The organism is Acetatifactor aquisgranensis (assembly GCF_943193215.1).
GTDB classification, from domain to species: Bacteria; Bacillota; Clostridia; order Lachnospirales; family Lachnospiraceae; genus Acetatifactor; species Acetatifactor aquisgranensis.
Genome location: NZ_CALPDH010000019.1, coordinates 1 through 115343 on the forward strand (window position 1 = coordinate 1; position 115343 = coordinate 115343).

General features: G+C 55.2%; 93 protein-coding genes and 2 pseudogenes (1 of these 95 running past the window's edge). 68 read left to right on the forward strand and 27 right to left on the reverse strand.

All coding sequences use genetic code 11. The features are described 5' to 3' along the window. From NFS35_RS16425 to NFS35_RS16525, 22 genes and pseudogenes are all read left to right on the forward strand, one after another. Positions 1-231: pseudogene (locus NFS35_RS16425) on the forward strand (hypothetical protein); the annotation flags it as partial. 133 nt (positions 232-364) lie between these two features. Further along, a complete protein-coding gene (locus NFS35_RS16430; protein ID WP_251208212.1) occupies positions 365-3400 on the forward strand; it encodes an AAA domain-containing protein in 3036 nt (1011 codons plus the stop codon). Positions 3401-3619: 219 nt separating this feature from the next. Beyond that, positions 3620-4816: an AAA-like domain-containing protein gene (locus tag NFS35_RS16435; protein ID WP_330640290.1), complete on the forward strand. Its 1197-nt coding sequence runs from the start codon at positions 3620-3622 to the stop codon at positions 4814-4816. Continuing rightward, entirely contained in the window at positions 4791-5024 is a 234-nt protein-coding gene (locus tag NFS35_RS29320) for a hypothetical protein (protein WP_330640292.1), read from the forward strand. The genes NFS35_RS16435 and NFS35_RS29320 overlap by 26 nt, the downstream gene beginning before the upstream one ends. Before the next feature lie 68 nt (positions 5025-5092). Further along, on the forward strand, positions 5093-6226 hold the full coding sequence (locus NFS35_RS16440) for a glycoside hydrolase family 88 protein (protein WP_251208213.1): 1134 nt from the start codon (positions 5093-5095) through the stop codon (positions 6224-6226). Positions 6227-6447: 221 nt separating this feature from the next. After that, a complete protein-coding gene (locus NFS35_RS16445; protein ID WP_251208214.1) occupies positions 6448-7338 on the forward strand; it encodes an ABC transporter permease in 891 nt (296 codons plus the stop codon). A gap of 15 nt (positions 7339-7353) precedes the next feature. Further along, positions 7354-8241, forward strand: a complete 888-nt coding sequence (locus tag NFS35_RS16450; protein WP_251208215.1) for a carbohydrate ABC transporter permease — start codon at positions 7354-7356, stop codon at positions 8239-8241. A 55-nt stretch (positions 8242-8296) separates the two neighbouring features. Beyond that, positions 8297-10093, forward strand: coding sequence for an extracellular solute-binding protein (locus NFS35_RS16455; RefSeq protein WP_251208216.1), 1797 nt, complete (start codon positions 8297-8299; stop codon positions 10091-10093). 104 nt (positions 10094-10197) lie between these two features. Continuing rightward, a complete protein-coding gene (locus NFS35_RS16460) occupies positions 10198-11529 on the forward strand; it encodes an alpha-amylase family glycosyl hydrolase (RefSeq protein WP_251208217.1) in 1332 nt (443 codons plus the stop codon). Positions 11530-11751: 222 nt separating this feature from the next. Next, positions 11752-12543, forward strand: coding sequence for a histidinol-phosphatase (locus NFS35_RS16465; protein ID WP_251208218.1), 792 nt, complete (start codon positions 11752-11754; stop codon positions 12541-12543). Continuing rightward, positions 12540-14264, forward strand: a complete 1725-nt coding sequence (locus NFS35_RS16470; protein WP_251208219.1) for a sensor histidine kinase — start codon at positions 12540-12542, stop codon at positions 14262-14264. Before NFS35_RS16465 ends, NFS35_RS16470 begins: the two co-directional genes overlap by 4 nt. Next, positions 14261-15292, forward strand: a complete 1032-nt coding sequence (locus NFS35_RS16475; RefSeq protein ID WP_251208220.1) for a response regulator transcription factor — start codon at positions 14261-14263, stop codon at positions 15290-15292. The genes NFS35_RS16470 and NFS35_RS16475 overlap by 4 nt, the downstream gene beginning before the upstream one ends. Positions 15293-15400: 108 nt before the next feature. Further along, on the forward strand, positions 15401-17524 hold the full coding sequence (pulA, locus tag NFS35_RS16480; RefSeq protein ID WP_251208221.1) for a type I pullulanase: 2124 nt from the start codon (positions 15401-15403) through the stop codon (positions 17522-17524). A 14-nt stretch (positions 17525-17538) separates the two neighbouring features. Beyond that, positions 17539-18201, forward strand: coding sequence for a cysteine peptidase family C39 domain-containing protein (locus NFS35_RS16485; protein WP_251208222.1), 663 nt, complete (start codon positions 17539-17541; stop codon positions 18199-18201). 77 nt (positions 18202-18278) lie between these two features. After that, positions 18279-19919, forward strand: a complete 1641-nt coding sequence (malQ, locus tag NFS35_RS16490; protein WP_251208223.1) for a 4-alpha-glucanotransferase — start codon at positions 18279-18281, stop codon at positions 19917-19919. A 254-nt stretch (positions 19920-20173) separates the two neighbouring features. After that, the gene (locus tag NFS35_RS16495) at positions 20174-21235 is read left to right on the forward strand and encodes a Gfo/Idh/MocA family protein (protein WP_251208224.1); all 1062 of its coding nucleotides are present in this window, start codon (positions 20174-20176) and stop codon (positions 21233-21235) included. 152 nt (positions 21236-21387) lie between these two features. Then, positions 21388-21933 carry a GNAT family N-acetyltransferase gene (locus tag NFS35_RS16500; protein ID WP_251208225.1) on the forward strand — a complete coding sequence of 182 codons (546 nt, stop codon included), beginning with the start codon at positions 21388-21390 and terminating at the stop codon, positions 21931-21933. A 35-nt stretch (positions 21934-21968) separates the two neighbouring features. Then, the gene (locus tag NFS35_RS16505) at positions 21969-22805 is read left to right on the forward strand and encodes a Gfo/Idh/MocA family oxidoreductase (RefSeq protein WP_251208226.1); all 837 of its coding nucleotides are present in this window, start codon (positions 21969-21971) and stop codon (positions 22803-22805) included. Positions 22806-22937: 132 nt separating this feature from the next. Continuing rightward, positions 22938-23882: a nucleoside hydrolase gene (locus tag NFS35_RS16510; RefSeq protein WP_251208227.1), complete on the forward strand. Its 945-nt coding sequence runs from the start codon at positions 22938-22940 to the stop codon at positions 23880-23882. A gap of 23 nt (positions 23883-23905) precedes the next feature. Further along, a complete protein-coding gene (gene truA, locus NFS35_RS16515; RefSeq protein WP_251208228.1) occupies positions 23906-24643 on the forward strand; it encodes a tRNA pseudouridine(38-40) synthase TruA in 738 nt (245 codons plus the stop codon). A gap of 59 nt (positions 24644-24702) precedes the next feature. After that, positions 24703-25104 (forward strand): hypothetical protein, encoded by a 402-nt coding sequence (locus NFS35_RS16520; RefSeq protein ID WP_251208229.1) that lies wholly within the window; start codon positions 24703-24705, stop codon positions 25102-25104. Positions 25105-25262: 158 nt separating this feature from the next. Continuing rightward, positions 25263-26288 (forward strand): helix-turn-helix domain-containing protein, encoded by a 1026-nt coding sequence (locus NFS35_RS16525; protein ID WP_251208230.1) that lies wholly within the window; start codon positions 25263-25265, stop codon positions 26286-26288. A 41-nt stretch (positions 26289-26329) separates the two neighbouring features. On the opposite strand, the gene NFS35_RS16530 is transcribed toward NFS35_RS16525, so the two are convergent. Further along, complete coding sequence (locus NFS35_RS16530; RefSeq protein ID WP_251208231.1) at positions 26330-27313, reverse strand: ankyrin repeat domain-containing protein; 984 nt, start codon at positions 27311-27313, stop codon at positions 26330-26332. A 202-nt stretch (positions 27314-27515) separates the two neighbouring features. Here NFS35_RS16530 and NFS35_RS16535 point away from each other — a divergent pair, with 202 nt between their 5' ends. The 7 genes from NFS35_RS16535 to NFS35_RS16565 all read left to right on the forward strand — a co-directional run bounded on the left by NFS35_RS16535 (position 27516) and on the right by NFS35_RS16565 (position 36479). After that, complete coding sequence (locus tag NFS35_RS16535; protein ID WP_251208232.1) at positions 27516-28805, forward strand: sensor histidine kinase; 1290 nt, start codon at positions 27516-27518, stop codon at positions 28803-28805. Positions 28806-28865: 60 nt separating this feature from the next. Further along, positions 28866-29579 carry a LytR/AlgR family response regulator transcription factor gene (locus NFS35_RS16540; protein ID WP_251208233.1) on the forward strand — a complete coding sequence of 238 codons (714 nt, stop codon included), beginning with the start codon at positions 28866-28868 and terminating at the stop codon, positions 29577-29579. A gap of 147 nt (positions 29580-29726) precedes the next feature. Next, complete coding sequence (locus NFS35_RS16545) at positions 29727-30407, forward strand: ABC transporter ATP-binding protein (protein WP_251208234.1); 681 nt, start codon at positions 29727-29729, stop codon at positions 30405-30407. Beyond that, positions 30404-32812 (forward strand): ABC transporter permease, encoded by a 2409-nt coding sequence (locus NFS35_RS16550; RefSeq protein WP_251208235.1) that lies wholly within the window; start codon positions 30404-30406, stop codon positions 32810-32812. The genes NFS35_RS16545 and NFS35_RS16550 overlap by 4 nt, the downstream gene beginning before the upstream one ends. Next, positions 32809-33321, forward strand: coding sequence for a hypothetical protein (locus tag NFS35_RS16555; RefSeq protein WP_251208236.1), 513 nt, complete (start codon positions 32809-32811; stop codon positions 33319-33321). The genes NFS35_RS16550 and NFS35_RS16555 overlap by 4 nt, the downstream gene beginning before the upstream one ends. Before the next feature lie 217 nt (positions 33322-33538). Further along, positions 33539-35566: an ankyrin repeat domain-containing protein gene (locus NFS35_RS16560; protein WP_251208237.1), complete on the forward strand. Its 2028-nt coding sequence runs from the start codon at positions 33539-33541 to the stop codon at positions 35564-35566. Positions 35567-35618: 52 nt separating this feature from the next. Continuing rightward, on the forward strand, positions 35619-36479 hold the full coding sequence (locus tag NFS35_RS16565; RefSeq protein ID WP_251208238.1) for an amidohydrolase family protein: 861 nt from the start codon (positions 35619-35621) through the stop codon (positions 36477-36479). 50 nt (positions 36480-36529) lie between these two features. Here NFS35_RS16565 and NFS35_RS16570 read toward each other — a convergent pair whose 3' ends face one another. Then, positions 36530-39448 carry a leucine-rich repeat domain-containing protein gene (locus tag NFS35_RS16570; protein WP_251208239.1) on the reverse strand — a complete coding sequence of 973 codons (2919 nt, stop codon included), beginning with the start codon at positions 39446-39448 and terminating at the stop codon, positions 36530-36532. Positions 39449-39617: 169 nt separating this feature from the next. Further along, on the reverse strand, positions 39618-39962 hold the full coding sequence (locus tag NFS35_RS16575) for a winged helix-turn-helix transcriptional regulator (RefSeq protein WP_251208240.1): 345 nt from the start codon (positions 39960-39962) through the stop codon (positions 39618-39620). 221 nt (positions 39963-40183) lie between these two features. Here NFS35_RS16575 and NFS35_RS16580 point away from each other — a divergent pair, with 221 nt between their 5' ends. Then, positions 40184-40735, forward strand: coding sequence for a flavodoxin family protein (locus tag NFS35_RS16580; protein WP_251208241.1), 552 nt, complete (start codon positions 40184-40186; stop codon positions 40733-40735). A gap of 154 nt (positions 40736-40889) precedes the next feature. Here NFS35_RS16580 and NFS35_RS16585 read toward each other — a convergent pair whose 3' ends face one another. From NFS35_RS16585 to NFS35_RS16605, 5 genes are all read right to left on the reverse strand, one after another. Further along, positions 40890-42854 carry a beta-galactosidase trimerization domain-containing protein gene (locus tag NFS35_RS16585; protein WP_251208242.1) on the reverse strand — a complete coding sequence of 655 codons (1965 nt, stop codon included), beginning with the start codon at positions 42852-42854 and terminating at the stop codon, positions 40890-40892. A gap of 128 nt (positions 42855-42982) precedes the next feature. Beyond that, positions 42983-43177, reverse strand: a complete 195-nt coding sequence (locus tag NFS35_RS16590; RefSeq protein WP_251208243.1) for an alpha-L-rhamnosidase C-terminal domain-containing protein — start codon at positions 43175-43177, stop codon at positions 42983-42985. Between the two features lie 5 nt (positions 43178-43182). After that, positions 43183-44034 (reverse strand): alpha-L-rhamnosidase N-terminal domain-containing protein, encoded by an 852-nt coding sequence (locus NFS35_RS16595; RefSeq protein WP_251208244.1) that lies wholly within the window; start codon positions 44032-44034, stop codon positions 43183-43185. A gap of 596 nt (positions 44035-44630) precedes the next feature. Then, a complete protein-coding gene (locus tag NFS35_RS29325; RefSeq protein ID WP_330640305.1) occupies positions 44631-44990 on the reverse strand; it encodes a helix-turn-helix transcriptional regulator in 360 nt (119 codons plus the stop codon). Positions 44991-45018: 28 nt separating this feature from the next. Beyond that, on the reverse strand, positions 45019-46992 hold the full coding sequence (locus NFS35_RS16605; RefSeq protein WP_251208246.1) for an oleate hydratase: 1974 nt from the start codon (positions 46990-46992) through the stop codon (positions 45019-45021). A 270-nt stretch (positions 46993-47262) separates the two neighbouring features. Between NFS35_RS16605 and rbr the strand changes: the two genes are divergently transcribed. Next, the gene (gene rbr / locus NFS35_RS16610; protein WP_251208247.1) at positions 47263-47805 is read left to right on the forward strand and encodes a rubrerythrin; all 543 of its coding nucleotides are present in this window, start codon (positions 47263-47265) and stop codon (positions 47803-47805) included. 7 nt (positions 47806-47812) lie between these two features. Here the strand turns inward: rbr and NFS35_RS16615 are convergent, their stop codons facing one another. The 3 genes from NFS35_RS16615 to NFS35_RS16625 form a co-directional block, all read right to left on the reverse strand. Continuing rightward, the gene (locus NFS35_RS16615) at positions 47813-48373 is read right to left on the reverse strand and encodes a TetR-like C-terminal domain-containing protein (RefSeq protein ID WP_251208248.1); all 561 of its coding nucleotides are present in this window, start codon (positions 48371-48373) and stop codon (positions 47813-47815) included. Positions 48374-48629: 256 nt separating this feature from the next. Continuing rightward, entirely contained in the window at positions 48630-50264 is a 1635-nt protein-coding gene (locus NFS35_RS16620; RefSeq protein WP_251208249.1) for a class I adenylate-forming enzyme family protein, read from the reverse strand. Between the two features lie 265 nt (positions 50265-50529). Beyond that, positions 50530-50721: a hypothetical protein gene (locus NFS35_RS16625; RefSeq protein ID WP_251208250.1), complete on the reverse strand. Its 192-nt coding sequence runs from the start codon at positions 50719-50721 to the stop codon at positions 50530-50532. Between the two features lie 247 nt (positions 50722-50968). On the opposite strand from NFS35_RS16625, the gene NFS35_RS16630 reads away from it, so the two are divergent. Further along, a complete protein-coding gene (locus NFS35_RS16630; protein WP_251208251.1) occupies positions 50969-51694 on the forward strand; it encodes a hypothetical protein in 726 nt (241 codons plus the stop codon). A gap of 109 nt (positions 51695-51803) precedes the next feature. Here NFS35_RS16630 and NFS35_RS29040 read toward each other — a convergent pair. The 3 genes and pseudogenes from NFS35_RS29040 to NFS35_RS16645 form a co-directional block, all read right to left on the reverse strand. After that, a pseudogene (locus tag NFS35_RS29040) lies at positions 51804-51962 on the reverse strand (transposase); the annotation flags it as partial. Positions 51963-52002: 40 nt separating this feature from the next. After that, the gene (locus tag NFS35_RS16640) at positions 52003-53307 is read right to left on the reverse strand and encodes a sensor histidine kinase (RefSeq protein ID WP_251208252.1); all 1305 of its coding nucleotides are present in this window, start codon (positions 53305-53307) and stop codon (positions 52003-52005) included. Positions 53308-53351: 44 nt separating this feature from the next. Continuing rightward, positions 53352-54611 (reverse strand): GHKL domain-containing protein, encoded by a 1260-nt coding sequence (locus NFS35_RS16645; RefSeq protein ID WP_251208253.1) that lies wholly within the window; start codon positions 54609-54611, stop codon positions 53352-53354. Positions 54612-55095: 484 nt separating this feature from the next. Here NFS35_RS16645 and NFS35_RS16650 point away from each other — a divergent pair, with 484 nt between their 5' ends. Together NFS35_RS16650 and NFS35_RS16655 are read left to right on the forward strand one after the other, a co-directional pair. Next, positions 55096-55962, forward strand: a complete 867-nt coding sequence (locus tag NFS35_RS16650; RefSeq protein WP_251208254.1) for an ABC transporter ATP-binding protein — start codon at positions 55096-55098, stop codon at positions 55960-55962. 298 nt (positions 55963-56260) lie between these two features. Next, positions 56261-57019, forward strand: a complete 759-nt coding sequence (locus NFS35_RS16655) for a LytR/AlgR family response regulator transcription factor (protein WP_251208255.1) — start codon at positions 56261-56263, stop codon at positions 57017-57019. 9 nt (positions 57020-57028) lie between these two features. Here the strand turns inward: NFS35_RS16655 and NFS35_RS16660 are convergent, their stop codons facing one another. After that, positions 57029-58588: an ADP-ribosylglycohydrolase family protein gene (locus tag NFS35_RS16660; RefSeq protein ID WP_251208256.1), complete on the reverse strand. Its 1560-nt coding sequence runs from the start codon at positions 58586-58588 to the stop codon at positions 57029-57031. Positions 58589-58876: 288 nt separating this feature from the next. Between NFS35_RS16660 and NFS35_RS16665 the strand changes: the two genes are divergently transcribed. Together NFS35_RS16665 and NFS35_RS16670 are read left to right on the forward strand one after the other, a co-directional pair. Then, complete coding sequence (locus NFS35_RS16665) at positions 58877-59791, forward strand: helix-turn-helix domain-containing protein (protein WP_251208257.1); 915 nt, start codon at positions 58877-58879, stop codon at positions 59789-59791. 25 nt (positions 59792-59816) lie between these two features. Continuing rightward, positions 59817-60326 (forward strand): signal peptidase II, encoded by a 510-nt coding sequence (locus NFS35_RS16670; RefSeq protein ID WP_251208258.1) that lies wholly within the window; start codon positions 59817-59819, stop codon positions 60324-60326. Positions 60327-60397: 71 nt separating this feature from the next. Here NFS35_RS16670 and arcC read toward each other — a convergent pair whose 3' ends face one another. Continuing rightward, positions 60398-61333 (reverse strand): carbamate kinase, encoded by a 936-nt coding sequence (gene arcC / locus NFS35_RS16675; protein WP_251208259.1) that lies wholly within the window; start codon positions 61331-61333, stop codon positions 60398-60400. 157 nt (positions 61334-61490) lie between these two features. Here arcC and NFS35_RS16680 point away from each other — a divergent pair, with 157 nt between their 5' ends. Next, entirely contained in the window at positions 61491-63593 is a 2103-nt protein-coding gene (locus NFS35_RS16680; protein ID WP_251208260.1) for a beta-galactosidase, read from the forward strand. Between the two features lie 112 nt (positions 63594-63705). Here NFS35_RS16680 and NFS35_RS16685 read toward each other — a convergent pair whose 3' ends face one another. Next, positions 63706-65118: a 3-phosphoshikimate 1-carboxyvinyltransferase gene (locus NFS35_RS16685; protein ID WP_251208261.1), complete on the reverse strand. Its 1413-nt coding sequence runs from the start codon at positions 65116-65118 to the stop codon at positions 63706-63708. A 21-nt stretch (positions 65119-65139) separates the two neighbouring features. After that, the gene (locus NFS35_RS16690; protein WP_251208262.1) at positions 65140-65391 is read right to left on the reverse strand and encodes a kinase to dihydroxyacetone kinase; all 252 of its coding nucleotides are present in this window, start codon (positions 65389-65391) and stop codon (positions 65140-65142) included. A 219-nt stretch (positions 65392-65610) separates the two neighbouring features. On the opposite strand from NFS35_RS16690, the gene NFS35_RS30040 reads away from it, so the two are divergent. Continuing rightward, entirely contained in the window at positions 65611-67512 is a 1902-nt protein-coding gene (locus tag NFS35_RS30040) for a cation:proton antiporter domain-containing protein (protein ID WP_251208263.1), read from the forward strand. Then, positions 67513-68295, forward strand: coding sequence for an HAD family hydrolase (locus NFS35_RS16700; RefSeq protein WP_251208264.1), 783 nt, complete (start codon positions 67513-67515; stop codon positions 68293-68295). A gap of 45 nt (positions 68296-68340) precedes the next feature. Here NFS35_RS16700 and NFS35_RS16705 read toward each other — a convergent pair whose 3' ends face one another. Then, positions 68341-69219: a helix-turn-helix domain-containing protein gene (locus NFS35_RS16705; RefSeq protein WP_251208265.1), complete on the reverse strand. Its 879-nt coding sequence runs from the start codon at positions 69217-69219 to the stop codon at positions 68341-68343. 212 nt (positions 69220-69431) lie between these two features. Here NFS35_RS16705 and NFS35_RS16710 point away from each other — a divergent pair, with 212 nt between their 5' ends. Then, entirely contained in the window at positions 69432-71378 is a 1947-nt protein-coding gene (locus NFS35_RS16710) for a glycoside hydrolase family 127 protein (protein WP_251208266.1), read from the forward strand. 156 nt (positions 71379-71534) lie between these two features. Here the strand turns inward: NFS35_RS16710 and NFS35_RS16715 are convergent, their stop codons facing one another. The 4 genes from NFS35_RS16715 to NFS35_RS16730 are packed head-to-tail and all read right to left on the reverse strand — an operon-like array spanning position 71535 to position 74262. After that, on the reverse strand, positions 71535-71912 hold the full coding sequence (locus tag NFS35_RS16715; protein WP_251208267.1) for a hypothetical protein: 378 nt from the start codon (positions 71910-71912) through the stop codon (positions 71535-71537). A 51-nt stretch (positions 71913-71963) separates the two neighbouring features. Then, complete coding sequence (locus NFS35_RS16720) at positions 71964-72767, reverse strand: ABC transporter permease (RefSeq protein WP_251208268.1); 804 nt, start codon at positions 72765-72767, stop codon at positions 71964-71966. Next, positions 72764-73510 (reverse strand): ABC transporter permease, encoded by a 747-nt coding sequence (locus tag NFS35_RS16725; protein WP_251208269.1) that lies wholly within the window; start codon positions 73508-73510, stop codon positions 72764-72766. The genes NFS35_RS16720 and NFS35_RS16725 overlap by 4 nt, the downstream gene beginning before the upstream one ends. Then, complete coding sequence (locus tag NFS35_RS16730; RefSeq protein ID WP_251208311.1) at positions 73507-74262, reverse strand: ABC transporter ATP-binding protein; 756 nt, start codon at positions 74260-74262, stop codon at positions 73507-73509. Before NFS35_RS16730 ends, NFS35_RS16725 begins: the two co-directional genes overlap by 4 nt. 267 nt (positions 74263-74529) lie before the next feature. Here NFS35_RS16730 and NFS35_RS16735 point away from each other — a divergent pair, with 267 nt between their 5' ends. Both NFS35_RS16735 and NFS35_RS16740 read left to right on the forward strand, forming a co-directional pair. Further along, complete coding sequence (locus NFS35_RS16735; protein WP_251208270.1) at positions 74530-75249, forward strand: response regulator transcription factor; 720 nt, start codon at positions 74530-74532, stop codon at positions 75247-75249. Continuing rightward, positions 75246-76634, forward strand: a complete 1389-nt coding sequence (locus NFS35_RS16740; protein WP_251208271.1) for a sensor histidine kinase — start codon at positions 75246-75248, stop codon at positions 76632-76634. Before NFS35_RS16735 ends, NFS35_RS16740 begins: the two co-directional genes overlap by 4 nt. A gap of 66 nt (positions 76635-76700) precedes the next feature. Here the strand turns inward: NFS35_RS16740 and NFS35_RS16745 are convergent, their stop codons facing one another. Further along, entirely contained in the window at positions 76701-77807 is a 1107-nt protein-coding gene (locus NFS35_RS16745; protein ID WP_251208272.1) for a hypothetical protein, read from the reverse strand. 240 nt (positions 77808-78047) lie between these two features. Here NFS35_RS16745 and NFS35_RS16750 point away from each other — a divergent pair, with 240 nt between their 5' ends. Further along, positions 78048-78902 carry an SDR family oxidoreductase gene (locus NFS35_RS16750; RefSeq protein ID WP_251208273.1) on the forward strand — a complete coding sequence of 285 codons (855 nt, stop codon included), beginning with the start codon at positions 78048-78050 and terminating at the stop codon, positions 78900-78902. 26 nt (positions 78903-78928) lie between these two features. Here the strand turns inward: NFS35_RS16750 and NFS35_RS16755 are convergent, their stop codons facing one another. Further along, complete coding sequence (locus NFS35_RS16755; protein WP_251208274.1) at positions 78929-79975, reverse strand: hypothetical protein; 1047 nt, start codon at positions 79973-79975, stop codon at positions 78929-78931. A gap of 11 nt (positions 79976-79986) precedes the next feature. Beyond that, on the reverse strand, positions 79987-81084 hold the full coding sequence (locus tag NFS35_RS16760; RefSeq protein WP_330640301.1) for an MBOAT family O-acyltransferase: 1098 nt from the start codon (positions 81082-81084) through the stop codon (positions 79987-79989). Between the two features lie 75 nt (positions 81085-81159). Here NFS35_RS16760 and NFS35_RS16765 point away from each other — a divergent pair, with 75 nt between their 5' ends. The 14 genes from NFS35_RS16765 to NFS35_RS16840 all read left to right on the forward strand — a co-directional run bounded on the left by NFS35_RS16765 (position 81160) and on the right by NFS35_RS16840 (position 97844). Beyond that, positions 81160-81321, forward strand: a complete 162-nt coding sequence (locus NFS35_RS16765; protein ID WP_251208316.1) for a hypothetical protein — start codon at positions 81160-81162, stop codon at positions 81319-81321. Positions 81322-81911: 590 nt separating this feature from the next. Then, entirely contained in the window at positions 81912-82682 is a 771-nt protein-coding gene (locus NFS35_RS16770; RefSeq protein WP_251208275.1) for a LytR/AlgR family response regulator transcription factor, read from the forward strand. Beyond that, positions 82682-83653, forward strand: a complete 972-nt coding sequence (locus tag NFS35_RS16775) for a sensor histidine kinase (RefSeq protein ID WP_251208276.1) — start codon at positions 82682-82684, stop codon at positions 83651-83653. The genes NFS35_RS16770 and NFS35_RS16775 overlap by 1 nt, the downstream gene beginning before the upstream one ends. A 162-nt stretch (positions 83654-83815) precedes the next feature. Further along, on the forward strand, positions 83816-84073 hold the full coding sequence (locus NFS35_RS29330) for a glycosyltransferase family 2 protein (RefSeq protein ID WP_251208277.1): 258 nt from the start codon (positions 83816-83818) through the stop codon (positions 84071-84073). Between the two features lie 60 nt (positions 84074-84133). After that, positions 84134-85912: an ABC transporter ATP-binding protein gene (locus tag NFS35_RS16785; protein ID WP_251208278.1), complete on the forward strand. Its 1779-nt coding sequence runs from the start codon at positions 84134-84136 to the stop codon at positions 85910-85912. A gap of 220 nt (positions 85913-86132) precedes the next feature. Beyond that, on the forward strand, positions 86133-87971 hold the full coding sequence (locus NFS35_RS16790; protein WP_251208279.1) for an ABC transporter ATP-binding protein: 1839 nt from the start codon (positions 86133-86135) through the stop codon (positions 87969-87971). 100 nt (positions 87972-88071) lie between these two features. Continuing rightward, positions 88072-88566, forward strand: coding sequence for an SseB family protein (locus tag NFS35_RS16795; RefSeq protein ID WP_251208280.1), 495 nt, complete (start codon positions 88072-88074; stop codon positions 88564-88566). Between the two features lie 359 nt (positions 88567-88925). After that, positions 88926-90119: a hypothetical protein gene (locus NFS35_RS16800; RefSeq protein ID WP_251208281.1), complete on the forward strand. Its 1194-nt coding sequence runs from the start codon at positions 88926-88928 to the stop codon at positions 90117-90119. 170 nt (positions 90120-90289) lie between these two features. Beyond that, positions 90290-91288: a M23 family metallopeptidase gene (locus tag NFS35_RS16805; protein ID WP_251208282.1), complete on the forward strand. Its 999-nt coding sequence runs from the start codon at positions 90290-90292 to the stop codon at positions 91286-91288. Positions 91289-91415: 127 nt separating this feature from the next. Further along, complete coding sequence (locus NFS35_RS16810; RefSeq protein WP_251208313.1) at positions 91416-92600, forward strand: amidohydrolase; 1185 nt, start codon at positions 91416-91418, stop codon at positions 92598-92600. 224 nt (positions 92601-92824) lie between these two features. Next, a complete protein-coding gene (locus NFS35_RS16815) occupies positions 92825-93853 on the forward strand; it encodes a D-alanine--D-alanine ligase family protein (protein ID WP_251208283.1) in 1029 nt (342 codons plus the stop codon). After that, complete coding sequence (locus NFS35_RS29335) at positions 93792-95816, forward strand: UDP-N-acetylmuramoyl-tripeptide--D-alanyl-D-alanine ligase (RefSeq protein WP_330640303.1); 2025 nt, start codon at positions 93792-93794, stop codon at positions 95814-95816. The genes NFS35_RS16815 and NFS35_RS29335 overlap by 62 nt, the downstream gene beginning before the upstream one ends. Before the next feature lie 179 nt (positions 95817-95995). Continuing rightward, positions 95996-96688 carry a VanR-ABDEGLN family response regulator transcription factor gene (vanR, locus tag NFS35_RS16835; protein ID WP_251208284.1) on the forward strand — a complete coding sequence of 231 codons (693 nt, stop codon included), beginning with the start codon at positions 95996-95998 and terminating at the stop codon, positions 96686-96688. Beyond that, the gene (locus NFS35_RS16840) at positions 96678-97844 is read left to right on the forward strand and encodes a sensor histidine kinase (RefSeq protein ID WP_251208285.1); all 1167 of its coding nucleotides are present in this window, start codon (positions 96678-96680) and stop codon (positions 97842-97844) included. Before vanR ends, NFS35_RS16840 begins: the two co-directional genes overlap by 11 nt. A gap of 28 nt (positions 97845-97872) precedes the next feature. On the opposite strand, the gene NFS35_RS16845 is transcribed toward NFS35_RS16840, so the two are convergent. Further along, entirely contained in the window at positions 97873-98616 is a 744-nt protein-coding gene (locus NFS35_RS16845; protein WP_251208286.1) for a lysophospholipid acyltransferase family protein, read from the reverse strand. Positions 98617-98728: 112 nt separating this feature from the next. Between NFS35_RS16845 and NFS35_RS16850 the strand changes: the two genes are divergently transcribed. The 11 genes from NFS35_RS16850 to NFS35_RS16900 all read left to right on the forward strand — a co-directional run. Next, positions 98729-99136 (forward strand): protease complex subunit PrcB family protein, encoded by a 408-nt coding sequence (locus NFS35_RS16850; protein ID WP_330640304.1) that lies wholly within the window; start codon positions 98729-98731, stop codon positions 99134-99136. A 138-nt stretch (positions 99137-99274) separates the two neighbouring features. Further along, on the forward strand, positions 99275-100549 hold the full coding sequence (locus NFS35_RS16855) for a dihydroorotase (RefSeq protein WP_251208287.1): 1275 nt from the start codon (positions 99275-99277) through the stop codon (positions 100547-100549). A 208-nt stretch (positions 100550-100757) separates the two neighbouring features. Further along, on the forward strand, positions 100758-101531 hold the full coding sequence (locus NFS35_RS16860; protein ID WP_456298456.1) for a dihydroorotate dehydrogenase electron transfer subunit: 774 nt from the start codon (positions 100758-100760) through the stop codon (positions 101529-101531). 121 nt (positions 101532-101652) lie between these two features. After that, positions 101653-102561, forward strand: coding sequence for a dihydroorotate dehydrogenase (locus NFS35_RS16865; protein WP_251208289.1), 909 nt, complete (start codon positions 101653-101655; stop codon positions 102559-102561). A gap of 145 nt (positions 102562-102706) precedes the next feature. Then, on the forward strand, positions 102707-104230 hold the full coding sequence (locus tag NFS35_RS16870) for a DUF3794 and LysM peptidoglycan-binding domain-containing protein (RefSeq protein ID WP_251208290.1): 1524 nt from the start codon (positions 102707-102709) through the stop codon (positions 104228-104230). A gap of 168 nt (positions 104231-104398) precedes the next feature. Next, entirely contained in the window at positions 104399-105268 is an 870-nt protein-coding gene (locus tag NFS35_RS16875) for a tyrosine-type recombinase/integrase (RefSeq protein WP_251208291.1), read from the forward strand. 442 nt (positions 105269-105710) lie between these two features. Beyond that, on the forward strand, positions 105711-111143 hold the full coding sequence (locus tag NFS35_RS16880; protein ID WP_251208292.1) for a SpaA isopeptide-forming pilin-related protein: 5433 nt from the start codon (positions 105711-105713) through the stop codon (positions 111141-111143). Positions 111144-111247: 104 nt separating this feature from the next. Beyond that, positions 111248-112849: an LPXTG cell wall anchor domain-containing protein gene (locus NFS35_RS16885; protein WP_251208293.1), complete on the forward strand. Its 1602-nt coding sequence runs from the start codon at positions 111248-111250 to the stop codon at positions 112847-112849. Between the two features lie 272 nt (positions 112850-113121). Then, positions 113122-114030, forward strand: coding sequence for a class C sortase (locus tag NFS35_RS16890; protein WP_251208294.1), 909 nt, complete (start codon positions 113122-113124; stop codon positions 114028-114030). Positions 114031-114057: 27 nt separating this feature from the next. Further along, positions 114058-115233, forward strand: coding sequence for a DUF5979 domain-containing protein (locus NFS35_RS16895; RefSeq protein ID WP_251208295.1), 1176 nt, complete (start codon positions 114058-114060; stop codon positions 115231-115233). Positions 115234-115247: 14 nt separating this feature from the next. Further along, positions 115248-115343, forward strand: the start of a protein-coding gene (locus tag NFS35_RS16900) for a hypothetical protein (RefSeq protein ID WP_251208296.1). 471 nt of this gene lie beyond the right edge of the window; the window shows 96 of its 567 coding nt (coding positions 1-96); it begins with the start codon at positions 115248-115250; its stop codon lies off the right edge, out of view.

Genomic DNA, 115343 nt, shown 5'->3' on the forward strand with positions numbered 1-115343 from the left:
GCAGAAGGCAGGGCAGAAGGCAGGGCAGAAGGCAGGGCAGAAGGCAGGGCAGAAGGCAGGGCAGAAGGCAGGGCAGAAGGCAGGGCAGAGGGCAGGGCAGAGGGCAGAGAAAACGCCATCCTGGCATCCATACAGAACCTGATGGACAGCATGAAATGGACAGCCGAGCAGGCCATGGATGCATTGAAGCTTCCCGTGGATGACCGCGCCAAATATGTAGCCAAGCTTTAAGCGAAGAGAACGCTCTCCCGGCGCTCTGAAAGGGAGGGAGACCCGGCGGCCATGAGACAAACCGCAAAAACATGTATAAAGAGGTGCAGGGAGCCAATGAAAGAAGGGCATTCCATGGAAGAGGAGCATTCCGATGAACAATATCTGCCGTGACATTTTCAGGGCCATCCACGAGGGAAAATGGCTGCAGATCGAGTACAGGAACAGAGAAGTTCAGGTCACGAAGTATTGGATCGGCATCCGCAGCCTGAATCCGGAAAAGCGCACCCTGTCCGTAGACGGCCTGCACCTTGGCCGGTTTACCACGGAAAGCTATGACGCCATCTATATAGATTCCATTCTCAGCTCTCAGATTGTGGAAGGGTCTTACCAGCCTGTCAATGAGGAGCTGGTGGAGGACATCTACCTGAATCCCTACAGATACAGATCCCTTTTCCGCAACTCCCCCAACCTGAAGATTCTGAATTACCTGGAAATGTGCAACCGCATGGACACAGTGCCCTACCGTTCAGACTTCGCCCTGATTCGTTACCTGGACAGGGAGAGCTTTACCGGGGAGGGCTATCCGCTGGACGGGGAGCAGTTCCGCGCCATTGTCCGGAATTTCCAGAGGAGGACGGAGAAAGAAAAGGAAAAGGCCACCAGGCTCTCCATCCAGCAGCTGGCCATGAACGTGCTCAGCATCCATACCGCCAGGGGGCTTTATGTGCTGGCCTGCCGCAAGCTCCAGCTGGACGTGAAAAGCCGTCTCCTGCGCCCGGAGGAGGACATCACCATCTGCACGGAATTCCGCTACGGGGAGACCAAGGAGAACATCCGCAGATACCTGGACGGGGACGAGTACGAGCTCCTGGGCGATTTTGAGCGGAATCAGGAGAAAATCAAGGACTGCGTCATGAAGCACAGCGGCAGGGTGTCAGGGGTGGACGACATGCCATACATCATCGGTCTGGGGATGGACATCGCCCTGGATCTCCACGGGGAATACCAGGCCATCATCAGGATGTATGACGAGGACAGGGCCACGGTGCCCCTGAAGGCCTTTTTCGGAGACCTTCTGGACAGGCCCCTGCGCAGGAAGAACTATCCCTTAGCCCTGATCGGCCGCCAGACCAATCTGGACCAGCTATTGGCCATCCACAATGCCATGAAGTACCCGGTGGCCTACATCCAGGGCCCGCCCGGCACAGGGAAGACCAATACCATCCTCAACACCATCGTCACCGCCTTTTTCAACGAAAAGACGGTACTTTTTGCTTCCTATAACAATCACCCTGTAAATACGGTGTTCGAGAAGCTGGCAGCCATGGAGTATCAGGGGAAGCGGATTCCATTCCCCGTCCTGCGGCTGGGAAACGTGGACAAGGTCCGGGAGGCCATAGGGTATATCCGGGAACTGTATGAACAGGCCCGGGGGATTACCGTATTCGAGGGTACCCTGGACCGGAGGAAGGACGACAGGGCCCACCGGGCGAAGGACCTGTCCAACCTGCTGCGCAGATATGAGGAAATGCTGGACTTGAAGGAGCGCCGCGAGACCCTGAACCGGATGCTTGAGTACCAGAGCCGGATGCAGATGTCCCTGGAGATGCTGCCCTTCCAGGCGGATCTCCAGGGCAGGCAGCTTAGGCAGATTCAGAACCGGATCGGACAGATGGGGGAGATTACGGACGGGGATGCCCTGGCCCTGCTGTACGACGATTTGGAGGAGCTGCGTAAATACCTCTATTACACATCTGCCCGGTATCTCAAGAAACTGGATGATAAGAAATATGCTAAATTGCGTGAAGTCCTCTTTGACACGGACGAAAAGGAGCAGACTGCCGCTTTTTCCAAATACCTGACAGAGACCGCAAACGTGAAGAAGCTCCAGGAAATCTTCCCCATCATCATCACCACCTGCATCTCCGCCCACAGGCTGGGGGAGCCGGGCCCCATGTTCGACATGGTCATCATGGACGAGGCCAGCCAGTGCAACACGGCGGTGTCTCTGGTGCCCATCCTGCGGGGTGAGAGCCTGATGCTGGTGGGGGATCCCCAGCAGCTCAACCCGGTGATCCTCTTAGAGGAGGCGCCCAACCGGAAGCTGCGGAAGAAGTACAATGTGGCCCAGGAGTACGATTACTGCAAAAATTCCATCTACAAGACCTTCCTGGCCTGCGATGCGGTCAGCGACGAGGTGCTGCTGCACAACCATTACCGCTGCAACAGGAAGATCATCGAATTCAACAATCAGAAGTATTACAATGCCAGGCTCCAGATCTGCTCCGAGAGCAAAGAGCCGCGCCCGCTGGTGTACGTGGACGTGAAGAACAGAGGGGAGGCCCTGCGCAATACGGCCCCCGGGGAGGTGGAGGAAATCCTGGGCTACGCCAGGCGCCACAGGGAGCAGAGCATCGGGGTCATCACGCCTTTCGTGAACCAGAGGAAGCTCATCGAGGAGGCCCTGGAGCGGGAGGGGCTTTCCCATGTGTCCTGCGGCACGGTGCATGCCTTTCAGGGGGATGAGAAGGACGTGGTGCTGTTCTCCACCGCCATCACCGACCAGACCCAGGCGGGTACTTACGAATGGCTGAAGAACAATAAGGAGCTGATCAACGTGGCCACCTCCCGGGCCAGGGACCGCCTCATCCTGCTCTCCGACTCCGCGAACCTTGCCAGGCTCCACAGACAGGGCACGGAGGACGACCTGTATGAGCTGGTGGAATACGTGAAGAAGAACGGCGAGACCCGGGTCACCCGCAAGACGGCGAATTCCAGGGCCCTGGGGGTGAAGCCCTTCAGCACCGCCACGGAGGAGGCCTTTCTGGAGAACCTGAACCACGCCCTGGAGAACATCTGGCTGTCCCAGAACCGCTTCACCATACAGAAAGAGGTACCCATCTCCCAGGTCTTCGCGGAGGACATGGACCAAAGCGACCTGTTCCGTTCAGGCCGCTTCGACTTCGTGGTCTATGAGAAGCAGGGCCAGGAGCCACGCCCGGTGCTGGCCATCGAGCTGGACGGCAAGGAGCACTTCGAGGATGAGGTGGTGCTGAGCAGAGACAGGAGGAAGAGCGAGATCTGCGCGGCCCACGGTCTGCAGCTGATCCGGGTGGAGAATTCCTACGCCAGGCGCTACAGCCATATCAAGGGAATCTTGATGAACTATTTCTCGGTGCGGCACTGAGGGGACGACAACAGATCAGCACATGGAAAAATTTGAGTGGAGACTTCCGCAAATCTATGCTAAAATAAAATCATACATTTTTATACTGCATAACGCTGAATACTGCCTAATGTAATCATGCGATTGAACCAGTCAGCGTTATGCAGTCTGGTTTCACGGCAAGTGAAATCGTTAGGCAGTATAAGATGTAGTCACGGAGTTGCTGGTGAGGGCAAGAATATGGAAAAATGCTTTAATACGGCAGGCATATGTTATCCGGAGGAGCATTACATGGTCAATCTGGACAGCCGTCTGCAGAAAATCGTGCAGATGGTTGACAAAGGACAGTATTTCACCATAAACAGAGGAAGACAGTACGGAAAGACGACAATGATGAATCTGCTGGCCGAAAAGCTGTCGGGACATTACAGCGTCTTTTCCATCAGCTTCGAGGGCATAGGGGATGAACTGTGCCGTTCTGAGGAGGTTTTCTGCCAGACTTTTTTAGGGCTTTTGAATGATGCCCTTTGCTATGAGGGCGTGGAGGGCATCTCCGAAGCGGTTCGGAGGGAATGCCGGGAGCTGAGCGAAGAGATTCCGCAGGGATACAGCATGATGAAGCTGTCCGGCTTTATCTCCAGGCTGTGCGGCGAGGCGGACCGCCCGGTGGTGCTGATGGTGGACGAGGTGGATCAGGCGGGCAACCATGGAATTTTCATCACCTTTCTGGGACTGCTTCGGAAAAAGTTCCTGGCCAGGAAGAGACAGCCCGCTTTCCAGTCTGTCATCCTGGCAGGAGTCTATGATGTCCGGAACCTGAAGCTGCGGATACGGCAGGATTCAGAGCATCAGTACAACAGTCCCTGGAACATCGCGGCTAATCTGGCTCTGGATATGAGCTTTTCGGCAGAGGACATCGCGGGGATGCTGGCGGAGTATGAGGGGAATCATCATGTTGGCATGGACATTCCGCTGATAGCAGGCCTGCTCCATGATTACACCTCCGGTTATCCGTTTCTGGTGTCGCGCTTATGCGAGCTTATGGATATGGTCGTTCCGGGAAAAGAGGGCTTTCCAGACAGATGCTCCGCATGGACGAAGAACGGCGTGACGGAGGCCGTCAAAGAACTGCTGGCTGAGTCCAATCCGCTGTTTGACGATATGGTGAAGAAGCTGGAGGATTTCCCGGAGCTGAAGCGTACTTTCTATGCAATCCTGTTCAGGGGCGAGAAATTTGTCTTCAATACGGACAACCGTGTATTGGATATCGGGAGAATGTTTGGGATGATAAAAAGCCACGATGGGGCGGTAGCGGTAGCGAACCGGATTTTCGAGACCAGGCTCTATAATCTGTTCCTGTCGGAGGAGATGCTGGGCGGGCAATTACTACGTGGAAGCCAGAACCCGCGACATGAGGCGGACGGACATCATCATTGATTACCGGGGGGAGCAGTATGTCTGTGAGATGAAAATTTGGCGGGGGAATGAGTACAACAGTCGTGGGGAACGGCAATTGATTGGCTATCTGGACGATTATCATCTGACTAAGGGTTATATGGTCAGTTTCAATTTCAGTAAAAATAAGAAGACAGGCGTGCAAAAGCTTCTGATGGATGGCAGGACAATCGTCGAGGCGGTGGTCTGAAGATGCTGTTATGACAGCGCTGGCAATGGATGGATAGGTATCTTTGATATAAGAAAGGAGAGGAGACAATGCAGCTAAACGAAAAAGAGACAAAATGGGCCCAGGAGACCCTGGACAGGGTGGCCCACAAGCTGGAGAGAGTGGCAGAGCGGTCAAAGGACAAAATCCCCTACACCACCCTCCACGGCGTCCATGACGACAAGTCCGGGGAGGAGATCGGCTGGTGGACCAACGGCTTCTGGGGCGGCATGATGTGGCAGATGTACGCCCTGACCGGAAAGGAACTTTACAAGGAGATTGCCGAGGACAACGAGCGGAAGCTGGACGCCTGCCTGATGGACATCAACAGGCTCGACCACGACAACGGCTTCCGGTGGCTCCCCACGGCCGTTGCGGACTACCGCGTGACCAAGAATCCCGCCTCCCGGAACAGAGGCCTGCTGGCCGCCGGGAACCTGGCCGGGCGCTTCAACAACCGGGGGAACTTCATCCGGGCCTGGAACGACTGGGGGCCGGACGACCACAGGGGATGGGCCATCATCGACTGCATGATGAACCTGCCGCTCTTGTACTGGGCCAGCGAGGAGACCGGAGACCCCAGGTTCTCCCAGATAGCCGTGAGCCATGCCGATACGGCAGGCAAGAGCTTCATCCGGGGGGACGGCTCCTCCAACCACATCGTGGAGTTCGACTTAGAGACCGGCGAAATGGTGAAAAGCTACGGCGGCCAGGGCTTCGGGGAAGGCTCCTCCTGGACCAGAGGCCAGAGCTGGGCGCTGTACGGCTTTACATTAAGCCACCTGCACACCAAGGATCCGGCCTACCTGGCCACCGCCGAGCGTGTGGCGAATTACTTCATCGCCAACATCCCGGAGAGCGGCTTCATCCCCGTGGACTTCCGCCAGCCTGTGGACGTGGCGCTGGAGGATTCCACGGCGGCTGCCATCGCCTCCTGCGGCCTGATAGAGCTGGCCAAGCTGAAGGAAGGCCGCCAGAGCAGGATCTACCTGTCAGCGGCCCTGAAGATGCTGGGGGCCCTGGCGGAGGAGCGGGTGCGCTGGAACGAGGAGGAGGACAATCTCCTGGAGAAATGCACCGCGGCCTACCACGACCAGGAGCATGAGTTCTCCATCATCTACGGAGACTACTATTTCCTGGAGGCGTTAATGAAGCTGAACGGCAGGGAGCTTTTCATCTGGTAGGACAGCATATTGCCAAAGCGGCATGAAAAATGTTCTCTTCAAAAATAACAAATTTTACAAAACTGACTTAAAAGTGATCATATTTCCGATAAAAGCAGTCGAAATTGGAAATGGATCACTTTTATTTTTTGACAATATCACATAGAAAGCGTTTGGTAAAAATGATAAAATCTGCATTATCAACAAATAAAAACTTCATAAACTTGAAGGAGGGCGGGAATATGTTCAACAAAAAGTTCCTGAAGCATTATTACATAATGCTGATACCGGCAATTATCTGGCTGGTGCTTTTCAACATTGTGCCGATGTTCGGCATCGTGATGGCGTTCGAGGATTTCAACCCTGGCCTGGGCATGTGGAAGTCGCCGTTCATCGGCTTCGCAAACTTCGAGTACATGTTCCAGATGAGCGACATCAGACAGGTCCTGACCAATACCATCATAATCGCCATGGGCAAGATCATAGCGAACCTGGTGGTGCCCCTGGTGTTCGCGATTCTGCTGAACGAGCTGTGTATCCAGAAGCTGTACCGGCCCATTCAGACCATCGTATATCTTCCCTATTTCCTGTCATGGGTCATCCTGGCGAAGATTGTGCTGAACATCTTCGGTTACGTGGGCCCCATCAACTCGGTGATTAACTTCTTCGGCGGGGAGAGCATCAACTTCTTTGGTACGGACAGCATGTTCCGGCCTTTGGTCATCGGCACGGACATCTGGAAGAACTTCGGCTACAATGCCATCATCTATCTGTCCACTATGCTGGGAATCGCGCCTGAACTCTACGAGGCAGCGGCTGTGGACGGCGCAGGGCGCTTCAAGCGGATCTGGCACATCACCCTGCCTGGCATCAAGATGACAGTGGCACTGCTGGCGATCCTGTCCCTGGGCAATGTGCTGAACGCGGGCTTCGACCAGATTTTCAACCTGTACAATCCGCTGGTGTACTCCACGGGCGACATCCTGGATACATGGGTGTACAGAGCCGGTCTCGTCAATCTGCAGTTTTCCCTGGCCACAGCGGTGGGTTTGCTGAAATCCGTGGTAAGCTTCGTGCTGATTACCTTAGGGTATTGGATGGCGGATAAGTTCGCGGGATATAAGTTATTCTAATAAGGAGGAGACACCATGAATATAAAAGATAATTCTGTAGGATCGAAAGTATTTGATGTCATAAATGTCATCATATTGGTGCTGATCGGCCTCATGTGTCTGCTGCCCCTTTGGTATGTGCTGTGTGTATCCTTAAGCTCCAAGGACGCGGTGAATGCCGGACTGGTATCCTTCTGGCCCGTGGGCTTCAATGTGGACTCTTACAAGAAGATCGTAGGCGAGGGCGCTTTCTTCCAGGCCTTCTGGAACTCCATCTGCAGGGTGGTGCTGGGAACCGTGGTGAGCCTGGGCTGCATCCTGATGGCGGCCTACCCCCTTTCCAGGACAAAGGCCCAGTTCCCCAAGCGCAACATATTCATGTGGATTTTAATCTTCTGCATGTTGTTCAACGGCGGTACGGTGCCCTGGTACCTGACCATGCGCAACTACAAGCTGATTGACAATATCTGGGGCCTGGTGCTGGCAGGCGGGCTTCCGGTGTACAATGTGATACTGGCCATGAACTTCTTCAAGAACCTCCCCTCCGAGCTGGAGGAGGCGGCGCTGGTGGACGGGGCCGGCCCCTGGAGGATATGGGCTTCCATCTATATCCCTCTGGCCAAGCCCAGCATCGCCACCATTACCCTGTTCACCATCGTGGGCTACTGGAACGAGTTCTTCCAGGGCCTGGTGCTGAGCACCAAGGAGGCCAGCTATCCCCTGCAGACCTACATACAGCAGATGGTGGTGACCCTTGATTACTCCACCATGAACGCGGAGCAGATCGCGGCTGCCTCCAAGCTGAACAACCAGTCTTTGGACGCGGCGAAGATCTTCATCGCCATGGTGCCCGTGCTGATCGTGTATCCGTTCCTGCAGAAGTACTTCGTCAAAGGTATTACTTTGGGTTCCGTAAAGGGTTGATTTTTCCCATATGGAATCTGAATGAAAATACAAATAAAAAATGGAGGGAAGTATTATGAAATTGAAAAAGCTTATTTCACTCATGCTAGTTGGAACCATGGCTCTGGCGATGACTGCATGCGGCGGCGATGCCGGCAGCGGCAGCAGCGCGGCTGAGTCAAATCAGGAGTCCTCCGCGGCTCCCGCTGAGTCCGAAGCCGGTGGAGAGGAATCTGATGCTGAGGCCGGCGGAGAGGAATCTGATGCCGGAGAGGCCTCCGGGGATGAGGGCGGCCAGGCAGATGCCAGCGGCTCCAAGGCCCTGCAGCCTTTCGAGGAGACTGTCACCATCAAGATGGGCCATGGCCTGGACCCCAACACCACTTTCGCAGAGGGCGAGTCTGTGGAGAACAGCCGCTACCTTCAGTGGCTGAAAGAGGATATGAACATCGACGTGCAGTATGACTGGATCTGCTCCAACACGGACTTCGAGCAGAAGATCAATCTCTGCATCGCCTCCAACACGCTGCCTGACGCAGTGAACGTAGGCCAGACACAGTTCCTTGCCATGCTGAAGTACGACCAGATCCAGCCCCTGACCCAGGTATTTGAAGAGTATGCTTCCGACAGACTGAAGCAGTACGTGAATTCCGGCGGAGAGGCCCTGATGGATGCCATCTCTTCCGACGGCGAGATGTATGCGATCCCTGCTCCCAACCTGACGGCCAGCGGCGTGAACACCATGTGGATCCGCCAGGACTGGCTGGATGAGCTGAACCTGGAGGTTCCCAGGAGCATTGACGAAGTCTTCGATGTGGCGAAGAAGTTCGTGGAGGCCAAGCTGGGCGGCGACAACACCATCGGCATCATTGGACCGGCTTCCGGAGACCAGCTGATTGCAAGAGGACAGAACCGCTGGGGATTGGATCCCATCTTCGGCGCATATGAGTCCTATCCTGAGTACTGGCTGGACAATGGCGACGGCACCGTAGCTTATGGCTCCGTACAGCCCCAGACCAAGGACGCTCTGGCCAAGCTGGCCGAGATGTACGCAGCCGGCGTCATCGACCCTGAAGTGTTCGTAAGGAGCGATGCCCTTGAGCCTGTGACCGCAGGCAGGGCCGGCATCTTCTTTGGCCCTTGGTGGTGCGGCTACACCGTGGACAGCGTGACCTTAGACGGCAGCCAGGAGTGGATGGCCTACATGGCTCCTCTGGCAGCGGACGGAAAGTTCTACTCCCCCATGGCCGATCCTACCACCCAGTATGTGTGCGTGCGCAAGGGCTATGAGCATCCCGAAGTGGCAGTGCAGATCATCAACTATCTGATCGCCAATGAGCAGCAGTGGACAGACGAGGGCAAGACCGCGGATACCTCTACCGCCGCAGTATATCCTCTGTTCAATGTATATGACAACGCTGATGAGATCGAGTATTCCTACGAGTGGCTGAAGAAGTTCAATCTGGGCGAAGTGGCGAAAGAGGACGTGGACGTCACCGGACGTAAGCTCCTGAGGAACGACCTGGATGCCATCGAAGTGATGAAGTTAGAGCCCAAGGATGACTTCTCCCTGGAGTACTGGGATCTGGAAAACGAGAAGGCTGATTCCAACATCCCTCGCCTGGTATCCATCATGATTGGTGAGAGGCCTCTGGTGGAAGAGGGATATGAGCCTATCTACAACGCATTCAGCGGCCAGACAGACACCATGGCTACCAAGTGGGCGAACCTGGAGAAGCTGGAGGAGGAGACCTTTGCGAAGATCATCTTAGGCCAGGCTCCGATTGACGAGTTCGACAACTTCGTGACCAAGTGGTACGCTGAGGGCGGCCAGGAAATCTTGGACGAAGTCACCAAGGCTGTGAACGAATAAGCACTTTTGACACGGGGCGGCGGGGGAGTTTTCTCCTGCCGCCTTTGTGTACCCGGGTTTTCTTCGGAACGATATGAATTTCTAGAAAAGAGGTCGAGAACAAGATGGCAGAAAATACCAAGATTGAACTGAGGCAGAAGATGATGTACTCCCTGTTCGTCAGGAACCATACCCCGGAGGGCACATTCGCCGCTGTGGAAAAGGATTTGGACCGCATCCAGGCCCTGGGCACGGACATCATCTGGTTCATGCCCATCCAGCCCACAGGCGAGCTGAACCGGAAGGGGAAGGACGGGAGCCCCTATGCCATAAAGGACTACCGGAAAGTGGATCCTGCCATGGGCACCATGGAGGACTTTAGGCACCTCACGGACGAAATCCACAAAAGGGGCATGCAGTGCATCCTGGACGTGGTGTACAACCACACATCGCCGGATTCCTGGCTGATAGAGAATCACCCGGACTGGTTCAAGCGGGACGCACAGGGGAACACCGTGACATTGGTGCCGGACTGGAGCGACATCGCGGATCTGGACTATGGCAAGGAAGAGCTGTGGCAGTACCAGATCGACACCCTGAAGATGTGGGCCGAGATGGTGGACGGCTTCCGCTGCGACGTGGCCCCCAGAGTCCCCGTGGAGTTCTGGCGGCAGGCCCGGGAAGCGGTGGAGCAGGTCAGGCCCGGGGCCATCTGGCTGGCAGAGTCCACGGAGAAGCATTTCATCAAGTTCATCCGCAGCCAGGGAGGGTACTGCGCAACGGATTCCCAGTTGTACGAGGTGTTCGATATCTGCTATGATTATGATATCTGGCCCTCCTTCCTGCATTATGTGAAAGGAAAGGACGCGCATCCGCTGTCCCTGTACCTGGACGAGATCGAGAAGCAGGAGGGGACATACCCGGAGAACTTCGTGAAGCTGCGCTGCCTGGAGAACCACGACCAGGACAGAATCGCCCATCATGTGGAGGATAAGCAGTCCATCCTGAACTGGACGGCCCTAAGCTTCCTGTTGAAGGGGATCGCGTTCGTATACGCGGGGCAGGAGAGGATGCTTTCCCACAGGCCCAGCATCTTCGAAAAAGACGCCACGGATTTCTCGGGCGGGGAGGACATCTCCGGCTTCATCGCCAGGTGTGCGAAAATCAAGAGAACGGAGCTTACGGCAGACGGCATCTACGGCAGCTTCGGGGATGACGACAAGGACGTAGCGTATCTGTGGTGCAAGATGGGACAGGAGTGCGTGGTGGGGATATTCAGCCTGAAGGGCTACACCGGAGAGATAGCCGCCCACATGGCGGACGGCAGCTATGAGAACCTTCTGACGGAAGAGCTGGTGGGCATATCGGAAGGACGTCTCACTCATGACGGTACGCCGATTATCATCAGGACGCATACGGACGCCCTCCTGGAAAGAGAAATGCGGATGTATCTATAAAGGTTGTTCCATTCCTATTGTGCGGGGAAAACGGGATATGATATAATATCCCCATCCGGGGCATTGTGCAGGGCTCCGGTTCCGGGTGCGCGACGGGGCGCGAGGCTCTTGCGGCGCGGGAATCACGGCCAATGCCCTGGGATGCCCCGACTAATGCCCGGGGATACCCCCGACCGGAACCTCCTTTATGTGCAATCCCAACCAGAAAAAAGGAGAAGGACCATGACCAAAACAATCCAACGTGTAAATTACCACACTCACTGTGACAGATGCCGCCATGCCAGAGGAAGCGCAGAAGAATACGTGGAAGAAGCCGTCAGGGCAGGCGTATCGAAGCTGGGCTTCTCCGACCACATGCCCTTTTATGACGACCGATTCGGCCTGCGCATGCCCTATCAGGAGCTGGACGAGTACCTGGGGGAGATTACTGCCCTCCGTGAGGCCTACCGCGACAGCCTGACAATCACCCGGGGCTTCGAGGGCGAGTATGTCCGGGAGGACAGGGCCTATTATGAAAAGCTCCTATCCCGGGAGGACTGCGACTATCTGCTGCTGGGCCAGCACTTCTATGAAAAGGAGAACGGCGAGCTGATCAATGTCTACCAGCTGCCGGATACCCGGGACTACGAAATCTACGCCGCGAACATCGTAGAAGCCATGCGCACCGGGTATTTCAGGTACGCCGCACATCCCGACCTGATTTTCTTAAACGACCTGCCCTGGGATGCGCACTGCGAGAGGGCCTGCGACATCATCGTGGAGGGCGCGGCCAAATACGGCTTCGCGCTGGAGTACAATGCCAATGGCTTCCGCAGAGGGAAGAAACAGTTCTCGGAGGGGGAGCGCTACCAATACCCCCTCGACAGATTCTGGGAAAAGGTAAGGGAGGCAGGGCTTTCGGTGTACGTAGGCTCCGACTGCCACGACCCGGAACAGGTCTATGACGGGATCGTGGAGATGGCCTATGGGAAGCTGGAGGAGCTGGGGATCGCCGTCAGGACGGACTGGATATGATGAGGGAAAAAATCACGAAATCCCTGCAGGGACGGATTCTCCTGATCAGCATGATCGGACTGGTGGCCTGCATCCTTTCCCTCTACATGGTCTCCAGCATCACCATCCAGTCCGTCGAGCAGCATCGCCTGGAGAATTCCCTGATGGCCAACATGAGCAATGAGATAGACCATCTGGAATTCTGCTATTTCACCATGGTGCGCATGATGCAGCAGATGGGGGAGGACGGCAGCATCGGCTCCATGCTGGAGGATTACCTGTATTCGGAGAACAATTTCGAGAAATACCAGCGCAGGCGGGAGCTGGAGAATGAGATCGTCTCCATCGGCTTCATCAATAATTATGTGAACCTGGCCATATACATAGACAGCGACACCAAGGAGGAGCTGTTCGACAGCGTGGCCTTCAAGGACAAGGATTTTGCCGCCGGATGCGTGATGCAGATTGGGGAGAACCAGTTTCAGGCCCTCCACAAATCCAAAAGGAAGAGCAGCGAGATCGTTGTAGTCTCCCTGCTGGAGGAACGCCAGGCTTTTGACGGCAGGACGCTGGACATCTACATCGAGATGAAATCCAATATAGAGGATTATGCGCCCAGGGGGGGCGCTTCCTATCTTTCCATGCAGTTGGATGAAAACGGAAAGGTGCTCTTTTCCAACAGCGACCTGTTCGCCCGGGAACAGGTCCTGGATCTGGCGTTGGATGAGGACGGCAGCTTTTCGGGAGTCTTCGGGGACTACTATCTTGTGGCAAAGCGGTCGGATATGGGATTCATCTATGTGAACGGTGTGCCCCAGGAAGAGTACCTGAAAGAAATGATCGCATGGTATGAGAAGATTTTCCTGCTGTGCGTGCTCACGGCGATTCCGGCCCTGCTGATCATGCTGGCCACCAGGAACATGCTGGGCCGCCCCATCAAATCTCTGGAACAGGCGATCGAGGAGGTGGGCGAGGGGAAGCTGGAGCCCGTCAGCGAGGATCTGGAGGTCAGGGAATTCAGGGAGCTGATGCACAAGATCAACGAGATGAAGGTGGACATCAAGAACCTCCTGACCAAAGTGCAGACGGAGGAAGAGGAGCGGCAGAAGACCGAGCGGGAGAAGCTCATGTACCAGATCAATCCCCATTTCCTCCTGAACACCCTGAATTCCGTGCAGTGGATGGCCCAGTTGGAGCACCAGGAGTCCATCAGCAGGTTCCTGGCGGACTTCAAGTCCCTGCTGGCCTACAACCTGGGCAAGGAGGAGAAGAGCAGCACCCTGCGCACGGAGGTGGAGATCGCGCAGAAGTACATCAACCTCCAGCGGCAGCGGTATGACTTCGAGGCCACCATGGAGGTGGAGGAGGGGGAGTACCTGGAGACGGAGACAATCCGGATGCTGCTCCAGCCCCTGATCGAGAACGCCCTGCGCTACGGCCTGGGAGATATGGGGGTGGTGGACATCCGGATATTCCAGGATGAGCGCAAGGACTGCGCGGTCATCACCATCCAGGACCACGGCAGCGGATTGAGCCGTGAGAAGCTGGAGCAGCTCAACCGCCCCTTCTGCTACAAGAACAACGGAGACGGGGATACGGCCGGAATCGGGCTGCGCTATGTGCGCCACTGTCTGGAGGGCTTCTATAAGGGAGAGTCCATCCTGACGATCAACAGCGAAATCGGAAGGGGCACCAAGGTGACCATCATCATTCCGGTGCGGATAGCAAAGGAGCATACATGATCAAGGTTCTGATAGTGGATGACGACAAACTGGCCAGGCGGGGCCTGGTGTCCCTGATGGACTGGGAGGCCTACGGCATGGTGGTGGCGGGGGACGTGCAGAACGGTAAGACGGCCCTGCAGTTCGTCCGGGAGCACCCGGTGGACCTGGTGTTCGTGGACATCGACATGCCGGAGATGAACGGGATCGAGTTCATGGAGGAGTGCCGGAAGATCAAGCCGGAGGTGCAGTTCGTGGTGCTGTCCTTCTTCGAGAACTTCTCCTATGTCCAGGCCACCCTGCGGCTGGGGGGACTGGACTATATCTCCAAGACCTCCATGGAGCTGGACAATGGGGACACCATCCTCCAGCGGATTCTGGAGAAATACGAACAGCGCAATAACAAGGCCGTGCCTCCCAAGGAGATGGGGGAGGAGCTGGCGGCTATCTGGGAGGTGTGCAGGACCCAGCACTGGTTCTTCTCCGACGGGGCCTTCGAGCGGCTGAAGGAGCTGATCTCGCAGGTGGAGCCCAAGGCGTCCAACGTGCGGAGGCTGGAGATGATGATCGCCCGGTATATCGGGGAGCTGGAGGGGATGCTGGAGCTGCCGGAAATCATGGTGCCCCTTTTCTCCGACACGGAGGAGATTGTGCAGTGGCTTTCGTCTTACCGGTCAAAAGTATACGAAAGCATGGCAGACCGGTCTCTGGGGAGCGACGCGGAGAGGATTTTGAAGGCCGTCATCTACATGAAGGAGCATCTGGAGGAGGATCTCTCCACCAGCACCGTGGCGGAATACATCGGCTGCAGCAGGAGCTATTTCTGCATCATCTTCAAGAAGCTTTCGGGGCTTTCCTTCGGGGATTATCTGCAGCAGGTGCGGATCGAGCGGGCCAAGGAGCTGCTGCTGAACAGTTCGGATTCCGTGACGGAGATCGCCTTTTCCTCCGGGTACAACGATATCTATTATTTCAACCGCGTCTTCCGGAAAGCGGTGAACTGCAGTCCCATGGAGTTTCGGAAAATGAAAGGGCAGACGGAATGCTGACAGTCCGGCAGAATTGTTGACTTTGGGGGCCGCGTGATGTAAACTGGGGATAGCGCCGTGGGAGGAAGAAGGTTCTTCTGTCAGTATTTTATGAAGGAGAGGAAGAAGTTGAGGAAAGGCTTAAGGCGGAACACAGAGTTCACCGCAGGCAGGGAATTCAACGAAAGATATCGGTATGACGGGAAGGATCTGGGCGCGGTCTGCAGGGACGGGCGGACTGTGTTCAAGGTGTGGAGCCCCCTGGCGGAGAGGGTGGAACTGCTCCTGTATCGGAGCGGCACTTCCAGGGCCTGGTTCCGAAGAGAGCTGCGTGCCTGCGACAGGGGCGTGTGGAAACTGGAACTGCAGGTGAGCCTGCATGGGATGTACTATGATTATCTTGTGCGGATAAAGGGAAAGGACAGGCGGACGGCGGATCCTTACGCGGTAGGCTGTAGCTGCAATGGGGGCAGGAGCATGGTGGTGGATTTGCGGCAGACGGATCCGGAGGGCTTTGGGGCGGATGTGCCGCCAAAGGAATGTGGAGAGCGAATTGTGTATGAGCTCCATATCAAGGACTTCTCCTATGATGAGGGCAGCGGCGTGCCGGAAGCTTTCAGGGGGAAGTACAAGGCGTTCACGGTGGAGGGCATCGGGGCGGGAGGCTCTGGGGGCAGCCTGCATTCTGCGGATGCCGCGGGCGCTGCAGGAAGCCTGTGTCCGGCCAACGGTCCGTCTCTTACCGGCATGGCGTATTTGAAGAGCCTGGGCGTGACCCATGTGCACCTGCTCCCCTTCTTCGACTATGGGTCTGTGGACGAGGCGGGGGATGCCGGGCAGTTCAACTGGGGCTACGATCCTGTGAACTACAATGTGCCTGAAGGCTCCTACGCCACTGACGTTTCGGACGGAACGGTGCGCATCCGGGAGTGCAAAGAGATGATTCAGGCCCTCCACGCAAACGGTCTCAGAGTGGTGATGGACGTGGTATACAACCACACCCACCATGCGGATTCCTGGCTGGAGAGGATGGTGCCGGGCTATTATTACCGCCATGGAGAAGACGGACGGCTGTCCAACGGTTCCGGCTGCGGAAATGACATCGCGGCGGGCCGGGCCATGGTGGACAATTATATCGCGGATTCCGTCCTGTACTGGGCAAGGGAATACCACATCGATGGATTTCGGTTCGACCTGATGGGGCTTCTCACGGTGGAGCTGATGAACCGCATCCGCAGGGAACTGGACGAGGCTTTCGGCCCGGGGGAGAAGATGCTCTATGGAGAGCCATGGAGCGCAGGTCCCTCGCCCATGGAGGCCGGGACTATGGCTGCGATGAAAGAAAACGCGGGCTGTCTGGATGAGGGGATTGCGATATTCAGCGATGACACCAGGGATGCCATCAAGGGCAGTGTGTTCCAGGCTTTTGAGCCCGGCTTCGTCAATGGGGGGACGGGACAGGAGGAGGCGATCCTCCACGCCGTGACCGGCTGGCGGGACGGCGGGGCCTGCTTTGTGCCGAAAAGCTGCGGACAGATAGTGAACTATGTGTCGGCCCACGACAATTTCACCCTCTGGGATAAGCTGGTGCTGTCCATGCACGGGGAGGAGGCGGATTTCTCCGCGGGGTACGAGGACGTGCTTGCCGCCAACAGGCTGGCTGCCTTGATCTATTTCACCTGCCAGGGGAATCTGTTCCTCCAGGCGGGGGAGGAGTTCGGGCGGACGAAGCTGGGGGACGAGAACAGCTACTGCGCCCCGCCGGAGCTGAACATGCTGGACTGGAGCAGGGCGGCGGAGTACAGTGAACTGGTGGAGTATTACAGGGGACTGATACGCCTGCGGAAGAAGCTGCCGGGCCTGTGCGACAAATCCCCCTTCGCGGCGGAGCGGATCGGCTGCCAGGAAATACACAGGGAGGGCGTGGTGTCCTTCCGGGTGGACAATCGGAGCGGCGCAGATCGGAATCCCGGCAGTGGGGCTTCCCCATGGGAAGAGTTGTTCATCGTATATAACGGTTCCGAGGAGGACTTCGCGGTAGGGCTGCCGGAGGATAGTATGTGGGCCGAGGAAAGCCCGGGGTTTGAGGACGGTTCGGGACCGGGGCGCTGGGAGATTCTGGCGGACGGGCTGGAAGCGGACTGCCGCAGACAGGTGGAACTGCCGGAAGGAGCCGTCCGGGTGGCGGCCCGCAGCGGCATGCTCCTGGGGAAGACAGGGGCGGGGGGAAGGCGCTGCCTCATAGAGGCTTAAGGAGGGCCGATTTCATGGGAATGCTCAGCAATCCGGTTTTTCTCCGCTTTTTGGCGGCAGCCGTTCTACAGACAGTTATGGTCATCACGATAGTAGACTGCCTGTTGATGGGGGTTTTACGCCCGTGCTTTGCCCGGAGATGCTATCCGTCCCGGTTCCTGCCGACAGGCCCGAACCGGATCGATTTCCAGTCGGCCATGGAGTGCTCCGCCTATGCCTCCGCTTTCGTGCTGCGGCATTTCGGACAGGATGCGTCCGGTGAGGGGCTGTACCGGGAAATGCCGTGCAGGCGCAGGGACGGTTCCGTGTACCCGCGGGGCGTTAAGAAGCTATTGGCCCGGCAGGGCCTGAAAGCGGTCTACTGCACCGGAAACCTGAACGCGCTGAAAAGGGAGATTGCCGGCGGGACCCCTCCCATCGTTCTCATCCGCACATATCCCGGCAGGAAATGGCTGCACTATGTTCCTGTAGTAGGCTATGACGAGTCAGGCCTTTTCCTGGCGGACTCTCTGGCAGAGCTGTCGAACTGCAGCGGGAATGGTTACAATCGGAAAGTGGAGAACGCGGATTTCCGGAGGCTCTGGAACACTTCCATGCTGAGGATGCCGCTGTACAGACATACCTTTTTTCGGGTTTCCCGTGACGCATCAGTCCCTTTCCCGAAAGGGGAGCCGTAATCAATCAGGATACAAACGTTCGTTGGAACGCAGGGAATTGTGAAAGAAATTCCTAAGAAAGGACAGGGTAAATAGTTATGAAGAGAGCAAGTGGTATTCTGCTTCCCATTGCCAGCCTGCCGTCAAAGTACGGCATCGGCTGCTTCTCCAAGGAGGCATATGATTTCGTGGACAAGCTGAAGGAGGCGGGCCAGAGCTACTGGCAGATATTGCCCCTGTCGCCCACCAGCTACGGGGATTCTCCCTATCAGTCCTTCTCCTCCTTTGCGGGGAACCCGTATTTCATCGACCTGGAGGCGCTGATAGAGGAGGGCGTGCTGACCGAGGAGGAATGCGCGGCCTGCGATTTCGGGGACGACCCTGCCAAGGTGGACTACGGCAAGATCTATGAGGAGCGCTTCCCCCTGCTGCACCTGGCCTACGAGCGCAGCAACATCGCCCAGAATCCCGATTTCATCCGCTTCGTCCAGGAGAATGCGGACTGGCTGGAGGACTACGCCCTCTTCATGGCTGTGAAGCTCCGCTTTGACGGGGCCGCCTGGGAGGAGTGGGCCGAGGACATCAAGAAGCGCTGGGATTACTCCATGGACTACTACAGGAGGGAATGCTATTTCGACATCGAATTTTACAAGTACCTCCAGTACGAATTCCATGTCCAGTGGAAAAAACTGAAAAAATACGCAAATGATAACGGAATACAGTTCATCGGGGACATTCCGATTTATGTGGCCTTCGATTCCTCGGACGCCTGGGCCCATCCGGAGATGTTCCAGTTCGACGCGGACTTCCAGCCCATCGCCGTGGCGGGCTGTCCGCCGGACGCTTTCTCCGCCACAGGACAGCTCTGGGGGAACCCCCTGTACAAATGGGACTACCACAGGCAGACGGACTTCCGCTGGTGGTGCCAGAGGCTGGACCACTGCTTCAAGCTCTATGACGTGGTGCGGATCGACCATTTCCGGGGCTTCGATGAGTATTACAGCATTCCTTTCGGGGACGAGACAGCCGAGAACGGCCATTGGGAGAAAGGCCCCGGCATGGAGCTGTTCCGGGTGCTGAAGTATAAGCTCGGGGACAAGGAAATCATAGCGGAGGATCTGGGATTTTTGACGGATACGGTGGTGCAGCTTTTGAAGGACAGCGGCTATCCGGGCATGAAAGTGTTGGAGTTCGCCTTTGACCCCAGGGAGGAGACGGACTATCTGCCGCATAGTTATGACCGGAATTGCGTAGTATATACGGGAACCCACGACAATGAGACGCTGGTGCAGTGGTACAAGGGGCTGGACGAGGAATCCAAGGCCTTCGCTACGGAGTATATGAACAACGCCTCCACGCCGGATGAGGAGAAGTACTGGGATTTCGTCCGCATGGCCATGATGAGCAGCGCCAATACCTGCGTCATTCCTGTCCAGGATTACCTGGGACTGGACGCGGAGGCCAGAATCAACCATCCCTCCACCCTGGGCGGAAACTGGGAGTGGCGGATGTCCGCGGACATGCTGGACGATGGGGCGATTGAGAAAATCTACCGGCTCACCAGGATCAGCAGCAGGCTTTCCGAGGCGAAGCAGCGGGAAGAGAACGAAAAGGCGGAGCTGAAACGGAAGAAAGAGCAGGAGCTGAAAGCGGCTCAGGAGAAAGCGGCCAGGGCGGCTGCTGAAGAAAAGGCTGCAAAAGAGAAGAAGGCTGCCGGGGAAAAAGCAGCGAAAAAATAGAGTGAAAGCCGTGATTGGAAATGGAAGTTATTCCGAATCACGGCTTTTTTCATAGAGCTTTCCCAATGAGGAAATACGCCGGGAGTTTGCCGGATTCATCCGGCAGGTCAGGCGGGACGATACCATCCGGCGCGTCATAGTGCAGGATAGAGAAATTCCGGTAAAGAAAGTATTGTCTTTTTACTATATATGTGGCAGAATGAAAGTACAGGGCGGCTCCCTGGTGACGGGAGGCCTGAAAGGAGAAGATACCTATGGACAAAATGAAAGTGGCAGTCATTGGCTGCGGAACAATTGCCAACAGTGCGCACATCCCCTCTTACATGAAGAACGGGGATGTGGAAATCAAGTATTTCTGCGACATCATCCCGGAGAGGGCACAGGCGGCTGTAGAGAAGTACGGGTGCGGTACGGCTGTGGTGGATTACAAGGAAGTGCTGGCAGACCCGGAGGTGGAAGCGGTGTCAGTCTGTACGCCCAACAGGATGCACTCGGTCATCTCCATCGATGCGCTGAAGGCGGGGAAGAACGTGCTCTGCGAGAAGCCCGCCGCCAGGATCTATGAGGAGGCGGTGGCCATGCAGCAGGCCCAGCACGAGAGCGGCAAGGTGCTGAACATCGGCGTGGTGAACCGGTTCAACAACCAGGTGAACCGCATCCGCGAGTACATACAGGAAGGCCGCCTGGGCGAGATTTACCACGTATACATCAGTTTCCGGGCCCACAGGAGCATCCCCGGGCTGGGCGGCGCTTTCACCACCAAGGAGATTGCGGGCGGCGGTGTGCTGATCGACTGGGGCGTGCACTATCTGGATCTGACCATGTACTGCCTGGGTGATCCGAAAGCCCTTACGGTGTCCGGTGAGACCTTCTGCAAGCTGGGCAGGGACATCGAGGGATATACCTATAAGGACATGTGGGCAGGCCCTCCCGTGAAGGACGGCGTCTATGACGTGGACGATTCCGTCACCGCCCTGATCCGCACCGACGGGCCTACGTTTACCATGCACGGGGCATGGGCCCAGAACATCGGCGAGAGCGAGACCTATATCGACTTCATGGGCGATAAGGGGGGCATCCGCCTGCAGTATGGCGGAGACTTCACTGTGTACACCGCGGAGCATGACGCGCTGGTGAAATTCACGCCCGAGGGCAAGAGCGAGGATATGTTCCAGACGGAAATCGACTCTTTCGTCAGATGCATCCGCACCGGCGAGAAGCTTCCCTCCCACATCGATACGGTGCTGAAGACGGCCAGGATTCTGCAGGCCATCTATGACTCCGCCGAGCAGCACAGGGAAATCGTGCTGGATTGACAGCGCCGGGATAAGCCTGATGCAGTGCGCCGGGCCCTAGGGCCCCGGCGCACTGTCTGAAGTACAGGGCGGCAGCGGAACCGAAAAGGTTCCATATAGCCGAATCCCATAAGGCAGGGAGCGGCGACGGGCTGGGATTGGAGGATGGGACGATGAAGCTGGTCATACCGACCATAGAATATGAAAGCGAAATACAGGCATACCGTCAGGAATTCCTGACAGAGGGCGGGGGCATGGACGGATGCGGCTCCCTCAGACGGCAGGAGCGAATCTCCGACTGGATAAAGGAAGTGGAAGATTATCTGAGGAAAGAGACCTGTCCGCCGGACATGGTTACCGCCACACAGTTTATTTATATTCGCGAGGACGATAACAAGATGGTGGGAGCCATCCAGGTCAGGCATTACCTGAATGAATATCTGGAGAGATTTGCCGGACATATCGGCTACTGCGTCCGCCCCTCTGAACGCCGGAAGGGCTATGCCGCAAGGATGCTCCGGGACGTGCTTTTGGAGTGCGGGAAGCTGGGGCTGGATAAGGTGATGGTAAGCTGCGCGGACAGCAATGAGGGCAGCCGGAGGACAATCCTCAAAAATGGCGGCATATATGAATGTACGGTACACGAACCGGATATGGACATCAATCTGGAGCGTTATTGGATTGTGACATCTGGGCAGGGCTCTAACAATCGGGTTTAGGCTGCCGGAAAGCGCTGCCATAAAAGGAGGGACTTATGAAAATCGGGTTTATAGACTATTATCTGGACGAGTGGCATGCGGACAACTATCCCGAGATGCTGCGGAAAGCCAGCGGCGGGGAGATGGAGGCGGCATTTGCCTACGGCATGATCGACAGCCCCCTCACCGGCAAGACTTCCGCCCAGTGGTGCGAAGAGCACGGCATCGCCCTCTGCGGGAGCATCCAGGAGGTCATCGAGAGGAGCGATGCCCTGATCGTGCTGTCCCCGGACAATTGCGAGATGCATGAGGAGCTGTCGCAGCTTCCCCTGCGCTCCGGCAAGAAGACCTATATCGACAAGACCTTCGCGCCGGACAGAAAGACCGCCGAGGCCATCTTCGCCCTGGGCGAGGCCAACGGGACACCCTGCTATTCCACCTCGGCCCTGCGCTTTGCCGCGGAATATGAAGCTCTCCGGGGCAGGCGCGTGAAGTCCATGAGCACCTGGGGGCCGAACGGGCTGGAGACCTACGGCATCCATCAGCTGGAGCCCATCATGATGCTGATGCAGGGCTGCGCCGCGCAGGTGATGTCTGTAGGGCAGGGAGGCTGGACGAACCTGCTGCTTCGGTGGGAGGACGGCCGCAGCGCCTCCATGCTCTGCACGGGCGGGGATTCCCCTTTCGCGGCCAATCTTTGTTTAGAGGAGGGCTGTAAGTTCCTGACCGTGGAATCGGATTTCTTCGGAGGGTTCATGAGGAGCCTGGTGGCATTTTTCTGGACGGGGGAGATACCTGTGAGCCATCAGGAGACCATCGCCATCATGGCAGTGAGGGAGGCGGCCCTAAAAGCGGCGGGCAATCCCGGCGTCTGGATTCCGGTGCAAAACTGACATACAAAGACAGGATGCAGTATGTTTCCATATAGGAAGAGGGCGTACTGTTGTGACAGAAAATGGTTTTGCGATATGTTTAGCGCGTTATAATGATATGCGAAAAGGATGGTTAATCAGGAGGATACTGTAATGATGAATGCCGAGCCCCAATGGAAGAAAGTCCTGTCCGACGCGGAGATGGTGAAGCGTCTGGATAGGCCCGCAGGCCGGATCGATGTTGTCCTGGATACGGATACCTACAATGAGATTGATGACCAGTTTGCGCTATCCTATATGGTCAGGTCCCGTGAAAAGCTGGATGTGAAAGCAATCTATGCCGCCCCGTTTTTCAATATGCACTCCACGAGTCCCGGGGACGGCATGGAAAGAAGCTATCAGGAAATTCTGAAAGTGCTCACGCTGCTGGACGCGGAAGAGCTGAAGAAAGTGACATACAGGGGATCCGCGGAGTATCTGCCCTCTGAGGAAGAGCCGGCGGTCTCGGACGCGGCAAAGGACCTGGCGGAAAGGGCAATGTGCTATTCCGGTGAAAATCCGCTTTATGTGATAAGCATAGGAGCGATTACCAATATAGCCTCCGCCATCCTCATGAATCCGGAAATCATAGAGCGCATGGTGGTGATATGGCTGGGGGGCCACGGACTGCACTGGCCGGACACCAGGGAGTTCAATATGGTCCAGGATATCGCTGCTGCCAGGATTATCTTCGGCTGCGGCGTTCCGCTGGTGCAGCTGCCCTGTATGGGGGTAGTGTCGGAATTCGCGGCCACAGGGCCGGAGCTGGAATATCATCTGAGGGGGAAGAATAAGCTGTGCGAATATCTGCTGGAGCATACCCTGGAGGAAGTGACATTATATGACGCGGGCAGAGCCTGGTCAAGGGTGATCTGGGACGTGACCGCTGTGGCATGGCTCCTGGACGGGGATTTCATGCAGGATTACCTGATACACAGCCCCATTCCGGAATATGACGGAAAGTATGCCTTTGACGACACCAGGCATTTTATCAGATATGTCTACCATGTGAACAGGGACAGACTATTTGCGGATTTGTTTGAAAAACTGCAGAAATAGCCAATGAGGATGGGAGAAAATACATGAAAAATTTCAAATTTCTGCTGGAATACGACGGAAGCCGCTACCACGGATGGCAGCGCCAGTCGGAGGAGAACACCATTCAGGGAAAGCTGGAGCATGTGCTTGGCCAGATGTGCGGAAAAGAGACGGAGGTCATAGGGGCAGGACGCACCGACAGCGGCGTCCACGCAAAAGGGATGGTGGCCAACGCCTGGCTGGATACTGAGATGGACTGCGGGGAGATCAGAGACTACATGAACCGCTATCTGCCGGACGACATTGCCGTGCGGGAGGTCAGGGAGGCTTCCGACCGGTTCCATGCCCGCTACAATGTCACGGGCAAGACCTACCGGTACACCTGCCAGGACGGGGCGGTGAAGTCGGTTTTTGACAGGAAATACTGCGTCAGGCTGGACAAGCGGCCGGATATGGCGAAGATGCTGAAAGTGGCGGAGCTTTTGAAAGGGGAGCATGATTTCCGGAATTTCTGCGGGAATCCCCGGGTGAAGAAGTCCACGGTGCGGAATGTGGACAGCATAGAGATCAAAAGAGAGGGAGGGTATCTGTATTTCACTTTCCACGGCAACGGATTCCTCCAGAACATGGTACGGATCATGGTGGGAGTGCTGCTGGAGGCAGGCTACGGCAATATCACCCCGGAGGAGGTACAGGAATCCCTCACGGGCTTTGTGCGCCAGAAAGCCGGCCCTACGGCTCCTGCGGCGGGCCTTTGTCTGACGGGCGTGGACTATAATTAGGTTCTGTTCCGCAAATATCGCATATGACAGGGGACGAATGCCTGTGGGAGGATATTGCCATGATTGCTGTGTATGAAAATTACAGATTGATGCCGATGAGCCTTGCCCTGGAGGAAATGGCGGCTCTGCACCGGGAGATGGCAGAGGAAATCGGCAGTGACGAAGACGCGCTGGAACTGTATGGCGATTTACTTGCCGCCGCGGTGAAATATCTGGATTCCCGCGCTCACTGGCCTTTGTGGAGCAGGGAGAAAAAGCTGGAGAACGATGCTGCGCGGACTTCGCGCCACAACATGGTCATTCTGTCTTTCAACCAGCTGGCCAGATATCTGAAAATGCAGGGTAAAGCGGCCGGATGGAGGGATGTTCTGGGGGAAGAAGCGGAGAATGCCGGCTACCGTAAGCGCCTGGGCGACTTTGCCTGTTATCTTGTCTTCGCTGAGAGCCTGAATGCAAGATGAAGCTCCTTTCCAGGCGGAAAAGCAACTGCTGGTTGACAGATTTCCAAGCGCAATTGATGGCTGTCAACCAGCTTTTTTGCTATGATTCGTGCATGGAAACACATAGAATGCACAAAAGGTGCGGAAAGGAAAAGCCGCGGACAGCGGCAGGAAAAGATATGATTCTGGCAGAAAAGGTCATGGCACTGAGGAAGAAGAACAACTGGTCACAGGAGGAGCTGGCGGAGAAGCTGAACATCTCCAGGCAGTCCGTGAGCAAATGGGAGAGCGGCGCGTCCATCCCGGACATCGACAGGATTATCGCCATGAGCAGCCTCTTCGGGGTCAGCACGGATTATTTGTTGAAGGAAGAGCTGGAGCAGGAACTGCCCTCCGAGACGGAGGATGTCTACGAGGCGGCAAAGGAGAGGAGCGTTTCCCTGGAGGAAGCCAATGGGTTCATGGGCCTGGTGCGGAAACTGGCGGGGCGGATGGCCTTTGCCGCGGGCTTATGCGTCCTTTCGCCTATTCCGCTGGTCGTGATGGGAGGCCTGGCGGAGTACGGCGCAGAGGAGGGGCGGCATGGGGCGGCGCCTCTCAGCGAGGACATGGCGGGGGGATTCGGCGTTGTGATACTGTTGGTGCTGGTAGCCATCGGGGTGGCGATTCTGGTGCTCAGTGACATGCAGACGGAAAAGTACCAGTATCTGGAAAAGGAGAGCCTGGCGCTGCAGTATGGCGTAGAGGGCATCGTCAGGAAGAAGAAGGAGGATTTCGCGGGCCGGTACCGTTTCTGCATTGTCACCGGCATCACGCTGTGCATCATCGGCGTGGTGCCCCTGATGGTGGCGTCAGCCTTTTCGGTGGGTGACCTGATTTACATTTACTGTACGGCAGTGCTGCTGGGGATGGTGGCAGCGGCAGTGTTCCTGTTCGTATGGGCCGGCAGCATCCAGGGCAGCTTCGACAAGCTGCTGCAGGAGGGGGATTACACTGTGGAAGAAAAGGCGCTGCACAAGAAGACCTCTTTCTTCCCCGGGGTGTACTGGTGCCTGGTGACCGCGCTGTTCCTGGGAGCAGGCCTGTATTCCGAGGACTGGTGGCACGCTGCCTTTATCTGGCCTGTGGCGGCGATTCTGTTCGTGGCGATTCAGTATGTGGTGAAAGAAATGGCCAGGGCCAGGATGGAGAGGCGGGACAGATAAGGTTCCCGCCATTGGCAGTGTACGCGAAAGAGAAGGACCGGTCAGGAATCCGCCCCGGCCATCAGCAGCTGCTCCACGATTTCGGTATACCCGGCATCCGAGGCATAGTACAGAGCGCTGTGCTGGGCATTGTCCACGCTGTTCACGTCGGCTCCGGACTCGATCAGCATGGCGGTGAAATCGTTTCTGCCGCTGCTGGCTGCCAGAATCAGGGGAGTCTGTCCGCCAGAAGCTTTCCGGTTGATGTCCGCGCCTGCGGCCAGCAGGGCTTTCCCCACAAAGAGATCTCCTTTGTCGGCGGCGATATGTAACGGCCCGGTTCCTTCTGCATCGGCCAGGTCGGGCTGGGCGCCTGCGGCCAGCAGCAGTTCCGCGATCATCAGATTGGATCTGCGGACTGCCAGTATCAGAGGGGATTCCCCTTCGTCGTTGAGGCTGTTTACGCTGGCAGGGTCTTTTTCCAGCAGGACTTTCACCACTTCGCTCTGTTCTTTCCAGCAGGCGTAATGGAGGGTGGTGTTGCCGCAGCTGTCGGCATGGGCCTCCTCTGCCTGGGAAAGTGCCTTTACCAGCTCTCTGAGTCCGGCGGAGGTGGCATAATCGATGGCCTTGCGTCCGTCGTTATCCTGGATGCTGATATCGATTTCCGGAAATTTGAGCAGCTGCAGCGCGGCGTCGGTCTTTCCGTTCTGGGCCAGCAGCATCAAGGGGGTCACGCCGTCATTGTCGGTGCAGTTCACGTCGGCCCCTGCGTCCTTTAGTATGGAAAGAATCTGAAAATTGCCGGTCTGGGCAGCGAAATGCAGGGGCATCCGGTTCTTCTGGTTGCCGAGACAGACATCAGCCCCGCTGTCCAGCAGCAGCTTCACCAGATCGCGAGCGCTTTTCATACACGCATAAATCAGGGGGGTATTGCCGGATTCGTCCCGTTTGTTTACGTCTACGCCGCCCCGTTTCAGAAAAGTCTGCACTACGCCTTTCTGATTGTTCTTGCAGGCCTGCAGCAGCATATTATCTAATTGCATGGCAATTTCTCCTTTGATTTCATTATGAATCCATCCTACCACTATGCCTGAAAAAAGTCAAATATCGGTTCTCTATTGCACGGCCAATATCAGAGTGTTATACTACATAATGCCGGAATCTGCCATACTGCATTGGTCAACGTATATGGCTGGCGCTATGCAGTCTCCGGCTGTGAATGTTACGATGGAAAGGCGGAACGGCATGATACGTTTTTTGGATATATTGTCCTTTGGACTGGAATGGGGATATGTGCTGGTCTTTTTCCGGATGCTGCGCACATTTCTGCCCTTGCGCAGGAACCGGGCGTTGCGTGTTCTGGCATTTTTCGCCTGCGGCGCGCTGGCGCCGGCGGTGGTCTACTCCAATGATTTTTACGGACTGTTCGGAGTGCTTTTGGGCTTTGGGGCCTATGTGGCCCTGTTGCACAGAGGGCGGTGGATGGAGAAGCTCAGCGCCGTGCTGGTCTTTTGCCCGGCGCTGATCGCTGTGAACTATGTGACCCAGGACGCGGGCGGCAGGCTCTTCTTCGGCCTCACCAATGCGCCGAGAGGGATGTCAGAGGGCTGGACAGAACAGGAGCTGCTCATCAGTACTGCCATTCATACGGCTTCCCTGCTGCTGCGGCTGCTGTTCTGGACAGGGGCATGGCTGCTCCTGAAGAAATACCTGCGGCAGATTACGGCCAATCTGACGGCCGGGATGTGGCTGGTGGTGGATGCTTTGATGCTCTCGCCTTTTGTGGCGATTTTTACCATCATCTTTTTCTTGCCGGAGAATCCCATAATCGTCTATCCTATCTGCGTGTCCTCCGTTTTTTCCGGGTTCGGCTGCATTTATCTCGCCGCATATATCTGCGCTTCCATGCGTACGGCTTACCGCGTCCGGGAGCTGGAAAGGAAGCAGGCCTATTACAGGGACAGGATGAAAGATGAGGACCGGGTGCGGGGCATCTACCACGACATGAAGAACCATCTGCTGGTGCTGCAGGCCCAGGCGGGAGACGGACAGGAAATCCGCAGATCCGTTCAGGGGCTGCAGGACCAGATCCGCGCATATGAGGATTATTATCACACAGGGAACGAATTCCTGGACATCATCATCCGTGACAAGGCAAGGGCGGCCCAGGATAAGGGGATAGACTTCAGCGCCATGCTCTCTCTGGAGGACAGCGCCTTTCTGGATTCCCTGGACATCAGCACGATTTTCGGCAACGCTCTGGACAATGCCATAGAAGCCAGCGAAAAGCTCCCCGAGGGCCAGAGGGCTATCATCGCAAAGGCAGGACGCATCCGGGACATCCTGGTGGTAAGCGTGGAGAACAATGCCCCGCCGGAGGCAGAGGCTTTTGGGCGGACAACGAAGAAAGACGAAAGAGCCCATGGCTTCGGGATTCCCAATATCAAAAAGGCCGTAGAGAGGTATGGAGGCCAGTGCAGCGTCAGGACAGAGGCGGGGAAGTTCCTGCTGAAAATCATGATTCCCGTGCCCTGACTGCCGAAATTGACAGGCTGCGGGAAAAGGTATATGATATGGCAGGAGGGGAGCGAAGGTATGTATAAGATAGCAATCTGTGATGATGAGGATGCGCTGATCGCTGAGCTGAAAGACGGATTGGAGAGATACGCGGCAGAGACGGAAAGGGAGTTCTGCTGCTTCGCCTATCATGACGGAGAAGAGCTGCTGCAGGCATATCAGCCTGACTATGACCTGATATTCATGGACATAAAGATGGAGAAGCTGGACGGCCTGAAGACTGCGGAGAGAATCCGCGGGATGGACAGCACGGTGGGGCTCATTTTCCTGACTTCCCTGAAGCAGTATGTGTGGAAAGGCTATGAATACGGAGCGGTGAACTATCTGCTCAAACCGGTGAGGTACAGCGTGCTGAAGATGGAGCTTGACCGTTACTTTGCCCGATATCAGGGAAAGGATGAACCCTGCCTGCATTTTGCAGGCGAAAGCGGCAAGTACAGGGTGCCGTATAAGGATATACGCTATGCCGAGACAGACAGGCGCAATGTGCTGCTGCATTTCGGGAACCGGGGGCAGGTCATCTACAAGAACATGAAAGAGGTCTCCGCCCTGCTGTGCGCCAGGCCTCAGTTCGCCCGCTGCCATCAGAGTTTTGTGGTGAACCTTTCTTTTATAAAAGGCATCGAGGGGCTGGAGGCGATTCTGACCACAGGGGAACACATACCGATCAGCCAGCCCAGACGCAAGGACTTCATGGTCAGGATGGCGGATTACTGGGGGGATATGCTCTGACCACGTGCCGCAGACCCTGCCTCCGGGAATCTGCAAGCCGTACATATTAGAATCTGCGTCCTGGATATTAGAATCTGCGTTCCGTGTTGCATCTTTTGTCAGATGGGATATGATGTGCTTAGAATCTTTAAGTCAGGAGGAATTGATATGACTATTTTGAAAGCATCCCATCTGAAAAAATACTATGGCAGGGACGAGAGCCTTGTAAAAGCCCTGGACGATGTGAGCCTGTCCGTGGAGGACGGACAGTTCGTGGCAATCGTGGGCACGTCGGGCAGCGGGAAGTCCACCCTGCTGAACATGCTGGGGGGCCTGGATGTCCCTGCTTCCGGCGCTGTGCAGGTAGAGAATGAAAGCATGGAAAAGATGACCGAAGAACAGCTCACGGTGTTCCGCCGCAGACGGATCGGCTTCATCTTCCAGAACTATAACCTCATCCCTTATCTCACGGCCTATGAGAACATCGTGCTGCCCGTGCGCCTGGACGGAAAGGAGGAGGACGGGGATTTCCTGAAAGAAATCGTGCGCTTCCTGGAGCTTGACGGGAAGCTGGCCAATTATCCCAGCCATCTTTCAGGAGGCCAGCAGCAGAGGGTGGCCATCGCAAGAGCCCTGGTGTCCAAGCCGGCGATCATCCTGGCGGACGAGCCCACGGGCAATCTGGACAGCCGCACCAGCGATAAGGTGATCGACCTGTTGAAGACCACCAGCGGGAAATTCCGTCAGACCATCGTGATGATCACCCACAATCAGGAAATCGCCCGGAAAGCGGATGTGCGGATACGCATCGAGGACGGCAGGATCCAGGCACAGGAGGTGGGGGCATGAGGGGCGGAAAAGTGACAGGGAGGATGATATCCGATATGGCCAGGGAGAGCCTGCGGGCCAGCCGCATGCGCAATGTTTTCGTGGCGGTGACGATCGCCCTGGCCTCTGCCCTGCTGACGGCTATCTTACTGTTCGCCCTGGGCCAGAAGGAGCTGGAGCGGGAGGCCCTGTCCCACAGACAGCAGGTGAGCTACTATGAGCTTGCCCCGGCACAACTGGAGCTGCTGGAAGGGGATGGGCGCATCGCGTATCAGATACAGGTGAAATCGGGCATCCTCTCGGAGATGGAGGGCTTCGGCGTGGTGCCCCGCTATGTCAGCGGGCTCTCGGACGAAATCCAGGCGGGGGAGCTGGAGAGCGGCAGGCTGCCCGAAGCGCCGGACGAAATCGCGGTTCAGGGCGCCATGCTGGAAAAGATGGGACTGCCGCCGTCAGTGGGCAGCAGCCTGTCCCTGACCTTTTATGACGGCAGCGAAGAGACGTTCACCGTGACGGGCATCCTGAAAGGCGGCGAAGAGACGAAGCAGTTCAATGTATTCCTGTCCCGCAGCTACGCGGAAAACGGCAGCCAGTTGAAAGATATACCATATGAAGTGCACGCCAAACTCCGGGACGGGAACGGCATGTCCGCCGGGGAATGCCGGGAGCTGATGTACGCCATCGGCCGGGACGCAGGGGTGGAGCGCAAATACGTGATGCCATCCAGGGCATTCCTGGACTCCCTCTCCTTCAACAGCCAGTCCGTCATGATTTACGGCATGGTGGGGGCGGTGATCCTGCTGGCCTCCATTTTGGTGATCTATGGGGTGTTCTATCTGTCCGTGGTGGGAAGGATCCATCAGTTCGGACAGCTGCGGACCATCGGCATGACCAGGAGACAGATAAAAAGCTTCGTGTCCAGAGAAGGCAGGGCCCTGTTCCTGCGGGCGGCGCCTGTGGGAGCGGCGGCAGGCGGCATTGCGGGATACCTGATTCTCCCGGCGGGATTCCGCATTGCCCATGGGGCGGCGGCCATTGCCCTCGTCCTGCTCTGCGTCTATCTCATCACCATGTTTTCCGTGAGGAAGCCCGCCCGGCTGGCCGCCTCCGTCTCCCCCATGGAGGCCCTGCGCTATGTGCCCCAGGATACCATGAAAAAGGCGGGGAACCGGAAACTGTGCCGCAGGCTCACGCCCGTGGGCCTTGGGCTGATGAACTTCTCCAGGAACCGGAAGAAATCGGCTGTCACTTTGGCGTCCCTGGCGCTGGGCGGCATCCTGTTCATGACCGCGGCCACTTATCTGTCCTCCTTTGACAAAGAGGCTTTCCCCAGACAGGGCTATTTTACCGAGGCGGAGTTCCACATCCTGTATACCACGGCGGCCAAGGAGCTGAATGGCCACGGCATGGGAGGCCTGCAGGCGGAGGCGCCCATGGACAGTGAGATGGTCCGGGAAATCCTTGGGATGGAGGGCGTGACCAGAGTGGAGGAAATCAAAAACTTCGGCGTTAGCTATGACTATCCCCTGAAGGACAATTATGGAGACAGCGATACTGTCTACCCGCTGGACGGGGAGGAGCTGGAAGGAATCGGGGCGTATCTGGAGGAGGGGAGCGCGGACAGGGAGAAGCTCATGAGCGGCGATTACATCCTTGTGGCGGGAAACGATGTGGCGGAGGAGATATTCGGCTGGAGGTTCACCGTGGGCGAGTCCGTCACGCTCCATTACTTCGACGGCAGTGACATGGCGGAGAAGGACATGACCATCCTGGGCATCCTGGACGAGCAGTATGCCCGCAACAACAGGGGGCTGGAAGGGTGGTTTCTGATACCGGAACAGGCCATCCTGGAGCTTCTGTCCTATGACAGCCTGAATGCCCATCTTCTGGTGTCCACCGAAGCTGACAGGGAGGAGGCCGTGGGGGAGGAGCTGGCGGAGCTGGTGGCGGCCAGGACAGAGCTTGACCTGGAGACCCTGGCGGATAAGAGGATTGAATATTCCCGGAACGCGGACCAGCTATTCGGGGCCATCAGCGGCCTGGCCGTTTTCATCATGACGTTCAGCATCTTAAGCATGATGAACACATTGATCACCAATATCGTCACCCGCAAACAGGAGCTGGCCATGCTGGAATCCATCGGCATGGGAAGGAGCCAGATCCGGAAGATGCTCCTGGGGGAGAGCCTGCTGCTGGTGTGCGTCACTCTGGGCGTCACCATGACGGCAGGAACCCTGAGCGGCTATGTGCTGAGCGGCCTGCTCTATGAGAGAGGCGCATACTACATGGCGTTCCGGTTCCCCGGGATTTTTGCCCTGGCCTATGTGTGCGTGCTTACGGCAGTGCCCCTGATCGTCACTTTTGCCTCCATGCGAAGCTTTGCCGGAGAGGACCTGGTGTCCAGACTGAGGGGAATGGAGAATTGACATGCGGATACAGGATTTGGATTAGGGGCGAATATGACATATCTGTGCTGTCGCCGGAGATTATAGCGTTGTTGGTGGAAAAAGTGAAAAAGGCCGCCTCGAAGGACCTGATTATCCCTGTGGAGGAGATTATCCCCCGGGGATACGCGGAATATCTTGTGCGGGTGCTGGAAGTGAATATGACGACAGAAGCGCCTTGCGATATGCGGGCGGTATATGGCATGACTGCCCGGCAGATCGGGGCGCTGAAGGTGGAAGAGCATAAATGCTTCGACAGGGCTTGCCTGCGCACTCAGGCTTGCGGTACTCAATTCGATTTAAGCGCCAGCGCTGCCTTTTATATGCTGGCGAAGCAGAGCGCTCCGAACTTTACTTATATCTGCAAAGATTCGGAGGGAAAGGAAATCAGCTGGAAAAATGCCCCAGTATGCTGTATAATAGAAAGAAAAAAGAGGAGGCTTAAAATGGAGTATCAAAGGGCGACTGGAAGCTTTATGCAGAAAAAATAGCTGATTAGCAAGAAAACGATACGGATCGCCCGAATAAGGAGTATACCGCTCTGCTGAGTTCGGAGGCGGGCAGTCTTTCCCATAGATTCTGGAAGCTGGAAGGACGAATCAGGAAAGACAGAACCCCCCGGGCGTCATGATTGAGGTGCGCACAGAAACAAGCGCCGACAGCTTGCGGTGTTGCTCCGCAGAATGAAGAGGATAAAGGGAGGCAGTTATGAACATAAGCGAACTGACAGATATGCTGGTGACATCCAGCCAGCAGTACAACCAGGCCAAATTCAATCCCTGGTGGGAGGGGGACCACAAGGAGGCAATCTACAGATACAGCATTTTCTCCGAGAAAGATTTGGAGGGAGCCCGGGACTGCGTGGCGGGATGCGGGAAAGAAGAAATCTTCTCCCCGGTGGGAGAGGTGGGGCTGACCCTGTTTCACCTGCTGGTTTGGCACAATTTCCAGGATGTGGTGAAAGACCTGCTTGACAGCGGAAAAGCTGGCAGAGATGAAGTCAACATGCCGGACGGCAAGGGCTACGGCCTTACCCCCCTTTTGCTGGCCTGCGCCTGCGGGAATGTGGCAATGGCCAGGCTTTTGCTGGAACACGGAGCGGACGGATCCGCCTGCGACGTCAGGGGCATGAACGGGTACCATTTCCTGGCGTATCCCAGGATTCCCGGGCTGGAGATGGACCACGCCTGCAGAGAGCGGAGCACGGAGCAGAGGAGGGAAATCGCCCGTCTGCTGAACTGCGACATCAATCAAAAAGACGAGGACGGGCTGACCCCTTTCGTGCGTATCCTGGCCAGCGAGTACAGTTCGGAGTATACATGTTCGCTGGTGGAGATTTTCCTGGAAAAGGGAGCGGCCACTGATTATGTGGACGAGGACGGCAATACGCTGCTGATGATGGCTCTGAGGAACCGCCACAGGACGGCGGCCGTTTTGCTGATGGAACGGTGCCCGGAGATGATAAATGCGGCCAACACGAAAGGCGATACCCCAATCGGCCATGCAATCTCTTTCCGAAACCAGGCTATGTACATAGCCCTGACTGACCATGGGGCGGTATCTGCTGAGGACAGTCCCATGGAAATGTTCCCTCTGAGCCAGGTTGCCAGCAATGCCTTTGCCGATGTGCATGAGAACGATAAGGACGGCCGGAGCCTGGCTATGTACCTGGCGAAAAAGCTGATTCAGCAGGCAGACCCGGATGACGACGATGAAGTGGGCGAGGTCACGAATATCCTCCACAATGCCCTCATGGGAGACGAGGAGGCCGGCATCCTGGATGTGATCAAAGAGTCCGGCTATGATTTTACCATGCCGGTCCACTACCATGGCCGTTTGATCTGCCTGCGGGATGAATGCCTCTGTCCGGGATTTGGCATAGGGGTCCTCAGGAAGCTGGCTAAGCTTGGCGTGAATCTGGACAGGGCTGTGGTCAGGGGACGGACGCCGGCCAATATCATAGCATCCGAGAGCATCCGCGGCCTGCTGAGTGAGCCTTACTTCGAAGAGGCGGCAAAGCTGTTTTCCGGGGAATCTATGGAACAGCTGGACAGCCAGGGGGAGGCAGCCGTCCATCTGGCCGCCAGGGAGGGCCATGTGGGCATGCTCCGGGTGATGATAGAAAAAGGCGTGGACATGAACCTGGAGAAAGACACCCCGGCCCGGGCAGGGATGACGCCCCTCCACGAGGCCTGTGAGACAGGGAACCTGGAGGTGGTGAAACTGCTCATGGAAGCCGGGGCGGACGATACCGCAAAGGATGTGGAGGGTGAGACGCCCGCCCATTATGCGCTCCGGGAGAAGCGCAACAGCGACAGAGGGGACATGGAAAAGAAAGCCGCTGTCCTGAAAGAGCTGAAGAACCTGGACATCCCCAGGAACGACGGAAAGACGCCCCTGCTGCTGCTGCAGTATGTCCACAGGGATCTCCTGCCCATCTTCCTGGAAAGGGGAGTGGACTTGAACCACAGGGACAACGGGGGGAGGACTGCCATGATGCTCAATCCCGGCAAGGATATGGTAAAGGAGCTGATTCGGGCAGGCGCGGACGTGAACCTGGCGGATAATGAGGGCAATACCGCTCTGCACTATGCCCTGCAGGAGTACAGCGAGGGCACGGCCCGTTACCTGATCAAAAAAGGAGCCGATTACAACTGCGCCAACAATGACGGCAAGACGGCTGCGGACATTGCGGTGGAGAGAGGCTTTGAGAGCGTGCTGGAGCTTATGGTGTAAGGCAGGTGCAGGCAGGGGCATGTCCGGAAGCGGGAGAGAACGGAGGGCTAATATGATTATCGATTTCCACACACATACATTTCCGGAAGAACTTGCCGGGCGGGCCATCGGAAAACTGGCCGCCAGTTCCAGGGCGAAGAACTATCTGGACGGGACGGCCGGCGCGCTGCGGGCTTCCATGAAAGAGGCCGGGGTGGATTATTCCGTGCTGCTGCCAGTGGTGACCAGAACAGGGCAGCAGGAAGACATCAACCGGGCCGCCATAGAGACGAACAGGCATTCCGGGGAGACGGGCCTGATATCTTTCGGCGGTATCCATCCGGAGAATGAGGACTACAGGGAGATTCTGCGGTTCCTTGCAGGGAACGGCGTAAAGGGGATAAAGATTCATCCGGTCTTCCAGCGGGTCCCGATTGACGACATCCGGTATCTGCGGATTATAGAATGCGCCGATGAAAATGACATGGTTGTCATAACTCATGCGGGATACGACATCGGCTTCCCCGGGGAGGATTTTTCTTCAGTGGAGCGGATGGAACGGATGCTGGACGCGGTAAAGCCGCGGAAGTTCGTGCTGGCCCATATGGGCGGATGGGACTGCTGGGAGGAGGTAGAGGAGCGCATCGCGGGCCGGGACGTATGGCTGGATACGGCGTTTTCCCTGCTGCCCATAGAGGCTGCTCCGGGCACGGTGCGCGGACCTGAGGAGAACCCGCCGCTGTCCCGGGAGCAGTTCCTGCGGGTGGTGCGCAGACATGGCGTGGAGAGGATTCTCTTCGGCACGGACAGCCCCTGGAGCGGGCAGCGGGAGATGGTGGCGGCTGTCCGGGGCAGCGGGCTTGACGCTGGGGAGCAGGCGGCTGTCCTTGGGGGGAATGGGGCCGCGCTGCTGGGTTTGCGCTGTTCCTTTTAGACAAAGAAAAATGCCTGTGCCGCAGCACAGGCATTTACTTTCGGTCAGATTTATTTAACTGATTTCTTTTGAATCTGGTAGACTATGGCTCCTGCCGCCGCGATTCCGACAGCGCCAATTAATAGCAGCCATATAAGGTTCGGGCCGTTTCCGTCTTTCTGTAATCGGGCATCGCCGGATGCATCGATTGCAAGATCGGATTCACCGGTTTTGGGAGACTGTGCTTCTGTCCCTTGTGGGCTGGCGCTGTCAGCAGATGTGGTTTTGCTGCTGTCTCCGGAAGAAGCCCCGCTGTTGCTTTCACCCATGATATTGTTGTTGACAACGATGACATAATCTGAAGCATGGGTAAATATCAGGTTGGCGATGCCATTCTCGTCTATCTGGTCAGCGGTAACGAACTCAAGTCTGTCAGCGCTTTCGCTATAATAGAAGAGGTTTGCGTACAATCCCGCATTTGCCGGATCCATATTGATTGTAAGCACGGCGCTGTAGCCAAAATCACCGCTGTGGGCAAGGCTGAGCTGTGTCGTCTGATGATCTGCCGCCACATCGTTCACGATATTCTCCGGAATGGCTGAGGTCCCCACCTGTATGGAAAAATCCACATCGCCTGCATGATCTGCCGCAACATCCTTGCCGTTTACGGACCAGATGATTCCGTTGCCCATATCAAAGGAAATAATGACATCCTGTCCTTTCACATTGTCAAGTACATCTCCGGGTACGACAGATGCACCATTCATGTTCACGATAATCTGCTTTCCTTCAGGAGCATTTGCAGCCTCTTCCTTGATGGCATCCCATCCCGCCTTACCGGATCCGCCGACAATAGATGGAATCATTGTGTCAGGCGTGGCCGTGGGAACTGGAGGCGGTGTCTGCGCCGGACTTGCCGTGGGTGCCGGAGCCGGTGTAGGATTCGGAGCTGCCGTGGGCGCCGGAGCCGGTGTAGGATTCGGAGCTGCCGTGGGCGCCGGAGCCGGTGTAGGATTCGGAGCTGCCGTAGGCGCCGGAGCCGGTGTAGGATTCGGAGCTGCCGTAGGCGCCGGCGTAGCTGTGGGCGCCGGAGCGGGTGTAGGCTCCGGCGCTGTAGTAGGCGCAGGTGTCGCCGGCGGTTCCGGGCTGTACTCATAATGGATAGTCATCTTTGACACTGCAGATGCCGTATCGCCTATTTTGCTGATGCTGTTCCACTGGACTTCGGTGCCGGTAAAGTATATATCAGTCACCCCGCAAGCTGAAAATGCAGCCATCCCTATTGTCGTTACGCTTTTCGGTATTACGACAGCGGTAAGGCGGGAACAGGAAGCGAATGCTGCCCCGCCGATGCTTTCCGCCCCTTGCGGAATTTCCACTCTGGCTAGCATCAGACAATTCTGGAACATACCCTCGCCAATGCGGTCTGTGCTTTGGGGCAGTGTTACGCTTGTCAGATAGTAGCATTGTGTAAACAGATTGTCGCCCATCTTTACCTTCTTGCTGCCAGGAGCAAAGGTGGCACTTGTCATTTTCCCGCACTGGAAAAATGCTCCGGCTCCCACCTCCCCGATGCTGGCCGGCAAGGCTATAGAAGTGAGGCTTGCGCAGCTGCAGAAAGCATTTTGCTTGATTGTCTCTACTCCTTCGGAGACGGAGACGGAATTAAGGTTCTGGCACTCGCGGAAAGCGCTGTCTCCGATGGTCTTCACACCGGAGGGAATAGTAACGGAAATAATCGAAGACCTGAGGAAAGCGCTGTTGCCGATGGCTGTCACGCTGGAGGCAATCTCTGCGCTGAGGACTCCGCAGTCCCGGAAAGCGCAGGAACCGATGCTGGTAACGCCATTTCCGATAACGACTTTCCGGATTTGGCTGCTGTTATTGCTCCACGGCTGTTCGCTGGCGCTGCTGAAATCCGGCATAGCCCCGCTGCCGGAGATGGTCAGCGTTCCCGCCTTTGTCAGATTCCAGGAAAGGCCTCCGTCAAGAATTCCGGATGCAACCGATACACTGGCTTCCGGATCGTCCGGTGGGATATAGCCTTCCGGATAACGGGTGATATAATGGCTGGTATTGCTCATCACCTCTGCCTTTGAAATCGCTCTCCCCCAATGGATTTTGCCCTGATGGTCTCCGGTGCTGATGTTTCCTTCGGCGACGATTACGCCCACATCGCTTACTTCAAGTACGATTACAGTATGAGCGTCATTGTTCACCCGCAGGATATCTCCCGCTTTTATATCCGCAAATGTGAACCCGCCCGCAGCGTACATCCTGCCCGGCAGGCTGCCGAATGCCGCGTCGCTGAGTATGAAAGCGAAAGCTACGCAGCCCACGGCGGAGATATTCTTCCCGTCCAGGGTTCCGCCTTTCCAATGGTAATATCCCTTGGAGTCCGAATAGGGCTCATCGTTGGTCCAAAGCGTTCCCTCTTTATATGCGTCCTGGTCTTTCAGCGCGATCATAGCCGCATAGGCTTCCGCCGGGGCAGGGACTGCGCCATCCGCAGCAGTCTGTAAGGATACGGATTCTGCCGCAGAAATCTCCTCCTGCGGAGCGTCTGTCTCCTGGGTTCGTGTGTCCTCCTCCTGTGGCAGGGTGTTCTCTTCCTGCGTCAGAGTGCCGTTTTCCTGTGGAGGGGTGTCTTCCTTCTGCGTCAGAGTGTCCTCCTCCTGTGGCAAGGTGTTCTCTTCCTGAGTCAGAGTGTCTGCATTCTGTGGAGGAGCGTCGTTCTCCTGTGGCAAGTTATCCTCTCCCTGCGTCAGAGCGTCTGCCTCCTGCGGCGGGGTTTCCTCCTGTGGCAAGGTGTCCGCCTCCTGTGTCACAGTCTCATCCTGCGCCAGAGCGTCTGCCTCCTGCTTCAGGGTGTCCTCCGGCAGAGTGGTTTCCTCCCGCGGCAAAGCCTCCTCCGGCTCTGCGGATACCACTGACTGGAAAGAAATGGCCAGACACAGTGCCAGGACTAGCGAAATGATTCGTCGTTTCAATTTCGTAACCTCCTCAAGTTTTGTTATAGGAGAATTTTACCTTTTGATGCTCCCCCCCTTATAAATATATCGCTTCTATTTTGTCCTGTCAATGAGTGTAAAACGGTATCAAAGCATGAATTTCACTGGAATTCTGTACTGTTTTCCATGGGAGGCGGGAGCTTTCCGTTTACGATGCACCTTTTCCCCTGTTTTTGTCTCCCCATTCACACATCCCGTCCAAAAGGGGAATCAAAGACCTGCCGCGCTCCGTCAGGCTATATTCCACTTTTGGGGGAATCTGCGGATATTCCTCCCGATGGACCAGGCAGTCCGCCTCCAGTTCCTTCAGCGTGGCGCTCAACGTCTTATAGGAAATTCCCCCAATGTATTTTTTTATCTCGTTGAACCGAACCACGCCGAATTCCATCAGCGTATAAAGAATCGTCATTTTATATTTTCCGCTGATCAGCGACAATGTATAGCTGAATCCCGTGTCGCTGAGCGTTTCCGCCGATATGCATCTCTTGTCCATGTAACACTCTCCTTTTAGTAAGTATATGGTGTAATTGTAAGTACTGTACTTTTATGTGCGTACTTGTTTTTGATTCCATTCTGGTTATAATTATAATATTCGCAGCGGGAAAAGTCAATCTCAGCGGGAAAGGCCGTACCCGCGGCAACGAGACGCCGACAGCCAGGGCAATATGCCCATGCAGTCGGCAGAAAAAATATAAAACGAAGAGGAGAATGGTTATGGGCAAAAATATCGTGGTACTGAACGGCAGTCCCCGCAAGAACGGCAATACAGCGGGGCTGGTGAAAGAATTTACAAAAGGGGCGCAGGAAGCCGGACATACGGTGACGGAGTTCTTCCTTTCCGGGATGGACATCCACGGCTGCAAAGGGTGCTTCGGCGGCCACAGCAGCCGGGAATGTCCCTGCGTACAGAAAGACGACATGAACCAAATCTATCCGGCGGTCAGGGAGTGCGATGTGATTGTGCTGGCCACCCCATTGTACTACTGGAATATGAGCGGCCAGCTCCGCACCGCTGTAGACCGGCTCTTCGCTCTGGAGGAAGGGGACGGGAATCTTCTGCGCGGCCACGGCCGGGCCTCCGCCCTGCTGATGGCGGCAGAGGGAAACGGCTTTGAGGATGTGCTGCTCTATTACGACCATTTGACGGGACACCTGAAGTGGGAGAATCTGGGACATGTCCTGGCTGGCGGAAACGGCGATATAGGCGACATCAAGGGCAAGCCGGAGCTGGGGCAGGCTTACGAGCTGGGCAAATCAATCCGGTAAGCGCACAAGAACACCTTTTTACCTCCTGCATTAGAAATGGTGCGTTTATTTCAAGATGCCGGGGCAGAACCACCAGCCAAAGTAGAACCACGTATTTTCGGGAATTAAGGATAAGTGTATTACCATTCTGCCCGACGACGGCATCTACGGCATTTTACTCCAATACCACCATCTGATGGCAGCAGACTTTTGCAACCGTGAATTCCACGGTTCCATCCTTTTGGGTAAAGGGAATCTCTTCCCTCTGGGGAGCCAGATACACCCGTTTTATGGCTTTCGGCAGCCGGAGCCGGACGCTTACGTCATGGACAGGTGTAATATCCTCTATGACCTCCACGCCGCTGCCCCGCTTTACCGGAACCGCGTAGAGCAGATGGCTGACATATCTGCCCGCCTGCTCCATCAGTGTGGCCACCCCCTGCGCCCCCAGCGTGGTCTCCAGGGTCTTGCCCCCGCCCAGCAGCACGTCCAGGGCATGCTGGACCATCCGCTTGGAAATCAGGGCTCCGTGCTCCGCGTATTCGGAGAACACCTGCCAGCCGATGTAGATGCCGTCCTTTCCCCGCACCATTCCGGGTCCTGCGGCCTCTCCCGAATCCGGAGTGTGCTGATGGGAACAAAAATGCTCTGCCGTCCGGTTGAAATAGGGAACTTCCTGGCGTCCCAGAGAAGCGCCTGCGGACAGGGAAATCATTTCAGCCTGGGAGTACAGCACATAAGCGGTATCAAAAAGCCCTTGCATTTCGAAATCGGGCCGGAAGTAGCAGGGCATGCAGGGGGATTCCCTGAGATAATCCGCCCCGAAGTCAAATGCGAAGGTGTCGCTGTCTTCCCATAATCCCGACTTTCCGGAAGCCAGGATTTTGCCGCCCTTTTCCAGGAACGGGTCCAGCTTTTCCCGTAAGGCGGGCGTGATGCGCTCGCAGTCTGGGAGGATGACCACCTTATAGCCGCTTATGTCGGACTCCGCGTCGATTACATCGAACAGGTAATGCCCTTCCAGGAGCATCCGCACCGCGCCCGCATCGGAATTCGGGTTCCGCTCTCCCTGGCCGCTTTCGACGAAGCTGGAATAGGCCTGGCAGGAGAACAGAGCGATGTCCGCCACCGGCTTCACGTTGTCCAGCCATTCCTCCTTTTCCTCCAGCTCCTGATAGGCGGCGCCAATCAGCCTGTAGGTGGCCATGTCCATCTCGCCCTGGGGATGCAGTTGGTCGCCGATAGAACTCTTCGCCCCGTTGGCGGCGGCCAGGCTTACCTCATACCGCAGCGCATTGGGATGCTTGAAGCCGCCGAACTCGCCCCAGGTGCCGTGGAACTTGCCGGTCATGCCCAGATAGTCCAGGCCAAGCTGCTGCACATACCTGGCGGAGAGGGGAAAGTGGTCATAGCCCCAGCCGCCGGTGGGCAGGCTCTCCAACTCCAGGTGGGAGTTCCTGTAAGCCAGGTCCCGCCGTCCACGCTGGATATGTCCGCTGTTGTGGAAGACGGGGAGGCCGGGGCGGATCCGGTCAACGGTTTCCCGCACCTTTGCCGTGTAATTGGCATAGACCCGTTCACCCAGTTCCAGGACAGCACTGTCGTCAAGAGGGTCTTTGCCCTCCTCCAAAAGCGTGCGGGTGCAGTACTGGCAGTGACATCTGCGCACCCCCACGATATCCAGGAAGATGCCGTCCGCGTCATAATTCTTTACCACCTCCTCGATCTGGGCCAGCAGATAGTCCAGATAGGGAGAGTTGAAGCAGAACAGATGGTAGCGGGGCGTGGTGAAATCCGGGAGCGCCAGCCTGCCGTCCTCCTTGCCCACCACCAGCCACTCCGGGTGGCGCAGGGCCATCTTCTCGTCGAACCCGGCCGAGAGGTAGACCGGCGTCCTGACTCCGATTTCGTGGGCCGCCTCTATCTGTGCGCCCAGCAGGTCGAAATCCAGACCAGGGTGGATCTGGTTTGCCTTGGAGGGGTGGTAGGCCCAGCCGTGGTGGCATTTGGAGAAGACAGTGACGGAGTTCACATGGCCTGTCTTCAGTGCCTTTTGGAACTGCGCTTTGCTGAAGCTGCTTCCGATACCGGGTATTTTTCCGCTGGTATGGAAGTCCAGGTGTACTTGACGGAAATTCATGAGATTTCCTCCTTCCTGATGCTCTGAAAACTTGATAGGTACATTGGCAATCTGATACTCCCAGTGTATGTCAAAAAGGATGGGATTGCAATGGGGATTTTTGGCCAGACCGGGCCGGCTCCTTTTGGTCATGTAAGGCTGTAGGTGCCGCTCGTCAAGGAATGTCTGGTGAAACTGCCGTCTTGCCGGGGCACGAAGACTTCGGCTTTTGTATTGGGAGGCACTGTTACGGTAAAGTGGTCGCCCAGCTTATAATCCACCGCAATCTCCCCGTACACCGTTCCAATCCGCCCTTTTGCCCAGGGAACCATGGGCGATGCCACAGGCTTCACCGTGAAAGTCTTATAGCCCGTCCGTCCCAGGTCTCTCCTACATAGACATTGTTCATGGTAATGGGAGATTCGCATACTTTCCAGCCGCAGTCGGAGACCACATACTGCTTCACGCCGCTTTTGTAAGTGATTTCCAGCTGCAGCAGCAGACAGGGCGTCCCATAGATGCCGCCGCCCTCCATCAGCTGGGACTGATGGTACCAGCCGTCGCCCAGCACGACTCCCAGCGCGTTGCCGCCGTTTTGGATCTGTGAGGTGACATCGTAGGCGGAGTAGAGGATTTTCTGGGGGAATTCCGTGATGGCGGGATCCAGCACATGGTCTCCCACTTTCTGCCCGTTCAGGGTCAGCTCATAGAAGCCCAGGCCGCTGATGTATATCTTTGCCTGCGCCACCTGGCTGCAGACGAGAAATTCCCGGCGGTACTGCATGGCCCAGTTGGTCCTGTAGCGGCTGCCCGCGCCGATCCACTGGCCTTTCCAGTCCTCCGGGCGCAGGAGGCCGGTTTCAAACCAGTCTCCAAGGGAGCTGTAGGAGGTTCCGGCCTGATCCCGGACATCTACTGTCCACCAATAGCGTCTGGAACTTTGCAGCGCAATGGGAAGCTCGATGTCCGCGCTGCTGTCTGACAGAATCTCCCCGCTGCACCAGACATCCGCTTCTGCCAGCTTTTCGGGGCAGGAGGCCACACGGATGCGGTAGGCGGTCTGCAGATATCCGTCCGCCGCACCTTTTATCTGCCAGGAAAGGCGCGGGCGCTGCTTGGCAGCGATAGGGTTGCGCTGGCTGTTGCAATACTGGAGGATGGAGGCGCTGTGGGGTGTCAGGTCGTTCTGTGCTGGGTTCATTTTTCTCTCCTTTTATATGCCGATTGTAGTGGGGGATTGATTTGTTAAGACTTTTTACTTTTCCCTTTTCAGTATAGCATTTTTATGGATAAAAAACAAACTTTACGCGCCAAACCGGTATTCTTTTTCTTTTCGCCCTGCTCCATGCCACATCCTTTTTGGAGGCTTTCATCTCCATTCTATGCGGGGTCGGGTTTCTCTCCAGCCTGGTTTCAAGGTCCGCACTGAGTTCCACGAAATAGAAATTCCCTCCGCCCAACCGGAACAGATGGGCCAGGCCTGTCAGGTATTCTTTTTCTTCCGGCATTTCAAAAGCGCAGACATAAGTGAACAGCAAATCAAGCCGAATATTTTATCTGATATTTCGATGCTGTCGTGATTCGTCATCAGATTGTACTTTGTTTTATCTCTCAGGCTTTCTGCGACAGTCATCTTTCCTATGGCCTGGGGGCCGCATATTATGATTTAATTGGCCATTTGTCCTCCTTGATTTCATGGGGCATATTTCCGGCACGGTATGTTACGGAATTCTCTGTCCCGCAACAGATTCTTTCGCAGTATTGTAACATAAGGAAAAGAGCCTGTAAACAGGTGTACTATTTCTTTTCCGTGTCGAAACTGCCACGATAGTCTGACGGCAGTATGCCTTTTCGTTTTTTGAAAGCGCGCCGGAACGTGTGGCTGCTGTTGTACCCGCACATCTGTGCGGTGTCTTCGATGGAATCGCCCCGCTCCAGAGCCTGGCAGGCTTTGTCCGGACGCATAGTCTCCGGCATGACCGAAAAAGTGCAGCCGAACTGTTCCCGGAAGAACCGGTACAGATACGACTCCGCGTAATTGTTCCCCGGGAAGAGATGGGACTGCCCATGCTGCTTGCATCTGCGGGGGCCATAGTGGGAGAAGAGGCGATATCGGCCGGGATGCGGGAACTGCTCAGGGAGCTTGGAATTCCGCAGGAGGCTGCCCGCATTACATCGTTCTTTTTTACATCATGCCCTCTTTCAGCACGTCATGGTCACGCAGCACTTTCTCCACCACGGTTCCCCTGATGAAATGGAGCAGAGGTTTCTTCAGCGCCTTCAGGGGGCCGGGCAGTTCGATTTCCAGAGGGGACTTGCCGTCCATGAGCTTCACGCTGCTGTCCAGAAGCTCCCGGATGTCGTAGACGCTGCCCCAGACCTCGGGCACGCCTCTGTCCACGCCCAGCAGCCCGTACACGGCCTCCATGGCGGTGCGCACGGAGTATTCGGTGGTGAAGACGGTGTCCCTGGGGGTCTCCGCGAACTGTCCCAGGAAAGCGAAATTGACACATCCGTCAGGAATCACGTCCGGGCGGTCTCCCTTCCTCCTGGGCATGAAGAAAGCGGTGATATAAGGCATCATGGTGGGCACGCAGACGGCGCTGTATTCCGCCAGCTCCGGGATGTCCTCCACGGGCACGCCGATGTGGTAGAGCCATTCTTCCGTAATCTCCCTGCCGGTGCATTCCCGCATGGGCTTCTTCACGAAGTCCCCGGGCACGTCCGTGAACAGGCCGTACACCCAGACGCAGACTTTATCCTTATCCTGTTCTTTGAACTGTCCCTGGCGATTGATGGTCCAGCTTAAGAGCCAGGAGGAGTCCTTGCAGCTGACGATGCCGCCGGTGACTACTCTGCCGCTCTTAGGGTCCCGCTTGCAGATATCGGTGATATAGGGCAGTATCTTTTCGTCCAGGGTGGTGACGGTGGCGGATTCCCAGTTGGTCTTGGCCACGTCGGAGCAGAATTTCTCCGGATGCCCGAAAGAGGGATCCTGGACGGCGATGTTGCGCCACAGGCTCCAGCAGCCGCTGGTGCGGACTTCCGCGTCCCCGTTGGGGGCGTGGTCCTGGTCGCCGTAGACGGTGCCTTCGGTGCAGCTTCCGTTGGTGACGAAGACCAGGTCGTTCTCCGTGAGCATGATTCCCTTTTCCACGCCTCTTACCTTGCACTCGATGGCTTTCGCTATCTTTTTGCCGTCTTCTTTCTCAAATATCACATTGGTGACTTCGGTGCCGAACCGGAAGTCCACGCCGGCGTCCTCCAGGTACTTCTGCATGGGCAGGATCAGGGACTCGTACTGGTTGTATTTGGTGAACTTCAGGGCGCTGAAGTCCGGCAGGCCCGCGATATGGTGGATGAAGCGCTGGAAGTACAGCTTCATCTCCAGGGCGCTGTGCCAGTTCTCGAAAGCGAACATGGTCCGCCAGTACAGCCAGAAAGTGGAGTCGAAGACTTCCTCATCGAACACGTCCTCGATGGTCTTGTCGTACAGGTCTTCGTCCCTGGTCATGAAGAGCTTCATGATTTCCATTGCTCCCTTCTGGCTTAGGTTGAACTTGCCGTCGGTATGGGCGTCCTTTCCGCGGTTCACGGTGGCCCGGCAGAGAGAGTAGTTGGGATCTTCCTTGTTCAGCCAGTAGAATTCGTCCAGCACGGACGCGCCCGGCGTCTCCAGGGAGGGGATGCTGCGGAAGAGGTCCCAGAGGCACTCGAAATGGTTCTCCATCTCCCGGCCGCCACGCATGATATAGCCCCTGGTGGGGTCGAAGATGCCGTCACAGGCGCCCCCCGCGATGTCCATGGCTTCCAGGATGTGGATGTGGTCGCCGGGCATCTGGCCGTCCCTGACCAGGAAGCAGGCCGCCGCCAGGGAGGCCAGGCCGCTGCCTACGATGTAGGCGTTCTTTTCGTCTGCGCCTGCGGGCTTCCGGGGCCTTGCGAAGGCTTCGTAGTTGCCGTTGGAGTAGTAGATGCCCTTGCTGTTCTTTTCATGCTTTCCCAGCTCGGTGTTGCGGTATTCCGATTTCCCGGAGGCGGGGGTTGTCTTTTTCACGGCCGCCTTTTGTGCTTTCTTATGCCTGGTTGCTGCGATTGTCACGGCTCCTGCGCCGGCTGCGATTGCTGCTGTGATTGCCAGATTCCTCTTCTTTGCCATTTTTTTATTCCATCCTTTCTTTTTCTTTCAGGTGTGGCCGCCGTGTAGATGTGTGGCGGCTGTTCTTTATGATGGTATCTTAACGCCTTTTTATTCTTCTTCCAATTTACAAAACGAGCCAAATGATAAAAAACTTATCATCGGGGCTGATTTGATAAAAAAACAGCAGCGCTTGACGGATAGGGGGAGCAATATTATAATTAGAACCGTTACGGCAAGGGACAGGACAATAGCTGTAACAACAATAAACCCAAATAGGAGGAAAAGAAAATGGCAGAGACAAAGTATGCGGGAACGCAGACAGAAAAGAATCTGGAGGCGGCATTCGCGGGGGAATCACAGGCGAGGAACAAATACACCTATTTCGCGTCCGTGGCCAGGAAAGAGGGATATGAGCAGATAGCCGGCCTGTTCCTGAAAACGGCGGAGAATGAGAAAGAACACGCCAAAATGTGGTTCAAGGAGCTGAGCGGAATCGGCGATACAAAAGCGAATCTCGCCGCGGCCGCCGATGGTGAGAACCATGAGTGGACAGACATGTATGAGGATTTTGCCAAAACGGCAGAGGCGGAGGGTTTCCCGGAGCTGGCGGCAAAGTTCCGGCTCGTGGGGGCCATCGAGAAGCACCACGAGGAAAGGTACCGCGCTTTGCTTGGGAATGTGGAGACGGCCTCCGTATTTGAAAAGAGCGAAGTGAAAGTATGGGAGTGCCGCAACTGCGGGCATATCATCGTTGGGACGAAAGCGCCGGAAATCTGCCCCACCTGCAATCATCCACAGAGCTATTTTGAGGTGAGCCAGGAGAACTATTGACTTTAGGTCACTTTTTTGGAAGTTCGAAATTTCGCATACAGTTATCTATGCTGCCGTGCATGAGGGTACAGACCCGGTCAGTGATCTCTCTGTAATCCGCTTTCATACCCTCCGCAATCCAGTCCAGCATGACACCTACGAAGCCGTATTTGTAAAATTCCGCGATGAACGCCTTGTCCGCCGGGGCAAGCGCGCTTCCCGCGGATTTTTCTTCCACCACATCGGCAATCAGGCCGTAGGTGAGCTTGTACAGATAGTTCTCGATTCGGTCTTTGCTGACGGAGCGGTAGACGTTCAGGATGAAAGGCTTGTTCTCCAGCACCGCCTCAAAGACCTGGCACAGTCCCTCCTGCCAGGTCTCATATGTCTTCTTGTCCTGCAGGGCCCGCCTGCCGTCCTCCACGCAGACCCACTCTGCCAGGTCGTAGATGTCTTTGAAATGGTAGTAGAAGGACATGCGGCTGATGCCGCAGTCAGTGGTCAGATCGTTGATGGTGATTTTGTCCAGGGGCTTGTGCAGCAGGAATTTCTTCAGGGACGATTCCAGCGCCAGCTTGGTATTGGGCATGATTCACATTCCTTTCTTCCATAGGATTTTTTCTGTATCCAGCGCGAAGGGCAACAACGCTGTGTGCCCGTCAGGCCGACAAATTCGGCTTGAGAGGAAACTGCTGCACATGACCGTCGCGCTCATTTTCGACCTGAGAGGAATTTGACACAATTGCGTTCTGTAAAAAACGTTGTACAGTTATGCACTCTGCCTGGTTTTCCGAAGCGGGACAGAGTGCTGTGGACTTCGGCGGCAGCCCGGCACAGAACCGGAATCAGGCCCGGTTCTCCTGGGCCACCAGCTGGTCGGCACCGTACATCTTCCGAAGCTTCGGCTTCTCGATTTTGCCTGTGGCGTTCCTTGGGATGTCGTTGAAGATGATTTCCTTGGGGCGCTTATATCTGGGCAGCTCTCTGCAGAATTCGTCTATCTCCGCCTCGGTGCATTCCATGCCGTCCCTGAGTTCGATGATGGCCGCGGTCTTCTCGCCCAGCCGTCTGTCGGGCAGGCCGATGACCGCCACGTCCTTGATTTTATCATGCCGTCTGAGGAAATCCTCTATCTGCACAGGGTAGATATTCTCGCCGCCGCTGACAATCACGTCCTTCTTGCGGTCCACCAGGAAATAGAAGCCGTCCTCGTCCTGCATGGCCATGTCTCCGGTGCACAGCCATCCGTCTTTCAGGGCATCGGCTGTGGCTTTCCCGTCCCGGTAGTAGCAGGTCATCAGTCCCGGCCCCTTGACGCAGAGCTCGCCCACATCGCCCCTTGCCACCTCTTTGCCGTCCTCGTCCACGATTTTGCACTCCCAGCGGTAGCCCGGCACGCCGATGGCTCCCACCTTGTGGATGTTCTCCATGCCAAGATGGACGCAGCCCGGGCCTGTGGACTCGGACAGGCCGTAGTTGGTGTCGTAGGCATGGTTCGGGAAGTATTCTTTCCAGCGCCTGATCAGGGAGGGAGGCACGGGCTGGGCGCCGATGTGCATCAGCCGCCACTGGGACAGTTCGTAATCCTCCAGATGCAATTGCCCCACGTCCAGGGCGTCCAGGATGTCCTGGGCCCAGGGAACCAAGAGCCATACGATGGTGCAGCGCTCTTTTGAGATGGCGGACAGGATGGTCTCCGGCCTTGTGCCCTTTAAGAGCACGGCTTTGCTGCCTGCCACCAGGCTGCCCATCCAGTGGAATTTCGCGCCGGTGTGGTACAGGGGCGGGATGCACAGGAAAGTGTCCTCCCGGCCTGTGGCGTGGTGCTTCTGCTCCATCTCGGCGGCCTGGGTGAGGCTTTGGTGCTTATGTAAGATTGCCTTGGGGAAACCGGTGGTTCCCGAAGAGAAATAGATGGCGCCGAAATCCTCATCGGTAATCGGGATGTCCGGGCCCTGGCTGGAGCAGTCCGCCACCAGCTCATGGTAGCTTTCCGCAAAGGTGGGGCAGTTGTCCCCCACGTAGATTAACAGCCGTCCCTTGGAGAGCCGTTCCGCATTGGCCTCGATACGGCCGATGAAAGCAGGGCCGAAGACAATGATATCTACTTCCGCCAGTTCCGTGCAGTAGAGGATTTCTCCCGCATCGTAGCGGAAATTGAAAGGTACGGCAATGGCGCCGGTCTTCAGCACGCCGAAATAGATGGGGAGCCACTCCAGGCAGTTGTACATCAGTATGGCCACCTTGTCCCCTTTTTTGATGCCCCGGCCCAGGAGCATGTTGGCGAAGCGGTTGGCTTTCTCGTTGAACACGCCCCAGGTGATTTCCCTGCGGTAGGGCTCGAAGCGGTCGGGCTGGATCAGCTCGTATTCTTTCCAGGTGGTCCTGCGGGTGTCCTTTTCCTCCGGGTTCAGCTCCACCAGGGCGATTTCGTTGGGGTATTCTCTTGCGTTCCTTTCCAGGAATTCCATGACTGGCATCTGTTTTTCCTCCTGTCCGCTGCAAAGGAAAACAGGCACATTCCGCTGTCCTGTGCCATCCTTTGCACGTTTTCGATTTAAAGCAGTAAAGTATGTATGATAGTTACGGTATCATATCTGTCCGGAAAAGTCAATAAAAGAAAAGCGTTTTTGGGTCTGGTCTCATGCCGTCTGATGCCTTGAACGAAAGAAAGCGCAAAGCCTTTGATGATTCAGTAAAGACTTTGCACCTTGGTTCGCGGCTGCGATTCGGCTGTCAGGAATGTTATTCCCTGATTCTGTCGATGTCTGTGAGGTTCACGCCACTAACATTTAAAATAGCTTTTAAAGATAAATACTTCTTTTTCAATCTTTCATATGTTTCTGTAGCATTTTCTTTTTTGGCTAAAAACATATACTCTTGTATCTCTTCAAAATCGTCAATCGCAGCTTTCATGATTTCAAGACCGTTTGGCATATGATCACCTGCTTTCTGGAAACGTTGTCAACTTGTATCTACCACTATTATAGCAATCTATGCCTAAAGTGTAAAGCGTTCATTCGACAGTTATAATGAAAGAGGGCTGAACGCTTTTGGAGGGGCGCGGAATACGGTCAGAGGATGCTTTGACGCTTGCGACGGATTTTCAATCGTTTAGGAAAAAAACAGGGATGGGGATGGAAACTGCTTATAATGGGAGGAAAGAGAAAGGAGAGTCAAAGTCATGAAGAAGACAATAAGCATTACATTCCTGGAATTGGAGAAGTTACTGAAAAAGCGAGAGTTTCTGTTCGGCCTGCTGATGTCGCTGGTCATGGGAGGCGGCATGGCATACGGCGCGTATGCGTTCCCGGAGAGCTTCGGGGTGCACAATGTGATTGCGTTCTTCGGGAACTTTTCCAGCATCCTGATCATGTTCCTGGCGGCAAAGAGCCTGGGGGAGGAGTTCGACCTGAAGACGGCCACGTTTGTCTTTACGTCAAGGAGCAGCAGGATTCAGATCGTCACCGCGAAAATCGTGAGCATAGCCCTTGCCAATATGCTGATTGGCCTGTGCGGCGGCATTCTGTACGACGTAGCTATAGTCATCTGCGGGCAGCCCTGGACGGCGTCTGGGCTGCTGGCGGTCATCGGAAAGGAAATCCTGATCTATATGATTTATGGGTTTGCCATAGGCGCCACCGCGGTGATGATTACCTGTGTGCGCAATAGCACAATTATGCCTTTTATCTATCTGATTGTGCTGTTCTGGGTGATGCCCGGCATCCTCCAGATGATGGGGCAGAAGATAGCGGGGCTGGATAAAGTCATGGATTATGTGCTGTTCTGCCAGTCCGATCAGTTCCTGCTGTACCAGGACTGGAGCGTCAGGAATATCGCCGTGTTCCTGGTCACAGGCGTTGCGTTTTCCATTGTGGGCATGGGCATTTTGCAGAAAAAGGATTTATAGTGTAACGGTTCGGCTCCTGCAGGTTAGAAGAGGAACGGGGAGCAGCAGAGAGGCAATGCCGCCAGAGCCTTTTCCAACAGCAAAGCGAAAATAATTCTTCTTGATGAGCCTACAGCGGCCTTGGACAGGGAACACGCTGTGAGGCGGAAAAGAAAATTTTGCTGCAATACATGGTTCCGTCGCGAAGCTCTGCCTTTGGAAGATTGCCTGTCAGCCCGTCGTAACACAACAGAGGATGATAACCATGTGCCTGATAATGGTAGTTGAAACAGTTTTGTCAAGATATTGGGAATGGCAGAGCGAATCATTCATGAAATCCGCACCTGCTGTATGAACAGCCCGTCTTCAATCAGGGTCTCATGGAAAATATTGTCATAGCGGTTCAAAATTTCGGATACATTGCAAAGGCCAATGCCATGGCCCTCCCCCTTTGTGGTCACGTCCCTCTTATGCATCTGCGCCACGGAAAGCCCTCTGTCCACAAATGTATTCGATATGATGAATACGATATCCTGATTCATTTTGCCCAGATGGAAATTCAGGACAGGACGCTCCGTCTCCAGACAGGCCTCGATGGCATTGTCCAGGTAGATGCCCAGCACCCTGGTCAGGTCCACCGGATCCATGGGGACGGAATCAATCTCATCCGGGATATCGATGTTCACTTCGATATCCTGGTTCACCGCCAGGAGCAGCTTGGTATATAAAATGCTTTTCAGCTCCAACAGATGGATGTGCAATAAATTGTTCAGCGCCCCGTTCTTTTGGGTGAGGTTCTTCTGCATGGGCAGGATATGCTCATAGAAAAAGGCTTCCAGCTCCTCATATTTCTCCTCGTCGATATAGGCCGCCAGCGAAGCCATGACATTGATATAATCATGCCGGAAGGAACGCAGGTTGTCATATACCATTTCCAGGTTCCTGGTGTACTCGTTCAGGTTCTCCAGATATTCTACTTTTTTCTCCGCTTCGTAGCTTTTCCTGGCTGTGTGCAGCACGATGAAAATCATGCTCACCGTAAACAGAAAATAAAGGATAACGGAAGAAGCCATCAGAAAGTACTCCCTGTGGCTGACTTCCACGTTGTCAAAAAAAGAAGACATGGTGAGAACCATGAATGCGCAGAGCAAAAGGGTCAAAACAATCAAAACCAGCAGCCTTCTGCTCATTTTTTCAAAAGTGCTGATAAGGTATTTCTGAAACAGCAGTCTCGCCAGATAAAGGAAAGGACAGCTCAGGGCCATTGTAGAGACGTTGTGCAGGAGGATAAGGCATTTATCGGAATTTACTTCCTGGACGGAGACGTCCCAGATCATATTGGCTGCCAGCCCTATGATATTGATGGAGACGCAGTTCACGATATAGCCCAGCGGCACATAAAAAACCGAATAGAATTTCCCTGTGAATTTCACTGCCAGGATAGAATTCACCGCCAGTATCACGAACAACATAGGATAATAGGCAAAAGAATTCATGATAAAAAAGAGCGCTGAAAAGGACAAAAAGAAAACAAGGTATTTTTTCAGGGAAAGATGCGGATGGGCCAACAGGAAGACGTCACATGTCATCATAATCCCGATACCTATGGAAGCAATCAGATATAGCGTCATCATAAAAATCTCCTTAAAACAGCGTATCGTCAAATGATAGGAACCATTTATGATATCTGTATCTGCTGTATGAACAGCCCCTCGTCAATCAAAGTCTCATGAAAAATATTGTCATAGCGGTTCAAAATTTCGGTGGTTTCCTTGTTCTGCATCTGCGCCACGGAAAGCCCCTTGTCGATAAAAGTGTTCGATATGATGAACACCACGTCCTGATTCAGCCTGCCCAGATGGAAATTCAGGGTCGGATGCTCCGTCTCCAGGCAGGCCTCTATGGCATTGTCCAGATAGATCCCCAGCATCCTGGTCAGGTCCACGGGATCCATGTGGATGGAATCGATCTCGTCCGGGATGTCGATATTCACTTCGATGTCCTGATTGACGGCCAGGAGCAGCTTGGTATATAAAATGCTCTTCAGCTCCATGACATGGACGTGCAGCAGGCTGTTCAGGGCGGCGTTCTTCTGGGTGAGACCTTTCTGCATGGGCAGGATATGTTCATAGAAAAAAGTTCCCAGCTCCTTATATCTCTTCTCGTCGATATAAGCCGCCAGGGAAGCCATGACATTGATGTAATCGTGCCGGAAGGAGCGCAGGTTATTATATACCATTTCCAGGTTTCTGGTGTATTCATCCAGGTTCTCCAGGTACTCTACCTTTTTCTGGGCCTCGTAGCTTTTCCTGGTGGTGTGCAGCACGATCAGGATCATGCTGAAAGTGAACAGGAAATAGAGCACAAGGGAAGAGACCATCAAAAAGAACTCTCTGTGGGTGATCTCCAGGGTATCAAAAAAAGAAGCCATGGTGAAGAGCATAAAGGAACAGAGCAAAAGCGTCAAAGCAATCAAAGCCAGCAGCTTTCTGTTCATTTTTTCAAAGGTATCAATCAGATATCTCTGAAGCAATCGCCTGACCAGATAAAGGACGGGGCAGGAGAACAGGATTGCACAGCTGATGAATATGACAATATAAAGGGTATCGGCATTCAATTCCTGGATGGTGAGATCCCATGCCATATTGGCGGCAAACGAAATTAAGTTCCCTAATATGCAGTTTATAATATATCCCAGCGGGACATAGAACACAGCATATAGTTTCCCCGTGAATTTCACCAGCAGAACCGAATTCAGCGAAAGCGCGATCAGCAGCATCAGCGAAAAGCTGAAATACAGCTGCATGAAAAAGAGCGCCGAAAACGAGAGGAAGAATACCAGGTATTTTTTTACGGAAAGATGTACATGGGTCAATATATAAATATCGCAGGTCAGCATAAGCGCATTCCATATTGCGGTAATGATTAGTGTCGTCATAAAAAGCTCCTGAAAGCGGCTGTTATCTGTAATCTGCTTTGGGAAACGCCGGCAAGGGCGCGCCCATGGAGCCGCAGGTTTGTTTTGCGGGCAAAGCCGACTCGAATCCAAAGCCGCCCCGAATCTAAAGCCGACTCGAATCCAAAGCCGCCCCAAATCCAACTCCGGGACGCACAAGCCAATCCCGGCATCCAATTCATTATAGTATAATGTGCATAGACTGACAAGGGAAACAGCATTCATGATTCAAAAACAGGCATTTACGACAGAAAAGGGGAAATAAAGATTTTTGCTTTATAATAGGATTCAGATAACCGAATCCGCCCTGTGATTTTGCTATCGATATAAAACGGAAGGGGCCAGGGCGGACTCCGGCTGTCAGGAAGAACCAGTGCGTTTATGCTCTTGGAATCTCAGGCGGGGAAAGCGGCAAAACGTTTTCCCGGGATTCCGGGAAGATATCCACAGAATCAGGAGGAAAAATATGAGTTGTGCATTAAGAGTGAACGATGTCAGCAAAAGGGCAAAGGATTTCCAGATTTTGAATCATGTGTCCTTTGAACTGAAAAGAGGGGAGATTGTAGGGCTGATCGGGCCCAACGGAGCCGGGAAGACCAGCATCATGAAGATTCTGGTAGGGCTGACCAGAAACTATACCGGAGAAGTGGACTTAAGCGGCGTCAGAGATATCGGCTGCATGATCGAGACCCCCAATTTCTATCCCTACAACACAGGCTACCAGAACCTGATGTACTTTGCCGGACTCAATGGCGTAGGAAAGAAGAAAGCAAAAGAGCTGCTGGAACTCCTGGGCCTGACAGATGCCGCAGACAAAAATGTCAAAGCATACTCCCTGGGCATGCGGCAGAGACTGGGAATCGCCCAGGCCCTGTTAAAGGATCCCGACGTGCTGGTGCTGGATGAACCCACCAACGGCCTGGATCCGGAAGGCATCTATGAAGTCCGCGAATACATCCGGAAGATAGCAGATGAAAAGAACATCACCGTATTGATTTCAAGTCACCTGCTGGGCGAACTGGAAAAAATGTGCGACAGGGCCATTATGATCAAAAAAGGAGAGGTCATCCAGTGCATGGATTTCCATGGGGACAGGAAGAGACAGATCGCTTATGTCATCGAAAGCCTGGATACGGAAGCGGTAGAGAGAATCCTCCGGGAGAACGGATATCAAGTGCTCTCCCAGAATGAGAAAGAGGTACGGATCGGCATCAGCGAGGAGGAAAAGAATGATGTGGCAAAATTGCTGGCATCCCACAATGTGGTGCTGACAGGCCTCTATGAGGCATCCGAGACGCTGGAAGATACATTCCTGGAGTTGATAAAAGACTGAGAATGTCGCTTGCCTGGCAAATTTCAGTATGATAAATTCCGGCGTTATGCAGTATAAGTATAGGTTGACAATCCCCGGGCATTTCGTGATAATGATAATAAGGAAGTGTCTACAAATAACCGCTACAAGTTTGCAGCAATTTTTATTGTATTTCCGGGCTTTTTCCTAAACAAATTGTAGCGGTTATTTTCCGACAATTCCTAAGGTAAGCGCCCGCAAAGCGAAATGCCCCAGCAAAGCCACCCGGAACCCCCACCCCCGCCCTGGCAAAGCCGCAGCCATAAGGAGAGAATCCAGTATGTTGAAAATATATATATGTGAAGACATCGAAATAGAAAGAGACAAAATCCAGCAGATTATCGAAAACATCGTCCTCATGGAAGACCTGGACATGGAGCTGTGCTGCGTCTCCGAAGACCCCTATGTCATCCTGGACAAAGTGAAAGAGACAGAAGAAGTGGGCCTGTACTTCCTGGACATCGAACTGGGCGCGGACATGACAGGCCTGACCCTGGCGCAGGAAATCAGAAAATATGACCCCAGAGGCTTCGTCATATTCATCACGACCCATTCCGAAATGAGCTACATGACATTCATCTACAAACTGGAGGCGCTGGACTTCATTTTAAAGGACAACCCGGAAGAACTGGGAAAAAGAGTGTACGAATGCATCCTGAAAGCCAACCAGAGATTCGCCTCCGCCAACAACAAAGTTCACGCAAACTTTTCCGTAAAAGTAAATGAAAAAATATTTACCATAGACTACGACGACATCCTCTTCTTCGAGACTTCCCCCAATGTGCACAAAATCATCCTCCACTGCAAGAACCGCCAGATGGAATTCCTGGGGAAAATCAAGGAAATCGAAAAACAGGTGGACGATCGATTCTACCGCTGCCACCGGTCTTTTTTGGTGAACAGGGATAATATCCGGGAAATCGATTTCCAGAACCGGGTAATCTACATGGTGAACGGAGACGAATGCCTGATTTCGTCCCGCATGATGAAAGGATTGAAAGAGAGGGCCGGCATGTATACCGGCCCTGACATGGATTGACAGGAAAAGTCATCTTATGTACAGCCGCGTCTTGATGACCTCATAGCTGTGCCGCCCGGCCAGGGACACCTCTATCAGGACATCCGCTTCCCCGGCAGGCATCCCATCGCAGAGACCATCTGCCGCGGCCAGAGTCAAATCCACCACGGCAGGCGTCTGCAGCGTATTGTGCAGCGGCAGGCTTAAAGATTTTCCCGGGCGCACTGTCAGGAAGTCCGGGGCATATATCCGGATATTCATCCACTGCTGGCAGCAAAAAGCGGTGGCCTCCACAGTGAGCCGCAGCGCAAGCTCTTCCCCGTTTCGCAGGAACACGCCCTGTGGGTGCTCCAGATAGAGCCGGAACATGTGATGGTCTCTGCGGATTGTCATGGGGCTGAATTTCTCGTGGAATACCGGATTCCTGTCATGTGAGAACCCTACTCCTCCTATGCCGGGCACGAAATTAGCGTTCCGGGCGGTGCAGAACAGGTTCCCCTGGGAGAAAACCCGGTATCCGCCCTCGGGCAGGAGCTCGCACATATCCCGGTACAGGAACCTGGGGATGGCCTGGGCGATTCTGTCGGAAAGCTCCGTCACCGTGCCGGGGATTCCGCCCAGCAGATGGGCCTTGGTCTTTTCGATGCAGAGGGTGTTTATCTTGTCGTTGATGGGGCGCAGCCATTCTTCCGGCAGCCTCGCATTGCCCTGGATGATGCCCAGGATGGCCCCCAAAGTGCCCGCGGTGCAGTCCGTATCCTCCCCGCAGCCTGCGGCGATGCACAGGCTCTTGCCGAAGTCGTTCTCCCCATAGAGCCAGCCGATCATCATCAGGCCGATGTTGTTGGGGGCGTCGTTGCCCGCGGGGGAGGTGGGGAAGCCCTCGGTATTGCCGTCCGTGCTGCCCTGGATGCCGAAGGTGCCGGGAACCTCCTGCATCATGCGTTTCCTGGCCTCCTGCCAGGTCAGGCCCTGGCGGAAGCATTCCTGGGCCAGCTTGACGGCTGTGGCTACGAGGCAGTCCTCCGGGATGTAGGAAAGGCCGATTTCCACCAGAGTATCCCTGTCGGACTCCGCGAAAGCGGCGCTTTCCAGAGCGGCGCAGAACAGCTCCCCATAGAGGCCGTCCTCGCTGTGGTCGACTACGCCGTCCCGGTAGGCGTATTTTACCGCCAGGTCAGGATTGCCCGGGCACAGGCAGGCCCAGATTTCGCTGCGGATGAAGCAGCCGCAGCTGTTGTGGTAAGTATTCTCCACATGGCCGCTTAAGGGCGGGACCAGTCCGCCGGTCATGTTGCCTTTTCCTCTGCCGTATTCGTTCCAGTGGGGCGTGATGAAAGTGAGCCAGTATTCCCCCAGAATCTCCGGCGTCAGCTGCTGGCCGTACTTCTCGGCGGCGGCCAGCCACACCAGCTGCAAATCCAGGTCGTCATTGGGAGGGGGATTGCCGTCCATGTCCTCCTGCAGGTAGAACTGCACGTCGAAAACGCCCCTCCTCCCCTCCAGCGGAGCGCCCAGGACCCCGCCGATGTTTTTTCCGTTCCAGCATCCCATGATTTTGTCATAGAGCACTTTGGAGTTCAGTTCCATAAAAATCTCCTTTCATCCGGCCAATCTTTATACTATAATAGTTGCAGGGGATGTCCATGGGACTAAAGTCCGGCAGGTACCCCTACTCTCTATAATAGAGAAAATCAAGTCTGTGGACAATATCCTCAGATGACTGTTTTGTATTGAATTTTTGGATAATCCAATCCACCAGGCTGGCTCCGGAAAGCAGAAAAGGGGGCCGGTTTCCCGGAATCTTCGGATTCTGCGGGGCTGGTGTGCATTTCCGGGACGTTTGCATGGACGAGAGGAGGAAGAGGGCAGGAACAGATGGAAGACCAGGAGAGCCGCCAGGCGCAGATGTTGCATTATTATATGAAAGAATGGGCAGGAGAGGATTTTGTCTGGGCCAGCAGAGACTTTCTCCAAAAGGGCAGAAAGAGCCCCGCCAGCCTCTGGGCGCGGGAGGGAAAGCAGGAGCCGTCGGAAATCTTTCTGGACTCCTACGAACCGGAGCGGCTGCACACCCATGTGGATTTTCTGGAGCTGTTCTATGTGCACAGCGGCCGGGGCGTGGCTTTTCTGGAGGGCACGAATTATATTCTGCAGAAAGGCGACATTTTCTGTATCCGTCCGGGCCAGGTGCATGCCAATTTCCCGCTGGAGGATCTGATGATATACAATTGCATCATATCCTGCGCTTTCCTGGAGGAAAAAAGCGGCCTGCCCACAGACGGGCTGATGCCCTTTCTGCACCTGACGGGGAAGACGCTGCTGGAGGTGGAAAATATCTATGAGGATCTGCTGCTGGAACGGGAACGGCAGGAGAGCTATTACCAGCATATGATGCAGAGCAGCGCGGAGAGGCTCTGCGTGAGCCTGCTGCGGTTCCAGGCCGGGCACCAGACCCAGGTTGGGCACCGCCGGGCCATCACGCCGCTGCTGGAATATCTGTCGGAGCATTTCGCCACCGTCACCCTGGAAGAACTGGCGCGGGTCAGCTCCTACAATGCCAGCTACTTAAGCAGGCTGTTCCGGGAGACCTTTGACATGTCTTTCACGGACTATGTGAATATCCTCCGGGTCAACCGGGCGGCGGCGCTGCTGTGGGAGACGGAGCTGACGGTGGAGGAAGTGGGGCTGGAGGCGGGGTTCCGCAGCAGGAAGCATTTCTATGATATGTTCAGGCGGCATACGGGGACGACGCCCGGGGCGTTCCGGGACGAGGGATATGGGGCGAAATAACAGGAAAGGACAGGAGCGTGGGAATATGGCATTAATCGGGTATCTAACGATTATTTCAGGAATCTTTTTCGGAGAGATGTGGATTAAGAACCGGATAGAGGAAAGCGGCACGGACGCAAAAGGGAATGTGATGAAGCAGCGGACAGAGGGAGAAGCGCCGGAACCCAGGACATATCGGAACGGCCGCATCCTGATCCGCAAATACCATAATAAGGGCGCGATGCTGAACCTGGGGGAGAGGCGGCGTCCGGTGGTGGCCGCCGTGTCCGTGGCACTGTCTGCCGTGATGGCGGCGGTGTTCGTGTGCAGCCTGGGACAGAGGGGGAACCGCCTGCTGCGCCTTGGGCTTTCGCTTCTGCTGGGCGGGGCATTCAGCAATACCTACGACAGATTGAAGCGCCGGTACGTGGTGGATTACCTGACATTCAATGTCAGGTGGAAGCCTCTCCGCCGGGTGGTGTTCAATCTGTCGGATTTCTGCATCCTGATTGGCGCACTGCTTGCAGTCATTAGCGTGCCTGATGATGTATTGTGACTTGAGACATGTACAATTAACGGGAGGGGCTGCCGCATCAATTACTTAGTGCGACAGCCCCTGCAGCTTGATTAAGCAGTGATGACGGTTCCGATTTTCCCGCGCACAGCGTCTTTCGTCCTGGCCAGGGAGGTAATCAGCACTCTCCCGGCCGGCACCTTTTCCAGATAGCTGATAGCCGCCTCAATCTTCGGCAGCATGGTGCCCTCCTCGAACTGTCCCTGGGAAATCGCATCTTTCGCCTGGGCTACGGTCATGGCAGCGACGGGAGCCTGATTCTCCCCGCCGAAATCCCGGTACACACATTCCACGCCGGTAAAGATAATCAGTTCATCACATTTCAGATCCGCCGCCAATTTTCCGGCGATGGCATCTTTCTCGATGACAGCAGAGGCGCCTTTCAGCACATGCTGCTGCTCGATGACGGGAATCCCGCCGCCTCCGCAGGCGATGACCACCTGATCCGCATCGGCGAGAGCGCGGATGGCTTCGATTTCCACGATATCGATAGGCCTGGGGGCGGCAACCACCCGGCGGAAACCCCTGCCCGTGGTCTCCCGGACGTAATTTCCTTTCTTTTCTTCCGCTTCTGCGTCTTCTTTCGTCATGTAGCGGCCGATGACCTTGGTGGGCTCGTAGAAAGCCTCGTCATAGGGATCCACCGTCACCTGGGTGAGGATCGTGCTCACGGGCTTCGGGATGCCCCGCCCCAGCAGCTCGCTGCGCAGGGCGTTCTGGATATCGTACCCTACGTATCCCTGGCTCATGGCCGAGCATACGCACATGGGGGCAGGCGTATAGTCGGTATAGACCCGCCGCAGCTCCGTCATGGCCTTGTGGATCATGCTGACCTGGGGGCCGTTGCTGTGGGTGATGGTCAGCTGGTAATCCTCCTCCACCAGGTCCGCCAGGGCCCTGGCTGTGACCTTTACGGCATCTTTCTGTGCTCCTGTGGTATATCCCAATGCTTCGTGCCCCAGGGACACGACTGCTCTTTTTCTGCTCATATGATTCACCTCTGATGTATTATGCCATTAAGTATACATTTTTTGGGAAAGAAAAGCAATAGAAAATCCAGGGAAAGCATGGCTGTTGACTTCTGTGGGAAAAGCCTCTATACTGAAAGCAGCGAAATGCGCAAAACCAAAAAGGAGATAGATACATATGGAGAAGAAGATTCTGTTCCCCCAGGTGAAAGGATTCGTCCACGGCGGCGACTACAATCCGGAACAATGGCTGGACAGGCCGGATATTCTTGAAGAGGACGTGCGGCTGATGAAGAAAGCCGGCATCAACAGCGCCAGTGTGGGCATATTTTCCTGGTCCGTCCTGGAGCCCGCGGAGGGAGAATTCCATTTTGAATGGCTGGAGGAAATCATAGACAGGCTGTATGAAAACGGCATCTATACCGTGCTGGCCACGCCCTCCGGCGCCCGGCCGGCATGGCTGGACGAGAAATATCCGGAGGCCATGCGGGTGAACAAAATGGGTCAGCGGGAGCACCACGGAGGCCGTCATAACCACTGTATGAGTTCCCCCGTCTACAGGGAGAAAGTGGCCCTCATAGACCGGAAACTGGCGGAAAAGTTCGGTTCCCATCCCGGCGTGATCATGTATCATATCTCCAATGAATTCAGCGGGGAATGCTATTGTGAGCACTGTATCCGGAGATTCCGCAGCTACCTGGCCGAGAAGTATGACCATGACATCGAGAAGCTCAACAAAGCATGGTGGACCGCGTTCTGGAGCCACAGATACAACAATTTTGACCAGATAGAGCCGCCTTTCATCCACGGCGAGACCAGCGTCATGGGCCTGAACCTGGAGTGGAAGCGCTTTACCACATGGAATACCAATGATTTCATGAAAGCGGAGAGGGACGTGCTGCGCAGCGTGACGCCCCATATCCCGGTGACAGCCAACCTGATGCGGATGTTCGGCGGGCTGGACTACCGGAAGATGGCGCCTGATATGGACGTGGTGTCCTGGGATAATTATCCTATGTTCCACAACGACTGGGAGACCCTGACGGACACCGCCTGGGAGACGGCTTTCCAGCATGCGCTGATGCGTTCTTTAAAACGCGATGTACCGTTCATGATGATGGAGAGCGCGCCGGGCCTGGTGAACTGGCAGGAAGTGAACAAGGTGAAGCGTCCGGGCATCCACAGGCTGGCCTGTGTGCAGGCAGTGGCCTGCGGCTCCGATTCCGTGCAGTATTTTCAGTGGAGGAAAGGGCGCGGCTCCTATGAGCAGTTCCACGGTGCCGTAGTGGATCATATCGGGACGGACGACACGAGGATCTTCAGGGAAGTGGCAGAGGTGGGAGAGCTGCTTAAAAAAATGGCCCCTGCCGCCGGAACGCTTGTAAAGACCAAAGCAGCCATGCTGTTCGACTGGGACAACCGCTGGGCCATCGAGGACATGCAGGGCCTGGGCCGGAAAACGAAAAAACATGAGGAGACCTGTATCAATATCTGGAAAGAATTCTTCCGGCTGGGAGTGGACATGGACATCGTGGGCTCCGATGAGAATCTGGACCGGTATGACCTGGTGGTGGCGCCCATGCTGTATATGCTGCAGCCGGGGACGGCACAGAACCTGAAAGCTTTCGTGGAGAGGGGCGGGCAGCTTCTGGCCACCTATCTGCTGGGGTATGTGGATGCGGATCAGCTCTGCTACCTGGGAGGTTTCCCGGGGGACGGGCTTAAGGATTTGTTCGGCATTGTCAGCGAGGAAATCGACTCTCTGTATCCTGCGGACAGGAATGGTATCGTGGTGACGGATGAGAGACTTTGTGCCGGGCAGGAGATGGGCTGTGCGGACAGCGGCTGCGGCGGACGGGCTGAATCCGGAAAAGTCTGGGAAGTGACAGATTATGCGGAGGTGCTGCGGGTACAGGATGCCCGGGTGCTGGGCGTCTACGCCTCCGATTTCTATCAGGGCACTGCCGCGATGACCTGTAAGAGCCATGGAAAGGGCAATGCCTATTATGTGGCGGCCAGAACCGAGGCGTCCGCAATGCGCCCGCTGTTCGAGCAGATGATGGCGGATGCCGGAATCCCTGTAAGAAAGCTGGCAGAGGGCGTGGAATGCCATGTCAGGAGCGGTGAAGAGGGCGTCTATGAGTTCTATCTGAACTGGAATAAAGAAGAGATGGCCGTTTCCGGCGTAAAAGGCAGGGATATGGTCACCGGCGCGGAAATTACGGATACCCTGACCCTGCCGGGGTATGGCATTGCGGTGGTTAATCTCCTGAGCCGCTGAAAGGCAGTATACAGGGATATTGGAGCCGCAGGATAGATGAATCCATTACAAAAGGGCAGAGCCCCGGAATCGGCATCCGGGGTTCTGCCGCGTCAAAAGCTGACTTATGACATTATGACATGGCCCACCCGGCCACCTGATCCAATACCTCAAAATAGTCTTCAAAGGTCTTGCGGCAGCAGCCGGGATTGGCGATGACGATGCCGGGGCTGCGCAGCCCGGTCAAAGAGAAGCCCATGGCCACCCGATGGTCGTCATAGGTCTCCACGGTGGAGGGCTTCGGCGCGCCCGGGTGAATGGTGATGCTGTCTGTGCGCGCCTCGCAGCGGCAGCCCATCTTTGACAGCTCTGCAGCGATAGCGGCGATGCGGTCGCTCTCCTGGAAACGGATGTGCCCGATGCCGGTGATGGTAGTAGGGGCATCCGCAAAGGGGGCGATGGCAGCCAGGGTAATGGCCTGGTCGGAGCAGGCCGACATATCCGCGGTGATGCCGTGGAACCTTTCCGCCGCCGGAGGCTCCAGCAGGATGCCCCGTGGAGTATCTTTCGCCTGGCAGCCCATCCGTTCCAATATCCGGATGAATTCCACATCCCCCTGGAGGGAATCGAAATGCACATTGTCCACCCGCACCGGGATATGCAGGAGCGGGCACATGGCATAGAAATAGCAGGCGGCGGAGGCGTCAGGCTCTATCTGATAATCCAGGGCCCTGTAATGCTGCCCGGCTTTGGTCAGGAATGTCCTTTCATCCTGCGCCAGGGTCTCCACGCCGAACTGTGCCATCATCTTCCGGGTCATCTCGATGTAGGCCATGCCGTGGGTACCCTCCACGGAAGTGGTAAAGTCCTCTTTGCACAGGCAGGAGGCTATCAGCAGCGCGCTCAGGAACTGGCTGCTTTCATCGATATTGACGCGGATGCTGTTCTTCCGGAAACCGTGGCTCCGCAATGTAAAGGGAAAACTTCCCTTGGGAAAACCTCCCAAAGGAGAGATTTCCCTGGAAAGGTTTTCCGTGAGAGATGCCTCCGGAGGAGCTGCGGAGGAAAGGCTTTCGCCGGTGTCTGCTTCATAGATGACTTCGCAGCCAAGCTCCCTTAAAGAATCGAGCAGCGGCGCCATGGGACGCCTGCGCATCTGCTCTGAGGCATCCATATGGTATACGCCCTGGGAAAGCCCCAGGAACGCTGTCAGAAAGCGGGCTGCGGTTCCGGCGCTCCCCACGTACTGACTGGCCTCGGGGAGAGGGACTGCGCCGCCCATGCCCCTGACATGGATGATGCGCGCCGCCTCGTCCGTCTGCGCCTCGAACCCTAGGTCCTGTATGCATTTCAGAAAATGGCGGGAATCATCGGAAAAAAGGGCTCCCCGCAGAGTGGACATCCCATCCGCCAGCGTAGCCAGCAGAAGAGCGCGGTTGGTGATGCTCTTAGAGCCGGGGACGCTTACCGTGAGAGGAGCGGAAGTTCTTTTTGCTGCAATATTGTCGTATAGATACGGCACAGAATAAGTACTCTGCTTTGTCATGTTCATGTCCTCCTGCGAGCCTTACCCTTTCAGCCCCCGGGCCTGCCTGTCCATATCTTCCACGACGATGTCATGAATCTCGCCCAGAGACGCGCAGTACTCCAGTACCTTCCAGGGCTCGTTGGTATGGAAATGGATTTTGATCAATTCCTCATCACCCACCGCCAGCAGGCAATCACCCTTGAAGTTGTCCGTGAAATATTCCGTAATCCGGTCTTCGTCAAGATTTTCCCCTTCTATCAGCAATTGTGTGTCATATCGAAATTCCAGCATGGCTTTCCCTCCGTATAGTTTGTGTTGAGATTTTATTATCATTATATAGTAGAATGAAGCCATAAATCAAGGCTCTCTTTGCAAAAACAGATTTTTGTATCATCTTGCAGAATGCGCCGCTTGATTCCTCCGGATTGCTGTGCTATACTCGGTATCATCATAAAATATTAAGCATAATGTACAAGGCGGGGCCTGAACAGACGAGGGAGAGCGATGGACATGGTAGATTTTTTGAGTCAGCTGAATACGGAGACGGAGGTGCTCTTGACGCTTTCCATCATATTATTTTCCGGATTCATCCTGACCAGGATGACGAACACACTGAATATGCCGAAAGTAAGCGGCTATATCTTGGCGGGCATTCTGATCGGCCCCTGCTGCCTGAATTTCATCCCGGCGCCCATGATAGAGGGGATGGGCTTCGTGAGCGACCTGGCCCTGGCTTTCATAGCGTTCGGTGTGGGAAAGTTCTTTAAAAAGGAAGTGCTGATGCGGACAGGGAAGAGAATCATCGTCATCACTCTCAGCGAAGCCCTGACGGCGGGGGTGCTGGTGACGGTGGTCCTGAAGCTGGTGTTCCGCCTGAACTGGGAATTCGCGCTGATTTTAGGGGCCATCGCCACGGCCACGGCGCCTGCCAGCACCATGATGACAATCAATCAGTACAAAGCCAGGGGAGAGTTCGTAGATACTTTGCTGCAGATTGTGGCGCTGGACGATGTGGTGTGCCTGCTGGCGTTCAGCATCGTGTCCGCCATCATCAACGGAAATGAGGCGGGAGGGTTCTCTGCCCATGATATCCTGCTCCCCATAGCATACAACCTGCTGGTAATCGTGCTGGGTATCTTCTGCGGATATTTTCTGAGCCGCCTGCTGATTCCGGCTAGGAGCAAGGACAACCGGCTGATTCTGGCCATCGCCATGCTGCTGGGACTGAGCGGCATCTGCGCGGCCATCGATATCTCGCCGCTGTTGTCCTGTATGGTGTTCGGGGCTGTGTACATAAACCTTACAAGGGACAAGAAGCTGTTCCGCCAGATCAACAGTTTCACGCCGCCGGTGATGTCCATTTTCTTCATTGTATCGGGCATGAACCTGGACATCGGGGCTTTGCGGACTGTGGGGGCCATAGGGGTAGGGTATTTTATCGTCCGCATCATCGGAAAGTACATGGGGACTTATATCAGCTGCATGTGCATGAAGACCAGCAGGGAAATCCGCAATTTCATGGGCCTGGCCCTGATTCCCCAGGCGGGAGTGGCCATCGGCCTTGCGTTCCTGGGACAGAGGATGCTGCCGCCGGAGACGGGCAGCATGATGCTGACTATCATATTGTCTTCATCTGTGCTCTATGAGATGGCGGGGCCGGTCAGCGCCAAGGCCGCGCTGCTTCTGTCAGGGAGCATTCCCTATGGGAAAAAGGAGAATCAGGAAGCCGGGGTGGAAACATCGGGTGATATGGCAGAGGAGTCTGCGGAAAGGAGCGCAGCGGGAACGGCAGGAGAGACCGGGGAGGAAACGCCGGCGGATATGGCAGAGGAGCCTCCGGAAGAATCTGCAGTGGCTATAGAGGGGGAGGACACAGAGCGAGTCAGGACGTCAGGAACGGAAACAGATGCGGCATCCGATTCAGAGGAGGGGCTCCCCGCAGACAGCAAAAGGCCGGATTCCGAAGCGGCAGAGGGCGCCGAAAAAGAAGGAAAGGAAAAAACATCCGGGAACCGGAAAAGAGAAGAATCCCGCAAGAAAGCAAAGCATCGGAAAGAATCCGGCAGCCGGGGAAAGGCAAAAAAGGACGCGGCCAAAAAGCGGGAAAAAGTAAAGGAAAATCAGGAAACAGGGCCCGCCCCCCGCAGTGAAGAAGCAGAGGAGAAGCGGTCTTTCGGCAGAGAGACCGTGCAGCAGCGCCCGAAGGGCATTACGGCAGAGCCTGAGATTCCGGAGGAAGAGGAAGAGCTCCACGCCGTCCTGCCGGAGCTGCGGGAATACAGTAAAGAGGCAGAGGAGGGCGATGTCTACGATATTGAAAGGGAATTGAAGCCTCCAAAGCCCGGGAAAAAGAAGAAAGGCAAGAAATCAGTATCCGGAACGAAAGAACGGAAAGGGACAGAGGTGCATTAGATGAAGCTGATATTTTTCGATATTGACGGAACCCTGATTGGCAATGGGACGCATACGCTGGCGGAGAGTACCAGGGAGGCCGTCCGCGGCGCGCGCAGCAACGGCCACATCTGTATCGTCAATACGGGCAGAACCTGGAGGATGGTGGGCGACTGGCTGCCGAATCAGGAGAGGTTCGACGGGTATCTGCTGGGCTGCGGCACCATGGCGCGGTATGGGGAGGAAATCCTCTGGCACAGTACTTTATCGGAGAGGCAGGGACGCCGGATTATGGAGGGGCTGGACCGATATGGCATCGATACGCTGCTGGAGGGAGCGGAGGACATCTATGCCAGGACATTGCCTGAAATTCGGACGGATACTTTCCGCCGCCATATGGGAAAGGGGTTGGCCGGTATCTGCAAAGCCTGGACAGAGGCCCCCGGCCATTTTGACAAGTTTTTCTTCTTCTCGGATGAGGACTGGCGGGCAGAGGGGTTCCGGCAGGAGTTTGGGGAAGAACTTTCTTTCATCGACAGGGAGCAGGGGTTCTGGGAGGTGACGCCTGCGGGCTTTTCCAAGGGCAATGGCATAAGGCTTCTGGCGGAGAGGCTGCGGATTCCCATGGAGGACACGGTGGCTGTGGGCGACAGCAGCAACGATCTGGAGATGCTGCAGTGCGCCGGAACAGGCATCGCCATGGGCAATGCCACACAGGCCCTCCGGGACATTGCGGACTATGTGACCACGGATGTAATGGATGACGGTATTCCGAATGCATTAAAATGGCTGGGCGTCATATAGACGGAAAGCCGTATAGACAGAATGCTATGTGATTTCCCCGGTTCATCAGGCCCGGTTCTTCTTTTTCAGGGAAAAAGCCTCCCGGTAGGCAGTGGCCGTGATGCCCTCGTAGCGTTTGAACAGGCGCATGAAATATTTTTCGTCCCCTATGCCCACTTGTCCGGCAATCTCCGCCAGCGTCAGCTTCGGGGTGGAAGTCAGCAGGTTCTTCGCCACCTGGATGCGCTGCCGGTTTATGTACTCGGTGATGGTGCAGCCACTGCAGCGCTTGAAGACGGAGGTCAGATAGGAGGGATGGTAGCCGAACTTCTCCGCGATGTCCGCCACGGACAGAGTGGTGTCGAAGTTCAGCTGCAGCCATTCCATCAGGTCGGCGATGCCCAGGGGAATCTTCTCGCTGCGCTGCATCAGGTGATGGCGGAAGAAGCATTCGTGGGTCACTTCCAGCAGCAGCGTGCTCTGGGCGTAGCTGCACTGTGTGGAGGACAGGCTGCCCAGCCGCTTGGCCAGGTCCAGGAGCTGCACGAACAGTACATTGACCCGGCTGTTCGGGGACAGGGTGCCGGTCTCCGGAAGGATGTAGCGGGGATGGTTCTCCTCCAGAAAAAGGGCACCGGCCCGGGATTCACTTAAGACAGAGCTGTCTTCCGAACCGAACCGGAAATGAGTCCAGTAGAAGGACAGCTCTCCCTGGGAAGCCCGGGTGCCGAAGTGGCATTCCCCGGGAAACAGCAGCACGAACTGGCCGGGGCCTAAATGATAGCTGCGCTGTCCCGACTGGATGTGCAAAATGCCTTTCGTGACGGAGAGGAACTCACAGGACTGGAGGGTGCGCCTGGCGTGGAGGAACTGGTCTTCGTTGGTGAGGTTGCCCGCGGACAGGAACCGCACCGGTTCGGAGGCATCGGATACCATGTACAACATCTATGATTTGTCCACCTTTCATTGAAAACTGTATGTTGCGATTATTTATGGAAATGATAACATGATTTTAGAGAGAAGACAATTCTTCCGGCGAAAATCGTAATATTTGTGCACATTCGGAAAAGCCGGATTCGCGGCCTTTCCGAAAGGATTCCCATAGTCTGTCTCTGGGGATCAATCAGTGCCGCCAGGCGGCAGAATGGAGGATGGATATGAAAAAAGCAGCAAAAGAGGTAAATGTCAGCCAGGTAAAGGTGGCGGACGGATTCTGGACGGGGATGCAGGAGAAAGTCATAGATGTAGTCATTCCCTTTCAGGAGAAGGTGCTGAACGATGAAGTCCCCGGGGTGGCCAAGAGCCATGCCATCGAGAACTTCCGCATCGCCGCGGGCCTGAGCGAAGGCGAGTTCTACGGGATGGTGTTCCAGGACAGCGATCTGGCGAAATGGCTGGAGGGCGTGGCCTATTCCCTGTCCGTGAAGCCGGACGCGGATCTGGAAGCCAGGGCGGACGGCATCATCGACATCATAGAGAAGGCCCAGCAGCCAGACGGCTACCTGAACACCTATTTCACCATCAAGGAGCCGGAGCACCGCTGGCAGAACCTCCACGAGTGCCACGAACTCTACTGCGCGGGCCATATGATGGAGGCGGCTGTGGCTTATTTTGACGTCACCGGGAAGGATAAGCTTCTGCATGTGATGGAGCGCATGGCTGACCATATCATCGACAGGTTCGGGCCGGAGGAGGACAAGGAGCACGGCATCCCCGGACACCAGGAGGTGGAGATCGGCCTGATGAAGCTCTACCGCGCCACCGGGAAAGAAAAATACATGGACATGGCGAAATATTTCCTGGAGGAGCGGGGCAAGAACCCGGACTATTTCCATCAGGAGAAGCTGAAGAGGGGCTGGCAGCACTGGGGGCAGTACAGCATCGAAGCCATGGACGTGACCTACAACCAGGCCCATGAGCCCATCTACGACCAGAAGGAGGCGGTGGGCCACGCCGTCCGCGCCCTGTACATGTACACCGCCATGGCGGATCTGGCCGGGACGGACGGGGACGAAAGGCTCTGTCAGGCCTGCCGGACGCTGTGGGACAATGTGGTGAACAAGAAGATGTACATCACCGGCGCCCTGGGCGGGAATCCGGAGGGGGAGGCGTTCTCCAACAACTATGAGCTGCCCAACGACATGGCTTACGCGGAGACCTGTGCTTCCATCGCCATGGTGTTCTTCGCCCACCGGATGCTGGAGATGGAGATGGACGGCGCTTACGCGGACATCATGGAGAAAGAACTGTACAACAGCACGATCAGCGGCATGCAGCTGGACGGGAAGAAGTATTTCTATGTGAACCCCCTGGAGTGCGAGCCGGGTGTGTCCGGAAAGCTCTTCGGGTATCAGCACTCCCTGCCGGTAAGACCCGGCTGGTACGCCTGCGCCTGCTGCCCGCCCAACCTGGTGCGGCTGGTGACCTCTTTGGGGCAGTACTGCTGGAGCGAGAATGACTCCACCGTCTACTCCCACCTGATGATCGGACAGAGGGCGCAGCTTGAGAAGGCGGAGGTGACGGTGGAGACCAGATACCCTTGGGAGGGGAAGGCGGCCTATGTCATCGCGCCGAAGACGGCGCAGGCGTTCACGCTTGCCATCCACATTCCTTACTATGTGAAGCCAAAGGACAGCCGGGTCAGCCTTACCGTGAACGGGGAGAAGCTGGATGTGGCCGCGCTGCTGAAGAAGGGCTATGTATACATCACCAGAAGCTGGGCCCCGGGCGACAGGGTAGAGCTGAATTTCCCCATGGAGGTGCGCAAGGCTTATGCCAACCAGCATGTGCGCGAGGACGCGGGCTGCGTGGCGCTGCTGCGGGGGCCCGTGGTGTACTGCTTCGAGGGCGTGGACAACGGGGAGCTGATTCAGAGTCTGCGGATTCCGAAGGAGCTGAAGGCGGAAAGCTATGTCTGCGAGGAGGGCGTGCTGAAAGGGAACGTGCTCTTAAAGATAGAGGGCTATCGCATGGTGGGAAGCGACGCACTGTACAGCGAGGAGCCGCCGGTGAAGGAAAAGGCCCGGCTGACTGCCATCCCTTATTATGCCTGGGCCAACCGGGGCGAGAACCAGATGCGGGTGTGGATGCAGGAGGAACCGTGAACTTGCCGTCCCGTCGAATGTCAGGTGTGGAACCTGCGCATGTTTTAAGAAGAAAAAATCAGCGGCTCCCTGCGGCATGATTGCCGGAGGGAGCCGCTGGCGTTACGGAAACCGCCGCGAAAGCACAGTGCGGTCTGCCGGACGGCATCGCCTGTTTCAGCTGTTTGCAAATGGCAGCGTCCCCTGATATGCCATCAATGCGAAAGCGATGACGCCGCCCAGGGCATAGATGCCGTTTATGACCACGCAGATTTTCATAAGCGTATGCTGTACCTTTCCCTTTGCATAGACTACAGCGGTGAATACCCCGCTGAAGACCATAAACGCGGCATAGCAGGAAATCATGATTGCCGCCGTAGGGGACTCCAGCGCCCAGGGGAAGCTGCGCAGGGGCAGAATTGTCCAGGGGATGAAGAGCATCAGGGCGCAGATGGCTGTCAGGATTATCTGTTTCGGGTTATTTTTCATATCGGATACCATTCCTTTCTGTTGCCTGCCGGTTCCATGGCAGGAATTTTTGTATAAGTAGTGCATATCTGTCGCTTCCGCAGCATTGCAGGCGCCGGGACGCAGCCCTGATATTCTTCACAGGGAGTCCGAATTCCGCTCTGCCGTGCCGTACCGGGCGCAGGCAATCGCCAGGCTGAAAACCGTGACGCATATGCCGATGGGGAGCATGGGAATCAGCTGTATCTCCGCGCCGAAGACATCCGGAGCTATCCGTCCGTACTCTGTCATCAGGATATAGAACGGATAGTCCGGCGGATAGCTGTACCAGATTTCCGTATTCAGCATCAGCACCGAGGGGACGATAGACGCGAGCCCCAGCCCTGCGGAGAAGATGGGAGTCCGTATCAAAATGCTGAGCATCCAGTAGATGGCTGCCGCAGGCACCGCGGCAAGGTAAATCAGGGAGGCGCAGCGGCACACATAGGAGAGCGGCAGCAGGAAATCATAAGCATACAGCTTAGAGGCCAGCAGGGCGGAGCCGTAATAGGTTGCTATGGACAGCACCAGCTGCACGGCAGCCAGGACGATCGTCACCAGGAACTTTGCCAGGCACAGCTTCGCGGTGCTGACGGGAAGGGTCAGGCATTTGACCAGGCCTCTGCTGCGGATCTCCGTCTGGCTCAGCAGTACGGTGCAGACGATCAGCATGGCGGGAATCATGAACCAGGCTAGCCCCATGTAGCCCTGGATGAAATAATTGTGCTCCGGGGAGATGTCAAAAGGATTTACAAGGAAATTCACATTGGCGTTCATGGCGGAGGGCAGCCACATCATGACTGCGGGAATCAGCAGAATCCAGAAAATCCCGGAGCGGCGTATTTTCAGCATCTCCACGCCGAAGAGAGAGAACAGGTTCAAAGGTCGGTATTCGTTCTTCATGAGAAACACCTCCTGATATTGTGATAAATGCGCTCCGCGGCGCAGAACAAAAGGACCTCCCCCAGGCACAGGGCGCACATCCACAGGGCTTCCCTGCCGGAAAACTGGTGCAGCATCCGGTAAGGGGACGCAAAGGGCATCAGCGCCACGGCCGCGCTGCCCTGGGGCAGCATGGAGGAAAAGAACACCAGTATCACGCCTGCCCCCAGACTGATCCACATATTCTGGCACATGGAAGAGAGGAACAGCATGGCCGCCGCGGTAGGCAGCAGGAGTACAAGCTCGAATGCCAATCCGGCAAGCAGCTGCCTGCCGGCGCCCGCGCTGTCCGAAAACCAGTGGGCCCGGCACAGCAACAGGGAAAGCGCCTCGATGCAAAGGGGCAGCAGGCAGGAGACGGCCAGTATCGTAAGCTTTCCCAGAAACAGACATAAGGGGCGCATGGGCAGGGACCTGGCCTTCTGGATGCCGTTGTCCGCGTATTCGGTGTGGTAGAGGATACAGGCCCCGCACACCACCAGGAAGATGTTCAGCTGGGCCATCAGCTGCCAGTTGGCATCCATCAGGATGCGGAAAGGGCTCCCGGACTGAGAGGTGAAGGACTCCGCCCGCACGGCCATGTTGACGGCCGGCACCAGGGCTCCAAGCAGGCCTCCGCCCAGGAAGGCGGGACAGAACCCGGTCCGCCGGAGCTTGCGCGTCTCAAGGAAAGGCTGCAGGAAAGGGACTCTCGTTCCGCTCATATGCGCTCACCTCGATTCCGGTTGTCCATATCGATCAGGGACAGGAAGGTTTCCTCCAGATTGTAGGTGGGGAGACCGGCGTTTTCGGCAGTGCGCTTCAGGGCGTCCATGGTTCCCTCGAACAGCAGCCGGCCGTGGTTCAGGATGCCGAAGTCGTCGGCCATCAGCTCTACCTCCGGCAGCAGGTGGGAGGACACCAGCACGGTGCAGTCGTACTTTTCCGGCAGGGAGCGCACCAGGGTGCGTATCTCGTGGATGCCGATGGGATCCAGCCCGTTGGTGGGCTCATCCAGAATCAGAATGGGCGGATGGCCCAGCAGGGCGCCGGCCAGCCCCAGGCGCTGCTTCATGCCCAGGGAATATTTCTTTGCCTGGCGCTTCCTGTGCTCCGTCAGCCCTGTCAGTTCCAGGGCATCGGCCACGGCGGATTTGGGCAGCTGCAGGATGCGGCGCAGGATTTCCAGGTTCTCCTCCCCGGTGAGGTTCCCGTAGAAAGCGGGGGCTTCTATAAAGGAACCCATGTCCCGGAGGATGGCGATTCGGTCTTTCGGGTAGCTCTTCCGGTTGATATGGAAGCTTCCGGAAGTGGGCTTCGCCAGCCCCAGGAGCATTTTCATGGTGGTGGACTTCCCGGCGCCGTTGGGGCCCAGGAAGCCGTAGACGCTGCCTTTTTTGATATGCAGGTTCAGGTGGGATACGGCGGTGAAGTCGCCGTAGGTTTTTGTCAGGTTCTGTGTTTCAATGATGTTCATTTCGCTCATGTCAGACTCCTTTTTTTGATTGTCGGTGACGGCAGAGAATCCGCCAGGCGCTCTCTGCCGCTTCGCGTCTGGTTTCGGAAGTTGCCCGGAACCACGGCGCTTTTTGTTTACCGGTTAAGGCCAGTATAATATCCCGGGCTTACGGGAACCTTTCAGCTGCCTTACATTTACCTTACATTTTGATTTTCGGCAGGGAGGATGGGGGAAAATATGCTATAATTTTTTTATAAGAACATAAAATACGGAAAGGAGAACTCCATGGGATATGAATATCTGAGGAAAAAAAGGATTCTGCTGGTAGACGATGAAGAGCAGCTGCGGGACATGGTGTCATCCATGCTGACCCAGGAGGGCTATACACAGGTGCGGACGGCGGGGAATATGGCGGAGGCCCTTGATGCGGCGGAGGCCTGGAAACCGGAATTGGCCATACTGGACGTGATGCTGCCGGACGGGGACGGTTTTTCGCTGCTGCAGAGGCTGCGGGAGACGACGGATGTGCCTGTATTGTTTCTCACAGCCAGAGGAGAGGACGAGGACAAATTCCGGGGCTTCGGGCTGGGGGCGGACGACTATGTGGTGAAGCCTTTTCTGCCCAGAGAGCTGATGTTTCGAGTATCGGCTCTGCTGCGCCGCAGCTATAGGGAAGAGTGTCCAAGGGTGCGGCTGGCGGCCTGCGAGCTGGACTTCGAGCGGGCGGAAGTGATCAAGGGGGAGGAGCGCCTGTCCCTGACCGCCAAGGAGTTTGAACTGCTGAATGTCCTGTACCGCAACGCGGGCCGCATCGTCACCATAGACGGGCTGTGCGAGGCCGCGTGGGGCGACAATCCTTACGGCTACGAGAATTCCCTCATGGCCCATATCCGGCGCATCCGTGAAAAAATAGAGGAAAATCCGTCAAAACCGGTCTCCCTGCTGACCGTGAAAGGGCTGGGCTATAAGCTGGTGCTGGCGGAAAAACAGGGGAGAGATTCATGAAAAGAACGATGCGTTTAATCAGACGTTTCCTGATGCTTGCGCTGGGAATCGGACCTATTCTGCTGATACTGAATCTGGCGCTTTTCATCGCCTTTACCTGGCGGGAGAAAAGCGGCGGAGGCGGCTGGGACGCGGCGAAAGAGGTGGGAGAGGAGCTCGCCCTGAAGGAGGACGGCTCCTGGAGTTTATCTGATGTTGGCGAACAGATATTGACGGAATACCGTGCATGGGGAATCCTGGTGGAAAACGGGACGGGAGATGTAATCTGGCACAGCGGGGACCTCCCGGAGGAAATTCCGCTGCATTATTCCCTGTCGGAGATTTCCTGGTATACCAGAGGCTATATAGCGGATTATCCTACCACGGTGGGGGCCAGGGGGGATGATCTGGTGATTCTGGGACATCCCAAAGATGCCTACTGGAAACTGCTGTGGAATAGTTTTGACTACGATATCATCGCCGGAATGCCAAGGATGATTCTGAGCTTTCTGGGGATGAACGCGGTTCTGATTTTTGTCATCTATATGATACTGGCTACCCGCATCCTGCGGTCCGTGAAGCCCGTGGTGCAGGGCATGGAGGCGCTGCCGGAAAGGGAGGTCTATGTCGGGGAGGAAGGGTTTCTGGCGGAAGTGGCCGCCGCGGTGAACCGGGTGAACGAGAAGCTGCGCGCTCAGGAGAGGAATCTGCGGAAAAAGGAGAACGCCCGGGCGGGCTGGATATCGGGCATTTCACATGATATCAGGACGCCTCTGACCATGGTGATGGGATATGCGGCGGAGATAGAGGAGGACGCCTCGCTGCCTGTGGACACAAGGCGGAAAGCGGAGGTCATCCGGCGGCAGAGCCTCAAGATGAAAGAGCTGGTGGGCAACCTGAACCTTGCCTCCAAACTGGAATACCAGATGCAGCCGGTGAAGACAGAGACTGTGAACCTGGCAGCAGTGCTGAGACAGGCAGTGGCGGATTTCGTGAATCTGGATTTGGACGGGAAATACCCTGTGGACTTTGACTGTGATGAAAAAACGGATAAATATATTCTTCAGGGCGATAAGGAGCTGCTTCAGAGAGCCGTCTGCAATGTCCTGACCAATTCCCAGCTGCACAATCCGGAGGGCTGCCATATCGGTGTGAATCTGCACAGGGAGGCGGGAGCGGCCCATATCGTTCTGGAGGACGATGGAACCGGCGTCACCGACGAACAGCTGGCGGCGCTGCAAAGTACGCCCCACTATATGATGGACAGCGGAAACGGTTCGCAGCTCCGGCACGGCCTGGGGCTGGTAATCGTGCGCCAGATTGCGGCTGCCCATGGGGGATGGGTGCGGCTGGATCATGGAGAAAACGGGGGATTTCTGGTGGAGATTGTACTGAAATGCCTGTAGACGGCAGCGGACAGAATGCGGGTATGGAGACGCTCCGCGGCCATGTCCGGCAGTCGCCCGCAGAAATCATATGCTCCGGTAGATGCACAGGGAATCCGACAGCTTCAGGGTATCTATGGATTCCCTGCCGCCATGGGTTTTCCGGTAAAGCTGCAGCGTGCCGATGCCGCCGCCCCCCGCCCAGAGAGGCTGACTCTCTTTCCGGCCGTCTGGGTCTTCGTATTGCAGATTCAGCATTTCTTTCTTGGCGCAGCTGCCGGAAAGCTTGACGACTATGTCCTTGTTCTGCGCCAGCACATGCCAGATGAAGCGCTTGCCGGTCTCTTTAGTCTCCCACTTGCAGCGGGTGAACTGGAAATCCTCCCCTTGGCAGGTCAGCTGCAGCATCAGGCGGGGGCGCAGGGGGAACAGGAGGAATCTCGGGCGCAGGCAGTTCAGGGCCACCACGCAGCGGCGCGCCTCCTGACCGGTGCGATTGCTTACAAGTTTCCCGCAGGCGAACTGGAACCAGGGCTTGCCCATGCTGCGGCCCCAGTGCTTGTCCGCATAGCCGTGGCCTGATTCGGGGGTCACCTCATAGGGCACGCCGTCCACCGTGACGCTGCCCTGAAAAAGGCTGAGGATTCCCTCCCCGTGCCAGAAGCTGTCCAGCCTGCGGAAAGCCTCGGAGAATTTGCCGCCTAATCTGCCTGTGTGGCAGGAGACGATCTTCTGTACCCCTATGTCCCATTCCATGCATCCCGCGTCCGTCATGCGGGAGCGGTGTCTGGCCTCTCGCGGCGTCACTTCCATGGAGCCTGCAATCCTGTCTTCACTGTAGAGGAAACGCCCTGTTTTGGGGTCGTCTATCTGCATGACAAGGGGGCTGCCCGTGGCCTGCAGGGCGGACACCGGATAGAAAGCGTGGAACTGCCTGCCGCCGTTCCCCTCCTCATCGGGAAAGACGCCGGCCTTTATCATCACATAGGAGGGCTTCATGCCCCTTTTTTTAAAATAAGGATGCTGGCCTAAAATGGGCCGGGATGCCCCCGCGGCGGGATTGATGATAAAGAATTCCACAAAAAAAGTACGGGTCTGCCCTGTCCCGGGCTGTACGCCGGAGAAAGAGTGCCACCAGCGCATATAGCCTCTTTTGGACAGGGAGCCTCGCAGCATATGTGAATTTCTGACCAAATCCGACAGATTCATCCTTTGTTCTTCGCCTCGCTTCTTCGGTGGGGGATTCTCTGATGAGCTGCCAAGTCAATATCATAACAATATTTTGTAGCAGATAAAGGTATTATAATACCAGATATAGAAAATGACAAGAGTGTTACAAAAATATTTCATATACTTGTTGATTTTCTGCTGCTGTGCTATACTTTTCACAGGAAGAAAATACGCTTCTGAGACTGGGAAGACGAGGTATGGGGCATGAAGAGGTTATTGGTGACAGGGGCATCGGGCTTTATGGGAAGCAGGGTGGTGGATTTCTATCGGGGAAAATATGAAATCTGCGCACCAGGCCACGGCGAAATGGACATTACGGAGGAGGCGGAAGTCATTTCCGGACTGCGGGACTGGAGGCCGGATTATGTGGTGCACTGTGCGGCGATTTCGGATATCGGGCGCTGTGAGCAGGAGCCGGAGCGGTCTTTGCGCATCAATGTGGACGGCGCGGTGAACCTGGCAAAGGCATCTGCCCTGGTGGGCGCGAAATGCCTGCTGTGCAGCTCGGATCAGGTATATGCGGGAAGTATCGTCACAGGGCCCCACCGGGAGACGGAAAAAGTCACGCCGGGAAACCTGTACGGACGGGAGAAGCTTCTTGCGGAGGAGAAGTGTCTGGAAGTAAATCCTGACTGTGTCAGCCTAAGGCTTTCCTGGATGTATGACGCGCGGACTCTGAACGAAAAAGAGCACGGCGATTTCCTGCGGACTCTTCTGGCGAAAATCAGGACTTCGGAGACGCTGCGCTATCCGGGCAATGACATGCGCGGCATCACGGATGTGAACGAGGTGGCGGAACATCTGGAGGCAGCTTTCTCCCTGAAAGGCGGCGTCTATAATTTCGGCTCTCCCAACGCGAAAAGTATGTATGATACAGTGCATTCCCTTTTTGAAAAGCTGGGCTGGGAGACAGAGCGTCTCGCAAGGGATGGGGAGGCTCATGGGGGAAATTCCAGAGACCTGACCATGAGCCAGGAGAAGACAAACGGCGCGGGCATTTATTTCATGGACACGGAGGAGCGGCTGGTGCGGTGCATCCGGGCTGCGATTCAGAACTGAAAGTCCTGGGCCGTTTTATGCTCTGCTTATGGCCAGCAACTTTCATAATCAAATGCCAGCAGCCAGTCCTGCATCTTTTGAAGAACCTCCCGGTAATCTGCCTCTGTCACCCGGTATGTGCCATCCGCGAAACAGTAAGTCATGTAGTCGTTCATATCATGATTGTAGTGGGTATAATCACAATAATGTTCCAGATTTGTGATGTATTCATAATTGTTCTGGAAAAAATATATCTCTACATTAGGATAAGCAAGCAATCGTCCCATGATTTCTCCGATTTCCGCCATATAGGCAGGGATACTCCCCTCAGCCATACAGTTATACCAGTAAAGGATGCTGTACGGCGGGAAAAAAATAACAAATTTGGTATCTTCCATATTCTCAATATGCGGCTGAATATAATTTTCCATATTAAAAATCGTATTATCCATAAAGCTGTCAGCAGGAAGAGTGACGCCTGTCATCTCTGGCGCAGTATATGACAATGCAATTGTCTCTTTTCCATATCCCATATACATCCATGACCAGTAGGCCTGGTTGAGCGGCGTGTCAGCTTTCTTGAGCTGTGGCTTTATGATATATTCCCTGATGACATCCCTGTTGAACAGATACGAAACATCGTTAAAAAGATTATCGTCACACAGATATTCCGGGCAGCCGTAAGCCATGATTCCGGGTTCAGCATGATAGTTGAGCGGATCGATTCCTATGAAGACGGTTTCAATGTCGCTATTATATTCCTGAATCAATTCAAGGTAAGTCGAAATGTCAAGAGGGTATGCTGCATTGACGGACAACTTTATAGTATTAAGGCCCATTGTCTCATCAAAGAGGAGTGTGTCAAAGTTGACAGTCATTGAAGAACCGAGAATGACACTGTCGTAGTCGAAATTCTTGATCATGCCGGGATTTTGTGAAATCTGATTATCAATCACATAGTGAAAGCAGGAAAGCGGTTTATGATATTGAAAAAAAGGATCTACCAAAATGACCAGTGCGGCAATCAGACTCAAAGCAGTACAGAGAACAACTATTATAATGCGAAATGCTTTCTTATAACTGATGATTTTCACAAAAACGCCTCCTAAAAATTAAAGTATAAAAAGATGCTGACTCCTGAAAAAGAGAGCAGACACCACAAAAGAAGTCCGCAATATAGCATACATTTTAGCAGTGTCGGCTTGAACTTCGGCCATTCCCCTGTCTCGGAAATACCCTTGCAGCCCCATATCAGCCATGCCGATATCAGGCAATGGCATGCCATGGAAAAGTATGGGACAAAGACCAGACCCTCCAGATGTAACGCCTTGAAAATGTAATCAATTTCCTGCAAATCAAAGAAAGTTGCCAATTCGCCATACGTGCCCGGTTCATGAAAACGGAACATGCTGCTTAGGAGAGTCAGAGCCTGGTCAACGGAATCGGCTCTGAAAAACACCCAGGCGATGCTCACGGCCGCAAAAGTAACCGCCTCTGCCAATATCTTCCGCAGCTTACCCGACACAGGCGGTTCATGTCTGATAAAGGGCAGGTGCTTTTTTATATCATGAAAAATGCGGACGGCAATATTCATGATTCCATGCAACAGTCCCCAAAGGATAAAAGTATATCCGGCGCCATGCCAGATACCGCTGATCAGGAACACGATTAAAATATTCAGATAAGTGCGAAGCCTCCCTCTGCGGTTTCCTCCCAGAGGAACATAGAGATATCTGGTAAAAAATCGGGTCAGTGTAATATGCCAGCGATTCCAAAAGTCAGGGATATTCTCCGCCTTATATGGTGAGATGAAATTTACCGGAATACGCAGGTTGAATAGATATCCGATTCCTGCAGCCATGTCACAGTAACCGCTGAAGTCAAAGTAAATCTGAAGAGCATAGAAAATAATCACCAATATGGTGCTGAATCCTGACAATAAGTGCAGCTCACGGTACCCCCAGTTTACGGCTTGTCCAAGAGTATCTGCCAGCAGTACTTTCTTCGCAAGGCCGATGACAAATATGCAAAATCCCGTATAAATGTTCTTATAGTCAATATGCTTCAGCTCAAGATTGTTGAATTGTGGCATCATCTCGCGATAATTTACAATAGGACCGGCAATCAGCTGAGGAAAAAATGTTACAAAAAGCATGTAGTCACAAATGGGCTGTCTCTTTATGTCGCCCCGCCTTACATCCACCAGAAAGGCAATCTGCTGAAAAGAAAAGAAACTAATGCCTAAAGGAAGCAGAATGTTCTTCAGGAAAAGGGAGGTATGAAACAGATAATTGATATTTTCAATAAAAAAATTATAGTATTTAAAATAGAACAGCAGCCCAAGGTTAAAAAGGACTCCCAATCCGCACCAGAAATTATGCATCGATTTTCCCCGCTTCAGGCATGCGGCTATTTTAAGGTGACAGACATAATTCACTAAAATGCTTGCTAATATGACCCACAGATAGGAAACGTTAAAATATGCATAAAACCAGAGCGACATGCCGGTTAGAAAATATTTTGCATATTCATACTTTTTCTTTGCATTGAGAAAAAAATACCCCGACCATGCAAGCGGTAAAAAGAGCAGTATGAATATATAGGAATTGAACAGCATGTTTGAACCCTCCGCCCATCATAGTATATAACGTTCTTATTATATCCAAGACAACAAGCAGAGTCAAATATTAAATCCGTCTTTTGTTTTCCTTTTGTTTTCCGCTGTGGGCGGGTCTTTAGCAGCTCCATAATAAGAAAAGTATCTGCAGGCCGCTTACATAACGCAGTCCTGCATAAACAGCAGCGGCAAAGGCACTTCCAAAAGGATGCGCAAGCCGGGTACGCTCAGGAACTTGCTGAAATCCCTGGCACCGGCAGGGACGGCGTGATGGCATGGGCCGGGGAACTTTAGGCTGTCAATACGGTTCCGGGGCAAAAACGGCGATTTAGTAAAGAAAGTGTACATTTTTCGCTGTGGACGGAAGCCGGACTATAATGATATAATGACCTTATTCAAGGGAAAGCGGCCGGATGGCAAATGGACGCATGCAGGGGAAGGAGGAAACCGGGATGCGCATAGTGCTCTGTGACGACGATGAAAGGATTCTGGTACAGCTGGAAAGCTATTTAAGGGAATATTTCCACCAAAACGGCCTGGGACAGCCGGAGTACGCCTCCTACACCGACGGGGACGCCCTCCTGGCGGCTGAGTACGCTCCGGACACCCCCAGGGCGGACATGGCATTCCTGGACGTGGAGATGCCCGGCATCAGCGGCATCCATGTGGGGGCCCGGCTCCAGAACCGCAACCCCTATATCAAGATCTTCATCGTCACCTGCTACGCGGACTACCTGGACGAGGCCATGAAGTTCCATGTGTTCCGCTACCTCTCCAAGCCCCTGGACAAGGCGAGGCTCTTCCGCAACGTGAAGGACGCCCTGTACCAGATCAGCGTCTACACCAGGCCCATCGCCATAGAGACCAAGGCGGAGACCGTCACAAGGTACGCGGACGAGATCGTGATGGTGGAGGCCATGGGGCGCAGGGTGACGGTGCAGACCGTGGACAGGCTCTACGAGTCCGTCCAGAGAATGGGAGAGTGGGAGAAGCTCCTGGACATCGGATGCTTCGCCAGGCCCCACCGGAGCTTCATCGTCAACATGAAGTATGTCAGTTCCTTTTCCGATACCCTGATATCCCTTTCCGCCCCGGACGGCGGACAGTACAGCGCCTATCTGGCCAGGCGCAGGTACAAGGGCTTCAGGGATGCCTATATGCTGTATGTGGAGACCATGCGCTGATGAGAGAGACGGTTTGTTTGCTGCTTGGATTTGCCCTGCTGGCCTTTGGCAGCAGGCTTCTGTATCGGTTCTATCTGAAGATATGCGTCCGCCTGACCAAACCGGACCGCGCGCTCCCTCAGGACTGCGGGCCCCTGGCCCTGGTGCTGACAGGAGTTTCCCTGTTCACCATATTCCTTTTGTTAGTCATGGCTTACATGGGGGCGTTTCTGAACCTCCCGCCCAGCACAGGCTCCGTGCTGCTGGCAGGAGCCCTTCTGCTGGCGTTCGACGACCTGCTGATCTTCGCCGGATGGCAGTACGGCAGGCGAAAGGAGCAGGCGAACCTGACGGACCAATTGGCCCTCCAGAAGCGCCAGACGGAGGTGGGCTATTACAGGGCCCTGGAGGAGCAGTACGACAGGCAGCGGGTGCTCATCCACGACATCCGCAAGCACCTGGAGACCCTGCGGGACCTGGCGGAGGAGGGGCTGGAGGAGGAAGTGGCGCGGTATGTGCGCGAGCTGGAGGCCTCCCCGGCCCTGCAGAACAAGGTGCGCATCTGCGGCAACCGGATTCTGGACGTGATCCTGCGCCGGTACGGGGAGATCTGCCAGGAAAAGGGAATCGCTTTCCTGGTGGACGTGCGGGACAAGTCCGTGGACTTCCTGGAGCCCGGCGACATGACCGCGCTCTTCGGGAACCTCCTGGAGAATGCGGTGGAGGCCTCGGCGGGAGCCCGGGACGCCTATCTGGAGCTGATGGTGGACGCCAGGCCCGGGAGCCTGTTGGTGGTGACTCTGGTGAACTCCTGCAGGGAGGCCCCGAAGAGCGACGGCAGGGGCGGCTTCCTGACCCGCAAGGCCCCCGGGGCCGGGCACGGCACAGGCATGAAGAGCATCAGGGACACGGTGGAAAAATACGGGGGCACCATGCGGCAGTATTACGAGGAGGAGGGGAAGTTGTTCCACACGGTGATACTGCTGAAATGATGCTCCCCAAAAGCTGTCAAAAGGCTGCAGCCAAACCTGCGGACGCCAAAACCGCCGCTTTTTTGACCGTTCATGCAAAACGGGTTGTAATCCCTGCCAGGTCTGCTATACTGCTGACTAAGGCGCGAACCAAAAGCGCCTGGAAAGCGAGGGGGGCGGCCTATGAGACCATTGATATCCGTTTTGATTCCCGTATATCAGGTGGAGGGATACCTGGGCAGATGCCTGGACTCTGTCCTGGCCCAGACCTATCCCGACCTGGAGATCTGCATGGTGGACGACGGCCCAGACCATCGAGACCCTGTACCGGCTGGCAGTCCGGCATGGGGCGGACATCGTACAGTGCAAGATGGGGCACACCGGCGAGGATGCCATGCCTCCCATGGACATAGACAATCCGGACGAGAGGGTCTATCCTGACAGGGAGCAGGTCATGGTAGCAAAGGGGAGCTGAGGGCAAAATAGGAGATTTGGACAAATATGGAAAACACGCTTTTACGTTTTTATATAGACAACAGGAAACATCTCCCCGGCATCGCCTTTATCGTGGGTATCTCGCTGCTCTCAGGCATCCTGAAGATGCTGTCGGCCACCTACTGGGGGCGGGCTGTGGACTATGGCATCGCCGGGCTGGTGGAGGAGATGCTGGGCTGCGCGGTCCTGATGGCGGCTTTCATCCTGGCCGACTGCGTCCGCACGGCCCTGCATTATACGATCATAGGCCGGGTCACGGAGAGCATGTTCCTGGAGGTCAGGACCAGGGCCTTTGGGAAGATCATGAGGGGGGACGTGGCGGTGCTGGAGAGGAAGTTCCGCACCGGGGACATCGCGGTGCGGCTCAACGATGACATCGACTTCCTGAGCATTTTCTCCGCCAACCATCTCAGCGATTTCTCCAGACGGATTTTTTCCGGTCTGTTCGGGCTGGTGGCCTGCATCTTCCTGTCCTGGCAGATGTCCGTGGTCTATCTGGTAATCCTGCCTCTCTCCCTGTGGATGGTCAGTGCCATCAGCAGGCCCGTCCAGGCCCAGTCCAAGAGCTCCATGGACGACACCGGCGCGGCCATGGGGCTGGCGTCAGACATGATAACCGGGGCCCTCACGGTGAAGGCCTTCGCGGGGGAGGAGGTGCTGGGGCAGCGCTTCGACCGGGCCATCGACCGGGCCTACGGCCAGAAGGTGAAGTCCGAGAAGCTGGCCATGAAGATGACGGGGGTGAAATATGTGGCCACCGTGATGCAGACCATGTGCCTGTTTCTGGTGGGCTCCTGCCTGGTGTCCGCAGGGAGGCTCAGCGCCGGAGCGTTCATCTCTTTCGTCACATTGAGCGGCTATATCACTACGGCTTTCGAGCACTCGGACTACATGCTGCTCTGCGCCAGGAGGGCCGCCGCCTGCGCCTGCCGGTATTACGAGGCCATCGACATCCCGGAGGAGTGGCAGGGGGTGGTGCGGGAGGCTCAGGGAGAAATGCCCTGCGAGGCCTCGGGGCTGCACTTTGCCTATGGGGCTGACGGCGGCCGGGAATCCGGCGGCGGGCATGGGAACGGCGGCTATGATACGGTGTCTGCTCTGGCAGGACTGGATATCAGGATTCCCGGAGGGAAAAAGGTGGCCATCGTGGGGGCCAGCGGCTGCGGGAAGTCCACCCTCATCAAGCTCATCTGCCGGTTCTATCTGCCGGGTAAGGGGAGCCTTAAGCTGTTCGGGGTGGAGTCCGCGGAGTGGGAGGCTGCGGCCCTGCGGGCCCATATGGCCATCGTGACTCAGGACGCGGTGCTCTTCGACGGCAGCATCTATGAGAACGTGGCCTACGGCAGCCCGGCCGCCACCAGGCAGGACTGCGAGGATGCCCTGCGCCAGGTGGCCCTGTGGGATTTTGTAAACGGCTTCCCGGAGGGCATGGACCATTGTATAGGCGAGGGCGGGAATTCCCTGTCCGGGGGCCAGAAGCAGCGGCTGTGCATCGCCAGGGCCATGGTGAAGAAGGCGGATCTGGTGCTTTTGGACGAGGCCACCTCCGCCCTGGACTTCCAGACGGAGCGGGAGGTGCAGGAGGCCCTGGATAAGCTGCTGGCGGGCCGGACCGCCGTCATCATAGCCCACAGGCTGAGCACCGTGCAGGACGCGGATTATGTCTACTGCATGGACAGGGGCCGGGTGGCCGAGGAGGGGACTCCGGAGGAGCTTTTGGCGAAAAAGGGGATGTACTATGAGATGTACCGAATGCAAAGTATGCACGGGATGAAGATTTTCTAAGGTTGGAAAGTACCAACCTTAGAAAATCTAAATCATTCCGGTAAGAATGCCAAGTGAACAAGGTTTGCTTTGTGCAGGCATTCTTGCGGGCCTGCACCAATTGTTCCTGACAACAGAACTGCGTTCTGTTGTATGTTCCGCTTTAAGCGGCATGACGGGAGTGTGAACCGAACAGCGCTGACCATGGAATGGTTGAAAAGGGATGAATGGAGATAAAACGATGAAGAAATCCATGTTCGCATTATACTATAGAAGCTTCTCCTACATGGGCCCGGCCCGGAAGAGATATCTCCTTGGCCTGGCATTGGGGGCTTTCGAGCTGGCCATTCTGTTTTCCATGCCTTATATCAACCAGGAGCTGATCGACATCGTCACCGGGGCCAGCCAGGGCGACATCATGGCGACCCTGTTCTGGATGCTGGCAGTGTTCCTGCTGTTCGTGCCGCCGGTGGTCTATGGCAAATATCTCCAGGCCATTTCCACTGCCCAGGGCACGGTACGGCTGCGGAAGCTCCTGTTCGGCCATATCCTCCACATGCCAAACGGGGCCATGGCCCGGTACAAGATTGGCGACTATATCACCCGCCTGACCAGCGATGCGGAGGGAGCCATGGCGGTGTTCAATACCTTTCTGGTAGTGAATCTGATCCGGTTCGCGGTAATCTTTCCAATCACCCTTGTGATGCTGCTTCTGGGGGACTGGCATATCGCGGTGGCGGGGGTGCTGTACAGCGGCATCAACATGGGATTGTCCCTGTACCTGAATCCCCTGGCCAAGCGGCTGGAGAGAGGGGCGAAGGAGGAGATAGCCAGATCCGCCTCTTTCCTGATAGAGGCCCTGCGCTCCATTCCCGTGATACGGGTGTTCGCCCTGCAGGCGGCCCTGGCCGGGCGCTACAGAGCCGCCTGCGGCGTGATCCGGGAGAAGCGCATGAAGAGCCAGACGGTCATGGGCATCACCTATGGCACCGTGGACTTCTTCGCCCAGTCCGCCCAGGCGGTGGGGTTCATTTTGGGCATCGTCCTGGCGGGCAACCAGGTGACCTTGGGGAAAGCGGTGTTCCATGCCACTTTGATGAGCATGATGGCGGATTCGGTGTTCCGGCTGAGCACTTTCCTGCTGCTGTCCCAGTCCCGGCTGGTGGCCATGGAGCGGGTCTTTAAGCTGCTGGATGAACCTCTGGAGGATTTGGAGGAGGGCAGCAGGGAGATAGGCAGGGACGGGGACATTGCGGTGGAATTCAGGGATGTGGGGTTCTCCTATGGCATAGGCATGCGTGAGGCTGGAGAGGCTGGGGAAGACAGGGCTGAGGCCGGGGCTGTGGCAAAGGGAGATGGCACGTCTGAGACTGGGGCATATGTGCCAGGGAAAAATGTGACAGAGCATCTCGACCTGGTCCTGCACAGGGGAGAGCATCTGGCCATCGTAGGCGGCTCCGGCGGCGGGAAGTCCACGGTGATCAAGCTGATGGAGGGATTCTATGCGCCCACGGAGGGGGAGATTCTTTACTTCGGCCAAAAGGGCGCAGGGCTCTCCCTGGCGGCGATCCGGGAGCTCTTCGCCTATGTGCCCCAGGAGTGCACCCTCTTCGACGGCACCATCCGGGAGAACATCGCGCTGGGAAGACCCGATGCCATCCAGGCCCGGATTGAGGAGGCGGCGAAGATGGCGGATATCCATGATTTCATCATAAGCCTTCCGAAAGGCTATGAGACCCAGGCAGGCGAGCAGGGCGGCCAGCTCTCCGGGGGCCAGAGGCAGCGCATCGCCATCGCCCGGGCCATCCTTAAGGAAGCTCCAATCCTCCTCCTGGACGAGGCCACCGCCGCCCTGGACTCTGCGGCGGAGCGGGAGGTGCAGCAGTGCCTGGACAGGATTGCGGATTCCCTGACCACCGTCACCGTGGCCCACAGGCTCTCTACCATCCGAAATGCCGACAGGATCCTGGTGATGGAGGGCGGCAGGATAGTGGAGGAAGGGGATTTCGAAGGACTGCTCCAGCGCCGGGGGAGGTTCCGGGAGCTGTATGAGAGCCAGCAGAGGGAAAGTCACAGATGAAAAGCAGAAATTTTGGTTGCGAAAACCGCCCCGGCTGGCTATAATATAGAAAGCACAGCAAAAGCAGGACAAGAAACACCAAACAGAAAAAGGAGAAATCATGGAATTCAATAAACCCGTATCCAACCCGCTGCTGGTAGGCTCCATCGAGCTGATGAAAGCCGAGGACACACCGGCGCACCGCAACATGTTCATAGGCGAGCTTTCCAAGGCCAGTTTCCTCTCCCCCGCCGTGATCGAGCCCGCGCCCGAGCCGGACAAGGACGGCAAGCTGGGCATCGCTCCCGGCAGCAAGGTGCAGTTCCCCATGCTGACCAGGCCGGACGGCGCGAAGTTCTTCATGGCTTTCACGGACGAGGCTGAATATGAAAAATGGCAGGAGAAGAACCAGAAGTTCCTTACCTTTGCCCTGAAGATAGAAGACTACGCGGCTATGATACTGCGCCGGGATGCCCATGGGAATATCTGCCCCGCACTGGGCATGGTGATAAATCCTTTCGGGGCCAATATCGTCCTGCCCAGGGAGATGCTGGCCGGGATGATGTCCGCAAAAGCGGCACAGGCTAAGCAGGCGGTGGATAAGCAGAAGAAGTGACCGTAGCGGGATAAACGAAACTGCGGCGGGCTGGAAAAAACAGGCTAAAGAAAGCCGCAAATATGTCGATATACTTAGTACAGGAAAGCAGTTAGGCCGACTGCTCCGAGTACAGATTAGATATGGACACCACGGATGGTATTTATACAGGGAAAGGAATTCCCTGTCTAAGTGCCATTTTTTTATGCCGCAGGCGCCACAGCGCGAAGCGGTGGTACGCCTCGTAAAAGCGGGAGGCTGAAGAGGGGGGCGTGCCCGGGGGACAGGATGGAAACCATAAAAAGTCCGGCAGGACAGCGGAACCCGCATCATGGAGGATGGGGAACCTCAAAGCCTGCAGGATGGGTGGACATAAAGGAGTGAAGAAAGAATTGAAGATTGATTCCGGTACAGTGGGAATGACGTCAGCCAGAAATTATCGCTCGACCTCTGTTTCCCTGAGACGGTTTACCGTACTGAAATATCAGGGGAATCTGACAGGCGGCGGAAATGCCCTGGACGCTGCCCTGGGAGGAGGGACCGGGGACGCATCGGGCGCGGGAGAGACGGATGGGAAAAAGGCCCGGGCGGATCAGTCCGCATCGGCGCTTCAGGACTGGAAGAGCCGCCTGCAGAGCCGCAGCTCCAATATGACGATCAGGAGCTCTGCCAGCGAGACCATGGCTCAGATTCGCCAGACCACGATTCGCTATATTTATGATATCCTGTTCTCGGCCAGGAGGAGCCGCTTTGGCCTGTGGCAGAACCGGAGCACGACTCCTTATGAGGCGGCCCGGCAGAATGGGAACGGCGCTTCAGGCATTCAGAACCAGAACGGTTCCGGACTGGTACAGAACGGGCAGGAGGGTGTGAACCTGGGGAACATGGCGGATATGCGGGTGCTCTCCTATGTCAACGAGACGATTAAGACAGAGTCTGAGGCGACCAGCTTTTCCACGGTGGGCACGGTGCGCACCGCTGATGGCAGGGAGATTGATTTCAATATAAACGTAGGCATGAGCCGCAGTGTCCAGGAGCGCTATATGGAGAGCCTGCAGCTGAGCTTTACCATGTGCGACCCGCTGGTCATCAACCTGGACACGGATATCGCTTCCCTCTCTGACCAGACCTTTTATTTCGACATCGACGCGGATGGGGAGCTGGACGAGATATCCCGGCTTGGCCCGGGCAGCGGCTATCTGGCGCTGGACAAGAACGGGGACGGCCAGATTAACGACGGCAGCGAGCTGTTTGGCACAGCCAGCGGAAACGGCTTCGCGGATTTGGCAGAGTACGATGAGGACGGCAATGGCTGGATCGACGAGAATGACGCCGTCTGGGATAAGCTGAAGATCTGGTGCAAGGACGAGAACGGGAACGATGTGCTCTACAGGCTGGCCGACAAGGGCGTAGGCGCTATCTGCCTGCAGAATGTCTCCACGGATTTCACCTTAAAGGGCAATGCCGGACAGACACAGGGCGCCATCCGCAACAGCGGCGTGTTCCTCTATGAGAACGGCTGCGCGGGCACCGTACAGCATGTGGATGTGGCAAAGTATCAGGCACAGGCCTGATTTCATGAAAAAGAAAGGACAGCTTTTTGATGAGAGAAGCTGTCTTTTTTCATGCATAATTCCTTTCCGATAGGGCAAACTGTAAGCGAGAAAACGAATATCATAAATTTTGGGATATTTGGTATATCAAAACAAGTTTGCTTTGAATGAAAAAGGAAGGGAAGGCAGCTATGAGAAAAAACAGAAGGAACAATGCGAAGAAAGAACGCACCATCATGATTGCATCATCCGTGTTCGTGCTGGCGGCACTGACCATGACGGGAATCTACATGAAATCCAACAACACACAGGAGCAGGACGATGGCTATACCATCGACTTTACTGCGCTGGAGAACAATGCGGAGGACAAGTATGAGGAGATTGCCCGGAACGAGCCGGTGGAGGAAAGCGCGGATTCGGGAAAGGACAGCATCGCAAAGAATATTCCTGACAGCACGGAGGAAATTTCCGGGAAAGAGGATGACCTGGACTATCTGCCCATGGAGGCAGGTTCCGCTCTGGTGAAGATACCGGGACTCACCGACGGGACGACGGAGGAGATGCCGGAAGAGATACCGTCGGCCGACACCATCGCCCAGGAGCCGGAGATAACCCCGCAGATGCCGGAGGAGGGGACAGAAGGCGAAGACGCTGACGCTACAGCGACGCCGGAGGCTCCCGTCCAGGAGAGCGGAGATGGCGCTGCGGATGCGGGAACCTCCAGTGAGGCGGATAGCGCCGACGGCAGCGCGGTAGCGGCAGAGCCTTTGCATTTTGCGGAGAGCGAGGGACTGCTGCGCCCGGTGAGCGGCGAGGTGCTGATTCCTTTCAGCATGGACAGCAGCGTCTATTTCTCCACACTGGACCAGTTTAAGTACAATTCTGCCCTGATGATAGCTGCGGAACAGGGTTCTGCCGTGACAGCCTGCGCGGACGGCCAGGTCATCTCTGTTTTTGAAAATGAGGAAATCGGGCATGCCCTTACGGTGGATCTGGGGGACGGCTACCAGATTACCTACGGACAGCTGGATGAGATTCGCGTCATGGAGGGCAGCTATGTGGAGCCCGGCGAGGTCATCGCGTTCATCGCGGCGCCTACCAAGTATTACAGCGTGGAGGGCAGCAATCTGTACCTGAAGCTTACGCTGAACGGCGCTCCCGTGAACCCGGAGGTGCTGTTCCAGCCCTGATTTCATTGTTCATGCCACTTGGTGGCATTGCCACTGTGGTGGCATTGCCACTGTGGTGGCATTGCCGCTGTTGCGGCATGGGAATCCTGATTTGTACGCCCGCCGCAGCGGGCAGATGGGAGTTGATATGTATATCATCGGTGGTCTTATCAAGACAATGGCCGGCAGGGATATCAGAGACGGATATATCCGGATTCAGGATGGAAAGATAGCGGAAATCGGAAAGCGGGATGAGAAAGCGTTTCATCCTGAGTCCGGTGAGCGGGTCATAGTGGCGAGAAACGGCCTGGTCATGCCGGGACTGATAGAGGCCCACTGCCACATGGGCATCACGGAGGAAAAGAAAGGCATGGAGGGGGATGACTGCAATGAGACAGTAAACCCCGTCACGCCCTGCCTGCGGGCCATTGATGCCATCAATACCATGGACGCTGCCTTTGACGACGCGGTCCGGGCGGGGATCACCTCGGCCATGATAGGCCCCGGCAGCTCCAATGTGGTGGGCGGCCAGTTCGCTTTCCTGAAGACAAAGGGGCGCAGGGCGGACGATTTGGTGGTGAGGGCTCCCGCGGCCATGAAAGTGGCTTTCGGGGAGAATCCCAAGGTCAACTATTCCGGCCAGGGGAAAAGCCCCTCCACCCGGATGGCCATAGCCGCCATGCTGCGGGAGGAACTGACCAAAGCTTTCTCTTACCGGGACAGGAAGAAAAAGGCGTCTGAAAGCGGGGAAAGCTTCGAGGAGGATTTCTGCCTGGAATGCTGGCTCCCTGTGCTGGAGCGTGAGATTCCCCTGAAGGCCCATGTACACCGGGTGGATGATATCTTCACGGCAGTCCGCATCGCAAAGGAATTCGGTCTGAAGATGACGCTGGACCACTGCTCCGAGGGGCATCTGATAGCGGAGGAACTGGCAGCGGAGGGCTTTCCCGCCATTGTGGGGCCAGACCTTGCCAGCAGGTCTAAAATCGAGGTGCAGAACATGGCATTCAAGACTGTGGGAGTCCTGAACCAGGCTGGCGTCATGACGGCCATCACCACGGATCATCCGGTATCATTGATTTCGTCCCTGCCGCTGTGCGCGGGGATGGCAGTGAAATCGGGGCTTTCGCTGGAGGAGGGCTATAAGGCCATCACTATCCATCCGGCCGTCATCTGCGGCGTGGCGGACAGGGTGGGCAGCCTGGAGGTGGGGAAGGACGCGGACATCGCAGTCTTCACCGGGAATCCCATGGAGGTGTTCACCAGGACGCTGTATACCATCATTGACGGAGAAGTGGTGTATGAAGCGGATGAAGCAAAGGAGGCAGTCTGACGAAAGTTTTTCGTCGGACTGTCTTTTTTATATGCAGGGAGCCTCCGGAGGAGGCTTGTCTGGAGGGGGAATGGTTGACTCGGATTCCCTTTCTTAGTATAATGAAAAAGCCGGTGGGACAGCGGGTTGCATGGGACCGCTGTCATGTATCGGCAGGCAGCGGAATAAATATCAATAGAATGGCTATATAGCGCGCAGGCATGAAAAGAAAGGCGGGGCTTCCTATGAAAATCGTAGTTTTGGCAGGAGGAATCAGTTCGGAGAGGGACGTGTCGCTGAGCTCCGGCGGCATGATTTACCATGCATTTCGGAAAACAGGGCATCAGGCGATTCTGCTGGATGTGTATCTGGGATATGAGGGAGAGACGGCAGGAATTTTTGAGCGGGATACTGACTGGGCGGCGCAGGTGAGCGCCGTGGGGGAGGAATGTCCGGATCTGGAGGCCGTAAAGGCCTTGAGGAAAGACGGCGGAAAGGGGTTTTTCGGCCCTAAGGTGCTGGAAATCTGCGGGCAGGCGGACTGCGTGTTCCTGGCGCTCCACGGGGCCAACGGCGAGGACGGCAGGATTCAGGCCTGCTTCGACTTGCTGGGCATTCCCTATACAGGGGCGGATTTTGTGGGATCCTGTCTGGCCATGGACAAGGGAATCACGAAAGATTTGTTCCGGGCCTATGAGATTCCCACGCCCCGGGGCTTTCGGCTGAAGCACGGAGAAAACGAAAAAACAGATATTCCTTATCCCTGTATCGTAAAGACTTGCTGCGGCGGATCCAGCATAGGAGTCTGCATCGCAAACGATGCATCGGAGTATGAAAAAGCCAGGGAGGAGGCTTTCCGCTACGGCGATGAGGCGGTTGTGGAGCAGTATATCAAAGGCAGAGAATTTTCCGTAGGGGTCATGGACGGAAAAGCGCTGCCTGTGATAGAGATGGCGCCCAAGGAGGGCTTTTACGACTACAGGAACAAATATCAGGCGGGCACCACTGTGGAGACCTGTCCCGCGGAGATTCCGGAGGAAGTAAGCCTGCGGATGCAGGAAATCGCGGAGCAGGTGTTCGCGGCTTTGCGGCTGAGGAGCTACGCCAGGATGGACTTCATCATGAGCGGAGAGGGAGAAATCTACTGCCTGGAGGCCAACACCCTGCCGGGGATGACCCCTACATCGCTGCTGCCTCAGGAGGCCGCGGCTGTTGGCATGGACTTCGGACAGCTGTGCGAGGCGATTCTGCGGATGGCACATAGCCGGGAATGAGGCCTGGAACGAGACGGAGCGCCGGGCTTACGGCGTGAGGAAGGCCGTCCGGAGAGACAGAAGCGGTTTGGTGACTAAGACTAAGAGGACGAGGCAGGAGCCAAAAGAATCATATAATGGGAAAAGTGGCCGGAGAGAGGATGGGAAAGCGATCATGATGGATTTGACGATAAAGGAGATAGCACATGCCTGCGGCGGGGAGCTGGTGGTACAGAGCGGAAAAGCAGATGGTGACACTTGTGTCAGTTCTGTGGTCATTGACTCCAGGCAGGTGGAGCCTCAGGGAGTGTTCATCGCTACCGTGGGCGAGCGGGTGGACGGACACCGGTTTATTCGGACTGCCTTTGGGAAAGGGGCCATACTGGCGGTGACGCAGAAGCGTCCGGAAGAGGTTGAAGGAGCGGAACGCAGGGCGGCAGGAGCGCCGGACGACAGTGTGCCGCAGAATATCGGCGCGTCAGGAGACAGTGCGCCGGGAGCGGCAGCGCAGACAGATGACAGAGGCGCCGGGGAGTCCTGGGGCTGTTACGTGCTGGTGGAGGATACCTTGCAGGCCCTGAAAGACATCGCAGAGGCCTACAGGAAGAAACTTTCCATAAAAGTCGTAGGCATCACCGGCAGCGTGGGCAAGACCAGCACCAAGGAATTCATTGCCGGAGTGCTGGCGGAAAAATACCATATCCTGAAGACGGAGGGCAATTTCAACAATGAAATCGGGGTGCCGCTGACTTTGCTGCGCATCCGCAGGGAGCATGAGATCGCAGTGGTTGAGATGGGCATCAGCGATTTCGGGGAAATGCACCGCTTAAGCAAGATGGCCAGGCCGGATGTGTGTGTAATGACCAATATCGGGCAGAGCCATCTGAACAACTTAAAGGACAGGGACGGCATCCTGCGGGCCAAATCGGAAATCTTCGACTATATGGCTCCGGACGGTGAGATTTGCCTAAACGGCGAGGATGACAGGCTGAACGCCCTGACGGAGATTAAGGGACATAAGCCCCGTTTCTTCGGGCTGGGGAGCAGTCCGTCCCAGGAGGTGGCGGCTGTGGACATCGTCGGCAGAGGACTGTGGGGGAGCGATGCCACACTGGTGATGTCGCAGCTCCGATCCCCTTGGAATGCTGCATGTGCGGATAAGGGGGCAGTGACAAACGGCACATATGCAGACAAAGAAGTAGTCGAAAGCGGCGCATGTGCATGTGAGACAGCAGGCATGGATGGCGTGCAGGCAGAGACTATGACGGGCATGGGCTGTGCAGGAAGAGAGGCAGCCGGTACGGAGAGCGGAGCGTGCAGGCTTGCCGTCCATATACCCCAGCCCGGCAGGCATATGGTGCTGAATGCCGCCGCGGCCGCCTGTGTAGCGAGGCTGCTGGGCTTAAGCGGAGAGCAGATTGCCACCGGAATCGGGAAAGTGGCAGCAGTGAGCGGGCGGACCCATATCATCAGCCACCCTCATTATACCATCATCGACGACTGCTACAATGCCAATCCGGCCTCCGTAAAAGCGGCTCTGGATCTGCTTGCGCTGGCAGATACCCGGAAAGTGGCGATTCTCGGCGACATGCTGAATCTGGGGGAGAACTCCGGCCAGCTGCATGAGGAGATAGGAAGTTATGCTGTAGCGGCAGGCATCGATGATATCTACTGCGTAGGGGAGGAATCCCGCTGCATGTACCGGGCGGCGAACCAGACAGCGGAGCAGGCAGGGACAAATCAAATGACAAATCAGGCGGCAACAGACCGGACGGATCAGACAATGGGCCGTACGGCAGCGAAGCGGACAGAAGAAACTGCCCGACTGCCCCGCCGCATCGCCCACTATCCCGACAGAAAGGTCCTGATGGAAACCATGGCCGCAGATAAAACCCTGATACCGGAGGGCAGCACGGTACTGATAAAAGCCTCCCATGATATGGGTTTCGCGGAAATCCTGGAATTCCTGCAGAGTATGGACTGAATGCAGGATGCGGACCAAAACCTGCGGAAAGAATATTAGGAAAATCTTAACCTTATCTCATTTGTTTTGTGGTAAGATAAAAAGCAAGTGTTTGGAAACAGGCAGAACAGCCCGCCGCCAAAGCGGGCATGCCTGTATTTCATGATGGAAATACACGGAAAAACGGAAAGAGGTAGTCTATGAGCGAAGTCATATTGATAGCGGATGACGAAAAGGAGATAGCGGATCTGGTGGCCCTGTACCTGGAGAACGAGGGGTTCCGGATTGTCAAATGTTACGACGGCGCCATGGCCATGGAAATGGTGGAAAACGAAAGGCTGGATCTGGCCATCCTGGATATTATGCTGCCCGGGGCCAGCGGCCTGGACATCTGCCGCAAAATCAGGGAACGCCACAATTATCCGATTATCATGCTGACGGCAAAGGGGGAGGAGATGGACAAAATCACCGGCCTTACCATGGGCGCGGACGATTACATGACCAAGCCTTTCCTGCCTCTGGAGCTGGTGGCCCGGGTGAAAGCCCAGCTGCGCCGGTACAAGCGCTACAACACGGGGCTGCAGCAGGAGGAACTGCTGGAAATATCCGGCCTGTCTATAAATGTAAAGACCCATGAATGCTACCTGAATGAAAAGCTTTTGAACCTGACCCCCACGGAGTTTTCCATCCTCCGCATCCTGTGCCAGCGAAAGGGACAGGTAGTCAGCGCAGAGGAGCTGTTCCATCTGATCTGGGCAGATGAGTATTACACAAAGAACAACAACACCATCACGGTGCACATCAGGCATCTGAGGGAAAAGATGGGCGATTCCTTCGAGCATCCGAAATACATCAAGACAGTCTGGGGGTGCGGGTACAAGATTGAAGGTTAATGCAAAGCTGAAGAGATTTCTGGTCACATGTCTCATCCTGGCAGGAGGCTATATTGTCTGCGGATTTCTGTATGTGTTCCTTGATCAGATACTCAACGGATTCATGAGAGAGTGGATTGAACGAAATTTCATCTATACAGAATGGATGGCCCTGGGGGACGCTGACGTGGACGGCTATTTTACCCAGACCATCAACTGGGGGAACTTAAAGCGGAAGCTGTTCGCGGCGCTGATTATCCTGATTGTGGCGGTAGTGCTGATTGTAAGGCTTGTGTCTATTCTGTATGCCTCCAGACAGGTGAAAGCGGCTATGCGGGATGCGGGCCGGATGATTGACGATTACATGCGGCAGACCAAAGAGGCGGTGGAGGTGTTCCCTCAGGGATACGAAGACATTTCCGTGCGGATCGTGGAAATCAAGGCCGACATGCAGCGAAACGAGCAGATAATGCGGGAGGAGGCTAACCGCAAGAATGACCTGATTACCTACCTGGCCCATGACTTGAAGACCCCCCTTACCTCTGTCATCGGATACTTAAGCCTGATGGACGAGGCGCCGGACATGCCTGCCGCGCAGCGGGCGAAATATGTCCACATCACTTTGGACAAGGCGCTGCGGCTGGAGAAGCTGATCAATGAATTCTTTGAGATTACCCGTTATAACCTGCAGCAGATTGCGCTGGAAAAAGAGACGGTGAATCTTTCTTTCATGCTGGAGCAGATGACGGATGAATTCTATCCGCTGCTGAGCGAACACGGAAATACCATAAGGCTTGAGATAGAGCCGGATCAGTCGGGAAAACCCGTCACTCTCTACGCGGACGGGGAGAAACTGGCCAGGGTGTTCAACAATATCCTGAAGAACGCCATTGCCTACAGCTATCCGGGGACAGCGATTTCCGTGGAGTGCAGGCCGGTGAGAGGCCATGTGAGGATAGTCATATCTAACCGAGGAAAGACCATCCCTCCCCACAAACTGGAGGCCATCTTCGAGAAATTTTTCCGGCTGGACGATGCCAGGGCCACCAACACCGGCGGAGCCGGGCTGGGGCTGGCCATCGCCAAAGAAATCGTCACCCTCCACAACGGCATCATCACGGCCCGGAGCGAGGACGAGGTGACCAGTTTCCAGGTGGAGCTGCCCCTTTCCGCGTAAGGCGCGGAGGACTGTTGATTTCCGGGAATTATTCCGGAAAATATTCTTTTTTCAGCTCAAAGTAGCGCTTGGAGATGAGGCCGCTGACATGGGCGCCCATATTCTTCTTTTCGCTGCGGTCCATCCTGTCCATATAGATGGCGGGCTGGAACTCGATGACCACGGTAGTGCTCCTGACCCGCGGCAGATGGTCTTCAAAGATATCCGCCGAGTTCAGGATGACCATGGGGACCACCGGGACGCCGCCTTTCTCCGCTATCTTGAAGCTGCCCTCCCGGAAGGGCAGGAAAGTGTCGTTCACCTTGTTGCGGGTGCCCTCCGGGAAGATGCACAGGGAGACGCCGCTCTTTACCTCTTCTACGCCTTTCAGGATAGTCTTTAAGCCCTCCTTGATATTGTCCCTGTCCAGGAACAGACAGTGGATGTTCCGCATCCAGTTGAGCAGCAAGGGATAGCGCAGCATTTCTTTTTTTGCCACATAGCCCGTAATCCCGGGGAACTGGGGATAGGTGAGCACGATATCGAAATAGCTGCGGTGGTTGCCCACGAACAGGGCGGCGCTGTCAGCCGGGATATTCTCTTTCCCCCTTACGATGAGCTTCGTGCCTGCCAGGGCAGCGATACAGCGGAATCCCCAGCTTACCAGCGCTTTGGAGAATCTGTCTTTGCGTCCGGGGCTGCGTTTGCCGATGAGCCATTCCGCCAACAGGGCGGGAATAGAGAGGACCAGGAACAGCAACAAATAAAGTACGATTAAAATAAAACGTATCATGGTATCAGCCTTTCATGAAGTCTTTATAGAAGAATCCTTTCTATTCTAGCATAGAAATCCCAAACTGTACATAAAATAGAAAAAAATAGAAGAAACTTTGTGAGGTCTATCATTGAAAAAAATCGGATTTTATGGACTGGTGATTGCCTGTATGCTGTTCCTTTCCGGCTGTACGATGATGAACGAGGAGAAAATCAAACTCCGGGATCTGGATTTCACAGTGCTCAGCCAGGAGATGATACCGGAGCAGCTTCTGCCCATCATTGAGGAGAAGAAGGCGGCGCCTTTCCAGATTACCTACACAGACAACGCAAATCTGTACATATGCATCGGATACGGAGAACAAGAGACAGGGGGCTACAGCATCGCCGTGAATGAACTGTACCTGACGGATGCGAACATCGTGATCGATACCAGCCTGCTGGGGCCGGAGCCATCCGAAAAGGAGAATCCCCAGCCCTCATGTCCCTACATAGTGGTGAAGACGGAATATCTGGAGCAGACAGTGACATTTGAGTGATGGAAAACGGTGAAAGCCTCCCGGCAAGGCGGCACAACTTAAGGCAAGGACAATATGTCCCTTGCCTTTTTTAGTGGGGTTATGGTACACTTGGAGAAATGAAAGAGGAGTCTGGCACAGGGAAGACAGGAGGCGCTTATGCTGCTAATCAAAAATGGATATATGATTGACCCGAAGTCCGGCAGGGAGGGCAAGTTCGACATCCTGACGGAGGGAGAGAAAATCCTGCGGATCGGGAAAGGGCTGGAGAGGCCGGAAGAGGGATGCGAAGTAATCGACGCAGAGGGGCTGCTGGTGGCGCCGGGATTGGTGGACGTCCATGTCCATTTCCGCGATCCCGGCTTCCCGCTGAAAGAGGACATTGTGACCGGGGCTGCCGCGGCTGCTGCGGGGGGCTTTACCACGGTGGTGATGATGGCCAATACAAAACCTCCCATAGACAACAGGGAGACGCTTGCCTATGTTCTGGAAAAGGGATACGGGACAGACATCCATGTGCTGTCCTGCGCCAATGTGACGAAAGGGATGCGCGGGAAAGAACTGACGCCTGTGGAGGAGTTGGCGGAGGCCGGAGCGGCGGGCTTTACGGATGACGGCGTACCGCTTCTGGATGGGAATCTGGTGCGGGAGGCCATGGAGCGCGCGGCCGGGCTGGATATGCCTGTCAGTTTCCACGAGGAGGATCCGGGGCTGATAGACAATAACGGAATCAACCGGGGCAAGGCCAGTGGCTTCTTCGGGATAGGAGGCTCTCCCAGAGAGGCTGAGATCCGCCTGGTGGAGCGGGATTTGCAGCTGGCGCTGGAGACAGGAGCGAATATCAATATACAGCATATAAGTGCGCGGGAATCCGTAGAACTGGTGCGGCAGGCCAGAGCAAGAGGCAGCAATATACATGCGGAGGCCACGCCCCATCATTTTACCCTGACGGAGGAAGCTGCTATCCAATACGGCACGCTGGCGAAGATGAATCCGCCCCTCCGGGAAGAGGAGGACAGGCTGGCCATCATCCGGGGGCTGGTGGACGGCACCATTGATATCATCGCCACGGATCATGCCCCCCACACAGCGGAAGAAAAAGAAAAGCCCATCACTGAAGCGCCCAGCGGCATCATCGGCCTGGAGACGGCGCTGTCTTTGGGCATCACCCGGCTGGTGGAGGCCGGATACCTGACCATGCGCCGGCTCCTGCGCCTCATGAGCACCAACCCGGCGAACCTGTACCATCTGGACGCCGGATATCTGGCGGAGGGAGGCCCTGCGGATATCATACTGATAGACACCGCGGCGGAATATGTCCCGGAGAGCTATGCCTCCAGATCTGCAAACACCCCTTTCACCGGCTGGCGGCTGCGGGGGAAAGTGGTGCGGACGATTTGCGCCGGGAGGACAGCTTATGAAGAGGCGCCATAAATTATTGTTGACATTCCGCGGAAATGTGGATATACTAAAAGCGTTAGGTAAAGTTCGTGTGTTTTTTAGTTGAGAGGATTTTCTTTTGTTAAGTGTTGTGCAGTGTTATGGATTGGGGCAATAGTCTGCTTGGATTATTGCCCTTAAGTTTTGCCATGCCATTATTTTGCGGCAAAGGATTATCCCTGGATACCCAGAAAGGAAACAAATCATGAAGCAAAAGCACACCGCAAAGGTGCTCTCCCAGAGGGAGATAGCACCGGACATCTTCGACATGTGGATAGAGACCCCCCTCGCGGCGGACGCGAAGCCCGGCCAGTTCCTGGGCATCTATCCCAAGGATAAAAGCACCCTTCTTCCCCGCCCCATCAGCATCTGCGAGACGGATGCGGGACAAGCCAGGCTGCGCATCGTCTACCGTATTGCCGGCGCGGGCACCAGGGAGTTTTCCGGCTACAGAGTAGGAGACTGTATCTCTGTACTGGGCAATCTGGGGAATGGCTTTCCGCTGGAGCAGGGAACAGGGAAAAAGGTTTTCCTCATGGGCGGCGGCATCGGCGTGCCCCCGATTTTAGAGCTGGCCAAGCGGCTGGAGGCGGAGAAGCAGATTGTGGCGGGTTATCGGGATTCCAGCCTTTTCCTGAAAGAAGATCTGGAGAAATACGGCACTGTGTATGTAGCCACCGAGGACGGCAGCGCCGGCACGAAAGGAAATGTGATGGACGCCATCGCGGAGAACGGACTGGGGGCGGAAGTCGTCTTCGCCTGCGGCCCCATGCCCATGCTGCGTGCGGTCAAGGCATACGCATGCCAGCATGGCATTCCGGCATACATCTCCCTGGAGGAGCATATGGCCTGCGGCGTGGGCGCATGCCTGGGCTGCGTGGTGAAGACCAAAGAAATCGACCATCATTCCCATGTGCACAATGCCCGCATCTGCACGGACGGCCCTGTATTTGAAGCGCAGGAGGTAGAATTGTGAAGAGAATTTCTAAGCCCGCAAAGTACGCGGACAAAGAAATTCTAAGGCTTCACACGGCAGAATGCCCGAAATACATAAGCATTCTGCCAAGACCCGCATCAGCGCGTAAGGAGGTACGGATATGAATACACAAGTAACAATAGCAGGCGTCACCTTGAAGAATCCTGTCATGACAGCCTCCGGAACCTTTGGCTCCGGGATGGAATACTCGGAATTCGTGGACTTGAACCGGCTTGGGGCCGTAGTGACCAAGGGTGTGGCAAATGTGCCCTGGCCGGGCAACCCCACCCCCAGAGTGGCGGAAGTCTACGGCGGCATGCTCAATGCCATCGGCCTCCAGAATCCCGGCATTGACGTGTTCCTGGAGCGGGACATCCCTTTCCTGAAGCAGTACGACACGAAAATCATTGTAAATGTCTGCGGAAAGACGGTGGAAGATTACGTGGATGTAGTGGAGCGGCTGGGAGAGGAACAGGCAGTGGCCATGCTGGAAATCAATGTGTCCTGCCCCAATGTAAAGGAAGGGGCAATTGCATTCGGCCAGAAAGCGGACAATCTGTACGATATCACGAAAGAAGTTAAACGACACGCCAGACAGCCCGTCATCATGAAGCTGAGCCCCAATGTCACTGACATCGCCGAGATGGCAAAGGCTGCGGAGGCAGCAGGCGCGGACGCCCTGTCCCTGATCAACACCATCACGGGCATGAAGATCGACATCCACAAGCGCAGGTTCGCCCTTGCCAACAAGACCGGCGGCATGAGCGGCCCGGCCATCAAGCCGATCGCGGTGCGCATGGTCTATCAGGCGGCCCATGCGGTGCGGATTCCCGTCATCGGCATGGGAGGCATCGCAAATGCGGAGGACGCCGTGGAATTCCTGCTGGCCGGTGCCAGTGCCGTCAGCATCGGCGCCATGAACTTCGTGGATCCTTACACCAGCGCGGAGGTAGTGGAGGGCATCGGACGCTACATGGAGCAGTACCATGTGGAGGATGTCACGGATCTGATCGGGGCCGTGGACAGGTGAGGAGAAATCTTCAAGGCTGCCCGAGTGAGCGGATTCGCGATTAAGACTCACACAGCAGGCATATCTTAAAGAATACCTTCATATATATTCTTATACGAGTATATATGGAGGTATTTTCGTGGAGCTGTTAAAGAGAAATATACATATGGATCGCGTCAGAGTCCAGGCTGTCACACAGTTCACGCTGGAGGATGACGTGAACATTCCGGAGAACAAGCCGGATGTAGCCGCCCTGAACCTGGAGAAGGGAGAGCTGATCATCGATGAAATCAAACCGGGGACGGATTCCGTCACGGTCCGCGGCAGGCTTGGCTTCGTGGTGCTCTACCACACCATGGAGGAGGGGAGCAGCCTGGTGGTGCTGGACAGCAAGATGCCCTTTGAAGAACGCATCAACATGCAGGGGGTGGTGCCCGCGGACACCGTGACCGTGGACGGGGAGGTGGAGGACCTCTCCATGAACATGATTAACTCGCGCAAGCTGAACATCCAGTCCCTGATCACCCTGACAGCCCGGGTGGAGGAGCTCTTCGACGTGGAAGTGCCCATCGCCGTCCATGGGGACGAAAAGGTGGAGTACCGACGCATGCCTCTGGAACTGGCCCAGATCGCCATCGCAAAGAACGACATCTTCCGCTTAAAGGAGGAGGTGGCGCTTCCGTCCAATTATCCCAATATTTTCCAGATTCTCTGGAGCAATATCTCCCTGGGGGATGTGGAATTCAAGGTCATGGAGGAAAAAATCACCATTTCCGGGGATATCCGTCTTTTCCTGCTGTATGAGGGCGAGGGGGAGGACCATCCCTGCCGCAGTTTCGAGACCACAGTGCCTTTCAGCGGCGTGCTGGAATGCCATGGCTGCAGGGAGGGGATGCTGCCTGACATCCGCTACCACCTGGGGCAGCAGGAACTGGCCGTGCGCCCGGATTTCGACGGGGAGGAGCGCAGCATAGGACTGGAACTGGTCCTGGATATTTCCATCCGGATCTACGAGGAGGAAAAGCTGGAAATTATCTCAGACCTCTACGGCGTGTCCAAGGAAATCGGCACCACCACAGGCAGAGCGAATCTGCGCAGGCTGCTGGCAAAGGTCACCGGCAAGACAAAGGTCACGGATCATGTCCGCGTCACGGACGGAACCGTGCTGCAGCTGCTGCACAGCGAAGGTAACGTGAGCCTGGAGCAGCGCAGCACTGTGGAGAACGGCATCCTGCTCCAGGGCAGCGTGCAGGTGAAAATCATGTACATCACAGGGGAGGATGAAGCCCCCTACGGCAGCACCCAGGCGTTTCTTCCTTATCAATATACTCTGGAGGTGCCTGACATTGCCCCGGAGGACATGGGAGAGGTGCGCGCGGAGGTAGAGCAGCTCCAGGTGACCATGCTGGACGGAGAGGAGATGGACGTAAAGGCAGTGTTAAGCTTCTCCACTGTAGTGTTCAAAACCATCCCTATGGATTTGATAAGCGACATCAATGTATCGGAGCTGGACACCGGGAAGATGAGCAGCCTCCCGGGCATGGTGGTCTACCTGGTAAAGGACGGCGACAACCTCTGGAACATCGGCAAGCGCTACTATGCCCCTGTGGATTCCCTGAGAGAACTGAACGCGCTGGAGAGCGATGAGCTGAAAGCGGGACAGAAGCTGCTGATTGTAAAAGGAAGTTAAAAAGGATAGATGAAAAATCCCCGGACTGCGTGCCGTATGCAGTCCGGGGATTTTGCATGGAGAATCTGCTGCCTGATTTGCGGAGAAGAGATGACAAACCGGATTGCCATATGGTACGATGGATGATATTTTCCGCCGGATTCAAGCGGCAAGATTAGGAGGACAGAAATGGAATTTACACCCGATAAGATCATAGACAAGACAGACATGGGACGCTTTGAGAACAGACTCAGGTCTGAGGAGAAGAGCAGGGCCACCATTGAGAAATACATGCGGGACGCGAAAGCCTTTGCCGCTTTCCTGGGGAATGCCCCTGTCACCAAGGAGGCGGTCATCCGGTACAAGGGGCATCTGGCGGAACGGTATGCGGTGGCCAGCGCCAACTCCATGCTGGCAGCCGTGAACAGCTTCCTGCGCTTTCTGGAATGTGCCGACTGCGTGGTGCGCACTTTCAAGATTCAGAAAGCCGTCTTCCGCTCCCGGGAGCTGGAGCTGTCCAGGGACGAATACGTGCGCCTGGTGGAAGCGGCGAAGCGCCGGGGGAACCTGCGCCTGTGTCTGGTGATGCAGACCATCTGCGCCACGGGAATCCGGATCAGCGAACTGCCTTTCGTCACCGTGGAGGCCCTCTATACGAGGCGGGCGCGGGTGTCGCTCAAAGGCAAGACCCGCATGGTCATCCTGCCTATGGAGCTGTGCCGGGAGCTGAAGCGCTATGCAAAATCCGGCGGCATCCAGTCCGGCAGCATCTTCATAACCCGTGGAGGCAGGCCCATGGACCGCAGCAACATCCTCCACGCCATGAAAGCCCTGTGCAAAGAGGCAGGAGTGGAGGAAGGGAAAGTTTTCCCGCACAATCTGCGCCACCTTTTCGCGGTCACTTATTATAATGTAGAAAAAGACATCTGCCACCTGGCCGATCTGCTGGGCCATTCCAATATCAACACCACAAGAATCTACACCCTTATCAGCTGCGAGATGCAGGAGCAGCGTCTGGGCAGACTGGGGCTTGTGCTGTACGACAAAAATACCGCATAATAAACATTATGCGGTATTTTTAAAAACGATACTCTCATCTATCCGTTATTATACTCTTGTCTGCCTGAAAATTCAATATCTGCGGGCAAATTCATATAAGGATTTCTTTTGCCACAGAATCTCTATGCCAGCCATTCTGAAACGGATATGGCTGCCTTTGTATTGTCTGTATGACTACTATAACAGATGGTAAGTCTAAAGATGCGTCAAAATTTTCAGCTAAAACAGGTTTTTGTTTCAATAGTTTATATTTTCCTCCGCGGGATACTACGTAATGTTTATTATGAGGTATCCCGGTCCAACGCGGCAGCGGTCACGGCCGCGTTGGACCGGGGAGATAATGCAGAATGGCTGGGCTGGCCGGATACAGGCTCCGGACAGGCGCTTGACGGAATGGGACTGATAGATTAACAGATCTGGATACGAGGAAGGAGACGGCACAATGGAAGCTTTGAGGAAACAGGCTGCAAGAATCTTGCGGGAGAAGAAAAAACATAAACTCTGGCTGACGGCATTCCTGTGCATGGCTGTGGTGGTCACAGCGGGGACAGTGACTGCACTGAAGATGAGCGGCCAGGCGCTGAGCCATAAGGAGAAAGTGCTCATCTGCGGAATAGAGGTGCATCAGCATACCGAACAGTGCCGGGACAGCGAAGGTGAGCTGGTCTGCGGGCAGGCGGATTATGTCGTCCATGTCCACAATGATGACTGCAAGGGGCAGGACGGCCAGCTGGTATGCCGGTTGGATGAAATAGAGCCCCATGTGCACGAAGACTCATGCTTTGCGGAAGAGAAACGCCTCATATGCACCAGGGAGGAGTCCGCGGGCCATCAGCACGATGAAGACTGCTATACCAAAGTCCGGGGCGGGCTGACCTGCGGCACGGAGGGAGCAGGGCATCAGCACAGCGCAGAATGCCGCACATTGGTTCAGGGTGAGCTGACCTGCACTGATACAGAAGAGGGCCATGAGCATACTGATGGATGCTATGCCTGGAGCGAGGAGCTGACCTGCGGGCAGACAGAAGAAGTGCACGAACATACCGATGAGTGCTACGCCTGGACAGAAGAGCTGATTTGCGAAATTGAAGAAGGATATGACGCGCATGAGCATACCGATGAGTGCTATGTGACCGAGACGGTCAATGTCTGCGGAGAACTGGAGCTGCATACCCATGAGGACAGCTGCTGTGACAAGGATGGGAACCTTATCTGCGGGCAGACAGAGCTGCTGGAGCATGTACATGCCGACGGCTGCTTTGAAATCATAGAGGCCGAGGCGGCCGATGAGGAAAGCGGCGAGGCACAACTGTTCCAGAAGACATATGAAGATGCGGAAATCAGGGTAGTGGCGGAATATGACGAGTCCGCGAACATCCCTGAGGAAGCGCGGCTGGTGGCGGAGCGGATTGAGGCCGAGGCTGAGGGCGGCACGCAGGATGGTTCGGAAACGACAGAGCCGGAAGCGGACGAGGCCGACGGAGTGCAGGAAACCCGGGAAAGCATTACAGAAGAGGTATCCTACAGGCTCCGGTTCCTTGTAAATGAGGAAGAGGTTCAGCCCGGGGGAACAGTGACCTTTACGGTGCAGGGGCTGGATGAGAATGGCAGTGACGCAGGGGAACCCGCAGTGCTGGTATATAACGCCGGTGACGGACTGGACGCAATGGTAGCGACTCTGGTCAGAGAGACTGCGGCAGAGGCGGCGCATGAGTTCCGCAAAGAAGCCCGGGACGGCAATGTGAGCGTGGCTGTGGAATACGATGCCCTCGCCAACATTCCGGGGGAAGCGGAGCTTCGGGTAAGGCAGATTACGGCAGAAAGCGATTCTGAGCAATATGCGCAGCTTGAGGCCGAATTTATCGGACAGACGACAGAAAATGCCATGATGGATATGCTTTTTGAAATCGGATTCTATGTGGAAGAGACCAGGATAGAGCCGGAAGCGCCTGTGACCATCACGGTTCAGATACCGGACGGCCTTGCAGAAGAGGGCGAAGGGATTCAGGCAATCCGCTTTGGCGAAGCGCAGACAGAGGAACTGGATGCCGATGTCCTGGCAGACGAAGCAGGTAATCAGTCTGTAAGATTCCAGGAGAACAGCCTGTCAACCTATGCGGTTGGGAGGACAGAAGTCAGGACTTTCAGCGTCAGGAAAGAGTGCAGGAACGATGCCCTGAACATTATCGTGATTGCCGAGTACAATCTGGATGCGGAGATTCCGGAGGAAGCGGAGCTTAAAGTAGAAGCGATTACGCCGGAAAGCAACCCTGAGTACTATGCCCGGCGTGAGGCGGAGTACCTGGAGCAGGTAGGCGAAAGCGCCCGGATGGATATGCTTCTGAGCATCGGCTTCTATGATGCGGACGGCGCGGAGATTGAGCCTGAGACTCCTGTGTCCATTACCGTACAGCTGCTGGATGACCAGTACGAGGACGGCGAACAGATTAAGGTAGTCCACTTTGGAAATGAGGCTACTGAGGAGCTGAATGCCTCTGAAATCAGGACGGATGAAGAGGGGAACAAGGCTACCAGCTTCGAGACGGACAGCTTTTCGGATTTCGGGGTCGGCCCGAGAAATGGAGAGAATCAGCTGGTCTATTGTAGTGAGGATAGAGGCGATGACCCCGGGATGGATGGCATTACCACTTTTGCTCTTGGTAGGAGCAGTGGAGACTCCCGCTTGGAAGATGGAAGTTCCTACCAGATTTATTGCCAGAGCGGTGGGAAGACATATGCGCTGTATCACGATGAGAGCCATGCGCTGCAGGCTGTAGAGGTTACGGTGGATGCACAGGGAGCGATAGTAGCCGGGAGTGAATACACGGAGGATGGCTTTATCTGGATTTGTGAGAGCAATAGATACGGGAATGCGCTGAAAAGTGAGGATGGATATTATTTGAGTGATGTAGGCCCCGGCTGGACTATGACGAATCAGTATGCATTCACGTCTTTAGACTTTTTGGGGAATGGCGTTGATGAAATTGGAATTTATAGTACGGTAGCCTCGAGTTATTTGAATTATGAAAATGGCCAGATCGCGGCTGGGTATAAAGCACAATATACCAAATGGAAGTTTGCGGCTCCATCGACCGAATCCGGACAATATAGAATCAACTATTATAAGAACGAATTAAGCGTTTCCAAATTTCAAGACGAAGTATCCGAGGTTGAGCGGGGAACATTACTGGGCCGGAGATATTTGGATGCTGAAGAAACGGCGGATGGAAAAACGGTAATACGGATACCAATTATGGGAACGGCTGGGAAAAATGAGATTGGAAAACTGGATGATTATACAGAAGACGGAAAAACCTATAAATTCTATGGTTGGTCCCTGAACAGTAATTCTAATTATCAGCCAGATATCGGCCATTTGATATACTGTGGAGACCCGGATATCACGATTAATCAGTTCACTGTACCAACATATGTGTCGGATGGCGTGATTACCCTGGAAGTGACTGATTCGCATATAAAGCAAATCTCCGAGGGGAAATATGAAATTAATTTATATGCGATATGGGCGGCACCGAGTAATGTCAGGGGTTCTGGCAGTGTCGTATATTATGGTACTAATTATAAAGAATTGAATGGGCCAGAGGATAATGAGTACAATGATCAGGCGCGGACAGGAAGAGGGGTAATGTTCTTCGTGAGGCTGGACGGACAAATTCCCAATGAGCCTGGAAACGTTGGCGACACTAGCGCAGGTGGGATACTGAATAGAGCCAATTATACGGAATATGTATTTGCGAAAGATGACGCAGGCAATAAAGTGAGAAATCCCCTCAAATACTGGATGCACATATATGGTGTCCAAAATGGTGATGCGGTTGAAGCCAATTTGGAATACTTTCCCAAAGACGAGGATTTGCTGGCAAGAATAAAGGAAAAGAACGGCTCCATAAAGGTAGCGGGACAAATCGTTGATTTTAGCGATATATCAGTGGAGGATTTTAAGAAGGACTATTATGTCGCCTGGTATGTGTGCAAAGACGGACGGGAGGACGACTGCTGGCATATTGACGGCGTACTGTTGAAGAGAACCGAACAATGGAATTTGGTCTATGCTGATAATGGCGTAACAGGAGGTACAGTCATCCCGGGCGCACAGTATGCATATCGCGGTAATGAAGGTGATTCAGCGATGGTGCACAATAGCCTGATTGCTAGTGGAGGTGAGCTTCTGCAAAGCGATATTCCTCTGGAAAAAACCGGATATAAGTTTGTTGGATGGAATACTAGTCCGAACGGCGGAGGAATCAGTTTTACGGCAGGGACATACAACGAGCCAGGAAATGGTACTGGGGATGCGGATTTCGGCGATAACGATACCATTACTGTAGAGATAATCAATCCGGGAACAGACGAGGAAAAAGGTCAGGTTTATAAAAATGGTGAACCGGTAGAAGGCCTGTATGCTACAAAAAATTCCAATGGTGTATATGAAGTAATTCTATACCCGCAATGGGCAAAGGGCACGAACCTCTTAAAAGTAACAAAGACAGACGAAGCAGGAAATGTATTAAAAGGTACTAAGTTCAAGCTATACGAATGTACTTTGAATGAGGCGGATAAAACGCTGTATGAAGGCAGGGAATTGACAGCGTCAGGTGGCAGTGCCGTCAATGAAAAAGGCATACTGACAATCTACGATTTGGAGAACGATACCATTTACTGCCTGGAAGAGAGTTATGCAACTAACGGATATGAACAGAGAGAAAAGATATATTTCAAAGTTCAAGTTTCGGAAGACAAGAGTAAGGTCATGGACATCAGTATCAAGGATGTACATGGCGAGGCGCTTGCTACGACACCTGAGTGGCTGAGTACAGAATATAAGGCCGCAGGGACATCCGGAAACGGAGGGCTTGCCAGCATTGAATTTAAGATTCAGGATGAGACAAAGTTCCAGAATGTTATCTTTATGAAAACAGATGAGAACGGAGACGCGATGTCTGGTGCAAAATTCAGCCTGACAAAGAAGAATGCGGAGAGCGGTGCGTATGAAGCTGTCAAAGTAAAGGATGGAAGCACTATTAAAGATGTAGCCGAAGCAGAATCTAAGGATTCAGGTGTAATCGAATTTGCAGGAGCATCAACGCTGCCCTACGGCGAGTACAGGCTGGAAGAAACAGAAGCTCCAGAGGGCTATAAGAAAGTCTGTGTATACTTTGAAATCAATGACCCCGTTGAAGCAGATAGCGGACATGAAACGGGAATGGTGGTCACGAAAGTGGAAGTGGAAGGTGAGGAAGTAGAAAACTTTGATTCCAAAGACTATGTGGTTACAGAAAGAAGTATCGGAGATGGGTATCAATATACACTGACAATCAAGAATAAGCCCGAGGCATATAGTGTAGCTTTGAGAAAGCTTGATGTTGACGGTGCAAAACAGTTAGGCGGAGCGGAATTTAGCCTTTATCGTGAAACGGATAGGGTTCTTGAGGCGATAAATAATGGAAGTAATCTTCCAAGTGAAGATAAAGTCAATGTAATCCAGTCTTCTTTGGATGAAGATAGTATAATCGGGGAATTGAATCCTGGAAATTATTATCTGTTCGAAGACAAAGTGCCTGAGGGGGGTTATATCCAACCGACAAAGCCTGTAAAAATTACGGTCACACCTGCCGAGGTCAAAGCCTGGCGATTAGACAATGGTACAACTATTGAGCAAGACAAGACAACAGATGAGTCTACAGGGAAAGTAATCTGTGTCCTAAAAATTTATAACTCAAAGGGAATCACACTTCCCGAAACCGGCGGCCCCGGTACTGTAATGTATACATTGGGCGGGCTTGCGGTAATCGCAACCAGTCTTATGTACGGTCTGAGCATGAGGCGTAAAAAAGAGAAAGGAGGTCAGCACTGATTCTGAGAAGAAGCCTCCATTCGACGCTTATGTGCGCCGACTGCAAGACCAGATAAATAAAAGAAACCAAAAACATTTTTTAGGAAAGAAAGGAAGGTTTTACTATGAAAGGTAAGATGAGAAAGCTATTTGCTTTTGCCTTGGCAGCTATCATGGTTCTGGCTATGGGCATCACGGCATCGGCACAGACTGTACCTGCGGGAGCAGAGAAACGCCCTGATACGGCAACTATCACGATTAAAAATACTGCCAAAGGCGAAACATACGAAATCTACAAAATTTTTGATGCAACAAGGAGTGAGAATGGTTCCATCGCATTTAAATTGATGGATGGAAAAACGGCAGAGGGCCTTCCTGCTGGATTCACGGTAAATGCAACTAGTAAATATGTCACAGCAGCTCCAGAATCATTGTCACCGGCTGATATTGTGGCATTAGAGGAGTATGTAGGAAAAGGAACGGTTACTCCTGTTGCCAGTGCTACATCGTCAGATGGCTCCACACTGGAATTCATCAATTTGGAATATGGCTATTACCTGGTTGCTTCTAGCACAGGGGCGGTAGTTAGTATTGACGATACTAACCCAGATGCAATGATAGTTGACAAGAATCCTACTGGACCGGAAGTGCCTGAGGATGCTAAGAAAGTTAAAGATGATGATGTTTATATTGGACAGCAAGTAGAATATACCTTGAAGTTCAACACGACAAACTATGTAGTGCCGGAGAACGCTACACAGGAGACAGAGCCAAAGCAGATTGTCAGCTATATTATAACAGATACTTTGCCTGATTTTCTTTCTGATGTGAATGTTACCGCAATTAATGTCATTGTAGGAAGCGGGGACAGCGCTACAACGACACCCTTGGATGTACAGCAGTTTGCTAGAACTGATGGGGCTGGCCCTGGTACTATAACGATTCCCTGGCGTAATGAGGAAACAAAAGCAAGCTTATATGATAATGGCGCTGTATTAGAGATTACTTATACAGCTACTGTGAATGGGAATATTTCACTGACATCTACAGAAAACGCAAATACTGTAACCTTATCATGGAAATATGATGACGATTCTGAGGGAGGCGGAAGCGATAAATATACTAATACAGAAACAATTTCCACATATGCAATGATTATTCAGAAAGTTGACGGAAATGGATTGAATCTGGCAGGTGCGACATTTGTCATTAATGGTTATGAAGTAACTCCGGTTAAGGAGGGAGAGAATGAGGTTGTTGGTCAGTACAAGATTACAGGTACGAAGGAGGGAGAATCCAGTGTAATGTCATGTGATGAAGATGGAAAGCTTGTCATCATCGGTTTGGCTCAGAATGGTGATGGCACTGATGTTCCTCAGAAGTACTCCATTACTGAAAAAAGCGCTCCCGATGGATATAACTTGCTTGTTGGTGAAACAGAGGTAACTGCTCAGAAGACATCAACTGTGACGACTACAACGGAAACAACAATTTGGTTTGATGCGAATGGTAATAAAGTAGATACAGAGGAAAATAGCGTTACCTCTGTGACGGGGAATACGGTTCCGGATGACAGTGTAAGTATAAAGATTGAAAATGTGGCGGGTACCCTTCTTCCCTCCACCGGCGGCATCGGCACCACAATCTTCTACGTGGTAGGCGGCGTGCTTGTAGCAGCTGCAGGCGTTCTCCTCATCACCAAGAAGCGCATGAGCGGGCGTGACTAATCAGGTTACAGAAGCGCAAGCGATAAGCTGCGAAAGATAAAAGCTAATGAAGCAGAACCAGACGAGTACCAAATAAGAACCAAAACCTCCGGGGCGGGAAGAAGTCCGGCCTCCCCGCCCCGGAGGATGCCGCACACAGCTGACACCTTCCCGTGGTGTGCGGCGAGCAACGGAGCAGATGCGCTTGCGCATGGTCTCCGGCCAAGTTCAGCAGAGCCCATGGAAGATTCCCTTCCGGGGCAGAGATTCAAATGCAACTGACGGGGAAACCGATGAAGAAGAAAGAAAAGATTCGGAAGGCGAAGAGGAAAGGCACCCTCTCCACCATCCTGCTGATGGTGATTCTGCTGGTGGGGCTGAGCGTGATGCTCTATCCCACGGTCAGCGACTACTGGAATTCTTTCCACCAGACCCGGGCCATTGCCAATTATGACGCGGTGGTGGCGGAACTGGACGAGACTGACTACGAGTCCCTCTTTGCTGCGGCAGAGGAGTACAACGAGCAGCTGCGGGCTCTGGGCGCACCGTTCTCGGAACACGGGCAGCTTGAGGGTTTATACTACAGCGTCCTGGATGTAGCCGGAAATGGCATCATAGGGTATGTTTCCATTGAAAAGATAGGAGTGAATCTGCCCATCTACCACGGAACCAGCGATTCTGTCCTGAACGTGGCTGTAGGGCACCTGGAAGGCTCCAGCCTCCCCATAGGCGGAGAAGGCAGGCACAGTGTATTGTCGGCCCACAGGGGACTGCCGTCTGCGAAGCTGTTCACGGATTTAGACCGGATGGAGAAAGGGGATATCTTTACCATTACCGTGCTGAACCGGACATTCACCTATGAGGTAGACCAGATATTGATTGTGGAGCCTGCCCAGATGGAAGCGCTGAATGTGACCGGCGGAGAGGATTACTGTACCCTCCTCACCTGTACGCCCTATGGAATCAATTCCCACCGGATGCTGGTGCGGGGATTCCGGATCGACAATATCGAAGGGGAGGAGGCCCTGGCAGTGGCCGCGGAGGCCCGGAAGATTCCTGCCTACTATGTCATACCTGCCGTGGGGATACCGCTCCTGTTCGTGTCGCTGATAATCATGCTGACAGTCTCCGGCAGGAGGCGGTCAAAGAAGACAGGCGAGGAGCTGCTGAAGGAATTCAAGAAGAACAATGGAGATAGATAAGAGTCGATATTAAAGGAGGAAACGCCCATGAAAACGAAATGGAAGAGCCGCGAGCGGTTCAGGGGCCGTCTGATGGGTCTTGCGCTGGCATCGATAATGGCGGCCGGATGCATCATCGCGGCGCCTGGCGGGACAGCCCGCGCGGCTGAAGCCTTGGATCTGGACAGAAAATGCGCCCTGCAGGTGAAAGTGGAGCCAAAGGCGATGGAGGAAGGCGGGGCGGAAGAATCCCCGGATGTGGCCATTGACTTGTATAAGGTGGCAGGCGCTGTGAAGCAGGATGGCTATGACGCATACCGTTTTGAGACAATAGATATCTTTGCCGGTCTGGATGTGGACATTGTCGTCGGTGAGACAGACGGCGCGCAGGCATGGATAGACCAGGCGAGACAGGCTGCGGACATCACCTTTGCAGAGGGAAATGATGTGGAGCCGACAGCCACTGCTGTGAAAGCGCCGACAGCCGGCCTGGTGGAGTTCACCGGTCTGGAGCCGGGCCTCTACCTGATGGTTCCCAGAGGGGCGGATCTGGAAGCGGAGGATTATCTCGTCCGTGAGACGGATGAGGGAGACAGTACCGGGACAATCCGGACGATCGCCTATTCAGATTCCTATACCTTTACTTACAGTCCCCAGCTGATGGCGCTGCCCGCCAAGGAGAGCGTGGACGGCACAGTCGCCACCTCTAATCCGGGGGAATGGATTTACGAACTTACAGGAACGAATGCCGTTGAATCCAAGCCGGCGCTCAGCGAGCGGTTCGCGGATCTGCGGATTGACAAAGAGCTGACAGAGTACCTGGCAGGCAGTCCGGCCACTTTCGTCTTCACCGTGGAAGCCATGCTCCGCGACAAGGTGGTGTACAGCAACGCGGTGTCCCTGACATTTGACGGCCCGGGAATCCAGAGTGAGCTGATAGCGGATAAGATTCCGGCAGGGTCTGTGGTGACTGTCACGGAGGTCTATTCCGGGGCCACTTACCAGGTGGCGGCGGGAAGCGCTCGGGTACAGACCGTGAACATGACAAACGCGGATTCGGAGAGCGCGGACTTTGCCAACATCGCTTCTTTCCGGAACACCTACGACGGCTCAGGCAGAAAGGGCGCGGCGATCACGAACCATTTTGAATACATGGACGACGGTGCAGGTCTGATTTGGAACTGGACGCAGAATCCCGGCAGGACGCCGGACGAAGCTAACTGAGGGGGTGGGACGAGATGAAAAGAAAGAACATTCTTCCGGCTGCAGGTTTTGCCGTTGCCGCCCTTGCGGCAGGCCTTGTCCTGACTGCCGGAACAGGGCAGGCCTGGGCG

Coding starts and splice junctions, on each gene's coding strand:
- NFS35_RS16430 (WP_251208212.1), top strand. CDS start 365: ATGAACAATATCTGCCGTGACATTTTCAGGGCCATCCACGAGGGAAAA.
- NFS35_RS16435 (WP_330640290.1), top strand. CDS start 3,620: ATGGAAAAATGCTTTAATACGGCAGGCATATGTTATCCGGAGGAGCAT.
- NFS35_RS29320 (WP_330640292.1), top strand. CDS start 4,791: ATGAGGCGGACGGACATCATCATTGATTACCGGGGGGAGCAGTATGTC.
- NFS35_RS16440 (WP_251208213.1), top strand. CDS start 5,093: ATGCAGCTAAACGAAAAAGAGACAAAATGGGCCCAGGAGACCCTGGAC.
- NFS35_RS16445 (WP_251208214.1), top strand. CDS start 6,448: ATGTTCAACAAAAAGTTCCTGAAGCATTATTACATAATGCTGATACCG.
- NFS35_RS16450 (WP_251208215.1), top strand. CDS start 7,354: ATGAATATAAAAGATAATTCTGTAGGATCGAAAGTATTTGATGTCATA.
- NFS35_RS16455 (WP_251208216.1), top strand. CDS start 8,297: ATGAAATTGAAAAAGCTTATTTCACTCATGCTAGTTGGAACCATGGCT.
- NFS35_RS16460 (WP_251208217.1), top strand. CDS start 10,198: ATGGCAGAAAATACCAAGATTGAACTGAGGCAGAAGATGATGTACTCC.
- NFS35_RS16465 (WP_251208218.1), top strand. CDS start 11,752: ATGACCAAAACAATCCAACGTGTAAATTACCACACTCACTGTGACAGA.
- NFS35_RS16470 (WP_251208219.1), top strand. CDS start 12,540: ATGATGAGGGAAAAAATCACGAAATCCCTGCAGGGACGGATTCTCCTG.
- NFS35_RS16475 (WP_251208220.1), top strand. CDS start 14,261: ATGATCAAGGTTCTGATAGTGGATGACGACAAACTGGCCAGGCGGGGC.
- NFS35_RS16485 (WP_251208222.1), top strand. CDS start 17,539: ATGGGAATGCTCAGCAATCCGGTTTTTCTCCGCTTTTTGGCGGCAGCC.
- malQ (WP_251208223.1), top strand. CDS start 18,279: ATGAAGAGAGCAAGTGGTATTCTGCTTCCCATTGCCAGCCTGCCGTCA.
- NFS35_RS16495 (WP_251208224.1), top strand. CDS start 20,174: ATGGACAAAATGAAAGTGGCAGTCATTGGCTGCGGAACAATTGCCAAC.
- NFS35_RS16500 (WP_251208225.1), top strand. CDS start 21,388: ATGAAGCTGGTCATACCGACCATAGAATATGAAAGCGAAATACAGGCA.
- NFS35_RS16505 (WP_251208226.1), top strand. CDS start 21,969: ATGAAAATCGGGTTTATAGACTATTATCTGGACGAGTGGCATGCGGAC.
- NFS35_RS16510 (WP_251208227.1), top strand. CDS start 22,938: ATGATGAATGCCGAGCCCCAATGGAAGAAAGTCCTGTCCGACGCGGAG.
- truA (WP_251208228.1), top strand. CDS start 23,906: ATGAAAAATTTCAAATTTCTGCTGGAATACGACGGAAGCCGCTACCAC.
- NFS35_RS16520 (WP_251208229.1), top strand. CDS start 24,703: ATGATTGCTGTGTATGAAAATTACAGATTGATGCCGATGAGCCTTGCC.
- NFS35_RS16525 (WP_251208230.1), top strand. CDS start 25,263: ATGATTCTGGCAGAAAAGGTCATGGCACTGAGGAAGAAGAACAACTGG.
- NFS35_RS16530 (WP_251208231.1), bottom strand. CDS start 27,313: ATGCAATTAGATAATATGCTGCTGCAGGCCTGCAAGAACAATCAGAAA.
- NFS35_RS16535 (WP_251208232.1), top strand. CDS start 27,516: ATGATACGTTTTTTGGATATATTGTCCTTTGGACTGGAATGGGGATAT.
- NFS35_RS16540 (WP_251208233.1), top strand. CDS start 28,866: ATGTATAAGATAGCAATCTGTGATGATGAGGATGCGCTGATCGCTGAG.
- NFS35_RS16545 (WP_251208234.1), top strand. CDS start 29,727: ATGACTATTTTGAAAGCATCCCATCTGAAAAAATACTATGGCAGGGAC.
- NFS35_RS16550 (WP_251208235.1), top strand. CDS start 30,404: ATGAGGGGCGGAAAAGTGACAGGGAGGATGATATCCGATATGGCCAGG.
- NFS35_RS16560 (WP_251208237.1), top strand. CDS start 33,539: ATGAACATAAGCGAACTGACAGATATGCTGGTGACATCCAGCCAGCAG.
- NFS35_RS16565 (WP_251208238.1), top strand. CDS start 35,619: ATGATTATCGATTTCCACACACATACATTTCCGGAAGAACTTGCCGGG.
- NFS35_RS16575 (WP_251208240.1), bottom strand. CDS start 39,962: ATGGACAAGAGATGCATATCGGCGGAAACGCTCAGCGACACGGGATTC.
- NFS35_RS16580 (WP_251208241.1), top strand. CDS start 40,184: ATGGGCAAAAATATCGTGGTACTGAACGGCAGTCCCCGCAAGAACGGC.
- NFS35_RS16585 (WP_251208242.1), bottom strand. CDS start 42,854: ATGAATTTCCGTCAAGTACACCTGGACTTCCATACCAGCGGAAAAATA.
- NFS35_RS16595 (WP_251208244.1), bottom strand. CDS start 44,034: ATGAACCCAGCACAGAACGACCTGACACCCCACAGCGCCTCCATCCTC.
- NFS35_RS16605 (WP_251208246.1), bottom strand. CDS start 46,992: ATGGCAAAGAAGAGGAATCTGGCAATCACAGCAGCAATCGCAGCCGGC.
- rbr (WP_251208247.1), top strand. CDS start 47,263: ATGGCAGAGACAAAGTATGCGGGAACGCAGACAGAAAAGAATCTGGAG.
- NFS35_RS16615 (WP_251208248.1), bottom strand. CDS start 48,373: ATGCCCAATACCAAGCTGGCGCTGGAATCGTCCCTGAAGAAATTCCTG.
- NFS35_RS16620 (WP_251208249.1), bottom strand. CDS start 50,264: ATGCCAGTCATGGAATTCCTGGAAAGGAACGCAAGAGAATACCCCAAC.
- NFS35_RS16625 (WP_251208250.1), bottom strand. CDS start 50,721: ATGCCAAACGGTCTTGAAATCATGAAAGCTGCGATTGACGATTTTGAA.
- NFS35_RS16630 (WP_251208251.1), top strand. CDS start 50,969: ATGAAGAAGACAATAAGCATTACATTCCTGGAATTGGAGAAGTTACTG.
- NFS35_RS16640 (WP_251208252.1), bottom strand. CDS start 53,307: ATGATGACGCTATATCTGATTGCTTCCATAGGTATCGGGATTATGATG.
- NFS35_RS16645 (WP_251208253.1), bottom strand. CDS start 54,611: ATGACGACACTAATCATTACCGCAATATGGAATGCGCTTATGCTGACC.
- NFS35_RS16650 (WP_251208254.1), top strand. CDS start 55,096: ATGAGTTGTGCATTAAGAGTGAACGATGTCAGCAAAAGGGCAAAGGAT.
- NFS35_RS16655 (WP_251208255.1), top strand. CDS start 56,261: ATGTTGAAAATATATATATGTGAAGACATCGAAATAGAAAGAGACAAA.
- NFS35_RS16660 (WP_251208256.1), bottom strand. CDS start 58,588: ATGGAACTGAACTCCAAAGTGCTCTATGACAAAATCATGGGATGCTGG.
- NFS35_RS16665 (WP_251208257.1), top strand. CDS start 58,877: ATGGAAGACCAGGAGAGCCGCCAGGCGCAGATGTTGCATTATTATATG.
- NFS35_RS16670 (WP_251208258.1), top strand. CDS start 59,817: ATGGCATTAATCGGGTATCTAACGATTATTTCAGGAATCTTTTTCGGA.
- arcC (WP_251208259.1), bottom strand. CDS start 61,333: ATGAGCAGAAAAAGAGCAGTCGTGTCCCTGGGGCACGAAGCATTGGGA.
- NFS35_RS16680 (WP_251208260.1), top strand. CDS start 61,491: ATGGAGAAGAAGATTCTGTTCCCCCAGGTGAAAGGATTCGTCCACGGC.
- NFS35_RS16685 (WP_251208261.1), bottom strand. CDS start 65,118: ATGACAAAGCAGAGTACTTATTCTGTGCCGTATCTATACGACAATATT.
- NFS35_RS16690 (WP_251208262.1), bottom strand. CDS start 65,391: ATGCTGGAATTTCGATATGACACACAATTGCTGATAGAAGGGGAAAAT.
- NFS35_RS30040 (WP_251208263.1), top strand. CDS start 65,611: ATGGTAGATTTTTTGAGTCAGCTGAATACGGAGACGGAGGTGCTCTTG.
- NFS35_RS16700 (WP_251208264.1), top strand. CDS start 67,513: ATGAAGCTGATATTTTTCGATATTGACGGAACCCTGATTGGCAATGGG.
- NFS35_RS16705 (WP_251208265.1), bottom strand. CDS start 69,219: ATGTTGTACATGGTATCCGATGCCTCCGAACCGGTGCGGTTCCTGTCC.
- NFS35_RS16710 (WP_251208266.1), top strand. CDS start 69,432: ATGAAAAAAGCAGCAAAAGAGGTAAATGTCAGCCAGGTAAAGGTGGCG.
- NFS35_RS16715 (WP_251208267.1), bottom strand. CDS start 71,912: ATGCACTACTTATACAAAAATTCCTGCCATGGAACCGGCAGGCAACAG.
- NFS35_RS16720 (WP_251208268.1), bottom strand. CDS start 72,767: ATGAAGAACGAATACCGACCTTTGAACCTGTTCTCTCTCTTCGGCGTG.
- NFS35_RS16725 (WP_251208269.1), bottom strand. CDS start 73,510: ATGAGCGGAACGAGAGTCCCTTTCCTGCAGCCTTTCCTTGAGACGCGC.
- NFS35_RS16730 (WP_251208311.1), bottom strand. CDS start 74,262: ATGAACATCATTGAAACACAGAACCTGACAAAAACCTACGGCGACTTC.
- NFS35_RS16735 (WP_251208270.1), top strand. CDS start 74,530: ATGGGATATGAATATCTGAGGAAAAAAAGGATTCTGCTGGTAGACGAT.
- NFS35_RS16740 (WP_251208271.1), top strand. CDS start 75,246: ATGAAAAGAACGATGCGTTTAATCAGACGTTTCCTGATGCTTGCGCTG.
- NFS35_RS16750 (WP_251208273.1), top strand. CDS start 78,048: ATGAAGAGGTTATTGGTGACAGGGGCATCGGGCTTTATGGGAAGCAGG.
- NFS35_RS16765 (WP_251208316.1), top strand. CDS start 81,160: ATGAAACAGATAATTGATATTTTCAATAAAAAAATTATAGTATTTAAA.
- NFS35_RS16770 (WP_251208275.1), top strand. CDS start 81,912: ATGGCAAATGGACGCATGCAGGGGAAGGAGGAAACCGGGATGCGCATA.
- NFS35_RS16775 (WP_251208276.1), top strand. CDS start 82,682: ATGAGAGAGACGGTTTGTTTGCTGCTTGGATTTGCCCTGCTGGCCTTT.
- NFS35_RS29330 (WP_251208277.1), top strand. CDS start 83,816: ATGAGACCATTGATATCCGTTTTGATTCCCGTATATCAGGTGGAGGGA.
- NFS35_RS16785 (WP_251208278.1), top strand. CDS start 84,134: ATGGAAAACACGCTTTTACGTTTTTATATAGACAACAGGAAACATCTC.
- NFS35_RS16790 (WP_251208279.1), top strand. CDS start 86,133: ATGAAGAAATCCATGTTCGCATTATACTATAGAAGCTTCTCCTACATG.
- NFS35_RS16795 (WP_251208280.1), top strand. CDS start 88,072: ATGGAATTCAATAAACCCGTATCCAACCCGCTGCTGGTAGGCTCCATC.
- NFS35_RS16805 (WP_251208282.1), top strand. CDS start 90,290: ATGAGAAAAAACAGAAGGAACAATGCGAAGAAAGAACGCACCATCATG.
- NFS35_RS16810 (WP_251208313.1), top strand. CDS start 91,416: ATGTATATCATCGGTGGTCTTATCAAGACAATGGCCGGCAGGGATATC.
- NFS35_RS16815 (WP_251208283.1), top strand. CDS start 92,825: ATGAAAATCGTAGTTTTGGCAGGAGGAATCAGTTCGGAGAGGGACGTG.
- vanR (WP_251208284.1), top strand. CDS start 95,996: ATGAGCGAAGTCATATTGATAGCGGATGACGAAAAGGAGATAGCGGAT.
- NFS35_RS16845 (WP_251208286.1), bottom strand. CDS start 98,616: ATGATACGTTTTATTTTAATCGTACTTTATTTGTTGCTGTTCCTGGTC.
- NFS35_RS16855 (WP_251208287.1), top strand. CDS start 99,275: ATGCTGCTAATCAAAAATGGATATATGATTGACCCGAAGTCCGGCAGG.
- NFS35_RS16865 (WP_251208289.1), top strand. CDS start 101,653: ATGAATACACAAGTAACAATAGCAGGCGTCACCTTGAAGAATCCTGTC.
- NFS35_RS16870 (WP_251208290.1), top strand. CDS start 102,707: ATGGATCGCGTCAGAGTCCAGGCTGTCACACAGTTCACGCTGGAGGAT.
- NFS35_RS16875 (WP_251208291.1), top strand. CDS start 104,399: ATGGAATTTACACCCGATAAGATCATAGACAAGACAGACATGGGACGC.
- NFS35_RS16880 (WP_251208292.1), top strand. CDS start 105,711: ATGGAAGCTTTGAGGAAACAGGCTGCAAGAATCTTGCGGGAGAAGAAA.
- NFS35_RS16885 (WP_251208293.1), top strand. CDS start 111,248: ATGAAAGGTAAGATGAGAAAGCTATTTGCTTTTGCCTTGGCAGCTATC.
- NFS35_RS16890 (WP_251208294.1), top strand. CDS start 113,122: ATGAAGAAGAAAGAAAAGATTCGGAAGGCGAAGAGGAAAGGCACCCTC.
- NFS35_RS16895 (WP_251208295.1), top strand. CDS start 114,058: ATGAAAACGAAATGGAAGAGCCGCGAGCGGTTCAGGGGCCGTCTGATG.